The 110,630-nt window shown below is 67.5% G+C and carries 120 protein-coding genes, 1 tRNA gene and 1 pseudogene (1 of these 122 cut by a window edge); 73 read left to right on the plus strand and 49 right to left on the minus strand.

The window, feature by feature from the left end; translation table 11 throughout:
- The 22 genes from HXX10_RS07495 to HXX10_RS07600 all read right to left on the minus strand — a co-directional run.
- On the minus strand, positions 1–227 hold the 5' portion of the coding sequence (locus HXX10_RS07495; RefSeq protein ID WP_296521241.1) for a hypothetical protein. It extends 55 nt beyond the left edge of the window; 227 of the gene's 282 nt are visible here — the first part of the coding sequence; it begins with the start codon at positions 225–227; its stop codon lies beyond the left edge, outside the window.
- 49 nt (positions 228–276) lie between these two features.
- Entirely contained in the window at positions 277–591 is a 315-nt protein-coding gene (locus HXX10_RS07500; protein ID WP_296521243.1) for a hypothetical protein, read from the minus strand.
- Positions 588–803 (minus strand): hypothetical protein, encoded by a 216-nt coding sequence (locus HXX10_RS07505; protein ID WP_296521244.1) that lies wholly within the window; start codon positions 801–803, stop codon positions 588–590. Before HXX10_RS07505 ends, HXX10_RS07500 begins: the two co-directional genes overlap by 4 nt.
- An 11-nt stretch (positions 804–814) precedes the next feature.
- A complete protein-coding gene (locus HXX10_RS07510) occupies positions 815–1,129 on the minus strand; it encodes a hypothetical protein (RefSeq protein WP_296521246.1) in 315 nt (104 codons plus the stop codon).
- Positions 1,129–1,254 (minus strand): hypothetical protein, encoded by a 126-nt coding sequence (locus HXX10_RS07515; RefSeq protein WP_296521248.1) that lies wholly within the window; start codon positions 1,252–1,254, stop codon positions 1,129–1,131. Before HXX10_RS07515 ends, HXX10_RS07510 begins: the two co-directional genes overlap by 1 nt.
- Before the next feature lie 86 nt (positions 1,255–1,340).
- Positions 1,341–1,679 (minus strand): Gp49 family protein, encoded by a 339-nt coding sequence (locus HXX10_RS07520; RefSeq protein WP_296521250.1) that lies wholly within the window; start codon positions 1,677–1,679, stop codon positions 1,341–1,343.
- Between the two features lie 77 nt (positions 1,680–1,756).
- The gene (locus HXX10_RS07525) at positions 1,757–2,248 is read right to left on the minus strand and encodes a hypothetical protein (RefSeq protein WP_296521252.1); all 492 of its coding nucleotides are present in this window, start codon (positions 2,246–2,248) and stop codon (positions 1,757–1,759) included.
- 2 nt (positions 2,249–2,250) lie between these two features.
- The gene (locus tag HXX10_RS07530) at positions 2,251–2,511 is read right to left on the minus strand and encodes a hypothetical protein (protein WP_296521253.1); all 261 of its coding nucleotides are present in this window, start codon (positions 2,509–2,511) and stop codon (positions 2,251–2,253) included.
- Entirely contained in the window at positions 2,508–2,807 is a 300-nt protein-coding gene (locus HXX10_RS07535; protein WP_296521254.1) for a hypothetical protein, read from the minus strand. The genes HXX10_RS07530 and HXX10_RS07535 overlap by 4 nt, the downstream gene beginning before the upstream one ends.
- Positions 2,808–2,849: 42 nt before the next feature.
- On the minus strand, positions 2,850–3,068 hold the full coding sequence (locus tag HXX10_RS07540) for a hypothetical protein (RefSeq protein WP_296521256.1): 219 nt from the start codon (positions 3,066–3,068) through the stop codon (positions 2,850–2,852).
- A 90-nt stretch (positions 3,069–3,158) separates the two neighbouring features.
- A complete protein-coding gene (locus tag HXX10_RS07545; RefSeq protein WP_296521259.1) occupies positions 3,159–3,518 on the minus strand; it encodes a hypothetical protein in 360 nt (119 codons plus the stop codon).
- A gap of 46 nt (positions 3,519–3,564) precedes the next feature.
- A complete protein-coding gene (locus tag HXX10_RS07550; RefSeq protein ID WP_296521260.1) occupies positions 3,565–3,756 on the minus strand; it encodes a hypothetical protein in 192 nt (63 codons plus the stop codon).
- Positions 3,753–4,109, minus strand: a complete 357-nt coding sequence (locus HXX10_RS07555; protein WP_296521262.1) for a hypothetical protein — start codon at positions 4,107–4,109, stop codon at positions 3,753–3,755. Before HXX10_RS07555 ends, HXX10_RS07550 begins: the two co-directional genes overlap by 4 nt.
- Positions 4,106–4,291, minus strand: coding sequence for a hypothetical protein (locus HXX10_RS07560; RefSeq protein WP_296521264.1), 186 nt, complete (start codon positions 4,289–4,291; stop codon positions 4,106–4,108). The genes HXX10_RS07555 and HXX10_RS07560 overlap by 4 nt, the downstream gene beginning before the upstream one ends.
- Positions 4,288–4,524, minus strand: a complete 237-nt coding sequence (locus tag HXX10_RS07565) for a hypothetical protein (protein WP_296521267.1) — start codon at positions 4,522–4,524, stop codon at positions 4,288–4,290. Before HXX10_RS07565 ends, HXX10_RS07560 begins: the two co-directional genes overlap by 4 nt.
- A gap of 11 nt (positions 4,525–4,535) precedes the next feature.
- The gene (locus HXX10_RS07570; RefSeq protein WP_296521270.1) at positions 4,536–4,826 is read right to left on the minus strand and encodes a hypothetical protein; all 291 of its coding nucleotides are present in this window, start codon (positions 4,824–4,826) and stop codon (positions 4,536–4,538) included.
- Between the two features lie 71 nt (positions 4,827–4,897).
- Complete coding sequence (locus HXX10_RS07575; RefSeq protein ID WP_296521272.1) at positions 4,898–5,251, minus strand: hypothetical protein; 354 nt, start codon at positions 5,249–5,251, stop codon at positions 4,898–4,900.
- A gap of 2 nt (positions 5,252–5,253) precedes the next feature.
- Positions 5,254–5,568, minus strand: coding sequence for a hypothetical protein (locus tag HXX10_RS07580; RefSeq protein WP_296521275.1), 315 nt, complete (start codon positions 5,566–5,568; stop codon positions 5,254–5,256).
- Positions 5,569–5,617: 49 nt separating this feature from the next.
- Positions 5,618–6,070 (minus strand): hypothetical protein, encoded by a 453-nt coding sequence (locus HXX10_RS07585; protein WP_296521277.1) that lies wholly within the window; start codon positions 6,068–6,070, stop codon positions 5,618–5,620.
- 87 nt (positions 6,071–6,157) lie between these two features.
- The gene (locus HXX10_RS07590) at positions 6,158–6,526 is read right to left on the minus strand and encodes a hypothetical protein (RefSeq protein WP_296521279.1); all 369 of its coding nucleotides are present in this window, start codon (positions 6,524–6,526) and stop codon (positions 6,158–6,160) included.
- Positions 6,527–6,543: 17 nt separating this feature from the next.
- Positions 6,544–6,912 (minus strand): hypothetical protein, encoded by a 369-nt coding sequence (locus HXX10_RS07595; protein WP_296521281.1) that lies wholly within the window; start codon positions 6,910–6,912, stop codon positions 6,544–6,546.
- A 53-nt stretch (positions 6,913–6,965) separates the two neighbouring features.
- The gene (locus HXX10_RS07600; RefSeq protein ID WP_296521283.1) at positions 6,966–7,916 is read right to left on the minus strand and encodes a DUF6011 domain-containing protein; all 951 of its coding nucleotides are present in this window, start codon (positions 7,914–7,916) and stop codon (positions 6,966–6,968) included.
- 503 nt (positions 7,917–8,419) lie between these two features.
- On the opposite strand from HXX10_RS07600, the gene HXX10_RS07605 reads away from it, so the two are divergent.
- The 7 genes from HXX10_RS07605 (at position 8,420) to HXX10_RS07635 (ending at position 14,465) form a co-directional block, all read left to right on the plus strand.
- A complete protein-coding gene (locus tag HXX10_RS07605; protein ID WP_296521285.1) occupies positions 8,420–8,644 on the plus strand; it encodes a hypothetical protein in 225 nt (74 codons plus the stop codon).
- A 1-nt stretch (position 8,645) separates the two neighbouring features.
- Complete coding sequence (locus HXX10_RS07610; RefSeq protein ID WP_296521287.1) at positions 8,646–8,888, plus strand: hypothetical protein; 243 nt, start codon at positions 8,646–8,648, stop codon at positions 8,886–8,888.
- A complete protein-coding gene (locus HXX10_RS07615) occupies positions 8,885–9,427 on the plus strand; it encodes a hypothetical protein (RefSeq protein ID WP_296521289.1) in 543 nt (180 codons plus the stop codon). The genes HXX10_RS07610 and HXX10_RS07615 overlap by 4 nt, the downstream gene beginning before the upstream one ends.
- Positions 9,428–9,894: 467 nt before the next feature.
- Complete coding sequence (locus HXX10_RS07620) at positions 9,895–10,203, plus strand: HNH endonuclease signature motif containing protein (RefSeq protein WP_296521291.1); 309 nt, start codon at positions 9,895–9,897, stop codon at positions 10,201–10,203.
- Between the two features lie 109 nt (positions 10,204–10,312).
- Positions 10,313–10,771 carry a hypothetical protein gene (locus HXX10_RS07625; RefSeq protein WP_296521293.1) on the plus strand — a complete coding sequence of 153 codons (459 nt, stop codon included), beginning with the start codon at positions 10,313–10,315 and terminating at the stop codon, positions 10,769–10,771.
- Positions 10,768–12,480 (plus strand): terminase TerL endonuclease subunit, encoded by a 1,713-nt coding sequence (locus tag HXX10_RS07630; RefSeq protein ID WP_296521294.1) that lies wholly within the window; start codon positions 10,768–10,770, stop codon positions 12,478–12,480. The genes HXX10_RS07625 and HXX10_RS07630 overlap by 4 nt, the downstream gene beginning before the upstream one ends.
- Positions 12,481–12,497: 17 nt before the next feature.
- Positions 12,498–14,465, plus strand: coding sequence for a phage portal protein (locus tag HXX10_RS07635; protein ID WP_296521296.1), 1,968 nt, complete (start codon positions 12,498–12,500; stop codon positions 14,463–14,465).
- On the opposite strand, the gene HXX10_RS07640 is transcribed toward HXX10_RS07635, so the two are convergent.
- The gene (locus tag HXX10_RS07640; RefSeq protein WP_296521298.1) at positions 14,462–14,668 is read right to left on the minus strand and encodes a hypothetical protein; all 207 of its coding nucleotides are present in this window, start codon (positions 14,666–14,668) and stop codon (positions 14,462–14,464) included. The genes HXX10_RS07635 and HXX10_RS07640 overlap by 4 nt on opposite strands.
- Positions 14,669–14,741: 73 nt before the next feature.
- On the minus strand, positions 14,742–15,044 hold the full coding sequence (locus HXX10_RS07645) for a hypothetical protein (RefSeq protein ID WP_296521299.1): 303 nt from the start codon (positions 15,042–15,044) through the stop codon (positions 14,742–14,744).
- A gap of 103 nt (positions 15,045–15,147) precedes the next feature.
- Between HXX10_RS07645 and HXX10_RS07650 the strand changes: the two genes are divergently transcribed.
- The 33 genes and pseudogenes from HXX10_RS07650 (at position 15,148) to HXX10_RS07815 (ending at position 43,362) form a co-directional block, all read left to right on the plus strand.
- Positions 15,148–16,122, plus strand: coding sequence for an HK97 family phage prohead protease (locus HXX10_RS07650; protein WP_296521301.1), 975 nt, complete (start codon positions 15,148–15,150; stop codon positions 16,120–16,122).
- An 85-nt stretch (positions 16,123–16,207) separates the two neighbouring features.
- Complete coding sequence (locus HXX10_RS07655; RefSeq protein WP_296521302.1) at positions 16,208–17,602, plus strand: phage major capsid protein; 1,395 nt, start codon at positions 16,208–16,210, stop codon at positions 17,600–17,602.
- Positions 17,603–17,695: 93 nt separating this feature from the next.
- A complete protein-coding gene (locus tag HXX10_RS07660; protein WP_296521304.1) occupies positions 17,696–18,181 on the plus strand; it encodes a hypothetical protein in 486 nt (161 codons plus the stop codon).
- Between the two features lie 89 nt (positions 18,182–18,270).
- Positions 18,271–19,011 (plus strand): hypothetical protein, encoded by a 741-nt coding sequence (locus tag HXX10_RS07665; protein ID WP_296521307.1) that lies wholly within the window; start codon positions 18,271–18,273, stop codon positions 19,009–19,011.
- A 64-nt stretch (positions 19,012–19,075) separates the two neighbouring features.
- Entirely contained in the window at positions 19,076–19,429 is a 354-nt protein-coding gene (locus HXX10_RS07670; protein ID WP_296521309.1) for a hypothetical protein, read from the plus strand.
- A gap of 10 nt (positions 19,430–19,439) precedes the next feature.
- Positions 19,440–20,090, plus strand: a complete 651-nt coding sequence (locus HXX10_RS07675) for a hypothetical protein (protein ID WP_296521311.1) — start codon at positions 19,440–19,442, stop codon at positions 20,088–20,090.
- 12 nt (positions 20,091–20,102) lie between these two features.
- Positions 20,103–20,504, plus strand: a complete 402-nt coding sequence (locus HXX10_RS07680) for a hypothetical protein (protein WP_296521313.1) — start codon at positions 20,103–20,105, stop codon at positions 20,502–20,504.
- Positions 20,501–20,908, plus strand: a complete 408-nt coding sequence (locus tag HXX10_RS07685; RefSeq protein ID WP_296521314.1) for a hypothetical protein — start codon at positions 20,501–20,503, stop codon at positions 20,906–20,908. Before HXX10_RS07680 ends, HXX10_RS07685 begins: the two co-directional genes overlap by 4 nt.
- A gap of 1 nt (position 20,909) precedes the next feature.
- Positions 20,910–21,293 carry a hypothetical protein gene (locus HXX10_RS07690; RefSeq protein WP_296521316.1) on the plus strand — a complete coding sequence of 128 codons (384 nt, stop codon included), beginning with the start codon at positions 20,910–20,912 and terminating at the stop codon, positions 21,291–21,293.
- Positions 21,293–21,703, plus strand: a complete 411-nt coding sequence (locus HXX10_RS07695) for a phage tail terminator-like protein (RefSeq protein WP_296521318.1) — start codon at positions 21,293–21,295, stop codon at positions 21,701–21,703. Before HXX10_RS07690 ends, HXX10_RS07695 begins: the two co-directional genes overlap by 1 nt.
- Before the next feature lie 35 nt (positions 21,704–21,738).
- Positions 21,739–22,665 carry a phage tail tube protein gene (locus HXX10_RS07700; RefSeq protein WP_296521320.1) on the plus strand — a complete coding sequence of 309 codons (927 nt, stop codon included), beginning with the start codon at positions 21,739–21,741 and terminating at the stop codon, positions 22,663–22,665.
- The gene (locus tag HXX10_RS07705; RefSeq protein WP_296521322.1) at positions 22,665–22,850 is read left to right on the plus strand and encodes a hypothetical protein; all 186 of its coding nucleotides are present in this window, start codon (positions 22,665–22,667) and stop codon (positions 22,848–22,850) included. The genes HXX10_RS07700 and HXX10_RS07705 overlap by 1 nt, the downstream gene beginning before the upstream one ends.
- Positions 22,837–23,247 carry a hypothetical protein gene (locus HXX10_RS07710; RefSeq protein ID WP_296521324.1) on the plus strand — a complete coding sequence of 137 codons (411 nt, stop codon included), beginning with the start codon at positions 22,837–22,839 and terminating at the stop codon, positions 23,245–23,247. Before HXX10_RS07705 ends, HXX10_RS07710 begins: the two co-directional genes overlap by 14 nt.
- A 327-nt stretch (positions 23,248–23,574) precedes the next feature.
- Positions 23,575–24,324: a hypothetical protein gene (locus tag HXX10_RS07715; RefSeq protein ID WP_296521326.1), complete on the plus strand. Its 750-nt coding sequence runs from the start codon at positions 23,575–23,577 to the stop codon at positions 24,322–24,324.
- Positions 24,325–26,465: 2,141 nt separating this feature from the next.
- Positions 26,466–26,681, plus strand: a pseudogene (locus HXX10_RS07720) (phage tail tape measure protein); the annotation flags it as partial.
- Between the two features lie 149 nt (positions 26,682–26,830).
- The gene (locus HXX10_RS07725; protein WP_296521328.1) at positions 26,831–27,187 is read left to right on the plus strand and encodes a phage tail protein; all 357 of its coding nucleotides are present in this window, start codon (positions 26,831–26,833) and stop codon (positions 27,185–27,187) included.
- A complete protein-coding gene (locus HXX10_RS07730; RefSeq protein WP_296521329.1) occupies positions 27,184–29,319 on the plus strand; it encodes a hypothetical protein in 2,136 nt (711 codons plus the stop codon). The genes HXX10_RS07725 and HXX10_RS07730 overlap by 4 nt, the downstream gene beginning before the upstream one ends.
- A gap of 3 nt (positions 29,320–29,322) precedes the next feature.
- On the plus strand, positions 29,323–30,090 hold the full coding sequence (locus tag HXX10_RS07735) for a hypothetical protein (protein WP_296521331.1): 768 nt from the start codon (positions 29,323–29,325) through the stop codon (positions 30,088–30,090).
- A gap of 3 nt (positions 30,091–30,093) precedes the next feature.
- Positions 30,094–31,170 (plus strand): hypothetical protein, encoded by a 1,077-nt coding sequence (locus tag HXX10_RS07740; protein WP_296521333.1) that lies wholly within the window; start codon positions 30,094–30,096, stop codon positions 31,168–31,170.
- 2 nt (positions 31,171–31,172) lie between these two features.
- Positions 31,173–31,547: a hypothetical protein gene (locus HXX10_RS07745; RefSeq protein WP_296521335.1), complete on the plus strand. Its 375-nt coding sequence runs from the start codon at positions 31,173–31,175 to the stop codon at positions 31,545–31,547.
- Positions 31,548–31,557: 10 nt separating this feature from the next.
- Positions 31,558–32,343, plus strand: a complete 786-nt coding sequence (locus HXX10_RS07750; protein ID WP_296521336.1) for a phage minor tail protein L — start codon at positions 31,558–31,560, stop codon at positions 32,341–32,343.
- Complete coding sequence (locus HXX10_RS07755; protein ID WP_296521337.1) at positions 32,330–33,022, plus strand: NlpC/P60 family protein; 693 nt, start codon at positions 32,330–32,332, stop codon at positions 33,020–33,022. Before HXX10_RS07750 ends, HXX10_RS07755 begins: the two co-directional genes overlap by 14 nt.
- Positions 33,006–33,623: a hypothetical protein gene (locus tag HXX10_RS07760; protein ID WP_296521340.1), complete on the plus strand. Its 618-nt coding sequence runs from the start codon at positions 33,006–33,008 to the stop codon at positions 33,621–33,623. The genes HXX10_RS07755 and HXX10_RS07760 overlap by 17 nt, the downstream gene beginning before the upstream one ends.
- 56 nt (positions 33,624–33,679) lie before the next feature.
- Positions 33,680–36,859 carry a host specificity protein J gene (locus HXX10_RS07765; protein ID WP_296521342.1) on the plus strand — a complete coding sequence of 1,060 codons (3,180 nt, stop codon included), beginning with the start codon at positions 33,680–33,682 and terminating at the stop codon, positions 36,857–36,859.
- 44 nt (positions 36,860–36,903) lie between these two features.
- Positions 36,904–37,980, plus strand: a complete 1,077-nt coding sequence (locus HXX10_RS07770) for a hypothetical protein (RefSeq protein ID WP_296521344.1) — start codon at positions 36,904–36,906, stop codon at positions 37,978–37,980.
- A gap of 9 nt (positions 37,981–37,989) precedes the next feature.
- Positions 37,990–38,496 (plus strand): hypothetical protein, encoded by a 507-nt coding sequence (locus HXX10_RS07775; RefSeq protein ID WP_296521345.1) that lies wholly within the window; start codon positions 37,990–37,992, stop codon positions 38,494–38,496.
- A gap of 1 nt (position 38,497) precedes the next feature.
- Positions 38,498–39,088: a hypothetical protein gene (locus tag HXX10_RS07780; RefSeq protein ID WP_296521347.1), complete on the plus strand. Its 591-nt coding sequence runs from the start codon at positions 38,498–38,500 to the stop codon at positions 39,086–39,088.
- Positions 39,088–39,525, plus strand: a complete 438-nt coding sequence (locus HXX10_RS07785; protein WP_296521349.1) for a hypothetical protein — start codon at positions 39,088–39,090, stop codon at positions 39,523–39,525. The genes HXX10_RS07780 and HXX10_RS07785 overlap by 1 nt, the downstream gene beginning before the upstream one ends.
- A gap of 60 nt (positions 39,526–39,585) precedes the next feature.
- A complete protein-coding gene (locus tag HXX10_RS28935; protein WP_367141939.1) occupies positions 39,586–40,788 on the plus strand; it encodes a peptidoglycan-binding protein in 1,203 nt (400 codons plus the stop codon).
- On the plus strand, positions 40,785–41,147 hold the full coding sequence (locus HXX10_RS07800) for a hypothetical protein (protein ID WP_296521350.1): 363 nt from the start codon (positions 40,785–40,787) through the stop codon (positions 41,145–41,147). The genes HXX10_RS28935 and HXX10_RS07800 overlap by 4 nt, the downstream gene beginning before the upstream one ends.
- A 192-nt stretch (positions 41,148–41,339) precedes the next feature.
- A complete protein-coding gene (locus HXX10_RS07805; protein ID WP_296521352.1) occupies positions 41,340–41,693 on the plus strand; it encodes a hypothetical protein in 354 nt (117 codons plus the stop codon).
- Positions 41,693–42,928 carry a hypothetical protein gene (locus tag HXX10_RS07810; RefSeq protein ID WP_296521354.1) on the plus strand — a complete coding sequence of 412 codons (1,236 nt, stop codon included), beginning with the start codon at positions 41,693–41,695 and terminating at the stop codon, positions 42,926–42,928. The genes HXX10_RS07805 and HXX10_RS07810 overlap by 1 nt, the downstream gene beginning before the upstream one ends.
- The gene (locus HXX10_RS07815; RefSeq protein ID WP_296521356.1) at positions 42,925–43,362 is read left to right on the plus strand and encodes a dATP/dGTP diphosphohydrolase domain-containing protein; all 438 of its coding nucleotides are present in this window, start codon (positions 42,925–42,927) and stop codon (positions 43,360–43,362) included. Before HXX10_RS07810 ends, HXX10_RS07815 begins: the two co-directional genes overlap by 4 nt.
- A gap of 764 nt (positions 43,363–44,126) precedes the next feature.
- Here the strand turns inward: HXX10_RS07815 and HXX10_RS07825 are convergent.
- Positions 44,127–44,909, minus strand: coding sequence for a DUF599 domain-containing protein (locus HXX10_RS07825; protein WP_296521358.1), 783 nt, complete (start codon positions 44,907–44,909; stop codon positions 44,127–44,129).
- Positions 44,910–45,003: 94 nt separating this feature from the next.
- On the opposite strand from HXX10_RS07825, the gene HXX10_RS07830 reads away from it, so the two are divergent.
- From HXX10_RS07830 to HXX10_RS07840, 3 genes are all read left to right on the plus strand, one after another.
- Positions 45,004–45,402: a rhodanese-like domain-containing protein gene (locus HXX10_RS07830; protein ID WP_296521360.1), complete on the plus strand. Its 399-nt coding sequence runs from the start codon at positions 45,004–45,006 to the stop codon at positions 45,400–45,402.
- A gap of 236 nt (positions 45,403–45,638) precedes the next feature.
- Positions 45,639–46,556, plus strand: a complete 918-nt coding sequence (locus HXX10_RS07835; RefSeq protein WP_296521362.1) for an EamA family transporter — start codon at positions 45,639–45,641, stop codon at positions 46,554–46,556.
- Positions 46,557–46,624: 68 nt separating this feature from the next.
- Positions 46,625–47,320: a glutathione S-transferase family protein gene (locus HXX10_RS07840; protein ID WP_296521363.1), complete on the plus strand. Its 696-nt coding sequence runs from the start codon at positions 46,625–46,627 to the stop codon at positions 47,318–47,320.
- Between the two features lie 110 nt (positions 47,321–47,430).
- On the opposite strand, the gene HXX10_RS07845 is transcribed toward HXX10_RS07840, so the two are convergent.
- Positions 47,431–47,607, minus strand: coding sequence for a CsbD family protein (locus tag HXX10_RS07845; protein WP_296521364.1), 177 nt, complete (start codon positions 47,605–47,607; stop codon positions 47,431–47,433).
- Positions 47,608–48,026: 419 nt separating this feature from the next.
- Here HXX10_RS07845 and HXX10_RS07850 point away from each other — a divergent pair, with 419 nt between their 5' ends.
- Positions 48,027–48,290, plus strand: a complete 264-nt coding sequence (locus tag HXX10_RS07850; protein ID WP_296521365.1) for a hypothetical protein — start codon at positions 48,027–48,029, stop codon at positions 48,288–48,290.
- Positions 48,291–48,356: 66 nt separating this feature from the next.
- On the opposite strand, the gene HXX10_RS07855 is transcribed toward HXX10_RS07850, so the two are convergent.
- Both HXX10_RS07855 and HXX10_RS07860 read right to left on the minus strand, forming a co-directional pair.
- Complete coding sequence (locus tag HXX10_RS07855) at positions 48,357–49,337, minus strand: NADPH:quinone reductase (RefSeq protein WP_296521367.1); 981 nt, start codon at positions 49,335–49,337, stop codon at positions 48,357–48,359.
- A 268-nt stretch (positions 49,338–49,605) separates the two neighbouring features.
- Positions 49,606–49,785, minus strand: coding sequence for a hypothetical protein (locus HXX10_RS07860; RefSeq protein WP_296521368.1), 180 nt, complete (start codon positions 49,783–49,785; stop codon positions 49,606–49,608).
- Positions 49,786–50,011: 226 nt separating this feature from the next.
- Between HXX10_RS07860 and ndk the strand changes: the two genes are divergently transcribed.
- From ndk to HXX10_RS07875, 3 genes are all read left to right on the plus strand, one after another.
- Entirely contained in the window at positions 50,012–50,434 is a 423-nt protein-coding gene (gene ndk, locus HXX10_RS07865) for a nucleoside-diphosphate kinase (RefSeq protein WP_296521369.1), read from the plus strand.
- A gap of 176 nt (positions 50,435–50,610) precedes the next feature.
- On the plus strand, positions 50,611–51,315 hold the full coding sequence (locus HXX10_RS07870; protein ID WP_296521468.1) for a TerC family protein: 705 nt from the start codon (positions 50,611–50,613) through the stop codon (positions 51,313–51,315).
- A gap of 642 nt (positions 51,316–51,957) precedes the next feature.
- A complete protein-coding gene (locus HXX10_RS07875) occupies positions 51,958–52,161 on the plus strand; it encodes a cold-shock protein (protein WP_296521370.1) in 204 nt (67 codons plus the stop codon).
- 66 nt (positions 52,162–52,227) lie between these two features.
- On the opposite strand, the gene HXX10_RS07880 is transcribed toward HXX10_RS07875, so the two are convergent.
- From HXX10_RS07880 to purM, 3 genes are all read right to left on the minus strand, one after another.
- Positions 52,228–52,992 carry a glutathione S-transferase family protein gene (locus tag HXX10_RS07880; protein ID WP_296521372.1) on the minus strand — a complete coding sequence of 255 codons (765 nt, stop codon included), beginning with the start codon at positions 52,990–52,992 and terminating at the stop codon, positions 52,228–52,230.
- 143 nt (positions 52,993–53,135) lie between these two features.
- Positions 53,136–53,795, minus strand: coding sequence for a phosphoribosylglycinamide formyltransferase (gene purN, locus HXX10_RS07885; protein WP_296521470.1), 660 nt, complete (start codon positions 53,793–53,795; stop codon positions 53,136–53,138).
- A gap of 18 nt (positions 53,796–53,813) precedes the next feature.
- Positions 53,814–54,890 carry a phosphoribosylformylglycinamidine cyclo-ligase gene (gene purM, locus HXX10_RS07890; RefSeq protein ID WP_296521374.1) on the minus strand — a complete coding sequence of 359 codons (1,077 nt, stop codon included), beginning with the start codon at positions 54,888–54,890 and terminating at the stop codon, positions 53,814–53,816.
- A gap of 195 nt (positions 54,891–55,085) precedes the next feature.
- Between purM and HXX10_RS07895 the strand changes: the two genes are divergently transcribed.
- From HXX10_RS07895 to HXX10_RS07930, 8 genes are all read left to right on the plus strand, one after another.
- Positions 55,086–55,634, plus strand: coding sequence for a CDP-alcohol phosphatidyltransferase family protein (locus tag HXX10_RS07895; RefSeq protein ID WP_296521375.1), 549 nt, complete (start codon positions 55,086–55,088; stop codon positions 55,632–55,634).
- Complete coding sequence (locus HXX10_RS07900; RefSeq protein WP_296521376.1) at positions 55,634–56,341, plus strand: chromosomal replication initiator DnaA; 708 nt, start codon at positions 55,634–55,636, stop codon at positions 56,339–56,341. Before HXX10_RS07895 ends, HXX10_RS07900 begins: the two co-directional genes overlap by 1 nt.
- 155 nt (positions 56,342–56,496) lie before the next feature.
- Positions 56,497–58,710: an RNA degradosome polyphosphate kinase gene (locus HXX10_RS07905; protein WP_296521377.1), complete on the plus strand. Its 2,214-nt coding sequence runs from the start codon at positions 56,497–56,499 to the stop codon at positions 58,708–58,710.
- A complete protein-coding gene (ppx, locus tag HXX10_RS07910; protein ID WP_296521379.1) occupies positions 58,703–60,232 on the plus strand; it encodes an exopolyphosphatase in 1,530 nt (509 codons plus the stop codon). The genes HXX10_RS07905 and ppx overlap by 8 nt, the downstream gene beginning before the upstream one ends.
- Positions 60,233–60,419: 187 nt before the next feature.
- Positions 60,420–60,962 (plus strand): sigma-70 family RNA polymerase sigma factor, encoded by a 543-nt coding sequence (locus tag HXX10_RS07915; RefSeq protein WP_296521382.1) that lies wholly within the window; start codon positions 60,420–60,422, stop codon positions 60,960–60,962.
- A gap of 74 nt (positions 60,963–61,036) precedes the next feature.
- Positions 61,037–61,990, plus strand: coding sequence for a FecR family protein (locus HXX10_RS07920; protein ID WP_296521384.1), 954 nt, complete (start codon positions 61,037–61,039; stop codon positions 61,988–61,990).
- Positions 61,991–62,114: 124 nt separating this feature from the next.
- Complete coding sequence (locus HXX10_RS07925; protein ID WP_296521385.1) at positions 62,115–64,541, plus strand: TonB-dependent siderophore receptor; 2,427 nt, start codon at positions 62,115–62,117, stop codon at positions 64,539–64,541.
- A 4-nt stretch (positions 64,542–64,545) separates the two neighbouring features.
- Entirely contained in the window at positions 64,546–65,778 is a 1,233-nt protein-coding gene (locus HXX10_RS07930; protein WP_296521387.1) for a PepSY domain-containing protein, read from the plus strand.
- A gap of 6 nt (positions 65,779–65,784) precedes the next feature.
- On the opposite strand, the gene HXX10_RS07935 is transcribed toward HXX10_RS07930, so the two are convergent.
- The gene (locus tag HXX10_RS07935; protein ID WP_296521389.1) at positions 65,785–66,786 is read right to left on the minus strand and encodes a pyridoxamine 5'-phosphate oxidase family protein; all 1,002 of its coding nucleotides are present in this window, start codon (positions 66,784–66,786) and stop codon (positions 65,785–65,787) included.
- On the minus strand, positions 66,783–67,424 hold the full coding sequence (locus HXX10_RS07940; protein ID WP_296521391.1) for a glutathione S-transferase family protein: 642 nt from the start codon (positions 67,422–67,424) through the stop codon (positions 66,783–66,785). Before HXX10_RS07940 ends, HXX10_RS07935 begins: the two co-directional genes overlap by 4 nt.
- Positions 67,425–67,532: 108 nt before the next feature.
- Between HXX10_RS07940 and HXX10_RS07945 the strand changes: the two genes are divergently transcribed.
- Positions 67,533–68,441 (plus strand): LysR family transcriptional regulator, encoded by a 909-nt coding sequence (locus tag HXX10_RS07945; RefSeq protein WP_296521393.1) that lies wholly within the window; start codon positions 67,533–67,535, stop codon positions 68,439–68,441.
- Here the strand turns inward: HXX10_RS07945 and rnd are convergent.
- The 3 genes from rnd to HXX10_RS07960 form a co-directional block, all read right to left on the minus strand.
- Positions 68,438–69,640: a ribonuclease D gene (rnd, locus tag HXX10_RS07950; protein ID WP_296521395.1), complete on the minus strand. Its 1,203-nt coding sequence runs from the start codon at positions 69,638–69,640 to the stop codon at positions 68,438–68,440. The genes HXX10_RS07945 and rnd overlap by 4 nt on opposite strands.
- Before the next feature lie 249 nt (positions 69,641–69,889).
- Positions 69,890–72,184 carry a heavy metal translocating P-type ATPase gene (locus HXX10_RS07955; RefSeq protein ID WP_296521398.1) on the minus strand — a complete coding sequence of 765 codons (2,295 nt, stop codon included), beginning with the start codon at positions 72,182–72,184 and terminating at the stop codon, positions 69,890–69,892.
- Between the two features lie 176 nt (positions 72,185–72,360).
- On the minus strand, positions 72,361–72,771 hold the full coding sequence (locus tag HXX10_RS07960) for a response regulator (RefSeq protein WP_296521400.1): 411 nt from the start codon (positions 72,769–72,771) through the stop codon (positions 72,361–72,363).
- A 217-nt stretch (positions 72,772–72,988) separates the two neighbouring features.
- On the opposite strand from HXX10_RS07960, the gene HXX10_RS07965 reads away from it, so the two are divergent.
- The gene (locus tag HXX10_RS07965) at positions 72,989–75,778 is read left to right on the plus strand and encodes a PAS domain S-box protein (protein WP_296521403.1); all 2,790 of its coding nucleotides are present in this window, start codon (positions 72,989–72,991) and stop codon (positions 75,776–75,778) included.
- Between the two features lie 166 nt (positions 75,779–75,944).
- Here the strand turns inward: HXX10_RS07965 and HXX10_RS07970 are convergent, their stop codons facing one another.
- Entirely contained in the window at positions 75,945–77,579 is a 1,635-nt protein-coding gene (locus HXX10_RS07970; protein WP_296521406.1) for a thiamine pyrophosphate-dependent enzyme, read from the minus strand.
- Positions 77,580–77,655: 76 nt separating this feature from the next.
- Positions 77,656–78,153 (minus strand): hypothetical protein, encoded by a 498-nt coding sequence (locus HXX10_RS07975; RefSeq protein ID WP_296521408.1) that lies wholly within the window; start codon positions 78,151–78,153, stop codon positions 77,656–77,658.
- A gap of 244 nt (positions 78,154–78,397) precedes the next feature.
- On the opposite strand from HXX10_RS07975, the gene aspS reads away from it, so the two are divergent.
- The 4 genes from aspS to HXX10_RS07995 all read left to right on the plus strand — a co-directional run bounded on the left by aspS (position 78,398) and on the right by HXX10_RS07995 (position 82,258).
- Entirely contained in the window at positions 78,398–80,194 is a 1,797-nt protein-coding gene (aspS, locus tag HXX10_RS07980) for an aspartate--tRNA ligase (RefSeq protein ID WP_296521410.1), read from the plus strand.
- Positions 80,195–80,428: 234 nt separating this feature from the next.
- Positions 80,429–80,857, plus strand: a complete 429-nt coding sequence (gene speD, locus HXX10_RS07985; RefSeq protein ID WP_296521411.1) for an adenosylmethionine decarboxylase — start codon at positions 80,429–80,431, stop codon at positions 80,855–80,857.
- 134 nt (positions 80,858–80,991) lie between these two features.
- Entirely contained in the window at positions 80,992–81,921 is a 930-nt protein-coding gene (gene speE / locus HXX10_RS07990; protein WP_296521413.1) for a polyamine aminopropyltransferase, read from the plus strand.
- A gap of 34 nt (positions 81,922–81,955) precedes the next feature.
- Positions 81,956–82,258: a glycine zipper domain-containing protein gene (locus tag HXX10_RS07995; protein WP_296521416.1), complete on the plus strand. Its 303-nt coding sequence runs from the start codon at positions 81,956–81,958 to the stop codon at positions 82,256–82,258.
- 33 nt (positions 82,259–82,291) lie between these two features.
- On the opposite strand, the gene HXX10_RS08000 is transcribed toward HXX10_RS07995, so the two are convergent.
- On the minus strand, positions 82,292–82,681 hold the full coding sequence (locus HXX10_RS08000) for a hypothetical protein (RefSeq protein WP_296521418.1): 390 nt from the start codon (positions 82,679–82,681) through the stop codon (positions 82,292–82,294).
- 124 nt (positions 82,682–82,805) lie between these two features.
- On the minus strand, positions 82,806–82,967 hold the full coding sequence (locus HXX10_RS08005) for a Thivi_2564 family membrane protein (protein WP_296521420.1): 162 nt from the start codon (positions 82,965–82,967) through the stop codon (positions 82,806–82,808).
- 364 nt (positions 82,968–83,331) lie between these two features.
- Between HXX10_RS08005 and gatC the strand changes: the two genes are divergently transcribed.
- Both gatC and gatA read left to right on the plus strand, forming a co-directional pair.
- Entirely contained in the window at positions 83,332–83,619 is a 288-nt protein-coding gene (gatC, locus tag HXX10_RS08010; protein ID WP_296521422.1) for an Asp-tRNA(Asn)/Glu-tRNA(Gln) amidotransferase subunit GatC, read from the plus strand.
- 5 nt (positions 83,620–83,624) lie between these two features.
- A complete protein-coding gene (gatA, locus tag HXX10_RS08015) occupies positions 83,625–85,115 on the plus strand; it encodes an Asp-tRNA(Asn)/Glu-tRNA(Gln) amidotransferase subunit GatA (protein WP_296521424.1) in 1,491 nt (496 codons plus the stop codon).
- 7 nt (positions 85,116–85,122) lie between these two features.
- Here gatA and HXX10_RS08020 read toward each other — a convergent pair whose 3' ends face one another.
- A complete protein-coding gene (locus HXX10_RS08020; protein ID WP_296521425.1) occupies positions 85,123–85,704 on the minus strand; it encodes a Uma2 family endonuclease in 582 nt (193 codons plus the stop codon).
- Positions 85,705–85,965: 261 nt separating this feature from the next.
- On the minus strand, positions 85,966–87,699 hold the full coding sequence (locus tag HXX10_RS08025; RefSeq protein WP_296521427.1) for an amidohydrolase: 1,734 nt from the start codon (positions 87,697–87,699) through the stop codon (positions 85,966–85,968).
- 312 nt (positions 87,700–88,011) lie between these two features.
- Here HXX10_RS08025 and gatB point away from each other — a divergent pair, with 312 nt between their 5' ends.
- Positions 88,012–89,496: an Asp-tRNA(Asn)/Glu-tRNA(Gln) amidotransferase subunit GatB gene (gene gatB / locus HXX10_RS08030; protein ID WP_296521472.1), complete on the plus strand. Its 1,485-nt coding sequence runs from the start codon at positions 88,012–88,014 to the stop codon at positions 89,494–89,496.
- A 1,479-nt stretch (positions 89,497–90,975) separates the two neighbouring features.
- Here gatB and HXX10_RS08035 read toward each other — a convergent pair.
- The gene (locus tag HXX10_RS08035; RefSeq protein WP_296521430.1) at positions 90,976–91,197 is read right to left on the minus strand and encodes a PsiF family protein; all 222 of its coding nucleotides are present in this window, start codon (positions 91,195–91,197) and stop codon (positions 90,976–90,978) included.
- A gap of 482 nt (positions 91,198–91,679) precedes the next feature.
- Here HXX10_RS08035 and HXX10_RS08040 point away from each other — a divergent pair, with 482 nt between their 5' ends.
- Both HXX10_RS08040 and HXX10_RS08045 read left to right on the plus strand, forming a co-directional pair.
- The gene (locus tag HXX10_RS08040; protein WP_296521474.1) at positions 91,680–92,414 is read left to right on the plus strand and encodes a glutathione S-transferase family protein; all 735 of its coding nucleotides are present in this window, start codon (positions 91,680–91,682) and stop codon (positions 92,412–92,414) included.
- 329 nt (positions 92,415–92,743) lie between these two features.
- Positions 92,744–93,010 carry an SEL1-like repeat protein gene (locus tag HXX10_RS08045; RefSeq protein ID WP_296521433.1) on the plus strand — a complete coding sequence of 89 codons (267 nt, stop codon included), beginning with the start codon at positions 92,744–92,746 and terminating at the stop codon, positions 93,008–93,010.
- Positions 93,011–93,035: 25 nt separating this feature from the next.
- On the opposite strand, the gene HXX10_RS08050 is transcribed toward HXX10_RS08045, so the two are convergent.
- Positions 93,036–94,130 (minus strand): acyltransferase, encoded by a 1,095-nt coding sequence (locus HXX10_RS08050; protein ID WP_296521436.1) that lies wholly within the window; start codon positions 94,128–94,130, stop codon positions 93,036–93,038.
- Between the two features lie 264 nt (positions 94,131–94,394).
- Between HXX10_RS08050 and HXX10_RS08055 the strand changes: the two genes are divergently transcribed.
- Positions 94,395–94,487: transfer RNA gene (locus HXX10_RS08055), tRNA-Ser, on the plus strand.
- Between the two features lie 1,075 nt (positions 94,488–95,562).
- Positions 95,563–97,062 (plus strand): porin, encoded by a 1,500-nt coding sequence (locus HXX10_RS08060; RefSeq protein ID WP_296521438.1) that lies wholly within the window; start codon positions 95,563–95,565, stop codon positions 97,060–97,062.
- 568 nt (positions 97,063–97,630) lie between these two features.
- On the opposite strand, the gene HXX10_RS08065 is transcribed toward HXX10_RS08060, so the two are convergent.
- The 3 genes from HXX10_RS08065 to HXX10_RS08075 all read right to left on the minus strand — a co-directional run bounded on the left by HXX10_RS08065 (position 97,631) and on the right by HXX10_RS08075 (position 103,645).
- Complete coding sequence (locus HXX10_RS08065; protein ID WP_296521440.1) at positions 97,631–98,521, minus strand: alpha/beta hydrolase; 891 nt, start codon at positions 98,519–98,521, stop codon at positions 97,631–97,633.
- 184 nt (positions 98,522–98,705) lie between these two features.
- On the minus strand, positions 98,706–100,808 hold the full coding sequence (locus HXX10_RS08070) for a glycosyltransferase family 41 protein (protein WP_296521441.1): 2,103 nt from the start codon (positions 100,806–100,808) through the stop codon (positions 98,706–98,708).
- 305 nt (positions 100,809–101,113) lie between these two features.
- Complete coding sequence (locus HXX10_RS08075; RefSeq protein WP_296521444.1) at positions 101,114–103,645, minus strand: transglycosylase SLT domain-containing protein; 2,532 nt, start codon at positions 103,643–103,645, stop codon at positions 101,114–101,116.
- Positions 103,646–103,879: 234 nt separating this feature from the next.
- Here HXX10_RS08075 and dapA point away from each other — a divergent pair, with 234 nt between their 5' ends.
- From dapA to HXX10_RS08090, 3 genes are all read left to right on the plus strand, one after another.
- Positions 103,880–104,770 (plus strand): 4-hydroxy-tetrahydrodipicolinate synthase, encoded by an 891-nt coding sequence (dapA, locus tag HXX10_RS08080; RefSeq protein WP_296521446.1) that lies wholly within the window; start codon positions 103,880–103,882, stop codon positions 104,768–104,770.
- A 141-nt stretch (positions 104,771–104,911) separates the two neighbouring features.
- Positions 104,912–105,388, plus strand: coding sequence for an SsrA-binding protein SmpB (gene smpB / locus HXX10_RS08085; RefSeq protein WP_296521449.1), 477 nt, complete (start codon positions 104,912–104,914; stop codon positions 105,386–105,388).
- Between the two features lie 11 nt (positions 105,389–105,399).
- Complete coding sequence (locus HXX10_RS08090; protein WP_296521451.1) at positions 105,400–105,963, plus strand: peroxiredoxin; 564 nt, start codon at positions 105,400–105,402, stop codon at positions 105,961–105,963.
- Here the strand turns inward: HXX10_RS08090 and HXX10_RS08095 are convergent.
- Together HXX10_RS08095 and HXX10_RS08100 are read right to left on the minus strand one after the other, a co-directional pair.
- Positions 105,897–106,637, minus strand: coding sequence for a uracil-DNA glycosylase (locus HXX10_RS08095; RefSeq protein WP_296521454.1), 741 nt, complete (start codon positions 106,635–106,637; stop codon positions 105,897–105,899). The two genes, HXX10_RS08090 and HXX10_RS08095, sit on opposite strands and share 67 nt — an antisense overlap.
- Positions 106,637–107,275, minus strand: coding sequence for an NYN domain-containing protein (locus tag HXX10_RS08100; protein WP_296521456.1), 639 nt, complete (start codon positions 107,273–107,275; stop codon positions 106,637–106,639). Before HXX10_RS08100 ends, HXX10_RS08095 begins: the two co-directional genes overlap by 1 nt.
- 322 nt (positions 107,276–107,597) lie before the next feature.
- On the opposite strand from HXX10_RS08100, the gene rpoZ reads away from it, so the two are divergent.
- Both rpoZ and HXX10_RS08110 read left to right on the plus strand, forming a co-directional pair.
- Positions 107,598–108,005, plus strand: coding sequence for a DNA-directed RNA polymerase subunit omega (rpoZ, locus tag HXX10_RS08105; RefSeq protein ID WP_296521458.1), 408 nt, complete (start codon positions 107,598–107,600; stop codon positions 108,003–108,005).
- A gap of 343 nt (positions 108,006–108,348) precedes the next feature.
- Positions 108,349–110,565, plus strand: coding sequence for a bifunctional (p)ppGpp synthetase/guanosine-3',5'-bis(diphosphate) 3'-pyrophosphohydrolase (locus tag HXX10_RS08110; protein ID WP_296521476.1), 2,217 nt, complete (start codon positions 108,349–108,351; stop codon positions 110,563–110,565).
- Positions 110,566–110,630 lie beyond the last annotated feature (65 nt).

Raw genomic sequence — 110,630 nt, forward strand, 5'->3', positions numbered from 1 at the left:
ATCGCGTCGTGCCGGTGCTGCTCGACGTGCCGGGTGATGCCGGCGAGCTGACGGTGCAGCCGCTTTTTGAGGCTCGACGGCGCGCAGGTGTCGGCCTTGGCCGCGATGCGCCGCCCCCCGCTTACGCCGGGGTGCATTCCTGCCGATTCCATTTTGGTGGGCTCCAGTTGAGTGACGGCAATCTGGCAGAACGAATGCCGATTGTCAACACCGAATCCGACAGGCACAAAAAAGCCCGCCGATCAGGGCGGGCCGGGCGGTTCGGGGGTGGCGGGGCTACCGCCTGCGGGCCTTGAGTCGGCGCACGTGGCGGGCGTAGCCGCGGGACGGGCGCTTGCGCGGGGCCGCCCAATCGATCCCCTGGAAACAAAACTCGTCGAGCGCGATCACGGTGCCGCGGGTTCCGGCCAAGGGCTTGTCAGCGGTGGAGCCGTAGCCATGGAACAGCACGGCGGATTTTCCGACATCGCGAGGCACCAAGTAGGGCGAGGGAATCCGCCACCCGCGCGTGATCTGCTCGACCATGTGCGCATAGAGATCGGAGGTTAGCAGATTGAGGAACTGCAGATCATCTCCAGGGCGCAGCATCATGGCCGCACCCCGCGGGCCGCGAACCATGCGAGCGTCTCGGGCGAGGGGCGGAACCGGAGGGGCATGCTCAAATCCTCCATGGCCGTGGCGTCCGGGTCCGGGGCCATGCTCCCGGCGTGGAGCGCCACGCCGAGCATGTTGAAAACTTCGATCGGGGCGCCGAGGGCGTTCGCCTCGACGTCCAGGGCGGTGACGGTGAGCTTGTTCGTCATGGGCGGGGTCCTCAGAGGTGGGTGTCGAATCCGGTTTGCTCGGTGAATAGGGGCTGCAGATCCTCGGCGTAGACGCCCTCGTGCTTGGAGATGGTCACGACTCGGGTGCCGCGGATCCAAAGAAACTCGACCTCGTAATCGTCGGCCGGGGTAAGCTTCACGCGCATGTGCGAGACGTTCGCTCCCGCCGGGGTTTTGGCGCCCTTGCCGATTTTGAGCGACAGCGAATCGGCGCCGCCGCAGAGGTTCGTGGCGCCGGTCATGGCGATGAATTTCCGCCCGCCGAGCTGCTCCAAGATGATCTTGGCGACCATCATGTCGGTCATCAAAGCACCTCCTGAATCTGCCGCAGGATTGCGGCCTGTTGGGCGGGGGACATGCGGTTGAAATCCCACGTGCTGGCGATCATCTCGTATTCGATGGCGAGATCGATCAAGTCTTGGCGGCTCATTCCCGTGTCCCTTCGTTCCAACAAAAACACCCTGCGCCTTTCGGTGCAGGGTGTCAACACAAAAACGGACAATCAACAAAGAAAGATCAGGCCATGAGCTTGTCCCGGAGCGCGAACCCCATCAGCGGCCACAACTGCCGAATCGCGTCCTCATAAGCGAACTTGCATCCAAGCTCGGCGTTGAAGTTCTTGGCGCTGGCCGGCGCGCTCTTGCCGATCACCATGAACCCGTTGCGCATGATCAGGATGCAGATCGAGAGCAAACGCAGCGATTCGGAATCCGCGCAGGAGTCGGCCGTCACCGCGAAGATGCCGCGGGTGTTGTATCGGCTCTGAATCGCGGCCTCGATATCGGCGAGGGCCACGCGCTCCCGCGGTGCCTCGGCGACCGCGATGGATTCCGCGTCCGTGTGTTCGATACTCATGGTGTCATCCTTTCGTTGGTGGTGGTTCGAATCATTCGCCCGCGGCCTCCGGAGCGTTGTCCAGCTCGTCCCGGTGGTCAGCGTCGAGTCCACATGGTCAAGCCGATCTGTGCTGTCGAGTAGATCGCCGCGGGGATCACAAAGCCGAGCACGGCCGCAGCGTACATTTGCCAGCCGCCCCCGGCGTTCGCTGTCAGGGCGAAAGCGTTCATCACGGCGCTAACGATCAGGAGGCCGATGACGGTCCATTTTGCATATTTGGCAACGGTGACTTCCGCTTTCTTGGTGGTCGCGCAAAGCTGTGCGGCCTCGCATGCAACGAAGCCGAGATCGATGCTGGCGGCCCACGCCCATGCCTCCCACCCGCCGACAGGGGAGCCGGTGACGAGCGCGAAGCCGGCCGCGAGATGGGACAGCGATAGCACGATCAGCATCAGGGCGACGCCGAGCACGGCCGCTGCACTCGCGGACTGCCACCGGCGGGCGCGCTCGGCGGCACTCAGCCGCTTGCGCTTGGCATGGCGAGGCGGCTTTGCTGCCGGCAGCCGCACGATTTCAGCAACGGACATGATCAGGACTCCTCGATTGATCGCTGGTGGCGTTCGGCTCGGATCTCGTTCTTGAACCGGCGGACGAACTGGCGATTGAAAGCCTGCAGCGTGCGGAGCGCCGCATCATATGCGCCCTTGGCCGCGCGGTACTTCGTGGAGAGCCGGACAGACTCGACGGGCAATCCCCGCGCGCCGCGGGGGAAGGTGCCGAGGGCCACGCTCAGCCGCGCCACGGAGGCGTCCAGCACGGCGCGCATGTTCTTGGCTGCGGCGTAGCTCACGAGAGATCCTCCGTGTCGAAAGCGGTCGGCTCGACCGCGAGATAGCGCGACCGCCGGGGCAGGGTGCCGTCAGCGTTCACGGCCCACACCGAAGCGCCTCGCGCGCCCATCCGCTGCGGGTCCGTCCAGTTGTCCGCGAGCACCCGGGCGTGCGCCTCGTCGTCGCCGTCCAGCTCGCACCACGAACCATCCCGGGCCTCGACAGCCACGATGTAGCGCGCTTTCCGCGCGACCCGGCCGGCGTCACGCTCGGGCGTCATCAGGTCCCGGATCGTGGCGGCTTCGAAGATGGGCATTGTCAGATCCTCCGTGGTGGGGACCGAAGCCCCCGGGGTTGATCAGCTCTCGGCGGCCTGCCGCCGGCCGGCTCGGCTGCCGACTCGGGGGTGCCCGTTGCCGGCGTACTGTTGGGCCCGCTCGACTGCCCGAAGCTGCGCGCTCATGCGAGCAACCTTGCTGCTCGCGTAGGCGAACGGGTCCGCCTCGCCGGCACCCATCGCGTCCTCAAGGGCCTTGTTCCATAGAAACTCGATCTTCTTACTGATGGACATGGCCATGACACTCTCCGTGGTGGTGGGGGCGGCCGGTCCCGGCCGCACGTTCTTTATGCGCTCGCCCCTGCGAAGAGTCAACAATAAAACGGACAATCAACAAACTTTCTCAGCCATCGCGGCGGCGTACATCTCGCGCCACACTTTCGGGAGTCGCTCGCGCCGTTCCTGATCGACGGCGGCGTACAGCGCATTGCGTTGCTGCAGCCGGATTGCCGCGTGGATCTTCTCGCCCGTCGTGTGTCGCGTGCCGCTCGCGCATTTCGTGGCAACGTCCTTGCCTTTCCGGGACTGCAGTTCTTGCCGCTGCAGCGACAGGATTGCCTCGTGCACGGCCCGGCCGTACTCGCGCCGCTCCTCTTTCGTCAGGCCCGACCGTCGCCGCCATTTGGCAACGCCAGCCCCGAGCGCCGGGTAGAGGGGGCCAAACGGTTCGGGCACGAAAACGTCGGGCATGTCAGGACTCCCGGGGGTGGTGGGGGCCGAAGCCCCCGGCTGCTGATCAGTTCCACTCGGGATCCGCGTTCAGCCGCAGTTCCGATTTGATGCTATTGACGCCCGACTTGAACTCGGCGGCCAGCTCGGGGGCTGCGAACTCCGGGCAGTCCACGAGCCCGTACCAAACCTCGCCCTCGTCCCCGATCGAGTTCCGGCCCGCGTAATAAGCCTTGTTGGACAGCTCGACGGTGGTCATTTCGAAACTCCCTGGTGGGTGGCCCGGCCGGTCCCGGCCGCACGTTCTTTATGCGCCCGGCACCGCAGAGAGTCAACAGCAAAACGGACAATCAACAAAGAAAGATCAGGCCACATCCACACGCGACCGAACGCCTTGATTCCGATCGGGTAGACGATTTTGATTTTTCCGAACCGGGCCGCCCTGAACACGATGTACGGGCGGGGCGGGCACCAGCGCCAAGTGTGGCGCCATGCGCTCTCGTCTTCTGGCGCGTCCGGTCGCCACCCCCAGCACACGAGGACGCCGCGACGATCGAGAATCACGTCGTAGCCGACGCGGACGAATAGCCGGTGGCGAATGTGGATGTTCATACTCGCCCCCGGGCCGCTCGGATCGTGTCGTAAAGGTCGCCCGCGAGCGCCTCGTATGCGCCCGCCCCGAGCACGAAATCGAAAGCCTCGCGGATCTCGGCGGTGCGGCTGGTGCCGCGCATCGTCGCGAGCACGTCGGCCCGCAGGAGGATTTTCGCACTGATCGTCTGCTCTTTGGTCATGGCGCGACTCCGGCCGCGAGCTGTTTGACGGCCATGTAGCCCCGGACCGACACGAGCAGGCTGGCGGCGAGCGACAGCGCCCGAGACGCCTCGGCGTTGCCGGATAGCTCGGCCAGCGTGGCGGCGCCGCAGAAGAAATCGAGCGCGGCGGTGTCCCGCTTGACTCCCTTGAGCCCGAGCGCCTCGGCCCGCTCGACGAACGCGGCGGCGACGGCTTTGACGGTGGCAGGCATGATCAGGACTCCTAGAACAGTTTCAATTGGGTGGGGTAGGACGCTTCCCGGATCGCCCGCTTGGCGAGGTATTCCCGGGCGCACTTGACCCGGTAGGCCCGCTCCTCCGCCCGGTTGGCGAGCGCCTCGGCAACCTGCGCCTCGGCCTTGGCCATCGCGGCGGCTGCCTTGGCAGGGGCGACCCGTTCGAACACCTCGCCCGCGGGCATCTTGTAAACCGGGAGATCGACCCGGCAGACGACATAGGCGAACCGGCCGGACCGGACGACTTCGAAGTGGGTGGTTGCAAGCGCCTCGGCCATTTCTCAGTCCTCCGTTCCAACAAAGCTACCTTGCGCCCGGCCGTGCGGAGAGTCAACACGAAAACGGACAATCAACAAAGAATCTTGCCATTCAATTTTCCGGTCGGCCCGGTACCGCGGGGGAGGGACGAGGTGCCGAACGCATCGAAGTCGCACCACGGATCGATGCGGCACGCCTCGGTGCGGGCAGCCTCCACGCGGGCGAGCGCGGCCTCGTGAGTAGGGAGCGGGCCGACGAGCCACCCGGTTCGCTTGCCGCGGATCACGGTCACGTAGAAGTCGCGGGCGGGCTCGGCGTTCGGCGCGGTCAGCAAGCGCCAGTCGATCGCGTCACTGTGGAGCGACCGCTCCAAGAATCGGCGCGGATACTTGCGCTCGATTTCTTTGATTCGCGCTTCCGTCTCGGTGGTGCTGGCGGGGGTCATGATCAGGGCTCCTTGGGCAGATTGGCAATTGCAGCGGCCAGCTCGACGTGGAATCGTTTGGGCACTTTCTTTCCCGTGCCCTGCAGATCGTCGAATAGCTCGGGCAGCCTGTTGTCGTCGACATACGCCCACGACCGATCTTCCACGCTCCCCCCGGCGTCGCACACGTCGCGGACGAGCACCAGATGATAGCCGTCACGGGCGAGGGCTTTGCGCAGGTACGCGGAGTCGTAGTCCAACTGATTCGAGTGGTCGTGATCTTGAATATCGCCATGTGCATCCACGGCTTCGATGTCCCATTCGTAACAGGTGGGCATGATCAGGAGTCCTTGGTGGTGGTGGGGGCCGAAGCCCCCGGGCGGCATTTTACTCGGCGACCTTCCAATCGGCGAGCCGCTTTCGCAGATATTCTAGGTCGGCCACTACGCCCTGAATATCCCCCTGCAGTTTCCAAATCGCGTTTCTATAAACGCTTTCGTAGCTGCCGCGCCGGTGCCGCTCGATCGTCGGGCTTGCCGGGTTGAAACCGTCCGGCCGCGTGACCGTGGCGAGCTTGCCCCACGCGTCCACCGTGTACTTCAACTCTGCCGGCGGGCTGGACTGCATCGTGGCGAGCGCCAATTCCGCCCGAGCCTTGAACGCCTCGGCCAACTCGATCGCCCGCGGCAGGGCATCGCAGGCCACCTCATAGGGCCGAAACTTGGCGCCGAAGCAGGAGGCCGTCTGCCACCCGTCGCCGGGCCGCTTGTAGCCGTGGTGCGCGATGGTGCCGGTGTTTGCCTTGATCATCCGGCCGCATATCTGACAGTGGGGGGCCATGGCGCTCTCCGTGGTGGGGGCGGCCGGTCCCGGCCGCACGTTCTTTATGCGCTCGCCCCTGCAGAGAGTCAACACTAAAACGGACAATCAACACGAATTTGTGGAAGGAAAAAGCGCGACTGCCTCGCGCGCAATCCGGCGCGAATCGTTGGCGCCGTCCGCAATCAGTTGGCATGCTGCCTTGCAGGCGAGCATCGCGCGCTCGGTGGCAGCCTTGAATTCGGCCGCCTCCTCGCGGGCGCGGGCGGCCTCCTGCCACTGGCGTTGCCGATCGTCGGCGCGCTTGCGCTCCACCTCGGGATCGTGCTGGTGGCAGTAGCCAATATCGTCACGCGTGACGGTCGCGGTGCGCCTGCATTGCGAGAGGCTCGGCCAACGGCCCTCGCCACGAACCGCAGCGCGGCATCTTCCGGACGCGGGGGCGTCGCCGTATCGGGATTTCCAAAGGTTCGTCATGTCGTGAGTCCTTTCTGTCAGATCACCAATCCGTGGTCGCGGCAGATGGTGGGGATTAGCAGGTAGCTCGGATCGTCCGCTCCCCAAAACCTGAACTTTCCGCTGGCGTCCAGGGTGCCGTGAAAGCCGATGTTGCCACCGTAGCCGCCGTAACTATTTTTCGAATTGACCCACCCGCAGACGCGCGTCTCGGTGGCGTTCGCGCCAGCAACGATCGTGCCGAACCGAGCCGAGTCGGGATCCTTTAGGTGGGTGCGAACCTCGGCCTCGATCGCCTTGCGCTGTGCCTCCGTGAGCGTCACGAGCCGGTCCATGGGAATGTCCGGCTTGGCCGTGGCGCAGCCGGCGAGCACGGTGGCGGCGAGCAGCATGGCGGTGGCTTTCATCTCGGTATCCCCCGGGTTGGTTCCAGGGGATAGTAGCTCCAGGTGGTGCGGGATCACCACCCGTAATTGCTGGCGCAGGTGGGGCCGATGCCGGCCGCGATGCTGTCGGGGTCGGTCAGCTCCCGGCCGCAGCATGAGCACGAGCGGGTTTTGAGCCCGTACGCCTTGGCGCTGGCGAGCGGGTCGACCGATGCGGCCTGGACGGCGGCAGCCTGCTCGGGGGTGCATGACCGGAGCGCGATGAACCGGCCCTCGACGATCTTGCCGAGGTATTCGCCCCGCATCCCGGTCTTCACGTAGATGGCGCCCGGGTTGGCGCTGTCCGCCTTGGCAGCCGAGAACACCGCGCCTTCGGTCCGCAGCATCACCCGGCCGGCGCCGTCCCGGCTCGCCCGAGCGGCCGCAAATGCCGCCTCGATCTTGCTGGTGTCGATCGCCGGGGCTGCCTTGGCCTGCTCGGCCCGCGCCGCCTTGCCCGCGGCGAGCTTGGCGACAGCCGACTCGCAGGCGGCGAGCTGGCGCTCGGTGAGGCTGCCCCACTTCCGGACCGCCTCCAGCATGGACGCGGCGAACGTGGAATAGGGGGCGCTCGACTCGATCCAGGCGGCGACCTCGGGGTTGCCGCACCGGAACACATACCAAGCGCCATCGGCGTCCCGCTCTTTCCGCGCGACCGCGTCGGCCCGATTGGCTGCCCGTGCCTGGGGGGCGGTTTTGAACGACCGGGTGCCCTTGCCATGGCACGCGAAGCAGGAGCCCCAGTTGCCGTACCGGCCCGTGCCGCCGCACTTCCGGCAGGACTCGGTGTAGTTCGGCGGGCTGTAGCTGGCCGGCGGCGCCTTGGCGACGCGCGAGGGGAGGTTGGTGCCGGCGCTGTCGCCGAACAGCTCGTCCAGGGGGTCGTCCTCGAATTCCAGGGTGGACATGATGGGCTCCTCTTTCCTGCCGACACCCTGGCAGCACGCGTGCCGACAGTCAACAAGAAAACGGACAAAATAAATCATTTTAATTTATCCGTCTTTGTTCTGCCATTCTTGGCCGAACCGCCCGGTTCGATCGAGCCAAAAATAGAACATGGAGCGTTCGTGTTCTATTTTTCAGGTACTAAATGTTCTGTTTTTTGGGCTAGCCCGACGTTGAAATATATGAGCTATTAGACACTTTAGAACATAGAACATAGAACATGGGGTATACATACACAGGCGAGAACCATAGGTTGTATATACGCATATTACGTTACGCATCACACATGAAATATGTCAAAGGGCAATGTTCTATGTTCTGTGTTCTAAAGTGTCTAATTCCCCTATTGAATCAACGAAATTGACCTCGAAAAATAGAACATGGAGGCCCAAAAACAGGGGGGCTTCGTGTTCTATGTTCTATTCGCTCAACCCGTGGACGCGGCCCGGGGCTGTCTGCGTTGCTGTGGTTGCGGACAAATAGGCGTTGACAATCGGCATAGCGAGCGGACAATCTGCGGCACCAAATTAGCGAGGTGCCCCCCATGCCAATCCAGCCCGTCGTCACTGTCACAATTTCCGGCCCGGAGGGGTCGGGCAAGCAAATCGTCGCCGCAATGGTGCAGGAGGCGCTCCACGACTATGGCGTGGATGCGCGGCACGATCCCCAGCTCTACCGCCCGCCGGTCAACTGGCGGCAGATCCGCGAGCGGGCGCGAGCGTGGCCGCGGCCCCTCGTCGTGCAGATCCTCGAATTGCAGGGGGCTTGACGTGAATCACCTCACCCCGTCGACCGTCCGCGCCCCTGCGCCGAACCACCTCACCCTGGAGGGCGCCCTCGCGCTCGCCGAGCGGATCGAGCAATATTGGATCCGGCGCGGCTACGACAATGTGGTGGCGGGCGCCTACCCGGTGCCGGCATTCGACGGCACCCCCGCGTACGGCATCCGGTCCAATGTGCTCGAATGTATCCGGGCGGGGCGGGTCAACGCTGCGCCGTGGGTGCATTTTTGACGTCGCGCAAAATCCGGCGGGCCGCCGCTAGGGCGCCCACCTACGGCGAGATTGTTGCCGAGGTGGAACGCATCGCCCATCGGGGAAAAGAGCCGGTGGCGACAGGCCAGACGATCGTGCGGGCATATCTGGCGCAGGCGCCGATAGAGCGGCTCAAGCGCAGCGGGGCGCTCGACGTGTGGGAGCTGTCCGCCCTGGACGGGCTGATGCACGCCTATCATACCTCGATCGGCCAGACGGCAGGGCACGATGCTGCGCTCGGGATCGTGCCGACGCCTCGGCCCGATCAGGCGGACGACTCGGCGGCCCGGCGCGTGGACGTGCTGCGCGTATATTTCCGCTGGCGCGACGATCTCAAGGGGCGACCCGAGCACGTGGCTGCAAGGGGCGTGCTGTTTGACGAGCGCCCGCTGCGGGCGATCGAGCGCGAGAATCATTGGCGCAACGGCAGTGCCACCGAGCACCTGCGGGCAGCCATCCGTCATTTTGCGGCCTTGTGCGGGGGCGCCCCACGAGGCAGAAAGTGGCGCATTTGTTGATTATCGGCACGTTAGTTGACAATTGGGACCGAGATCGAGTATGGAGGCGCATGGGTGGTTTTCCGCTTCTCACCACCACCCGACGCCGCCTTGCCCGTCCGACCATCTATCGGACGGGCTTTTTTGTAGCGCCTTTCCGCTGTGCATATGGCCAGCACGCACCACCCCGTGGCTCATGAGTCCCTGTGTGTGGGTGACGATGCGGTTCGCTGTATGCGCAGCGGAGGGGCGAGCCCCTATCCAATGGTGCCCGCGCACGTGTTGCCTTCCTGCCCCTCTGCGACTGGTGGCGCGAGGTGTGGCAGCCATAGGCGCGCTGTGCGCGGGCACCTGTTGAGGGCTGCACCATGTGGGACGAGGCAGCATGGCGCGCAGGTGTGCGCAGGCGCGCATGGCAGGCGTTGGTGGCGGCAGCATGCGGCTACGCCTTTGGGCTGATCGCTTCGTATTTATTCGGGTGAGACGCAATGGCGCGTTTGGCCACGCTGGGCAGGCGACTCGCCACGCTCGACACGCGCAGCGCCCCGCCTATCCCCAAGGACACGGATCCCCACTACAGCACGCAGGCCCATAGGGCGTGGCGTGCAGGGGTCTACAGGCGGGCAGGCTACGCGTGCGAGGCATGTGGCGCTCGTGGCGTCAAGCTGTACGCCGACCATATCCACGAGCTGCGCGACGGTGGCGCTGCGCTCGATCCTGCTAATGGGCAGTGCCTTTGTGCAGGTTGTCATATGGTCAAGACTACAACCGCCCGCGCCGAAAGGCAGGGGGGATAGGGGTAAAAATCCTCGCGAGTTAAGACACTTGCGCACCGTATTCAAATCACACCTACGGAATCAAACCTAATCGTACGAAAATGCTGCACTGCAGCAAAAGGGGTTAGCTATGGCACGCGGCGGCTACCGTCCGGGCGCAGGGCGGCCGGCTGGTCCGCGCCCTGCCAAGATCGTCACTGAGCTGGAGAAGGCGGCCAAGGCTGCCGCCCTGGTCGCACGGGCCGAGCGCGCCGAGCGCGCCGCGGCGCCGCCGTCGCTGCCACAGTCGCCCCCGGCGCCGGGCGTCTCCATGCTCACCGGCGGCGACCCTTCCGCGGTCGCGGTGCCGCCCCCGGGCGGCTTCAAGACGGCGCTGGAGTTCGCCATGGCCGTGATCAACGACCCGGCGGCGGCGATGAACGCCCGGACGGCGCTCGCGATTGCGGCGATGCCCTACCAGCACCCGAAGCTCGCCGAGAAGACGACAAAGAAGGATGAGGCGGCAGCCGCAGCGCGCAAGGCGGCCAGCGCCGGGCGCTATGCGCCGCCGGCCCCGCCGCGGCTGGCCGTCGACAACACGACTGCATGAGCGCCGCGCCGACGTGGACGACGGCTCTCCCGGATTGGGAGCGCCGCATCCTCAAGCGGCAGTCGCTCATGCCCTGCGGCCCGCTGTTCCCGGAGGAGGCGGCTGCCGCCCGTGCGGTGTTCGACTCGCTGCGCATCGTGGATGCGCCGGGCTCGCCCACGATCGGCGAAGCATGCCGCCCGTGGGTGGGGGAGTTCGCATCGGCGATCTTCGGCGCCTACAACGCCGAGACGGGCCGCCGGCTGATCCGCGAATTCTTTTTGCTGGTCTCGAAAAAGAACAGCAAGAGCACGATCGCCGCCGGGATCATGATGACGGCCTTGATTCGGAATTGGCGCAAGAGCGCCGAGTTCCTGATCCTCGCGCCGACGATCGAGGTGGCAGACAACAGCTTCAAGCCGGCGCGCGACATGGTCGCCGCCGACGATGAGCTGCGCGAGATCCTTTTCGTCCAAGAGCACCTGCGCACGATCACGCACAGAACGACGGGCGCAAGCCTCAAGGTGGTGGCCGCGGACAATGACGCGGTGTCCGGCAAGAAAGCCGTGGGCGTGCTGATCGACGAAAAATGGTTGTTCGGCAAGCGCGTGAACGCCGAGAACATGCTGCGCGAGGCGACGGGCGGGCTCGCGTCCCGGCCCGAGGGCTTCGTCATCAGTCTGTCGACCATGTCCGACGACGCGCCGGCCGGTGTGTTTCTGCAGGATCTCAAGGACTATCGCGATATCCGTGACGGGAAGCACGTCGACAATCGGCGGCTCGGCCTGATCTTCGAATTCCCCGACAAGCTGATTAAGTCGGGCGCATATCTGGATCCGGAAAATTTCTACGTCACGAACCCCAATCTCGGGGCGAGCGTGGATGTGGAGTTCCTGCTCGACGAGCTGGGCAAGGCGAAGCGGGCCGGCGCAAAATCGCTGTGTGGTTTCGCCGCCAAGCACCTGAACGTCGAAATCGGCCTGAACCTGCGATCGGACAGTTGGGCCGGCGCCGAGTTTTGGATGGCCGCGGCCGAGCCGCAATTGACGCTCGAGTCCCTGCTCGATCGGTCCGAGGTGGTTGTCGTCGGGATCGACGGCGGCGGCCTGGACGATCTGCTCGGCCTCACGGTGTTAGGGCGGTGCAAGACAACCCGGCATTGGCTGTCGTGGTCGCGGGCATGGGCGCACAAAATCGTGCTCGATCGCCGGCAGGACATCGCCAGCAAGCTCCTCGATTTCCAAAAAGACGGGCACCTGCAGATCGTCGACTCGCCGGGCGAGGACGTGGCCGCGGTCGCGGACATCGTCACGCAGATCGAGGAGCGTGGGCTGCTCGCCAAGGACCAAGCCATCGCGGTCGACTCGGTCGGCATCGGCGACATTGTCGACGAGCTGACGAGCGCGGCCCGCGGCTTCGCCCTGGAGCGCATCGTCGGGATCTCGCAGGGCTGGAAACTGTCCGGCGCGATCAAGACGTGTGAACGCCGCGTGGCGGGGTTGGAGTTGGAGCACGACGGATCGCCGATGATGGCGTGGTGCGTGGGAAACGCGAAAGCGGAACTGCGCGGCAACGCGACGGCGATCACGAAGCAGCTATCAGGCTCGGCCAAGATCGACCCGCTCATGTCGCTGTTCAACGCCGTCAGTTTGATGGCGACCAATCCCGAGTCGGTGGCTGGTGCGTCCGTCTACACGGGCGAGCGCGGGCTGCTCGTCTTTTCCCTCTGACATAGCGAGGCGCGGCCATGGGCTGGATTGCTCGCCTGCTCGGCCGCGACCCCGAGCCAATCAAGCGCGACGCGACGGACTCGGACCCGTCCATGTGGATGGATTCGCTCTACAGCGTGCGTTCGGTTTCCGGCATCAATGTGAATCAGGGGACCGCCCTGAACGCCGCGGCCGTGATGGCGGCCGTGACGATGCTGGCCGAGGACGTCGCCAAACTGCCGTGGTCGCTGCGTAAGAAAAACGACGACGGCTCATCCGACGAGGAGACGTCGCACCCGCTCGCCGATCTGCTGCATGAGCCGAACGACTGGCAGAACGGACTCGAATTCCGCGAGCAGATGCAGATCGGGCTCGTGCTTCGCGGCAACGCGTACGCCGTCATTCTCTACGACGGCCGTGGGCGCCCGACCATGCTCGTGCCGGTGAATCCGGATTGGGTGTCGCTGTGGCAGGCGCCCGGCGGCGATCTGTTCTACCGCGTCACCCCGCAGGGCCTTCATATGATGGCAGTGCTGCAGGGGCAGCCGTTTTTGATCCCTGCATCTGACATGCTGCACCTCCGCGGCTTCTCCAGCAACGGGCTGGTGGGCGCGTCCCGCATCGCGCTCGCACGCGAGTCGATCGGCCTCGCGCTGGCGCAGGAACAGCAGGCGGCCCGGTTCATCGCCAACGCCGCGCGGCCGTCCGGCATGCTCACGACGGATCAGAAGCTTACGCCGGAAGCGGCGCAGCGGCTTGCCGCCGATTTCAAGGCGGCATCGGTCGGCCTCCAGAACACCGGAAAGGTGATCGTGGGCGAGCAGGGGCTCAAGTACGCCCCGCTGTCGCCGGCCGCTTCGGATCTGGAGTTCCTCGCTTCGCGCAAATTCCAGATTGAAGAGATCGCGCGAATTTTCAGAATCCCGCTGCACATGCTCGCCAACCTTGAACGGTCGACGAACAACAACATCATGCAGCAGAGTCAGGAATATGTGAACTACACCCTCACCGGGTATACAAACAGGTGGTGCGCCAAGCTGTCGAGTCACTTCGGGCTGCGCAAGGCCGGGTTGTTCGTAGAATTCGATTTCAACGAACTGACCAAGGCCGATCTGACGACGCGAATCAACAACTGGCGCACGCAGATCATGAGCATGATGGCGACGCCGGACGAAGCGCGCATCGATCTCGGATTCAAGCCGAAGGGTAAGCAAGCCGACACGCTGCAGTTCCCGCAGAACATGGCGGCGGCCGGTAGCCAATCGACCGGCACCAAGCCGGACAACCTGCGCCCCACGCCCGGCGGCCCTGAGAAGCCCGAGCCCGCCGAGAAGGCTTACAACCCCGATCAGCCTCGTGACGAGATCGGGCGATGGGGCAGCGGAAGCGTCCACGATACGGGCGTCCAGGCGCACGGCCCCAAAACCGCGAAAAAGGTACAGCGGCAGTGGCAGAAGGACTCGCCCTATACCGACGCGGAAAAGATCCACGCGAGGGCGGTCCATGATCAGGTGACGCTCGCCGAGGCAGCGGCTGAAATCGGCAAGGAGAACGGCGTCGAATTCAAAAACCCCGGCCCGAAAAAGTTGGAGGATCTGGAAAACAAGATCACGGTCCGCGGCAAGAAAGCCACGGGGATCACGGACGGGGTACGCGGCGGGTACAATGTCACGACGCCGGAACAGGCCGACTCGATAGTCGCGGGCCTCGGGAAGCGGTTCCCCACGATCGATGAGGGCTGGGCCACTACCGACGCCGGCTATTTCGACCGCAAGGCGCTCGTGAAATTCCCGGATGGCATCGTGGGAGAGGTTCAGTTCTGGCACCCCGCCATGGAAGACGCGAAAAAGCACGGCGGGGGCCATCGTCTCTATAAGATCGCACGCGACCTCAAGGATGGCGATCCGGAGAAGGCCCGACTCGAATCCGAGATGCGGGACATCTACGGCAAGGTGACGTCCAACCTTCCGTCATCGTGGGATGCGGCGCTCAAGCATCACCGCTAGTCGGCGAACGCTTCGGCCGGCAGCGGCGGCAGGTCCGGATACATCTCCTCGAAATCGGACTTGCTCAGGAGCCGAGCGTTGGCGAATGCCTCGGTGTGGTCCATTCGGGTCCACTTCTCGAAAGCGATCGTCCAGGCTTCGGTCTCCCCCAGCAAGACGGGGGAGTCGTCGTTGTCGTCGGCATATTTGTACGGCTTGGCCATCTCGAAAGTCTCCTGTTTCCCTCGTGCGACCTTATGCACGAGGGGCGGTACTAGTCAACGAAAATGTTGATTATCAGCGGACATGCGCCGGCCCATATGGACCCATCCACCCGAGGCCGTTCTTGTCGTCGAGCACGTTCCCCCGGGCGTGCTTGGCCGGGCCTTTCCAGCCGGCAGCCTTGAGCACGGCGCCGTTGGTGGTGTCCACGAAACAGTAGACCGAACCGCCGTGCACGACGCGCACGTACCGCTTGCCGCGGTCGAGCCGCCAAGGCTCGCGGTCATTGGTCGGATAGTTTTTGTCCATGTAGTCCGCGTGGATCTTCTGGACACCGGCGAAGAACGAGGCGAGGGCGGTTTCGAAATCGGCGGACATGGCGGGGTCTCCTCTGTCTCTGAACCACAAGCGGACCCTACCACCGCAGTGCGGATAGTCAACATCAAAACGGACAATCTAAAAAGAATCTTGGAGCCCTAAAATGCCGATGCTTTCGCAGGCCGAATTTCACGCTGGCGTGGCCGCTGGCCATTCCGCTCGGATCAAGGGCGCCACCGTGACCCGGTTTGCGCCGCAGGCGGCGGACCTCACCGAGCAGGTGGGCCGGACGATCCGATTCGTGTTCAGCGACGACTCGGTCGATCGCATGGGCGACACGCTGTCCGCCAAGGGCTGGCAGCTCGACGACTACCGGCAGAACAACATCGCCCTGTGGGCGCACGACGCTTCGCAGCCGCCTGTCGGCAAGGGCCTGAACGTGGGCGTGGCGGGCAATCGTCTGATGGGCGATATCGAATTCGCCGAGGCGGATCTGTCGCCTTTCGCGGACATGATTTTCCGCATGTACAAGGGCGGCTTCCTGAACGCCGTCAGCGTCGGTTTCCAGCCGATCGAATGGCGGCTCGCCAAGGACAAGAGCCGGCCGCATGGCGTCGATTTCCAGAAGCAGGCGCTCATGGAAATCTCGTGCGTGCCCGTGCCGGCGCTGCCGTCCGCGCTCGTCCAGGCTCGCGCCGCCGGGATCGATACGGCACCACTCATCGGGTGGACCGAGTCGGTGCTCGACTCGGGCGACTGTCTGCTCGTGCCGCGCGCCGAGATCGAGGCGCTGCGCAAGATGGCCGGCGCCCCTGTGACTCGGGCGGGTAGGAAAATCTCGGCGGCCACTGCCAAGACGCTCGGCGCCGCGCACGAATGCATGACGGCGGCGTGCGGGCATATCAAGAGCCTCACGGACGCGCCGGACGACGAGCCCGACGCGGATCCCGACGACAAGGCGGCCGAGCCCGACGCGGACGACACGGAGGCCGCGACGGTGGCCAAGGCTGCCGCCGACGCGCTCGCCGCGCAGGCCGAAGCCGACGCGCTCGCCGCGCAGGTGGCGCAGGCCGAGGCCGATGCTGCGGCCCTGCGAGCCCGCAAGGCGCGGGCGATGCGGCGCCGTCTCTCACTCTGATCCAACCCAATCCCCTCCGCCAATGGCGAGAGGCCGTCCGGTCGCGCAAGCGGCCTCTCTACGCATGCCGAGAAAGGGCAGACAAATGACTCTCAAGGAAATCCGCGACGCGATCGGCAAGGCGGTCGACCGCCTCAACACTACCGAGATCGTGAACGACGCCGCGGCGTACGAGGCCCTGGAGGCCGAGATCGCCGGCATGGAGGCGCAGCTCGTGCGGGCCGTGAAGGCGCAGGAGCGTTCGGCGAAGCTGGCCCGCCCGGTCGACCCGCGCGAGCCCGGCGCCGGCATCGAGGGTGACGTGACGGATGCGGACGCCCGCACCCTGTCGAGCCTCGTCTCCGAAGCCCGCGCGATGAGCATTCGCGAGGCCCGGCCCGTCCGTTTCGACGACTGCATTTCGATCGCTCGGCGCGGCCTCAACTCGACGATCGACCGTTCGAAGGCGTTCCGGAACGTCGGCGAGCAGCTCCAGGCGGTTTTCCAGCACTACGCTTCCAAGGGCACGTCGACCGACTCGCGGCTCGTGCGAGCCCCCACGGGCGCGGGCGAGGTGGACGCCACCGGCGGCGGCTTCCTCGTGCAGACCGATTTCCAGGCGGCCATCTTCATGCTCGCCCATGACCTCGGCTCGGTGCTGCCGCTCGTCAACAAGATCCCGATCTCGGCCAACGCGAACGGCCTCAAGATCCCGGGCGTGGACGAGTCCTCGCGTGCGACCGGATCCCGCTGGGGTGGCATCTCCACGAAGTGGGCGGCCGAGGGCATCGCTGGCGACGAGAGCAAGCCGAAGTATCGCCTCGTCGAGTTCGATCTGCGCAAGCTGATCTCCAAGATGACGATCACGGACGAGCTTCTGCAGGACTCGACGGCGCTCACCGCCATCGCCGGGCAGGCGTTCTCGGAAGAAATCATGTTCGTCACCGAGGACGCGATCGTGGAGGGCACGGGCAGCGGCCAGCCGCTCGGCTTCATGAATTCGCAGGCGCTCATCACGGTCGCCAAGGAGGCCGGGCAGGCCCCCGGCACGATCGTCAAGGAGAACATCGATAAGATGTGGGCGCGGTGCTGGGCGCGCAGCCGCAAAAATGCGGTGTGGCTGTACAATCAGGACATCGAGCCGCAGCTCAACTCCCTCAACGGCGCGGTCGGCACCGGCGGCCAGCTCGTCTATCTGCCTCCGGGCGGCGTCGCCAACGCTCCGAATTCCACCCTGTACGGCCGTCCGATGATCGCGACGGAATATTCGGCGGCGCTCGGCACCCCGGGCGATCTCGTGCTCGTCGATCTGAGTCAGTACACCATCGTCGACAAGGGCGGCACGCAGTTCGCGACCTCCATGCACGTCGCTTTCGATACCGACGAGATGCGGTTCCGGATCACGTACCGGGTCGACGGACGGCCGATGTGGCATCAGCCCATCACCCCGTTCAAGGGCAACCTCACGAAGTCGCCCTTCGTCGCCATCGGGCAGCGGTAAACGCAGACAATCGGCGCCGATGTAGACAGAGTGGGCGCTGCTTCGGCAGCGTCCGCCTGACTCTTTTCCTCTGTTTCAAAGAAAGGGCCGCACATGGCTCGCCAGTATTCCGTCCCCGAGCAGATCCCGTTCGTGGAGGTGCTCCCGATCGCGACCGACGCCGCGGGCCGCACCGGGTCGTATATCTCGCTCAAGAACGCGCTCAAGGCGTGGCTCGTCTGCGAGGTGAATCAGGGCAACGCCGCGCAGGTGACGTTCACGCCGCTGCAGGCGCAGGACGTGGCCGGCACGGGGTCCAAGGCGATCGCCGCCACCCGCATCCACGTCAATCAGGACCGCGCCGCGAGCGATATCGGCGCGTGGCAGGCGGCGGCTGCCGCGCTCCAGCTCTCGGCCACGCTCAAGAGCAAGATCGCGATTTTCGAAATCGTGCCCGAGCAGGTGCTCGACGTGACGAACGGATTCCGGACCCTCACGGTGCAGACCAGCGCATCGAACGCCGCGAACATCACCAAGGCGATGCTCGTCTACCTGCCGGCATACATGCAGGCGGCGCCGCCGTCGACCCTGATCAACTGATCACGATTGCCGGGCGGCTTCGGTCGCTCGGCCCCCTCCATTTCGTCTGATGACGGCCGCGGCAGTGCGGTCGGAACGGAGTCGGTTTCATGTCGACAAGGTCCAAGTACAACGCTGGCACTCTCGTGTTCTTCGATCCGGCGCAGAATTACGAGAACGTGCTCCCCGTCTCCCCGTTCTATTACGAGGACGATTTCGTGGGGGCGGGCAAACAGGCGTTCGCCACCACCGGAACGCAGGGCCTCGACTGGATCAAGAAGATCGTCGGCGCCGCGCCGCCCACTCTCGCGGGCGTGGCGAATGCCGCGGGCGGGCAGGTGCAAGCCGCGCTCACGTCGACTTCGGAGAAGCAGGAGGCCACGCTCTATTGGGCGGACAACCTGCAGATCGACATGACCAAGGGCGCGTGTTTCGAGGCGCGCGTCAAACTGCCCGTGCTGCCGAGCATCGCAGGCGTTCAAGCGGTGTGGGGCCTGTCGAGCGCGTGGGCGGACGGACCGGACAACGCGTCGTATTACGCCGAGTTCGGCGTCAACGGTTCGGGCGCGCTTCTGCTTCGGTCCAGGGACGGCGTGACCACCAACAGCAAGGCGACCGCGACGACGCTGCTCGCGACCGACTGGCATATCTTCCGTATGGATGCCACCGATGTGACGGACGTCAAGTTCTTCGTGGATGGCGTTCAGCAGAACGTCAACAACGGCCTCGCGTTCGCCGCGACCGGCGCAAACGCGATCCTGCAGCCGTATTTCGGCGTCTACAAAGCGAGCGGCGTCGGCGTCGGAACCCTGCTCGTCGACTACATACGGCTGTGGTCCAACCGCACCTAATTCGAGAGCCCGGCGGGTCGCGCATTCGGCGCGGCCCGCGTCGCCGCATTGAAGGAAGAACACCATGGCTCTCGGGATGAATTTCACGCAAACGGCCGCGCTCATCAGCAGCGGCAGTGCGTTGTCGGCCGCCGTCGCGCTCGGTGCGGGTACGCTGGTGGGCATTGCGATGCCGGCCGCGTGGGACGCCGCGGCCCTCACGTTTCAGGTGTCGAGCGATGGCGGGGGCTCGTGGCAGGAGGCGCAGGGCGCCGCGGCCGTGCTCACCTACTCGGCCGCTGCCGGTCAGTATATCGCCATCGATCCGGCGCTGTGGCGCGGCGTCAACATGGTCAAGATCCGCTCTGGCACGCTGGGCACGCCGGTGAATCAGACGGCCGACCGCACGTTGACGCTGATCACTCGATCGCTCGCGTAAGGGGCGCCCCATGGCCGTGCAAACTCTGACGACCGTCAACACCGCGGCCACCGCCACCGCGTTGCGCTTCGCGACGCTCGCGCAGGCGCGCATCTTGATCCACGGCACCACCCCGGCCGATGACGATTTTCTGAACCTACAGATCGGATGGGCGTCGCAAGCAATTCGGAATTTCTGCAATCGCGTGCTCGCGGTCGAAACGGTCACCGATGAGTATTGGCCGGATCGAGACGGATACCAGTGGGTGGTGGTGGGCGGCCTGTCGCCGATTCAGCTCACTCGGTTCCCCGTGACGTCGGCGCCGGTAGTGATCGAGGACGGCGTACCGCTCACAGAGGGGGCGGACTATCGCGTCGCCTACGATCGGGGGCACCTGATTAGACTCGACTCGGCGGGATATCCGACCCGGTGGTCGGCGGTGCCTGTGTCTGCGAAGTACCTGGCCGGCTACGATCCGATGGCGGATGACATTGTCGACGCGACGATCCGCATGGTCAAGGCGGCGTGGTTCGCGCGCAAGCGTGACCCGTATCTTCGGCAGAAAACGGTGGACGGCATCGGATCAAAATCCTGGTGGGTTTCGTCTGGACCGGGCGGCGGAAACATGCCGCCCGACGTCGTCGATCTGTTGGACAATTACCGGGTTCCGGTGTTCGCATAAGGATCTGCTCACATGGAAATGCCCGGAACCTACACGCTATTCGCTGGCGCGATCGGATCGCCGCTCGCGGCCATTGCGCAGACCCCGGTTGTCTCTCTCGACGGCATGACAGCCATCACCCTGGACGCCGTGTTTCAATACGGAAGCGGCGGCACTTCCTGCATCCTGCTCGTGCAAACTTCGTTTGATAGCGGGTACACGTGGCGGGACATAGCGCGGTTCGATTTTGCCACCGCGGCGGCCATCAAGATCGCCAACTTGGAGGGCCTGCTTTCGAAGGGCATCACGATATATGCCCCCCTCGCGGCAGAGGGCGTGCTTGACGGCGTGCTCGGCGACTGCCTCCGGGCCGTGATCACTTCCACGGGCACCTACGTCAACACCACCGCCTCCCTTCGTGTGGGTGTCCGGTGATCGATGCGCGGCAATACGCCCGGATGCTCGCCGGGCTTGTCGCGGTCGCTGAAATTCACGCATCCACCAAAAGGAATGAGCAGATGAGCGCCAACGTCCGCGGGCTCGCCCGCCTCGTCAACACGATGAAGAGTGTCAACGATCAGGCGGACGCAATCGCCGATCAACTGGAGGCGCACCAGACGCGACTCGCCAGCGGCCTCGCCGCGGCGTCGCAGATGGTTTCGGATATCGGCGCCGCCGCCGACGATCTGACGTCGAGCCTCTCGGTTTTCACGAATGGTGGGCCGCCCTTGGAAGACGCTTCGGTGTCGGCGACCGCCACCGTGACGGCCGCGGAAGCCGCGGCGGTGGCTGCGCCCACCAGTCAGCCGAGCGCCTCGTGGGCCGGCGGGCAGGCGTGACATGGGCGCCGAGGCGGCCGACCTAGACGAAGCACTGGCCGACGACGGCGAGGATGTGATCCTGCGGCGCATGGTCGGCATCGCGCCGAACAGGGCTAACGTGGATGTCACGGTGCGGGCCTTCGTTCGGTTCGGCGCGACGCAAGAACTTCTCGGCGGCGTGGCGATGAGCACGCTATCGGTGATCATCTCGGCGACGCAGATCATCGCCGCGCAGTGGCCCGGGGGGCAGGCCCCCACGCTGCCGCCATTCGACCCGGACTCGCGCGTTCCGCTGAACACGGACACGCTGATTGTCCAAGGGCGGCGGCGCACCATCACGGCGGTGCAGCCGATCTATCTCGATGGCGAGTTGGTCCGCATCAACATGACGGCGGTGGGATAATGGCGAGCGCGCCGGTTACGATCGCAGTGGAGGCGCTCCTCGCCGCCAACTGGACGACGACTCCCATCCTCGGCACCAACACTGCGGGGCAGCCCCCGGCGGATGGCGGGCCATTCGTGGCGGTTCAGTACCCGGTGGCCCGAGAAAATCAGCACTCATTCGGTGCCCCCGGATCGAACGCCTATAAGGAAACCGGCGCGTTCCGGATCGTGCTGAACATTCCGCGCGGAGAGGGGCTACCGCAGGCGCTCGCTTGGGCGGACACGTTGCGGGCGGTCTTCCGCGGGGTCGACACGGCTGGAGTATCAATGTTTGCTCCGTCGCCACCTGTGACCAACGACGCGAACGATCTCGGTTCCTATTATCAGATCAGCTTTGCGGTCCCGTACTGGTATTGGCTGTTCGGCTAACGCCGCGCTTAACCCTACAATGATGGAGTGAGTCCATGACGATCGCCTCTGGCGCGCGTTCCCGAGTCGCGTACGTCGCAGAAACCGTCCCCGGCACGACGCCGGCCACGCCCGCGTTCAATCAGATCCGGGTGACGAGTGGCGGCATCCGCACCCACAAAACCACGAAGACGATCACCGAGATCGCCGCGGACCGCAACATCCGCGACGAGGTGAATCCCTATCAGTCGGGAAGCGTCAGCTACAATTTCGCGCTGCACTACGGCGCTTTCGACGACATTCTGCAGCAGGCGCTTTTCGGCACGTGGACCACGAACGTGCTCAAGAACGGCCTCGTTCGAAACTTCGCGACCTTCGAGGAGACGTATCAGTTCGGCGCTTCGCAGAGCTTCTCCCGGCTCACCATGGGCATGGTCGACACGTTCAATCTGGAGATCGCGGCACAGTCCGAGATCACCGGGTCGTTCGGCGTCATCGGGCAGAAGGAGACGATCGACACGGTGATCGTCACCGGCGCCACCTATGTGGCCCCCAGCACGGAGGCGGTCATGTCGGCGGGCCTCGGCGTGGGCGCGCTGACGGTCGCGGGCCTCACGGCGCCGAAGATCAAAAAGATCAGCCTCGCGATCAAGAACAACGCGGTGCAGCGGCCCCTCGTCGACTCGCTGTACAGCGACGAATTCGGCGAGGGCATGTTCGATGTGACGGGCAGCATGGAGATGTATTTCTCGCAGAATGCGGCCTATCAGAAGGTGCTCGATCACGGCGGCGGCGCGCTGTCCATGACGCTGGGCGTCACGACGCTCAAGAAATACACGGTCGCGCTTCCGCAGATCGTGTTTCTCGACGGCGCCCGTTCGATGAGCGGCCCGAACGCGGACGTGATGGTGACGATTCCGTTCCGCGCCAAGTACGATTCCAGCTCGGCCTCGACGATGAGCATCACGCGGGGGGTTGCCTGATGGGCGCCCTGATCAAGATCGAGATCCTCGTCGACTTCTACGGCTACCCGGACGGCGCGGGCGAGGTGTTCTATCAGGTCGGTACGGTCACCACCGTGCCGGAAGAGTTCTCCACCAATGTCTGCGGCAAGGGGCTCGCCCGGGTCGTAGACGAAACCGAAAAGGTGACCGATGCGACTCAGTGACATCAAGGTCGATTCCGCCGCGATCGAGCGTGGCGATTGGGTCGACAACATCCCCGAGCTTTCTGATCTCCGCTTGAAGGTGCGCGGCGACAACAATTCCGACTATCGCGCGCTTTCGGGCAGGCTGCAGCGCGCCCTCCCGGCGGGGCAGCGATCGGACGGGCTCGCGCCCGATGTGGCGGACAAGATCACGGTCGAGTTGCTGCACAAGACGGTGCTGCTCGATTGGTCGGGCCTCGTGGACGCGGCCGGCGTGGCGGTCCCCTACACCCCCGAGCTTGCGCTGTCGCTTTTGTCGGATCCGGACTTTCGGAACTTCCGGTATGGCGTGGCGTGGGCGGCGGCGGTGGTGGCGTCCCGCCGCAAGGCCGAGCAGGATGCCGCGGTAAAAAACTGACCGACGCCCTGCGCTGGTCGCTGGAGTGGGGCGAACAAGAGGCGTGGCTGCTGGCATGGGCGGAAGAGGACGGCGAGATACCGCCGGCCCTCGCCGCCAAGGTCTCGGCGGATCCGCATCTCGTAACCGAGTGGGAAGCGTACCGACAGCTTCGGTGCGACCGCACGGTAGGGATGACGATGGGTCCGATTCCTTGGACGTCGTTACACGCCTACGCGACACGATACGGAATCGCTGACATCGATGAGTTTGATCGGTTCGTGGCGCTTATGCGCGCCATGGAAGACGTCGAATCGTCCGTGTCGAGCAAACCGAGCGGTGGCTGATATGGCATTCCGAGCCGCCGTCGACATTCTCACCGAGCGACAGATTGACGATCTGGTGACCCCGCGAATCTACGCGCAGATGTTGGCCGACTACGCCAACGACAACGCGCGGCAGGCGCAGCGGACGAATGAACAGGCGCTCGGCCGCGCCGTCACGTACTTGACGCTGATCAACGGCACCCCCCGGCCGATCACGGCCGAGGCGATCCTCGCGGAGAAGGCCGGGCACATAGAAATTGAATACGATTTCAATCTCGGCCTGATGGGTGTTGCGCAAGGCGCGCTCAACGCGGTCGCTGCGCTGCGCGCCACCCTGGCGGGGAGGTTCTTAGTTCGCGGCATGATCCACGGCACTATGGACCTATTCAAGAGTGATGGGTCGGTTGACGAGGAAGTCGAGCGCGCGATCGTGCTGACGTGGATCATGGAGCAGCTCGTTGCGGCGGCTCCGGTTCTTACCGGCGCCTATCGAGACGCGTTAGTGCTGTACGCGGACGGAGTCGAGAGTGAGCCTTCGGACGCGTCCGTCGATACCAAAGAATTCATTTTCATGAACACGACGCCCTACTCAAACAAGATCGAGCATGGCGAGTCTGATCAGGCACCAGACGGCGTTTTTGAAGGTGTTGCCGCGCTCGCAGACGAGCAGTTCGGCGAGCTAGCGGACATCGGGTTCATGTATCTGGATCGTCCGGGCGGCTCCGGTGCCGCGGGCGAGCGTGGTCCTTGCATCTCCGTGGAGTTCAAATAATGGCCACCCTTGCCGATATCGTCCAGAAGGTCCGCATTGTCCACGAGATGCCCGGCGCCGAGGAGGCCGCCAAGAAACTGCGGGACGTCGCGTCTGCGCAGAAGGAAGTCGCATCCTCCTCGGTGTCCTATGAGAAGGCCGGGGCGGCGCTCACTTCCGGGTTTGAGAAGATGACAACTCGCATCACTTCGGAGATGAACGCGCTTCGCCAGAACGAGACGGCGCAGCGGGCCGTTTCGGTAGCCCGTCAGGGCGCCCTTGATGCGGTTACGCTCGGATCGAAAGCGACCGCGCAGACGATCACAGATACGAGCAAGCTCGCGTCGCTGCTCGTGCAGGGGCTATCGCCGGCCATCGGCATCGTCGCGAAGGACTCGGTAATGGCCGCGGGCATCGTGGGGCGCGAACTGGCGCCCGCCCTCGGCGCGGTGGGAAAGCAACTGCTTCCGCTCCTCGCAACGGCCGGGGGCTTCATGGCCGCGGGCGCGGCGGTGCTGTATCTCGCGCACTCTGCCAGCGACGCCGTGGAGGCGTTCTCGAAATTCGAGGACCAATCGGTGACCATGCAAAACATGATCACCGCCACCGGCTCGGCAGCGGGCCGAACGACCACGCAGGTGTTCAAGCTGGTCGACGAGATCGGAAACATCAACGAAACGCGTACCGCGGCGCAGGCGCTTCTTTCGTTCGGCAGCGTGTCGACCGACGTATTTGATCGGGCATTGCGATCGGCGAATGATCTATCCGCGACGGGGTTCGGCAGCATCACCTCGGCGGCCCGCGCGATGGGTCTCGTGCTGTCGGATCCGGCGAAAGGGTTCTCCGCCCTGGAGGCGGCTGGCCTGCGGTTCGGTGCTCGCCAGAAGGACTTGATTATCGACATGGTCGAGACGGGCCGCTCCGTGGAGGCGCAACGGCTCATCCTCGAACTGCTCGCCGGCCAAATTGGTGGCGCGGGCGAAAAGCGCAGCGGGACGCTCACCGGCGCGTGGACCGCGATGTCCGATGCGATGCAGCACAGCGGCGAGCAGTTCGGGCAACAGATTGCCTCTCTCACGAGCCTCGCAGACAAGCTCAATACCGTCGCGCATGCTCTCGAAACGATCAACAACTTCGGCATTGCCGAAGCCATCGCGAAGGGCATCCGCTCGCTTGCCGAGTCGACCATATCGTCCGGTCGGATGACGGGCGTCGGCGCCTTGGCCATCGGCGTCAGCCGGTTGCTGGGGCCGAGCAGCAGCACGTCCGAGGGGGTCGCTTCTACGGCGAGCCAAGCCGCGGCCACGGCCGCCGCCTCTGAGACTGATCGTCGGCGCAAGGAGTCGGTCGAGGCGGTCACGCTGGCGATCGAGAAGGAAACGGCCGCCGTCTACAAATCCGGGTGGCAGCTTGAGGTAGACAAGCGCATCCGTGACGCGAAGGTCTCGGCGGACTCGCAGGAGGGCAAACAGATCGCACTCGAAACGATCAGCATGCTTGAGCAGCGGAAGGCTCAAGAGGATCTCACCGAGGCGAGAAAGACGGCCGAGGCCAACGCCCTCCGTGCGGCCGAGGCGGCGGCGAAGCGCGATCTTCAAGTGCGAGCGCATCTGCAGACTGCACAGCTCGAAATCGATCTGATCGGCAAGAGCGTGTTGGTTCAGTCCGAGCTTCGGGCGAACCTTGAGGCGCGGCAGCGGATCGAGCAAGACGCGCTTCGGACTCACACGTCGTTCAACAACAACGAGTATGAGAAAGAAAAGCTGATCAACGCAGAGCTTGCGAGGCAGGTTCAGCTCAGGGCTGAAATACAGCTAAAGAGCGACGTGAAATATGAATCGGACACGATGTTCATGTCGTCTAGCGATCAGTCGATCGCTAGTAGGATGCGCAGCATTTATGGCGACGACTATAAGGCCCATATGAACGACAACATCGCCGTTCAGATGCGGTTCAACGATGCGCTCCGGACTACCTCGTCGCTCGCGTCTGATTTCGCTACCTCGTTCGCCAAGGATCTCCGCAACGGCCTCACGTCGGCGGACGCGCTGCGCAACTCGATCAACAAGCTCGCCGATAAGCTGATCGAGATGGCGGTGCAGAAACTCGTGCTGAGCGCCTTTGGTGCGCTGTCCGGTAGTGGTGGCCTGTCCGCCATTGCGTCGCTGTTCAAATCCGCGGACGGCAATGTGTTCTCGGGGGGCAACATCATGCCGTTCGCGAGCGGGGGCGTGATCACGTCGCCGATCATATTTCCGATGGCGAATGGTGCGGGCCTTGCTGGGGAGGCCGGACCGGAGGCGATCGTGCCACTCAAGCGCGGTGCTGACGGCAAGCTCGGCGTGTCGTCGTCGGGCGGCAGCGGCGGCGCGTCCGTGACGGTGGCGCCGGTGGTCAACGTGACGATGCCGAGCAACGCCAAGTCGGGCGACGGTAAGGCGTTCGGCAACGAAGCGGCGGCGGCGATCGTCTCAATCGTCAAAGACACGCTCCTGCGCGAGCAGCGGGCAGGGGGGATGTTGAGAGGATGAGCACGCTACCGAGCTTCGCACCACCCCGCAGCCCCAGCATCAACGGCACGCAACTGATCACGACGCCGCGCATGCGGCGGGTGAAATACGGCGATGGCTACAGCCAACGGCAGGCGGATGGGATCAACATATTCCCGCACACGGCAACGCTGAAATGGGAAACGCTTGCCTACGCAGATGCGCAGGCGATCGACGCGTTTTTCATCGCGCTCGGCGCCTCCGGGGCGTTTCTCTATGCGCACCCGGGGGACCAGACGACGCGCAAATGGACCGTGACCACATGGACGCGGCCACAGGTCGGGTACGCGTACCAATCGCTGCAGGCCGAGCTTACCGAGGAGTTTGATCCATGAGTCTCGATCTCAATGTGACTCCGGTCACCTCGGGCGCGGCCATCTCTTCCACGGACTATCTGTTCGGGGCAGCGGGTCCGGCGGACCCGTCGCCGCAGCCGTACACGTTCGCGGCCATCTCGCAATACATCGTCCGGGTCACGGCGATGACGGGCGACGCGGGCGCGGGGGGCCTCACCGGGCTCGTTCCGGCCCCCGCCGCGGGCGACGCCGCCGCCGGCAAGTTCCTCGGCGCCGGTGGCGCTTGGGCGGTGCCGGTGACCGCGCCCCTGGACGCGGACTATCTGGTCCGGACGGCGCAGACGGGCCTCTCGGCCGAGCGTGTCGTGACGGACAATGCGCCGGTCACGTGGGATTGGTCGACGCCGGGCGTCGTCAAGGTCAACGTCGCCACCATGGGCGGCGACACGGGTACGGGCGGCACCAAGGGGCTCGTGCCGGCGCCGGCAGCCGGCGATGCGGCCGGTTCGAAGTTTCTCAAGGCGGATGGCACGTGGACGGCGGTTGTCACGAGCATCGCGGACGCGTCGATCACGAATGCCAAACTCGCCACGATGGCGGCCCACACGTTCAAGGGCAACAACACCGCCGCCGTGGCGGCGGCGCGCGATCTCACCGCCGCGCAGATCACCGCCGAGTTGAACGCGATGACCGGCGACACGGGCGCGGGCGGCACCAAGGGGCTCGTGCCGGCGCCGGCCGCGGGCGACGCCGCCGCCACCAAGTTCCTACGCGCCGATGGCACGTGGGCTGTGACGGCCGGCGGCGCCATGTTCTCGTTTTTCAAATTCACGGCCTCGGCAGGCCAGACGGTTTTCACCGGGACGGATGGCAACGGCGCGACGCTGCTTTACACCGCGAACAATGTCACCGTTATCCGGTTTGGCCGCACGCTCACGCCGGGCGACGACTACACCGCGACCAACGGCACCAGCATCACGCTCGCGAGCGCGTGCAACACGGGCGATCCGATTCTCATCTACGCGTCGTCGGTCAACAATCAGACGGCGGCGCCGAGCGCGGCATTCGCCCAATTCACCTACGATTGCGCGGCCGGGCAGACAGCGTTTTCTGGACCTGACAAGAATGCGGCGACGCTCGCCTACACGCCCAACGCGATCGAGGTGTTTCTCGATGGCCGGCTGCAGATGCCGTTCAACGGCACGGACGGCGACTATATCGCGACCAACGGCACCAGCATCGCACTGATCAGCGGGGCGCTCGCCGGCGACAGTCTGCGCGTCATCGCTTGGTCGATCGTCGGCGTATCGAGCGCGGTGGTCGTCGACAGCGCGCAGTCGTTTTCGGAACCGCAGCGCGCACAAGCTCAGGTGAACATCGGGCTCGGCCTGTCGTTCAGGAACCGCCTGTTCAACGGCACCTGCGCCGTCAACCAGCGCGGCGTCTCTGGCACCGTGACGCTCGCGGCGGGCGTTTACGGACATGACCGTTTCAAGGCCGGCGCGGGTGGCTGTACCTACACGTTCACGACCGTGGGCGCCGACACTCAGATCACCATCACGGCCGGCACGCTGCTGCAGGTGATCGAGGACATCAACGTGGAGGGCGGCACCTACACGGCGTCGTGGGTCGGCACCGCAACGGCTCGCATCTATCAGGGTGCCGCGTCCGGATCGTATCTCGCCGGCCCGCAGACCGTGCTCGGCCTCACGGCCAAGACAGCCACGACGATCGAATGGTCGACCGGCACGCTCACCGATGCGCAGTTCGAGCCGGGCAGCAAGGCGACGAGTTTCGAGCGGCGGCCGTTCGGGTTCGAGCTGTCGCTGTGCCAGAAATACTTTTGCAAAAGCTACGCGGTTGGCACTGCTCCAGGTTCTACTATTTCGGCTGGAAGTAACGGAATTGTAGCTCCTAATTTTTCGTCAGGGGGATCCGGCTTTGGAGTCACGACATTCCCGTCTGCTCCAATGAGGGTGACGCCTACTGTTGTTGTTTATGATGGTGCGGGTACATCAAACAAAGTGTCCTATTACGACGGCTCATGGAAAAACAATGGTGCTGCCGGCAGTTTGATTTCCAACGGACCCACTGTGTTCACGCTTAATTTTTCCTCCATAGCATCCTGCCTCTATCAGGGGTTCGATTACACTGCCAGCGCGGAGCTTTAAGCCATGACCGCCACTCTCACATCAGCCGCGGCCAGCCTCGATCGCGGCCCCTGGTCGTTCCGCAACAGGCTGCTCAACGGTGCCGGTTGGCACAATCAGCGTGTCGTCAGCGGCACCGTTACGCTTGCGGCCGGCGTATACGGGCATGATCGATGGAAGGCCGGCGCGGGTGGCTGCACCTACACGTTCGCGACGAGCGGCGCCGACACGGTGTTCACGATCACGGCCGGCACGCTGTTGCAGGTCATCGAAAACATCAACATCGAGGGTGGAACCTACACCGCCTCGTGGGTCGGCACCGCAACGGCCCGCATCTATCAGGGCGCCGCGTCCGGATCGTATGCCGCGAGCGGTTTCACCGTCACCGGCCTTGCGGCCAAGACGGCTACGGCGATCGAGTTCAGCACCGGCACGATGTCGCTGGCGCAGGTAGAACCGGGCTCGTTCGTCACGCCGTTCGAGCGGCGGTTCGTGCCGTTCGAGCTGTCGCTGTGCCAGCGATATTTCGAGATCGATGGCGGCTACAATCCCGACAAGGCAATGTACGAAGCCTATGGGATCTCTGGCAACAACTACAACGCATTCGTCCGCTATTTGGCCCCGAAGCGAGCCGTCCCGACCCTGACCATCACCAACGTCGCGGCTGGCGGCTTCAACACCGCTATAGACTATCAGGAGTCGGGGATCGAAGGATTTCGCGTTCGCCATACGGCGACGTCGACCGGCACCATTTACTACATCGATAGTTGGAAAGCGGAAGCGGAGCTTTAACCCATGACCGAGTCCCGAGCACGCTTCGCCGCATCACGCGACCCCGCGCGAGCCCGCCGCAACCGCATCGTTAACGGCGGCATGATGGTGAGCCAAGAGAACGGGAGCGCGGTGGGAACAGCTAGCGGCTTCTACCCTGCCGACCAGTGGCCGTATGTTGGTATTCACGACGGTGCGGTTCAGGTCGCACAGGTCGCTAGCGTCACACCGGAAGGTTCACCAAATCGCATCCGAGTAACTGTGACTACCGCGGACACCAGCATCGCCGCGGGTCAGTATGCAATCCTGCTGCAGAAGCTTGAAGGCTTCAACGTCGCCGACTTCATATGGGGTACGGCGTCTGCGAAGGCCACAATTCTGCGCGTGGGGGTCAAAGCTCCGGCCGGCACATACGGAGTCTCGATCCGTAACAACGCTACCGATCGGTCCGTGGTCGCCAACATGGTCATCTCGGGAGGCGAGGCGAACACGGACGTTGTCAAGACACTCGTCTTCACGGGCGACACCGCCGGGACGTGGACGAAGGACAACACGGCCGGGATGATCATGACCATTGCACTGGCGGCTGGATCGACATTCCAGGGCTCTCTCGGCGTGCAGGCTGGATCGATCATCGCGACAAGCAGCCAGTTCAACTTCCTCGGCACGGTCGGCAACGTCTTCGAGTTGTTCGACGTCGGTTTCTACCTCGACCCCGACGCGACCGGCGCGGCACCCCCGTGGGAGCTGCCGGACTACGCGGACGAGCTGCGGCGGTGTCTATGGTTTTGGGAGAAGACATACCCCAGGGCATCGCCCCCCGGTACAGCCACGTCAGCGGGAATGATGGGGGCGGTTGCAGCGTCGGCGGGGGCCATTCTAGGAACATTTGTGTTCAAATCCCCAAAGCGCGCCGCGCCGACAGTTACGCTATACGGCGAGAGCGGCACCAGTGGGGTCATATCTGCTGTCGGCGGCGGGAATACCGCGGCTGCCACTGCGTCGGGCGTTACAGAAAGCGGCTTCTTCCAGATCACGACGAGCGGTCTAACCGCGGGCGCGGTTTACTACACCCACTTCAAAGCGGACTCGAGGCTCTGATCATGACATACAAACTCACTTCCGGCACCAGCATCCTCCGCAGCGACGGCGCGTGCATCCCGGCGGACCCGGCCAATTCCGACTATGCCGCCTATCTGGCGTGGGTGGAGGCTGGCAACACGCCCGTGCCCTACGTGGCGCCGGTCCCGCCGCCGCTGACTCGCCTCTACAAATCCACGGTGTGGCGGCGCGCGACGGACGCGGAGGCCAGCACGATCGACGCCCAACTCCAGGCCGCGCCCGCACGCCTTCGCCGGCTGTGGGACGACAGCACAGTGCTGGATACCGACGCGGCCGAGTTCGCGGCGCTGTCCGCTGGGTTCGTCGCGGCGTTCGGGCAGTCGCGCGCGGGCGAGCTGCTCGCCCCCGAAATGTAGGTGGCCTGCCATGACCGAAACCGTCGCGGCCCATGTGCAGCGTGCTTCGCAGGGGGCGAAGCTGGAGCTTTTCACGATCGACGCGACGGCGATTGGCGGCGAGGTTTATCACTTCGTCAATGAGGCGCTGCCCGCGTCGGACGCTAACCCCATGACATGGAACGGCGCACAGCTTCAATGGAGCGGCGCCGCTCTGACGTGGAAGCAGAATCAATCGATCGTCTTTGCGGGCATCGAATACTCGCCGATGCCTATCAACTCTACGGGCTGGCAGCGATCGGGGAAAGGGACGCTGCCGCGTCCAACGATCACCGTGTCGAATATCACGGGCGTGTTCTCGTATCTGAATCTGCTGTTTTCGGATCTGATCGGGGTCAGTGTCACGCGAACAAGAACCTACGCATGGGCGCTCGACACGGAGCCCACGGCGGACCCCTCTGCGATCATCTATCCGCTCGACAAGTTCCTGATCGCTCGCAAGACGGCGCAGAACAATGAGGCTGTCTGCTACGAACTGGCCGCGAAAATGGATCTTGAAGGGCGGCAGTTTCCGGGCCGCCCGATGCTGCAGAACGCATGCATGAACGTCTATAGACGGTGGAATGGACTCGCGTTCGATTACAGCAAGGCGACGTGCCCCTACGCGGGCACGACCTATCGGAACAAGCTGGGCACGCCGACGATCGCCGCAAATGATTCCTGCGGCAAGCGGCTCGCCGAGTGCGTTGCGCGCTATGGGGTTGCGGCGGATCTTCCATTCGCTGCTTTCCCGGGCATCGATCGTGTTCAATCCTGATGTGGAGATCGCGGCTCGGCGGCACGCAATCGCCGAGTACCCGCGGGAGTGCGTGGGCTTCGTGTTGGACGGAGTCTATGCGCCACAATTGAACCTGTCCGAAACCCCCGAGCGCAACTACACGCTCGCCGCCGACGCATGGTCCGACGATATCGAGGCCGTGATCCACTCGCACCCGGGGGGCACGTGCTCGCCGTCCAGGGCCGACATGCAGTCCCAAGCGTCGGCCGATATCCCCTACGGCATCACAGTGACGGACGGGGCCGACGCGACCCCCATTGTATGGTTCGGCGACTCCGTGCTCGACGAGCCCCTTGTCGGCCGCCCGTTCCTCGAAAACGTCACGGACTGCTTCGAACTTGGCCGTGCCTACTTCTGGCAGGCACAGCGCATATGGATTCCGCCGTTCCCGCGTGATCCGACGTGGTGGGAAGACGGTGGCGACCTCATCACCGAGAACCTGCGCCGCGCGGGGTTCGCTCCGGTGGAGGCCCCCACGCCCGGCGACGTGCTGCTGATAGGCCCCGCGGGGCGGCTCAACCACATCGCCATCCTGCTCGACGGAAACCTGATGCTGCACCACCGCGCGGGGCAACTGTCCCGGCGCGAGCCCTGGTCGGGCGCATGGCGCCGGCTGACTCGATCGATTGTGAGGCACGACAATGGAACAGCCCCGTGACGTCTATCTGCATGGATCGCTCGGGCGGCGCTTCGGGCGGCACTTCCGGCTGGCGGTTTCGACGCCGGCCGAAGCCGTATGGGCGCTGTGCTCGCAGATCAAGGGGCTGCGCGATGCCATCCGAGAGGGCGCGTTCCGGGTGGTCGCCGGCCCTCGCGGGGGGCGCCGGGACCGCGCCGAGGACGAGCTTGTGGCCGGGTTCAGCCGCGCGCTCCATATCGTCCCGGTGGTCGCGGGGGCGGGCGGCAAGGGATTCATCATCGCGGGGCTAACGCTGATGGCCGCGGCCGTGGCGTTCGCGGTAGCCGGCCCCATGGGGTCCATGGGCGTGTTCGCCGCGATGGGCGCCACGACGGTGTTCGGGGTCAGCACAGCCACAATCGCCCTTGTTGGCGTTGCTTTGACACTTCAAGGCGTATCGATGTTGCTGGCGAGCAAAGCGGACACCGCGGCTGCGGCGTCGGATGCGTCGACCAGCTCCTTTCTGTTCGGGGGCGATCCCGGGCGCCCGGTTGCGGGGCGGCCCGTTCCCGTGTCGTTCGGCACCACTCTGGTGACGGCGATTCCGATCTCCGTACAATTCCGAGTGGCGGCGCTCTGATGTCTTGGCTCTCCTCATGGTTTTCCGGCGGATCCAAAGCTACCACGACCTCGGCCGTGGAGGCGCCCAACACCCTGCGATCGGTCACCTATGCCGATGCGCTGTTCGTGCTGGGGGAGGGGCCTCTCAAGGCTCCGGATGATCTGTATCGTGCGGTGCATCTGAACGACGTCCCGGTCAAATCATCGGACGGGACCATGAATTTTTCGAACGTCACGCTGACGATGACGCTCGGCACACCGTCGCAAGGCTACCTGCCCGGCACGCCCGCGGCGGAAACGACTCTCACGATCGGGACGAAGGTGACGCAGGGGGCGCCGCTGGTGCATGCGATCACGGATCTGTCGGCCACAGCGGGCCGGGTAATCATGACGATTGCGGCCCTGGTGTCGGTAAACTCGACAAACGGAAATTCGAATCCGACCAACGTCGAATTTGCGATCGACGTGCAGCCGTTCGGCGGATCATATTCGCAAGTCGTGTATGACAACATCTATGGCAAATGCATCAGTCCGGCACAGCGCGAGTATCCATTCCCGTTGCCGGGCACGGGGCCGTGGAACGTTCGCGTCCGGCGCATCACGGCGGATTCTGACTCGTCGAATTTGCTGAACGAGATCGATTGGTCGTCGCTCGCGACTCTTCGCGACTATCGCCTGTCGTATCCCAACACGGCGATCCTTCACGTGCGCGTGTCGGCCGAACAGTTTTCCGGCAGCTTCCCCGCGGTGAAATATCTCGGCCCCGGCCTGATCCTCGAAATCCCTTCCAACTACAATCCGGCGACGCGGGCGTACTCCGGTATCTGGGATGGGACGTTTACGACGGGGTGGACCACCAACCCCGCATGGGTGATATGGGGGCTGCTCACGCACAAGCGATGGGGTCTCGGGAGCTACATCGGCCCGGAAGCCACCGACAAATGGAGTCTGTATCAGCTCGCGCAATGGTGCGACGAGTTGGTGCCGGACGGGCAGGGCGGCACCGAGCCGCGCTATGCCTTCAACGGAACGTTCGAGTCCGCGGTTGACGCTTACAAGGCCATCACTCTGCTCTCGGGCGCGGTGCAGTCGATGAGCTATTGGTCGTCGGGCGCAGCGTCGATCGTAATTGATCGTCCGGTGGATCCGGTCAAGCAAGTCGCGCCCGCCAATGTCGTGGACGGCAAGTTCATTTACGAAGGTAGCGATATCGCCGTGCGGCCCACGGCTGTACACGTGACGTGGAATGATCCGGACAACGGCTATCAGAAGGCCGTGGAGGCGGTCGAGTATCCCGATCTGATCCAGCAATATGGTCTCCGGATCAAACAAGTCGTCGCGGTGCTGTGCACTTCGCGCGGGCAGGCGATCCGTACAGGCACCTATGAGATCGAGACGGAATGGAGTGAGGGACAAGTCGTCAATTGGGTTGCCGGCGAGGATCACCACGATCTCATGCCCGGCGATCTGGTGGACGTCGCCGACCCGTCGATTCAGGCCCGCCGCATCGGCGGGCGGCTCATGTCTGCGGCTGCCACTACGGTGGTGCTGGATAGCCCCGTGACGATCGAGCCGGGGCAGTCGTATGTCTTGCGCGTGCCGGGGGCAGACGGAGTCCTGCAGAGTCGGGCGGTGCTGAACACGGCCAGCACGACGGACACGCTCACGATCCTATCCGCATTCTCTCCGGAGCCCGTGCCGGGTGCGGTGTGGCAGTTGGTGGCGTCCGATCTAGCGCCGCAGAGGTTCCGGGTGCTCGGCGTGGAGGAGAAAGATAACGGCACGTACAGCATCTCGGCGCTGTCTCATGATCCAAACAAACAGGCACGTATAGAGGGCGGGACGATCATCGATCTGCCGTCGATCACGGCATATCACACGGGGCCGATCGAGCGGCCGACAGGGCTATCCTACACTGAGACGATCGAGCAGTTGGCCGCGGGTGCCTACCGGCACACTGTGACGCTCGGGTGGGATTCGCATCCCGACGCGCGGGTCAATCGATTCGATGTTCAATATCAGATGACCGGCGACGTTGATTGGACGCTCGCGGGGGCGGCGTACGGGCTCACTGCAAACCTGTATGAGATCGGCAGCGGATCGTATTCGTTCCGGATCCGGGCCGTCGCATTCGACGGCAAGGTGTCGCCCTGGACGGATCCCTTTATCGCGTCGCTGTCGGGGCTGCTCGATCCGCCTCCCGATATCACGGGCATGGCGATCTCGGTGTTGGACACCACGGCGGCGTTGTCGTGGGATCCGGTTCGGGTGGCGAATTTCTCCCATTACGAAGTTCGGTTCGCGTCTGATCCGGCGACCGTACTGTGGCAATCAATGGTCCCGATGGCGCAGAACGTCATCAGTTCTTTTGTGCAGGTTGCCGCGCGTACGGGCGTCTACGCCGTCAAGGCGTACACGGCGCAGGATAAGGAGAGCATCAACCCGGCGCTCGTCGTCTCGAATATCGACGGAACGAATATCAACGTGGTCGAGACGCTCGTGGGAAATCCCGGATGGTCGGGCGAGCTGTCAAACGTGATTATCGACGACACGCGGCAGGCGATCAGACTCGGCGCGGCGGCCGACTTGTTCGATTGGACGGATCTATTCTCCAGAACAGATTTGTTCGGCGATCCGCGGGTGCGATCGGCAGGGGCGTTTACGTGGGCACGCACTATCGATCTCGGTGCGGTGTTCACCTGTCGAATTTCTGCGGACCTATCGGTGTTCGGAGAAAACACCGCGGCGGATATCTGGTCGGAGCCGGATTTGTATGAGCTTCCCACGGTGTGGGGTGCAGACCCCCGAGGGTGGGACGCATGGGTGGAGATCCGCACCACGACGGACGATCCCTCGTCGCTCTCTGCAGTGTGGACCGATTGGGCGCGGCTTGTCGTGGCTGATCGGAAGATGCGCGGGCTGCAGGCCCGATATCAGCTCTCGACTACCGACCAGACAGTCACGCCGATCGCGAAGGGCAGCGTGACTGTCGACATGCCGGACCGGGTCGATTCGAAGGCCAGCATTATGGTCCCGATCGGGGGCGTGCGGGTCAGCTTTAACGCTGCGTTTAACGGTCCGGCCCGTCCGTCTGTGGTAATCACGGGGATCGAAGGTGCGGGGGCCGGTGATTGGCCCAACGTGACGAGCGTCGACACGACAGGATTCAACGTCACGGTCATGAACGGAACGAGCGCCGTCTCGGGGCGCTCGATCGACTATCACGCGAAAGGGTACGGGGCGCTCGCACCATGAGTCAGGCACCAACTTTTAACATCGCGACAGCCGGACCCGGCACCATGTCGGCCTTCGCCGGCCGGCTGTCGCCGAACCTTGACGCGTTCCTCACGCAGCATAGCGGGGCCTCGCGGCCCCCCTACGCCGTGGCGGGGACCACGTGGATGCAGATTGTCAGTAGCTCGCAGTGGCTCTTGAATCTTTACACTGGCACGCTCGACATTCTGATCGGCACCTATAACCCGCTCGCGGCCACATTCACGATCAACGCCAGCGGGCTCGGATTCCCCACATCCGCCGTCGCCCGAAATGATCAGTCCCCGCTTTCTCTGGTGAATGGCCGTGTCGTGCTCTCGCAGGGGGTCAACGGCGAGGGCCTGATCAAGATGCTCGGCAAGCCCACGGGCGTCTACGATCAGGCGGGGCTCGTGTGGGCGAACGGGTCGACGTCCGCGGCGGCGTTTTCTCTGCTCGCATCGCAGGCAACATCTTTGCAGCTCCTCGACTCGGCCGGCGCCGAGGCGATGCGGTTCGCCGCCACCGGCGATATCGTTTCGAAAATGTGGGGCGCACTAGCGGATCAGGTGGTGCAGCCGGGGACGATATTTTTCGGACCCTGGACGGCGGCCCCGGGCGGCTCGATCAAGGCCAACGGCGCGACGCCGTCGCGGGCGACCTATGCGCGCCTATGGGCTGCCGCGCAGGCGACAGGGAAGATTGTCACCGAGGCGGTTTGGTCCGCTGGGGTGTGGGGCGCGTTCTCCAGTGGTGATCTGTCGACGTGGTTCCGCATCCCGTCGCTCAATGGGAGCTTTATCCGTGGTGTGACAGACGAGGCCGCCTACGCGATCGGCCAATACACCGGCGACAGATTCGCCTCGCACACCCACAGCGGAACCACGGACGGGGGCGGCGTCGATCACAGTCACCAGACCGTCGTATCCAAGGACGGGTCATATGCAATCGGGTCCGGCGGCCCGCCGGCTGCGTGGTCAAGCAATTATGGCAACGATCGACCCGTCACGAGCGGCGGGGCGTCGGCGTACTGGCACGCGCATACGTTCGGCACCAGCGCATCCGGAACCGGGTCCGAGACGATGCCGCGTAACAACGCACTTCTGGCCTGCATCAAAATCTGAGGAAACAGCATGAGCACCGTCATCACACTTCCTACTGAAACGTGGCCGACCGATCATTCGTTCGATCCGGTCACGGGCGAGTACCGCGGCTCGACGCCGGCCGATCTCGACTCGGTCTCGTGTCAGCAGCTACGCGCCCTCGTCTTTCACGAGCCGGCGCATTCGACCCGCACCGCGCCGCCCGCTGCGGTCAACGGGTCGGCCCGCGTGTGGGGGGGCAGCGCGTGGACTCAGGTCGCGGACCACCGCGGGGAGACGTGGTACCAAGGCACGCAGGCTGTCACGATCAGCAGCCTCGGCGACCCGGCGGACGCGAATCTGACGGCGGCGCCGGTAGTGCCCGAGCCGGCGGCGGTCGACGCGGTGGCGGCGGCCAAGGCGGCGCTGCAGACGAAGCTCGACGCGATCACGCGACTCGGTGCCAGCTATTCGTCCATGGGGCAGCCGGTCCCGGCCGACTTGATCGCCGAGCACGCGGCCCTGGTGGCGGAAATCCGCGCGGCCGAGGCGGCGTGACATGGCACAGGCCGCCAGCCTCACAACGGGGGTGCCGCAGACCTACCCCTTTGCCACGGCCGACGTGGCGGCGCTCCTGCGCGCCCTGGTCACCGAGCACCAAGGGGCCGCGCGCCCCGCAGTGATCGCCGCGGAAGGGAAAGGAATCTGGACTCAGGTTGTCTCGTCGACTGTGTGGAGCGTCTACTATTATGACGGCTCGATCGACGTCCTGATCGGCACCCTGAACCCGACGACACACACGTGGGTGCCGGCGGCGCCGATGCTCACGCTGCCCCCCGGCACCATGACGCTCGCCAACGGCGCGAACGCCAACGTCGCCCTCGTGGCGGCCCGCACCCACCACGATATCGCCGGGCCGACTGCGGCGTTCTCGATCAGCGGATTCGCCGCGGGCGCGGACGGGCAGGTGCTCACGGTCTACAACCCAACCGCCTACGCGATGACGCTCACCAACGACGCGACGTCCACGGCGGCGAATCGCATTCTCACGCTCACCGGCGCCGACGTGGTCCTGCGGACGGGCAAGTCTTTTGCCGCGTTCCGCTACAACGCCACGGCCGCCCGGTGGCTGCTCACGGGGTCCAACTGATGAACATCTACTCCCTGATTCCGGCCAGCCGCGCCGATGCGCGCTGGTATTCGTGGCTCGCATGGGCGCTGTTCGGCAACGACGAGGATGGCGCCTGCGGCGAGCGGTCGGGCGTGCCAACCTACGGCACCACGATCCCCGAGGCCGACCGCGTCACGTGGCGGCAGTTCGCCCGGTGGCAGGCGCGGAACCCGGCCGCGAACCTGTTCGTTCATGCGCTCGCATGGGTCCGCCCCGAGCAGCTCGTGCTCTACGAAGCGCCGCCGGCCCGCTGGTGGGTATCGCACCCGCCGATCAATTGGGCCGCGTTCACCCCCAACCCGCAGATCGTGGTGGCCGTGCTGCCGCCGTTCATCTCGTGGCGGGTCGCCGGGTGGGAGGGATACCTCGGCTGGCGGTGCGGCGGCGAGCTGGGGGCGTGCTTCCGCCGGGCCTAATGTTGACAATTAACAAAGCAAAGAATAGTCAACAACTATCAGTAGAAAGGCAGCCGAACCATGCTCACCGAGGCCACCCTTCGAAAGCTCTGGCCGAACGGGGATCGGCACATCCCGGGCCTGATCGATGCAATCGTGGCCTCGGCGCCCGCGGTGCTGCCCCGCTATGGCCTGGATTCGCCGCTCGTGCTCGCGCAAGCTATGGCGCAGTTCAGCCACGAATTCGGCGCGGGCGCCGAGCCCGAGGAAAATCTCAGCTACACCTCGCCGGCCCGGATCGCCGCGGTGTGGCCGTCTCGGTTCTCGGTGGGCTCGGCCATCCCCTACGTCCGGAACCCCCGGGCGCTCGCGAACAAGGTCTACAACGGGCGCATGGGCAACCGGCCCGGTTCGGATGACGGCTACAATTTCCGGGGCCGCGGCGGCTCGCAGGTGACGGGCCGCGAGGGCTACGCCAAGCTCGCGGCGCGCACGGGCCTCGATCTGCTCGGCCACCCCGAGCTGGTCAACGACCCGGCGCATTTCCTCGAATGCTCGGCTGCCGATTTCATCCTCTGCGGCTGCCTGCCGTATGCCCAGCGCGACGACGTGCGAGGCGTCACCCACCACCTGAACGGCGGTTACATCGGCCTCGACGAGCGGGTCCGGTGGCTGTCGCGATGGAAGGCGGCCCTCGGGGTCACGGCGGCGCCGCGCACGGCCGGCGGCTCGCCGCAGTACGGCGACGGCGGTTGGAACGTGCGCACCGTGCAGGACCGGCTCGTCGCGCTGGGGTATTCGGTCGGCAGGGTGGACGGGCAGTTCGGCAGCGCGACGCGTGCGGCCGTGCTCGCATTCCAGGCCGATCGCAATCTGATCCCCACCGGCGTGGTGGACGCCGCCACGCGTGCGGCCCTTGCGGACCCGGCCAAGCGCCCGGTGACGGAGTCGCGCGCCACAGCCACGGCGGGCGATCTCCGCGAGGCCGGGTCCGTGACGATCGCGAACGGCGACAACATCAAACGCGTGGGGATGGGCGCCACCGCGCTCGCCCTGGTGCAAGGCGCCGGCGACTCCGGGGTGCTCGACACCGTCAAGGGCGCCACCGATCAGGTGGGCACGCTGCGGTCCGTCGTCGACTCCGCGCAGGACGTCCTCGGGTGGGCGGCCTCGCACTGGTGGATCGGCGCGCTCGTGATCGGGTTCCTGTGCTGGCACTTCGGTCGCGGCGTCATCGCCGCCCGACTCGCCGCGCACCAGACGGGCAAGGACATGAGCCGATGATCTCGATCGCAACCCTGCAAGCCGCATGGGCACTGATCACGTCGCCGATCGGGCGCGTGGTCGGCGTCGTGGGCCTGATCGGACTCGCGCTGCTATGGGCGGACCACCGAGGCGCCGATCGCGTGCGCACCGAATGGGCCGCCGCCAACGCCATCGCCGCCACTAAGGCGGCCGAGGCCGACGCCGTCGCCGCCACGCACGCGGACGCCGTCGACAAGCGCAGCACCGCCGCCGCGGACGCTGCCGACCAAGCAAACCGAGAGGCTCGCGATGCGTATGTCAAGGATTTGGAGAAGCGCATTGCCGCCGGCTGTGCTGCTGACGGCGACGATGCTCGCCGGCTGCGTGACATCCGGTAGCCCGCCGATCGCCCGCACGCTGCCGCCCCCGCCGGACATCATGCAGCCGGTGGCCGTGCCCGACGTTCGCGCCGGCATGGACATGCGGGCCTCGGCCTACGACCACCGCGCCGCGCTCTTTTCGGCCAACCGCCGGCTCCGTGCGAGTCGGGATTGGTACCGTGGGGTGCGTGCCGACTACGCGAGGCCACGATGATGGGCGTCGTCGAATGGACTGCGCTCGCCACGGTGGTGACTCTGCTGCTCGGGATCATCGGCCTCGTGATTCGGGTCACTGATCGGATCAACACTGCGAGCGGGCACGCGGACGCGGCCAGCACTCGCGCCGACGCCGCAAGGGCTCTCGTCGAGTCGGTCGATAGCCGCGTGGCTGCGCTCCGGGTGGACCTCACGCGACTCGAAGCTGACGTCGTCAACCACCGGGTCGACGTCGCCCGCGAATATGTCAGCAAGGACACGCTCGCCAATCTGGAGACGCGCATCGTGGATGCGATCAACCGGCTCGGCGACCGCCTGGATAAGCTGCTCGCACCGCGGGGTGAGTGATGGCGAACCCCCATCTTTCCGACGAGTTGGCACGCGCGGCGGCCGATCTGTTTCGGGCGCACGGGTCCGCCAACGCCGCCGCGCGTGCCGCGGGGGTGGCGCGCTCCACGATGCAGAGCCGGCTCAGGACCGCGGCGCGTCGTGGCCTGATGGGCTACGCGCCGGTGCTGCCCGGGTTCGAAGTCACTTCGGTGACGACGGGGCCGCGCGGCACGTCGATCACGCAGCGCCCGGAGGCCGGCGGCCAGTTTGATGTGCCGGACGGCCATACGGTCAAGGGCGTGTCGGCCCTGGTGGATCCGGAGGGCCGCGAGCGGCTGAAATGGATCAAGACGCGCGAGGGCGACGTTTCGGTACAGTCCGTGATCGAGTGGGCGAAGGAATCCATGATCGGTTACGAGCCGCACGCGGCCCCCGCCCCGGCGCCCGAGCACTTCGCCGGCCACCTGCTCACGCTCGTTCCGCTCGCGGATCTGCACGTCGGCCTGTACGCGTGGAAGCGCGATGCCGGCGCGAATTGGGATCTGAAAAAGGCCGAGGCTGATATCGGCGGCGCCCTGGAGGATGTGGTTCGGCGGACGCCACCCGGCGGCGAGGCGATCGTGCTCGGCGGCGGCGATCTGATCCACAGCGACAACAACGACAACACCACGGCCAAGAGCGGCAACGCGCTGCAGGTGGACGGCCGGTATCAGAAGATCGTCATGGTCGCGAACCGGATCGTGGTCCGGACGGCGGACGCGTGCCTGCGCCGGCATCAGCACGTCACCATCCGGATCCTGCCCGGCAATCACGACGAGCACGCGGCCATCGGCGTCGCCTATTTCCTGCTCGCTTGGTACCGCCACGAGCCGCGCGTGACGGTGGACGTCGACCCGGGGCTTTTCTGGTGGTTCCGGTTCGGTGCGGTGCTGCTCGGCGCCACGCACGGCCACACCGTCAAGATCGACAAAATGCCGTCGATCATGGCGCACAGGCGGCCCGCCGATTGGGGCGCAACCACGCACCGCTACGTGCACGGATTCCACCTCCACCACAGCGCCAAGTTCGCCACCGAGGGCGAGGGCGTCATCTCCGAAATTCACCAAGCCCCGGTCCCGCAAGACGCGTGGCACTACGGCGCCGGCTTCCTGTCGGGCCGGTCCGTCCAGGCCATCACCTACCACCACCAGCACGGCGAGATCGGGCGCGTCCGCGTCGCGATGCTCGATGCCGCCGAGGAGCCCGCCACATGAACACCACCTGCCCGGCGCCGATCGCCGCCAACGACGACACCAACCCCAAGGATCTCGTGGGCGACTTCAAGGTGGATATGTCGCTTCTGCCGCCGGCCGCCTCGATCCACGCCGCGCACGCGTTCATGGACGGGGCGCGCAAATACGGCCCCTACAACTGGCGGACGAAAAAGGTTCGGGCGCGGGTCTACCTATCCGCCGCTAAGCGGCACCTCGACGCCTACCTCGACGGGGAAGAGTGCGCCGCCGACAGCGGCGTCCACCACCTCGGCCACGCCATGGCGTGCTGCGCGATCCTTCTGGACGCGGCCGAGACGGGCAGCCTCGTGGACGATCGCCCGGCGCCGGGGGCTGCTTCCGCCATCCTGCGGCGCCTGGAGGCGACCATACGCGCCCGCCGGCTCGCGGCCGAGGCTGCCGAGTCGGCAGCGTGAGCGCCACGCGCTACCCGGTCACCCGGGGCGAGTGGTTCCACCCGCGTATGCGGGGCTTCCGGCTCATGTGCTGCGATTGCGCCCTGGTCCACGTGGTGGACATCCGGACCGATTCGGAGGGGGTGGCGATGCGAATGCGGCGGGACGATCGAGCCACCGCCGCGGCCCGCCGGCCGCTCAAATTCACGAATGAAGAGGACTAAGGGCCGCCCATTTGCGAGCGGCCCGGGGGCCTAATCTCAATCCTCCGGGCAGGGTATGCCATGCCGTATGGATAACGATTGCACCTGCCGGTTCAGTCCCTCGAAAATTGTGGCAATCTCCTGAGTAGTGGCTAAGAGGACCATCAACGCCCGAGTTGTATCGTCTGGAATAAAACCTCCGGTACCTGTTTCTGAGCTACGCACTCCCATAACACTCAACCTCTTTCATCCTGTTGTGCTTATATTTTTCTTACTAGTCAAAATTGCTCCATTGTTCTGCCACGCAAAACCCGCACTAATGCGTACTTTGTCGGTAAATATTGGTAATATCTAGGTTTATTCTCCACATGCGGCATTAATGCATATTTCTCCGCATGTGCGAATTATTGCAGAATAATTGCTAGCGGGGCGGCGTGGCGGGTGCGGGAGCCGATCAAAATAACCGTTGCGACTCAAAAGGCCCTAATTCCCGCACCTTGGCCATAAGTCGTTGAAATCATTACGATAAGACGGGCTGCGGCGCACCGACACGGCGATGCGCGAATGGGTCGGCCTTGTCGTCTACTGGTTGACCGACCGATCCTCGGCGTTGTTTCCCGGCCCGGGCGGCTGAGCGGGCGGCGGTTGCGTCGCCGTCGCCGCGTCGGGGTCGTCGTCGACCTCGTCCCAGTCGAGCGCGCGCAGCGAGTCCGAGGCGAACTGGCGATGCCAGACCACCGCCACCACCGCCAGGGTCGAGGCGATCAGGATCCAGGGGCCGATGAACCAGCCCAGATAGGCCAGCGCGAAGAACAACGCCCGCTGACCGCGGTTGAAATGCATTCCTGCCGACTTGAACAGGCGTGTCGTGCGGGCGATGTGCAGCCTCGCCTCGCGGCTCGCCTGTTGCGACGCCGGCGGCGTCGCGCCCAGCATGATGGCGACGTAGTTGAACAGCCGGTACGACCACGCGAACTTGTAGAACGTGTAGACGAAGATCACGACCAGCCCGACCGCCTTCGCCTCCCACATCTCGCGCCCGGTCGGCAGCGACAGGGGCAGGGACGAAAGGACCGACACCACCTGGTCGGTCGAGCGCACCACCGTCAGGGCGCCGCCGATCGCCAACAGCGACGTCGAGGCGAAGAAGGCCGCGCCGTTCTGCAGCGCCGCCATGATCTGGGCGTCGACGATGCGCGACTCGCGGCGCAGCATTCGGCGCATCCAGATGGTGCGGATGTCGTCCATCTGCGAGTTGAGGGCGCGGCGACCGAATGTCGTCGCCTCCATGGTGATCGCATAGGAGCCCCACGCCGCCCCGAAGACCGCGATGGCCACCAGGTCGAGAGGATCGAAGATCAGCATTGCCAAACCCTCCTGGCCGGCCAGAATGCCGCGCCATTGTACCGCCGAGTCTCAACCTTGCCGACCCGCGGTCGCCGCCAGGAGAATGCCCCCGATGCCGCAGACCATCACGGTGCGTGTCGCCGATCTCGTAGCCGAGGCCGAGCGCCAGATCGAGACCCTGACGCCGGACCAAGCCATCGCTCTCGTCGGGCGCGACGACGTGGTGCTGGTCGACATCCGCGACATCCGCGAGCTCGACCGCGAGGGCAGGGTGCCGGGCGCCTTCCATTGCCCGCGCGGCATGCTGGAGTTCTGGATCGACCCGGCCAGTCCCTACCACAAGCCGGTGTTCGCGCAGGACAAGCGCTTCGTGTTCTTCTGCGCGGCGGGCGCCCGCTCGGCGCTCGCGACGGCGGCGGCGAAACGCATGGGGCTCGATCCGGTCGCCCATGTGGCCGGCGGCTTCGGCGCCTGGAAGAAGGCCGGCGGGCCGGTCGAGGCCAAGGGCTGAGGCGCCGGCGCAACGCCTGCGAGCCGGAGCCGGCGCAAGGCTGCTCTCCGGTTTTGGGCATCCTCCGGAGACTCGCCGGGGCGTAAAACGGCCCGTTCCTCGGTCATTCCGGGGCGCCGCGAAGCGGCGAGCCCGGAATCCATACACACAGACCGGGATTATGGATTCCGGGCTCGCGGGCTTTCAGCCCGCACCCCGGAATGACGGCTGTGGACAGGTGCGGGGGAGCTCACGGCATGAAGGTTCGCGACATGGCGCTGGCGGCGCTCGCGAACGTGATCTGGGGCTTCACCTACGTCGCGTATCCGCTCGCCCTGGAGAGCTTCACGGCCTCGCAGATGGCGGTGCTCCGCTTCCTCCTGGCCTGCCTGCCGGTGCTGTTCGTGGCGCGGCCGAATCTGCCATGGCGCTCGATTCTCGCCATCGGGGCGACGCTGTTCACCGGACAGTTCCTTCTCCTGTTCTTTGCGCTCGCCGCCGGCCTGCCACCGGGCCTCGCCTCGGTGACGACGCAGATGCACGCCTTCTTCGCCGTGCTGATCGCCGCCGTGGTGCTGCGTGAATATCCGACCCGGCGCCAGGGGCTCGGCCTCGTCGTCGCCTTCACGGGTCTGCTGCTGATCGGCCTCACCGTCGGGGCGGATCTGCCGCTCGTCGCGCTTCTCCTCGCCATGTTCGCGGCGATGAGCTGGGCCACCGGCTCGATCCTGCTCCGGCGCACGCCGCACGGCGTGCCGATGGGGCCCCTGATGGTCTGGTGCAGCCTGGTGCCGCCGGTCCCGGCCTATCTCGCCTCGCTGGTGCTCGACAAGGATCCCTCGATCGTCACGGCGGTCATGCATGCGTCCGTGACCAGCATCCTGGCCGTGGTGTTTCTCGGCACGCTCGCCACGACGCTCGCCTTCGGCATCTGGGGCTATCTGATGCAGCGCTATCCGAGCGCCGCGGTCGCACCCTTCGCGCTGCTGTCGCCGTGCACGGGTGTGCTCGCCGTGGCGCTGATCTTCGGTGAAAAATTCGGCCCGCTGCGGGCTGCCGGCATGGGCTGCATCCTGCTCGGCCTGATGATCGTCGTGCTGCCCTGGCCGCGCATCGCCGAGTGGTTCGGCGCGGCGTCGAGGCGCGAACCGGCTTGCCGGCCGCCGTCGTCCTGATCATGCTGGCGCGGGTGCCCGAGCGTCGCCCGTGCAGACGCGGCACGTAGGCCGCGCAGGAGAGTCCGATGAGCCTGCAACTCGTGATCGGCAACAAGAACTACTCGTCGTGGTCGTTGCGGCCATGGATCGCCATGACGGTCGCCGGGCTTCCGTTCGAGGAGATCGTGGTGCCGCTCGGCGGTCCCGAGTTCAAGGCGACGGTCGGCCGCCATTCCGGTACCGGCAAGGTGCCGGTGCTGATCGACGGCGACGTGCCGGTCTGGGAGTCGCTCGCTATTCTGGAATACCTGGCCGACAAGTTTCCGGAGGCGCATCTGTGGCCGGCCGACCGCGTCGCGCGGGCGCATGCGCGGACGATCGCCACCGAGATGCATGCCGGCTTCGCCGCATTGCGCAAGGCGCTGCCGATGAACTTTTCGCGGCCGCCGATGCGACGCCCGCTCGGCGACGACGTCAGGCGCGACATCGCCCGCATCGAGGCGATCTGGCGCGACTGCCGCAAGCGGTTCGGCGAGAGAAGCGCGGCCGGCGGGCCGTTTCTGTTCGGACGGTTCGGTGCGGCCGACGCCATGTATGCACCGGTGGTGTCGCGCTTCCACACCTATGCGGTCGAGGTCGGACCCGAGGCCAAGGCCTACATGGCGGCCATGATGGCGCTGCCGGCCTGGGTGAGCTGGACCACGGCGGCGCTGCGCGAGCCGTGGGTTCATCCGAACGCCGAGCCGGACTGGCCCGACGTGCCGCGCATCGAGGTGGAGTGACCACGCCAAGGACTCGCGCGGGCGCAAAAAGCAGGCGAGCCCGGCTCGCGCCAGGCTCGCCCATTCGGTCGCCGCTCGTGCAACGGCGACGATGCGTCCGCGGATCGTGACTACTTGTCGCCGCGCAGCGTGTCCTTCAGGCCGCCGACCGCGTTCTGCAGCTTGCCGGACGCCTTGTCGGCCTTGCCTTCGGCCTCGAGCTTGGCGTCGCCGGTGAGCTTGCCGGCGCCTTCCTTGACCTTGCCCTTGGCCTGATCGATCGCGCCTTCGATACGGTCCTTGTCCATAGACTGCCTCCTGTTGTTTCAGGGGCAACGCTGCGGTCACCGGGGGGTTCCGCGATGGCGGTCCGGCGGTCGGTCGCAGCCGCGATGCGGGGTCCTGCAACCAGCGCCGAGATCGCGATTGCGATCGGCCGTCGAGTCGTCTCGGCGAGGCCTTCCTGCAGTCGGAGTCGGTCGAGATCCCGTGTCGTCGGTTGGTCCGACGACCGTTCAACGCCTCGAGCCAAGCCGGGGGTTCTGGAGACCGCCGGCGGCTCCCGCGCATTCCGTCCACAGGAATGCCGCATTGGACGGCTCCCTGACGGGTCGGGGGACGGTGCCGGGATCGAGTCCGGCGCGCGAATCCGATCTTATACGCCCAATGGTATAAGGGCCGCGGCGCTGATTCGCGGTGGCCGATGCCACGGCTCACAGGAGGTCCAATGCTTCGCTTGATTGTCGTTCTGGTGACTGCTCCCGTCCTTCTGGCCTCGGCCTCGGCCGCGCTCGCCCAATCGGCGCCGTTTCCGCTGCCGCTGCCGAGCACGCGCGGCACCGACGAGGACCAGAAGGCGTGCCGCCAAGACGCCACCACGCTCTGCAAGCCCTATCTGGGCGACGACATGGCGGTGCTGAGCTGCTTCCAGAGCCAGCGGCCGAAGCTGAGCGTCTCCTGCCGCAAGGTGCTCGAGAAGTACGGCCAGTAAGACGAGCTTCGGTTGCGTCGCGCCGGGGTCCCTGGCGCGACGACAGCCTCGACGACGGAGTCCCCGTCAGTCGATCCTCAGCACGACATTGCCGACGACCTGTCCGCTCTCGACGGCCTCATGGGCCGCCGCGACCTCGGCGAGCGGCATCACGCGCGCGATGTTGTGAACGAGGCGGTCCTGCGCGATCGCCTCGGCGATCATCGACAGGGCGGCGGCGCGTTCCTCGGCCGTCAGCTCGTAGACGAACACGAACTTCAGCGTGATGATGTTGGTGAGAAAGAAATAGAGCGGCATCGGCGCCTCGGCGGCACCCGTGCCGTAAATCACCACGGTGCCTCTCGGCCGCAGCACCTTGGGCAGCAGTGCCGCGTTGACGGCAATGTCGAGCTCGATCACGGCATCGACGCCGCCGCCGTCGGTCAGCTCGGCCACCCGGGCGCCGACATCGTCCTTCCGATAATCGATGACGTGATCGGCGCCTGCCGCGCGCGCGAGCTCCGCCTTGGCCGGAGAGCTCACCGTGGTAATCACAACGGCGCCGCGCGCCTTGGCGAGCTGGATCGCGTAATGCGACACCGCGCCGGCGCCGCCGCTGATCAGCAGCGTCGACCCGGCCCAGGCCTGTGCGGTCGCCACCACATGGGCGGCCGTCATGGCCGGGATGCCGAGACAGGCACCGGCCTCGACGCTCACCGAGGCCGGCAGGGGCACGGCGAGGTCGGCGGGCAGCACGACGTATTCGGCGCAGGTGCCGAAGGCGCGCTTCCACTGCGCATTCCAGGTCCACACCCGCTCGCCGATCCGCCCGGCCGGGACGCCGTCTCCGACCGCGTCGATGACGCCGGCGCCGTCGCTGTGCGGGATCACGCGCGGATAGGCGATCTTGCGGGTGCGACCCGAGCGGGCCTTCACGTCTGACGGATTGACGCCGGAGGTGGCGAGCCGCACCCGCACCTCGCCGGGACCTGGCTGCGGCGTCGGCAGCTCGCCGACCAGCAGGACCTCGCTCGCGGGTCCGTTCTTATCATACCAGGCGGCGCGCATGCCGATCTCCCCATGCCATCCGACGATCTTCGCGCGGCCGCACCCGCGGTCGCCGCGTTCGATTGGTCCGGCGCATCATCATGGAGGCCGAGAAGCCGCACAAGCAGGTCGACGACGAGGTGCCCCCGTGCCTCGATGCCGATGCCGACGTCATGGAGCGGTGAGATACGGCGGAGCCCTCGGCGGCCCCCGCCTGAAACGTTCGCCCACCATCGGCGCCGCCACCCTGCCTGCGATGACCGCGTCGGATCGCCGCGTCTCGGGTGTATCAGCGCTGCGTCAGCCGGTTCCATTGCTCCCGCACCTGGGTGGCGGTGGCGTCGGCCGATTCCTTGACGACCTCCCAGTTGACGAACGGCCGCGCCGGCGGCGCGGCGGTGCTGTCCCGCAGGAAGGCGCCGCCGACGGCGACCGCGAAACCCAGCACGAAAGCCAACAACACACGCATGCGACGTTCTCCCATGGGCCTGCGCCAGCCCACGCTCCCATGGGCCGACAGCAGCCCACGGTAGAGCGCCAATGTAACCGATCGAGGGCGGCGGAATTTTCCTTGGGACAGGTGTTCCTCTGCGGCAGCGAGCACATTATAGCTGCTCTGCGCGGCCCACGGGTTGCCGGCGGCCGGGCCCCCCGGTACAAGCCGCCGCCCGCTGGGCCCATGGAGGGGAGTTCTCATGGCCGTCGAGCGAACGTTTTCCATCATCAAGCCGGATGCCACCGCCCGTAACCTCACGGGCGCGATCAATGCCATGATCGAGAAAGCCGGCCTTCGTATCGTTGCGCAGAAGCGGGTCCGCATCACCCGCGAGCAGGCGCAGACTTTCTACGCTGTCCACAGTGCACGGCCGTTTTTCGGCGAGCTGGTGGACTTCATGATCTCCGGTCCCGTGGTCGTGCAGGTCCTCGAGGGCGAGGGCGCGATCGCGCGCTATCGCGACCTGATGGGCGCGACTGATCCGGCGAAGGCGGCGGACGGGACCATCCGCAAAGCGCATGCGCAGTCGATTGGTGAGAATTCCGTCCATGGCTCGGACGCGGCCGAGACGGCGGCGATCGAGATCGGGCAGTTCTTCTCCGGAAACGAGATCGTCGGCTGACGTGAAAGCGGGGCTGAGGCCCCGCGGTCGCGCTGGTTGAGTTCAGTTCTATAGGGTAACGTAATGGGGACGCGGCAAGGTCGAAGGCCGGCCGCGTGCGGGGGCGCAGCATGATCGCGGCGGATTATCTCAACCCGGCCTACTGGAGCGCGGTCTTTCAGAGCGGGCTCGCCGACATGGCCCAGCCCGTGTTCTGGGTCGCAGTCGGAAAGATCATCTGGATCAACATCCTGCTGTCGGGCGACAACGCCGTGGTGATCGCCATGGCGTGCCGCGGCCTGCCGCCGCGGCAGCGCTTCTGGGGCATGGTGCTGGGCGCCGGCGTCGCGGTGGTGCTGCGGATCCTGTTCACCATCATCATCGCCTCCCTGATGACGATGCCGTTTCTCAAGATCGCCGGCGGCCTGGCGCTGTTCTACATCGCCTGCAAGCTCCTGGTGCCGGACGAGTCCCACGGCGAGATGGAGGCGGCCGACCATCTGTGGCGGGCCGTCCGCATGGTCGCTGTCGCCGACATCGTGATGAGCCTCGACAACGTCATCGCCATCGCGGCTGCGGCAGGCGGTAGCTTCCTGCTCCTGGTGCTCGGCCTCGCCATCAGCATTCCGCTGATCATCGCCGGCGCCGCCCTGATCATGACGCTGCTCGACCGCTTCCCGATCCTGGTCTGGGCCGGCGCGGCGCTGCTCGGCTGGATCACGGGCGAGGTGCTGGCGACCGACCCGGCGGTCGAGCCGCTGCTGGTCGCCCGCTTCGGCCCCGAAGGGGCTCACCAGTTCGAGCTCGCGCTCGCCGCCCTGTTCGCCGTGCTGGTCGTGGTGGTCGGGGGCCTGTGGCGCCGCTCCCGGCTGCAGCGCGCCTCGGTCGAGCACAAAGCCTGACGCGATGCCCGGCGTGGGGAGGGCCCCGCGTCACCGTCGGGTCGGCGCGCTGTCCAGCGGCGCGCTGAGCGCACCGCCGCGGCGACATCCGGGGCCGTCCGATCCGGGCCGAATGCGGGCCGCCGTTTCGGGCACGGCGACGACGATCGGTCCAATTTCACGACACGGCTGAGTACTTGGATGCGCTCGGCGTTCGTTGCGTGAGCACTGTCGCGAACCGGTGCAATATTCGGCCAACCTGAAACTCTTCTGTCCGGACAATCGCCTTACAGGTATTTTGTGGCCGTCGCCGCGCGGGGGCGGGCAGGCGTAAAGCTCGCTTTACGCTCAACTTTCAGCGCCGGCGCGCCGGCGTTGCAGGACATTGTGGCACTGCAGCAATCGGGACGATACTGTAGAGGCCACCCTACTTATGCGTTCTCGTAGGACTTCCGCGGCGAGCTATGTCGCTTTAAACTTGCGCCGGTCGCAGTTCTGTCGTTTATTGATTGCAGCAATCGGTTTTTGGCCGTTCCGGCCCGCAGTGCGTTTCAAAGAACGCTCACGTTTCGGATCTCCCCCAAAAAGCCGGGTTGTCACGCGGGATGCGAGCGATTGCATCCTGTGTTCATCGCGACGTCAGATTTGATCAGGAGACCGACGATGCAAAAAGGCACCGTCAAGTGGTTCAATCCCACGAAGGGCTATGGGTTCATCCGGCCGTCGACCGGCGAGAAGGACGTGTTCGTCCACATCTCGGCTGTCGAGCGGGCCGGTCTCAGCACCCTGAATGAAGGTCAGGTGGTCGAGTACGAGCTCGTCACCAACCGCGGCAAAACCTCCGCGGAGAACCTCAAGGTCGCGTAAGCGGCCGGCCGGCTTCGTCCGGCTTGCGGGTGCGTCCCGTAGCCCCCGGTTCGTCCGGGGGTTTTTTTATGCGCGCAGCGTCTCCGGCAACGGCCGGCCGGCCTCCGCCGGCTTCGCTCCCGCCAGGTCCGGATAGCCCGGGTAGTAGCGCGCCGCCATGCGGCCGACATAGCGCCTCAGATTGTCGTGGTGCTCGGCCGCGGTCCGCAGCGGCGTCACGAATTGCGGGCACAGCGCGCTGCAGACGAAAGCGAACACGGTGGCGTCGACGGCGGTCGGCAGCGGGCCCATGAAGAACGGCTTGCCGCCGAGATGATCGGCGAGCGCGTCGATCGAGCGCCTCCCGAGCCTCAGCAGCTCGTCGGGGGTGTGGCGGGACAGGCCCTGCGCATGCAGGGCGCGGCGGACGCCGCGGCGGACCATGGCGATCACCAGGGGCCGCGCGGGCGCCGGCACCGAAGCGAAGAACTGGCGCGGGCCGCGGTCGAAATTGGCGTCGTCGACCCAGCGGGCATGGACCAGCGCCCAGTAGAGATGCTCCTCGGCCATCTTCTCGAACGCCCAGGCGACCGCCCGCTGCTCGTCGGACAGCCCGCGGTCGAGCTCGACGCCGTATTTCTTCTCGATATGCCAGCGGATGAAGGTCGAGTCGGCGATCACGGCGCCGTCGTCGTCCATGTAGGGCAGCTTGCCTTTCGGCGCCTTGCGCAGATTGCCGAGCGCGGTGCGGTAGGGCACGCCGGCCATCTTCAGGAGCGTCTCCGCCTTGGTCACGAACGGGCTCGGATCGGGCAGGCCGAAAGCGGGGCCGAAGCCGTACAGCGTGATCATGGGGGGCACCTCCGGACCTTCGATCGCGGGGGACGTCGACCGCGACGGTTCGATTGCATGGATGATTTGGCGGTGCGCCATGGCAGCACCATGACGGAGCCGCCCCCTGATCCGAAGTGTCGCGCGAAAGGGTGCCGCTGCCGTCAGACCGCCGGGGCGATCAGCAGTCCCGCCGGGGCGCTGGCGCCGGCGATCCGGCAGCGACCGGCCTCGACGTTGATCCGTCCCTCGGCGAGCCAGCGCAAGGCGAGCGGGTAGAGGCGGTGCTCGACCGCGAGCACCCGCGCCGCCAGGGTGTCGGGCGTGTCGTCGTCGCCGACCGGCACGGCGCCCTGGACGACGATCGGGCCGGAGTCCATCTCGGGGACGACCAGATGAACGGTCGCCCCGTGCAGCCGCACCCCGGCGGCGAGCGCCCTTGCATGGGTGTCGAGCCCCTTGAAGGCCGGCAGCAGGGCCGGGTGGACGTTGATCATCCGCCCCTCCCAGCGCCCGACGAACCACGGGGTGAGCAGCCGCATGAAGCCGGCGAGACACACAAAGGCGATGCCATGTGCCTGAAGCGCCGCATCAAGCGCGCGCTCGAAGCCCTCGCGATTCTTGCCGAAATCCTTGTGGTCGACGACCTCGGTGGTGATCCCGGCCGCGGCCGCCCGGGCAAGGCCGGCGGCATCCGGCCGGTTCGACAGGACGAGGGCGATCTCGGCCGGGAAGGCCGGGTCGGCCGCCGCCTCGATCAGGGCCGCCATGTTGGAGCCGCGCCCGGAGATCAGGATCGCGACCTTGGCGCGTCCCGCCGTCATGGCTCCCGCGGCCATCGCTCAGGCCTCCAGGGCGAGCCGGCCCGCATAGGTCACCCGCTCGCCATCCTCCGCCGCGGCGACCACCCGGCCGATCCGGGCGACCCGCTCGCCGGCCCGGGTCAGGGCGGCCTCGACGGCGTCGGTCTCGTCGGGAGCGACAACCGCCACCATGCCGATGCCGCAGTTGAAGGTGCGCAGCATCTCGGGCGCGGCGACGCGGCCCGCCGCGGCCAGCCAACGGAACACCGGCAGCACCGGCACGGCGTCGAGATCGATCCGCACCCCGAGCCCCTTGCCGAGCACCCGCGGAATGTTGTCCGGGAAGCCGCCGCCGGTGATGTGGGCGAAGGCCTTGATGGCGCGGGTCTCACGCATCGCCGTGAGGCAGCCGGCGACGTAGATCCGGGTCGGCGTCAGCAGCACCTCGCCGAGCGAGCGGGCCTTGTCGAACGGGGCAGGAGCTTCCCAGCCGAAGCCGGACTGCTCGACGATCCGGCGCACCAGCGAGTAGCCGTTGGAGTGGACGCCGGAGGAGGCCAGGCCGAGCACGACGTCGCCCTCCGCCACCGGCCGCGGCAGCAGGCCGCCGCGCTCGGCGGCGCCGACCGCGAAGCCGGCGAGGTCGTAGTCGTCGCCCTGGTAGACACCCGGCATCTCCGCCGTCTCGCCGCCGATCAGGGCGCAGCCGGCCTCCTTGCAGCCCGCCGCGATGCCGGCGACGATCTTGGCCGCGCGCTCCGGGACAAGGCGACCGCAGGCGAAATAGTCGAGGAAGAAGAGCGGCTCGGCGCCCTGCACCACGAGGTCGTTGACCGACATGGCGACGAGATCGATGCCGATCGTGTCGTGCCGGCCCGTCTCGATGGCGATCTTGACCTTGGTGCCGACCCCATCGGTCGCCGCCACCAGGACCGGATCCTTGAAGCCGGCCGGCTTGAGGTCGAACACCGCCCCGAAGCCGCCGATCTCGGCGTCGGCGCCCGGCCGCCGGGTCGCCCGGACCAGCGGCTTGATCAGGTCGACCAAGCGGTTTCCAGCGTCGATGTCGACGCCGGCGGCGGCATAGGTCAAGCCCGGTCGGTTGGTCTCACGCATGGGGGACGACCTCGAAGGCCCGTGACGTCGAAGATGGGGGGTCGTACGTGGGAATCGGGCCTAGCGCAACGATCCTGAGCACAATATGAAGCCAGTGCTTACCGTTCGAGTTGCCATTCGACTTGCCAGTGGACTTTCCAACGTGCTGCCTGCGTGCCGCATCGGTGGCCGGGTCCGCGTGAGCCGGGGTCAATCGTGAATCTTCCGAATGTCGTGACTATTGCGCGTATCCTCCTCGTCCCGGTGCTGGTCTGGGCCATCGCGGCAGGCGAGATGCGGCTCGCGTTCATCCTTTTCGTGGCGGCCGGGGTCAGCGACGCGGTCGACGGCTTCGTCGCCAAGCGCTTCGGCATGACCACCGAGATCGGTGCCCACCTCGACCCGCTGGCCGACAAGATGCTGATCATCGCGATCTTCGTCGGGCTCGGCTGGTTCGGGAAGATCCCGCTGTGGCTGGTGATCCTGGTGGTGTCCCGCGACATCCTGATCATCGGGGGCGTGATGTTCGCGATGCTGCTCGGGCGACCCATCACGGTGCGGCCGCTGTGGATCTCGAAGGTCAACACGGTGGCCCAGATCGTCTTCGCCTCGGTGGTGCTGGCGGCGCTCGGCTTCGACTTCGATGCGGAGCCCGCCCAGTCCATCATCATGTATCTGGTGGCGATCCTGACGCTGCTGTCGATCGGCTTCTACACCCGCGAATGGGTGCGGCACATGAACGCCACGGAAGGCGAGTCCGGCTGATGCCGAGCCGCCCGGCCGGCCCCGAGCAGCTCTCGCTCGGCTTCGCGCACCACGAGAGCCTGGCCCGCGAGGACTTCCTGCGCATGCCGTCGAACGCCGCGGCGCTCGACACCCTCGACCGCTGGCCCGACTGGCCGGCCCGCGCCCTGGTGCTGGCGGGCCCGGCAGGCTCGGGCAAGAGCCACCTCGCCGCCATCTGGGCCGCGCGGGCCGGTGCCCGCATTCTTCCGGCATCGGCGCTGAACGAGGCTGCCGTGCCGGAGGTGCTGGCGGCCGGTGCGCTGGTGCTCGAGGACGTGCGGCCCGGTGTCGACGAGGTTGCGCTGTTTCATCTCCTCAATCTGGCCCGCGATGCCGGCACCTTCCTGCTGTCGACGGCGCTTGCCCCGCCGGCCGGCTGGACGCTGCGGCTCGCCGATCTTCACTCCCGCTTGCGGGCCATGCCGGTGCTGCAGCTCGCGCCGCCCGACGATGCGCTGCTGCGCGCCGTGCTGGTCAAGCTGTTCGCCGATCGCCAGCTCGCCGTCGACGAGGGGCTGCTCGTCTATCTGGAGCGCCGCATCGAGCGCTCGCTCGCGGCGGCCCGTGCCGTGGTGGCTGCGCTCGACCGCGAAGGCCTGCGCCAGCAGCGCCCGGTCAACCGCGCGCTCGCCGTCGAGCTGCTCGGCGCCGCCGCGGAGGACGCGGGCGAGGAGACCGACGTTTAGGACCTCGGCGGCGTTCAGGAGCGGCAATATCACGCGGCTGTCATCGTTCTGTCGGGGACTCGCCATACGCAGCTCCGGCCCGCATAGTCGGCGGGACGGACGCGCGTCGCGCGGCAGCGCCGCCGCGTGTCGTCCGGTGGCCCAGGCAGGACAGCATGGTCGACCAGCAAGGCATTGAGCAAGCTCTCGAAACGGGTCTATCCGCAGGGCTTGCCCCGGTCGCTCCCAAGGCCAAGAAGAAGCGCGACCCGGATCGCTACATCAACCGTGAATTGTCCTGGCTGCAGTTCAATCGCCGTGTTCTCGAAGAGTCGGCGAATCCGAATCACCCGCTCCTGGAGAAGGTCCGGTTCCTGTCGATCTCGGCCAACAACCTGGACGAGTTCTTCATGGTTCGGGTCGCCGGCCTGAAGGGGCAGGTGCGCGAGGGCATCTCGACCAAGAGCCCGGACGGGCTGACGCCGAGCGAGCAGCTCGTGCGCATCAACGAGGGCGTCAAGGAGCTCGCCGACGAGCAGCAATTGCGCTGGCGCGAGCTGAAAAAGGAGCTCGGCGCCCAGAAGATCATGTTCGTCGACGCGACCGAGCTGAAGAAGGGCGAACGGCAATGGCTGGAGGACTATTTCCTCCATCACATCTTTCCGGTGCTGACGCCGCTCGCCATCGACCCGGCCCATCCGTTCCCCTTCATCCCGAATTTCGGCTTCTCGCTCGCCCTGCAGCTCGCCCGCAGCCACGACGGCCGCGCCTTGAACGCGCTGATCCGCGTGCCGCCCAAGATCGAGCGATTCATCCGGCTGGCCGGCGAGGAGGGCGGGCCCGGCGTGGTGCGGCTGATCACGCTGGAGCACGTCATCGCACTGTTCATCCCGCGCCTGTTCCCCGGCTATGGCCTGAAGGGGCAGGCCGGCTTCCGCGTGCTGCGCGACTCCGAGGTGGAAATCGAGGAGGAGGCCGAGGACCTGGTCCTCCTCTACGAAAGCGCGCTGAAGCGGCGGCGGCGTGGCACGGTGATCCGGCTCGAGCTCGATGCGGCGATGCCGGCCGAGCTGCAGCGCTTCGTGCAGCGTGCGCTGGCGGCCGCCGACGACGAGGTCTTCCTGATCGACGGCGTGCTGGCGCTGAGCGAGCTCGCGCAGCTCACCTCGCTCGACCGGCCGGACCTCGAGTTCATTCCCTATAATCCGCGCTTTCCCGAGCGCATCCGCGACCATGCGGGCGACTGCTTCGCGGCGATCCGGCAGAAGGACCTGATCGTCCACCACCCCTACGAGTCGTTCGACGTCGTCGTGCAGTTCCTGCAGCAGGCGGCGCGCGACCCCGACGTCGTCGCCATCAAGCAGACGCTCTACCGCACCTCCAAGAACAGCCCGATCGTGGAGGCGCTCGCCGAGGCGGCGGAGGCCGGCAAGTCGGTCACGGCCGTGGTGGAGCTGAAGGCGCGCTTCGACGAGGAGGCGAACATTCGCTGGGCGCGCGACCTCGAGCGCGCCGGCGCCCAGGTGGTCTACGGCTTCATCGAGCTGAAGACGCACGCCAAGCTGTCGCTGGTGGTCCGCCGCGAGAACGGCTCGCCGCTCTCCTATGTCCACACCGGCACCGGCAACTATCACCCGCAGACGGCGCGCATCTACACCGATCTGTCGTTCTTCACGGCCGACCCGGTGATCGCCCGCGACGTCGCGAGGGTGTTCAACTTCATCACCGGCTACGCCGAGCCGGCCGGACTGGAGCGGCTCTCGGTGTCGCCCCTCAACCTGCGCACCCGGATGATCGAGCACATCGGCGGCGAGACCGCCAATGCGCGCGCCGGCAAGCCGGCCGCCATCTGGATGAAGATGAACTCGCTGGTCGATCCCGGCATCATCGACGCGCTCTACGAGGCCTCGCAGGCCGGCGTGCCGATCGACCTCGTGGTGCGCGGCATCTGCTGCCTGCGGCCGGGCGTGCCGGGCCTCTCCGACAACATCCGGGTGAAGTCGATCATCGGCCGGTTCCTCGAGCACGGCCGCATCTATTGCTTCGGCAACGGCTATGCGCTGCCGAACCCGAAGGCGCATGTCTACATCTCGTCGGCCGACATGATGCCGCGCAATCTCGATCGCCGCGTCGAGGTGCTGTGCCCGATCCTCAATCCGACCGTGCACGAGCAGGTGCTCGACCAGATCATGATCGCCAACTTCAAGGACAACGAGCAGAGCTGGACGCTCTTGCCGGACGGCAGCTCGACGCGTATCAAGGCGGCGTCCGGCGAGGAGCCGTTCAACGTGCATAAATATTTCATGACGAACCCCAGTCTGTCCGGCCGCGGAAAGTCGCTGAAGGACTCGTCGCCGCGCAGCTTCACCCGGCGGGGAGACCGTGCCTAAACGCAAAGCGACGGCGGCTGCCGCCGCCCAGGGCCGGCTCGACAACGGGCCTCCTGTCGGCGTCATCGACATCGGCTCGAACTCGATCCGGTTGGTCGTCTACGAGGGGCTCACCCGCAGCCCGACGCCGATCTTCAACGAGAAGGTGCTGGCCGGGCTCGGCCGTGAGGTGCTGTCGACCGGGCTCTTGGCCGCCGACGCGGTCGAGCGGGCCTATCAGGCGCTGCGGCGCTTCCGGGTGCTGTGCGACACCATGGGGGTGGCGCGCCTGTGGGTGATCGCCACCGCGGCCTGCCGCGACGCCAGCAACGGTCCCGAGTTCATCCGCGCGGCGCAGACGATCTGCCGCGCCAAGGTCGATGTGCTGTCGGGCAAGCGCGAGGCGACGCTGGCGGCGCTCGGCGTCGTCTCCGGCATCTATCAGCCGGACGGGATCGTCGGCGATCTCGGCGGCGGCTCGCTCGAGCTGGTCGACGTGCGCGGCACGCGCCTGAAGGGCGGCACGACGCTGCCGCTCGGCGGCCTAGCGCTGCAGGATCTCTCGGCGCGCTCGCTCAAGAAAGCCGAGAAGATCGTCGACCAGGCACTGCGCAATGTCGGCTTTCTGAAAGCCGGCGGCGGCCGTGCCTTCTATGCGGTCGGCGGCACCTGGCGCGCGCTGACGCGCCTGCACATGCGCCAGACCGGCTATCCGCTGCATGTGATGCAGAACTATGTCATTCCGGCCCGCGAGGCGCTGGAGTTCGCGCGGCTGGTGCGGCGCGTCAACGCCGACACGCTGTCGCAGATCGAGTCGGTCAACGAGTTCCGGCGGCCGCTGCTCGCCTATGCGGCGATCGTGCTGGAGCACATCATCCGCTACGCCAAGCCGCGCGAGATCGTCGTCTCGGCCGCCGGCGTGCGCGAGGGGCTGCTCTACGAGGTGCTGAGCGAGCGCGAGCGCAAGCGCGACCCGCTGCTCGTCGCCGCGATGGAGCTCAACGTGCTGCGCTCCCGCTCGCCCGCCCACGGGATCGAGCTGGTCGACTGGACGGACCGCTTCATGGCCTCGACCGGCATCGACGAGACCGCGTCGGAGATACGGTTGCGGCACGCCGCCTGCCTGCTCGGCGACATCGGCTGGCGCGCCCATCCCGACTACCGCGGCGAGCAGTCGCTCAACGTGATCTCGCATGCGAGCTTTCTCGGCGTCGATCATCCGGGCCGGACCTATATCGCCCTCGCCGTCTATTTCCGCCATGTCGGCCTGTACGACGGCGAGCTGTTGCCCGGCATGCGCGAGCTCGCCACCGCCCGTATCATCGATCGCGCGCGCGTTCTCGGCGGCGCCATGCGGGTCGCCTATCTGATCTCGGCCGCGAGGCCGGGCGTGCTCCCGTCGGTGCCCATGATGGTGCGGCGCGGCCAGCTCGAGCTGTCGCTCGGTGGCGACCTCGCGGCGCTCGGTGGCGAGCGCGTCGCCAACCGCCTGCGCCAGCTCGCCCGCCTGATCGGCCGCGAGGCCGTGGTGGTGACGAGCTGAGGTCGCCGGCCGGCGCGACCGCACGGCACGCCGAAACCTTGCGACGCACCTTGGAAACAGTCGAAATCATCGCGTTTGAAAGCTCATGACCCATGGGCTAAGCACATGGGCCGGGTCGACAGAATGGACGGTGCTCGGGCCGCACCAGCGGCCCGTCGTCGTCGGTGCAGACCATGTGAGACAGGCGATGCCGCCCCCGACCGCCGATCTCGCCCTCGTTTTCGCGTCCGAGCGCGGTCGCCTCGAGCGGCTGATCGGACGCATCATCGGCGATCGCCATGTCGCCGAGGATCTGGTCCAGGAAGCGTTCCTGAAGGTGTCGCGCGCCGCCGTCATCATGACGGTCGACGATCACCGCGGCTACCTGGTGCAGACCGCCCGCAACCTCGCCCTCGACCATCGCCGCCGCATGCGGGTGATGCGCCCGGCCGAGGACAGCGACGCAGAGTTCCGCCTTCTCGCCGACGCCGCACCGACGCCCGAGACCATGGTGGCCGATCGCCAGGCGCTCGCCGTTGCCATGGCGGCGCTGCGCCGCCTGCCGGTCCGCACCCGCCGCGCCTTCGAGATGCATCGGCTCGACGGCCGCACCATGGCCGACATCTCGGCCGAGCTCGGCGTCTCGGTGTCGCTCGTCTGCAAGCTCGTGCACGAGGCCTACACGGCCGTTCGCGACGAGCTCCACCGCGGTGATCTGCTGCCGCGCCGGACTGAAAATTCCCCGGACTGAAACGTCCTTGCTGGTGTAAGTCCAGCGTCGGGGGGAACGGCGCAGCGGGCGGCGCCCACACGGATGCCGGGGGAATGACCAGCAGAGACGACGAGCGGCTGTGGGGCGAGGCCCTGGCGCTGTTGCTGCGCCTGCGCGAGCGGCCCGGCGACCCCGCGCTCCGGGACGAGGCGGCGCGCTGGTGCGCGCAGAGTTCCGCGCATCGCGCCGCCTTCGACGAGGCCGAGGCGGTGTGGCGAGTGACGGGCGCGCTGCCGCGCACGCAGGCTCCGACGATCGCTCCGCCGCGTGCTCCGTTGCTCACCCGCCGGCACGTCGCCGCCGGGCTCGGATTCGCGGTCGCGGCCGGCATCGCCGGGCTCGCGGTGCCCGAGCTGACATTGCGGGCGCGCGCCGACGTGCTCACCGGCACGGCCGAGATCCGCCGCGTCGCGCTGCCCGACGGCAGCGCCGCGACGTTGGGCCCCGACAGTGCGGTCCGGCTCGCCTACGGGCCCGACGCCCGCGAGGTCGATCTCCTGGCCGGCATGGCTTACTTCGAGGTGGCGGCCGGTTCCGCCGCGCCGTTCCGGGCCGTGTGCGGGCCGCTGGCCGTGACGGCCGCCGGCACGGCCTTCGAGGTGTCGCGCGACGCCGGCTGGCTGATCGCCGCCGCCGACAAAGGCTCCATCGCGGTGCGGTTGCCGGCGACCTCCGGGCCGGCCGAGTCCATGCTGGAGGCCGGCGACTGGCTCTCCTTCGACGAGAGCGAGCAGGCGATGGCGCGCGGCGTGCGCGCCGCCGGCCTGCGGGCCGCCTGGCGGGACCGCGTCGCCGTCGCCGACCGCGAGCCGGTCGGCGCCGTGGTCGCCCGCATTGCCCGCTGGCATCGGGGCCGGGTCTTGGTCGCGCCCGGCTTCGGCGGCCGTCGCGTCAGCGGCATCTTCGACCTGCGCGATCCCCGCCGCGCCCTGGAAGCCGTGGTGGCCCCGTTCCACGGCCATGTCCGCGACCTCTCGCCCTGGCTCACGGTGCTGACGACGATCTGACCCGCCCGACTTTTGAAAACCTCCAATCGAAGCCGCTGGCGTGAAAACCGCGGCGGCTCGTTCGTCCATCGAGCATGGGGCTGCGGCGCGGGGGCGCCGCCGGGCGAGCGATCGGGGCAGGGGAATGCGTCAGCGTCGAACCAGGATTTTGGAGGCGGCCGTCGCGGTCGGCCTGGCGGCGATGCCGCTGGCCGGGGCGGGCGGCGCGCTCGCCCAGGCGGTCGCCGAGGCCGCCACATTCTCGGTGCCGGCCGGATCGCTGTCGTCGGCGCTGGTCGCCTTCGGGCGCCAGAGCGGCCTCCAGGTGAGCTTTGCGCCGGAGATCGCGACCGGCAAGTCGAGCCCCGGCGTCGCCGGCGCGCTCAAGCCCGACGCGGCGCTGGAGCGGCTGCTCGGCGGCACCGGCCTGATCTGGCGCTGGGCCAACGACGCCACCGTGACGATCTACGATCCGCGTTCCGCCGCCATGACGGCGAACGCGCAGGGCACCATTCCGCTCGAGGAGATCCAGGTCACGGGCGTCGGCACCAAATCGAGCGAGACCGCCTGGGGCCCGGTCGACGGCTATGTCGCGACCCGCAGCGGCGCCGGCTCCAAGTCCAACACGCCGATCGTCGAGATCCCGCAGTCGGTCTCGGTCGTCACCCGCGACCAGATGCGCGACCGCGGTGTCCAGACCGTCACCGAGGCGCTGCAATACACCCCAGGCGTCGTCACCTCGGCGGGCGGCAAGGACCCGCGCTTCGACATCGTCTATCTACGCGGATTCAACACGCAGGGCTCCGGCGGCTATCGCGACGGCATGCGGGAGTTCGCCGACGCCAACGCCCTCAGCGCCTACCGGACCGAGCCCTACGGGCTCGAGCGTATCGACGTGATGCGCGGCCCCGGCTCGGTGCTCTACGGCCAGACCGGGCCGGGCGGCGTCATCGACAAGATCAGCAAGCGGCCGACGCCAGTGCCGTTCGCCGAGTTCGTCGGTACGTTCGGCAATTTCGACCGGATCCAGGGCGCCTTCGACCTCGGCGGCGCGGCGGATGAGGCGGGCAGGTACCAGTTCCGCCTGACCGGGCTCTTGCGCGAGAGCGACGCCCAGATCGCCCATTTCTCGCGGTTCGTCCCGGACGACCGCAAATACGTCGCGCCGGCCTTCACCTGGCAGCCGACCGCCGACACCCGGTGGACGATCCTGACCGAGTACCAGCACGACCTGAGCGGCAACGCCTTTCCCGTCTCGCGGCTGCGGACCTCGGGATCGACCGTGACGGCCGTCAGCGCCCTGCCGCTGTATCTCGGCGATCCGAACTGGAACAAGTACGACCACGAGCAGTACCGGATCGCATCGCTGTTCGAGCACCGGTTCAACGACGTGCTCGCCGTGAAGCAGAACATGGCCTTCACGTCGCTGACGCTCGACTACCGCTATCTCACCGGCTCGCTCGCCAACAACGCGACGACGGCCCAGCGGGTCGCCCGCACCTCCGACGACAAGGCCGATACCTACACGCTCGATAATCAGGCCCATGCGAACTTCTTTACCGGACCACTGTCGCACGCTGTCCTGGTCGGCTTCGATTTTCAGCGTCTCGGCTTCGACACCGTGTTCAAGGGCAGCCCCGGCACCTACGCGCTCGACACCATCAATCCGATCTACGGCATCGCGGTGCAGCCGGCCACGAGCACGTTGACCAGCACGGCCCAGACGCTGCAGCAGGCCGGCCTCTACGCCCAGGATCAGGTCAAGCTCGACAAATGGCTGCTCACCCTCGGCATCCGTCACGATCATGCGGAGCTGGAGAGCGACAACCGGGTCAGCAGAGCGGTCACCAACACAGACGACACGGCGACCACCAAGCGGGTCGGGCTCACTTACCTGTTCGACGACGGCGTCGCGCCCTATGCGAGCTGGGCGACCTCGTTTCTGCCGACCACCGGCACGGACTTCTCCGGCAATCCGTTCAAGCCGACGACGGGTCGGCAATACGAGGTCGGCGTCAAATGGCAGCCGCCCGGCAGCCGGACGCTGGTCACGGTCGCGGCCTTCGACATCGTCCAGCAGAACGTCCTGACGACCGATCCGGTGAACACGGGGTTCAGCGTCCAGACCGGTGAGATCTCTTCGCGCGGTATCGAGTTCCAGGCGACGACGTCGCCGCTCGCCGGCCTCGACCTGATCGTCTCCGCCTCGGTACAGGACGTCGAGGTGACCCGGAGCACCAAGGCCGATCTCGGCAAGGTGCCGCTGCTGATCCCCGAGCAGCAGGCGGCGGCCTGGGCCAAGTACACGATCCAGAGCGGCTTTTTCACCGGCCTCGGCTTCGGCGCCGGCGTGCGCTACATCGGGGAGACCTGGGCGGACCTCGCCAACACCATCCCGAACGCGCCGCAGACCGTGGTCGACGCCGCGCTCTCCTACGATTGGAAAGGCGCCCGCTTCGCCCTCAACGTGACCAATCTGTTCGACCGCGAGCAGGCCCTGTGCACCACCTCGGGCGGCTGCCAGTTCATCAGCCCGCGCACCGTGGTCGGTTCGGTCCGCTACCGGTGGTGACGTGGTGACGGAGGCGTCGTCGCGCGGACCGCGGCTGCGGCCCTGGCTGGTGCGGCTGCATCGCTGGGTCGGGCTCGCCATCGCGCCGTTCCTGATCGTGTCGGCGCTCACCGGCAGCGCCATCGCGTTCCGCGAGGAGCTCGATGCCTGGCTCAACCCGGACCTGTTCGCGGCGCCCGGCGTCGGCACGCCGCTGGCGCCCTCCGGGATCGTCGCCGCCGTGGAGGCGGCCGATCCGCGCGTGCGCGTCGTCCGGGTGCCGCTGCCGCACGAACCCGGCGAGGCTTTGGTCGTCGGCGTGCAGCCGAGGCTCGATTCGGTGACGTGGCGGCCCTTCGCCATCGACCACAACCAGGTGTTCGTCGATCCGGTCACGGGGGTGGTGCTGGGCCGGCGGCTGTTCGGCGCGGCGCGGCTCGACCGCGCGCACCTGATGCCGTTCCTGTACCAGCTCCACTTCACCCTGATGACGCCGGCCCGCTGGGGCGTCTGGCTGCTCGGCGGCGTCGCGATCCTGTGGTTCCTCGACGGCTTCGTGGCGCTCGCCTTGACGCTGCCGCGGGCGCGGCCGCTGCTCGCGTACTGGGGGACGGCGTGGCGGATCAAGCGCGGCGCCAGCGCCTACCGGCGAAACTTCGACCTGCACCGGGCCGGGGGCTTGTGGCTGTGGAGCGTGCTGCTGGTCCTGGCCTTTTCGGGCGCGGCGCTCAACCTGACGGCCGAGGTATTTCGCCCGGTCGTCTCGCTGGTCTCGACGCTGACGCCGAGCGCGCGCGAAGCGGGTGCGCCGCGGCTGCGGCGTCCGCCGGCCGAGCCGAAGCTCTCCTTCGAGGATGCCTTCGCGGCGGCCCGTTGCGTGATCGCCGAGCGCGGCTGGGCCATGGCGCCGCTCCAGGCCGCCTATATCCGGCACTACGGCGCGTATTTCGTCAGCGTCGCGGCACCGGGTCCCGACCACGACGACGGGATCGGCCACCCGCATCTCTTCTTCGACGACCAGGACGGCACGCTGCTGCACGCCGAGGTGCCGGGCGAGGGCTCGGCCGGCGACATCTTTCTGGATCTCCAGCACCCGCTGCACACCGGCCGGATCATCGGCCTGCCGGGCCGCATCCTGATCTGCATCGCCGGGCTGGTGACGGCCGCGCTGACCATTACGGGCGTGGTTCTGTGGGCCACCAAGCGCCGCCGCGCGCGCCGCCCGCGTGCCGCGATGGAGACCGCGACGGCCGAGTAGGGACGGTCAGCCGTGCTGATCCGTCCAGGCGCCCGTTCCGGCGACCTGCGGGGCGGGCTCGCCGGGCGTCCAGCGGAGCGCCGATCCGCCCTCGATCGCGATGCCCTCGTCGACGACGACCCGAAGCAGGCGCTTCGCGCCGGGAAAGCGCGCAACCTCGTCCGAGTCCCAGATCACCTCGGCGCGGCCGGTGAGCATCAGCACGTCGCCGGTCGCGTCGTCGACGAACAACACCCCGGTGGCCGGGTTCGTCAGGATGTTGCCGAAGGTGTTGAAAAAGAAGTTTCCGAGGAAATCGGGGACGACCAGCACGCTGTGTCCGCCCTCGCGGCGCAGGTCGACGAAGCCCGGCCGGCCGCCGCGGTGGCTGATATCGACGCCCTCGACCGGATCGCCGTCGCCGGCCCCCGGCGAGGCGGTGGCGATATAGAACGTGTCGGCTGCGCGCACCAGCGCCGCGGCCTGTTGGGACAGCACGGCGCCCTCGGGCCGCAGCCGTGGCCGGCCGCACGTCGGGGCTTCGACATAGGTCACGCTGCGGGCGCGGATGTACTTGGCGCAATTCCCAAAGCTCTGGTCGACCGCGATCGACATCGTGGTGCCGTCGATGGCGGCGATGCGGCCGTTCATGCGGTTGCGCCGGCGGGTCGCCGGCTGGATGCCGAGCACGCCGACGGGCGCACCCGGCACCAGCGTGCCGCCGAGCGGATGGCCGGCCGGCAGCACGGCGTCGACCGTCAGGGTGTGCGGATCGCCCGAGTGGGCAAATCCCGGCGGTCCGGCGAGGAGGGCGGCCCAGGGCCGGCCCTGCCGGTCGAGCGCGCCGACGACCAGGAACGGCAGCGTCGCGAAGAAGGCGCGGTGCTGGTCCGGCATGGCGGTGCGGATGCCGAAGCGGCCGCCGCGCTCGGCGATCTCGCGGGCGCCGACGCGCTCCTGCGCGGCAATCTCGCCGGCGTGCCAGGGAGAGGAGTCGAGGCTCCAGCCGGGCGGCCTCGCCGAGGTCATGATACCGCCTCCAGGGCCGGCTCGGTCTTTTGCATCGGCACGAAGCCGGGCAGGGCCTCGATACCGGCGAGCCAGGCGACGATACGCGGGTAGGGCGCCAGTGCGACGCCGCCCTCCGGCGCATGCGCAGTGTAACTGTAAAGGGCGACGTCCGCGATGGTCGGCCCGTCGCCGGCGACGAACCGCCGCGTGGCGAGATGCCGGTCGAGCACGCCGAACAACGCATGCGCCGTCGCCTTGGCGGCCGCGTGGTCGCGCGGTGCCCCGAACACCGTGACGAGCCGTGCCGTCGCCGGCCCGGCCGCGAGCGGTCCGGCCGCGATCGACAGCCAGCGCTGGATCTCGGCCGCGGTGTCCGGATCGGTCGGGTACCAGCGTCCGGTTCGGTCATAGCGCAGCGCCAGATAGACCAGGATCGCGTTGCTGTCGGCGATCACCCGGTCACCGTCCTCCAGCACGGGTACTTGCCCGAACGGGTTCTTGGCCAGGAACGCCGGAGCCTTGTGGGCGCCGACGGCGAGGTCGACCTCGATCGTTTCGGCCGCGAGCCCGAGCAGAGAGAGAAACAGCTCGGCCCGGTGGGCGTGGCCGGAGAGCGGGTAGCGATGCAGGCGGAGCGTGGTCTTCGGCGCGGTCATGTTGGTCTCCCGGGGCGCGAGGAACGGCGACCCGAGACCTAGCTGTTGCGCATTGCCGGTAGAATATGCTGATCTCGTAAAAGATCATTACAAAATGCGGAATAATCCATGGACCGGCTCGGCGCCATGCGGGCCTTCGTGGCGGTGGCCGAGGAGGAGGGCTTCTCGGCCGCGGCCAAGCGACTCGGCCTGTCGCCGCCGGCCGTGACGCGAGCGGTCGCGGCGCTCGAGGAGGCGCTCGGCACGCGGCTGCTGCGGCGGACCACCCGGGTGGTGCGGCTCACCGAGGCGGGGCGGACCTTCCTGATCGACTGCCGACGCATCCTGGCCGCGCTCGACGAGGCGATGGCGGCGGCCGCCGGCACCCAGACCGAGCCGCGCGGCCGGGTCGCCGTGACGGCACCGGCGATGTTCGGGCGCCGCCACGTGGCGCCCGTGATGGTGGCGCTGCTGGCCCGCCATCCCGGGCTCGCCGTGCAGACCCTGTTCGTCGACCGCGTCGTCGATCTCCTGGAAGAGGGCATCGACATCGCCGTGCGCATCGCGCACCTCGCCGACTCGTCGTTGACCGCCGTAAAAGTCGGCAGCATGCGGCGCGTCGTCTGCGCCGCACCGGCCTATCTCGACGCCCATGGAACGCCGGCCGATCCGCGCGATCTCGCCGACCACGAGGCGATCGCCTTCTCGCAGGCCGCGACCGAGGCGCTGTGGTCGTTCCCGGCGGGCCGGCGCAGCCTGACCGTGAGGCCGCGCACCCGGCTGGTCGTCAACTCGGCCGAGATGGCCATCGCCGCGGCTGTGGCCGGCCACGGCATCGCGCGGGTGCTGTCCTATCAGGCGGTTCGCGAGGTGCAGGCCGGAGCGCTGCGGATCGTCCTGGCCGCGCACGAGCCGGCGCCCGTCCCGGTCCATGTCGTCCATGGCGAGGGCCGGCAGGTGTCGGCCCGCAGCCGGGCCGTCATCGATTTCGCGGTGGAGCGCCTGCGCGCCGACGCGCCCGGCTGGATTGCGGTCTAAACGGTCCGCTCGACCGCGATCACCCGGCCGCGCTCGACCGCGAGCGAAAGCTGGCCGTGCTTGAGCGCGAGCGCCTTGTCGCCGAACAGCTCGCGACGCCAGCCCTTGAGGGCACGCACGTCGGCCTCGTCGTCGGCGGCGATGTGCTCGAGGTCGTCGACCGTGGCGATCACCTTGGCGGCGACGCCGTGGCGCTCCGCCGTCATCCGCAGCAGAACCTTCAGAAGCTCGACCGTGGCGCTGCCATTGGCCATCGGCCGGCTGCGCTCGATCGGCGGCAGCGTCTTGGGGTCGCGGGCGAGCCCGGCCTTGATCGCCTCGACGATGTCCTGGCCCCAGCGCGAGCGCTCGAAGCCCTTGGGCAGCGAGCGCAGGCCGGCGAGCCGCTCCGGCGTCGTCGGCGCCTGCAGGGCGATCTCGCCGATCACGTCGTCCTTGAGCACCCGGCCGCGCGGAACATCGCGCGACTGCGCCTCGCGCTCGCGCCAGGCGGCGACCTCGATCAGGACGGCGAGCTCCTTGGGTTTTCGCACCCGGCTCTTGAGCCGTTCCCAGGCGGTCTCCGGATCGGCCCGGTAGGTCGACGGCGAGGTGAGGATCTCCATCTCCTCGTCGACCCAGTTGGTGCGGCCGCGCCGCGCCAAATCCTCCGACAGGGCCACATAGGCGTCGCGCAGATGAGTGACGTCGGAGGTCGCATAGGCGATCTGGGCCGGCGTCAGCGGCCGACGCGACCAGTCGGTGAAGCGGTGCGACTTGTCGAGATTGTCGCCGGTGATTCGCTGGACGAGCTGGTCGTACGAGATGGCGTCGCCGTACCCCAGCACCATGGCGGCGACCTGGGTGTCGAAGATCGGGCGCGGGATCAGCGAGGCCTGGTGCCAGACGATCTCGATGTCCTGACGGGCGGCGTGGAAGACCTTCACCACCCGTTCGTTCGCCATCAGGGCGTAGAACGGGGCGAGGTCGATGCCGTCGGCCAGCGTGTCGACCACCACGGCCTCTTCCGGCGTCGCGATCTGGGCGACGCAGAGCAGCGGATAGTAGGTTGATTCGCGCAGGAACTCGGTGTCGACCGTGACGAAGGGATGCGCCGCCATCCGCTCGCAGACGGCTGCGAGCGCGTCGGTGGTGGTGATCGGCTCGACCGCCTGGATGTCGGTGGGCTCGCCGGCTGCGCGGGCGGTTCGCGTACGCAACGGATCCTCGGTCAGCATCGAACGGGGGGGAGGGGCTGGGCTGACGGGCCTGGCCCGCCGAATGCACGATGAAACATTTTGGTCATGAGGGCATCGATCATCAGGCCGAATGTTAGCGCGGTGAACCCGCGAGGTCGAGCAGTGCAGCCGGCATAAGCCGGAAATTCAAGGAATTTTCGCAAGATCGCAGGTGTCGTCGGGGTCGTCTACGCGGCGCGGTAGGGCGGTGCCGACGGAACGGCAGGGCGTTCACGCGGCGACGGCGTGCTCGTAGATGTCCTCCTCCTGGGCGTTGTGGATGCGGACCAGCGCCTCGATCGACTCGATCACCCGTTGGGCGTCGCGGACCAGGTAGCGGTCGACGTCCTGGGGCCGCAGGCCCTCGGCGAGTCGGGCCAGCAGGCGGGCGAGGTGCTGGATCTCGCGGTGCGCCCGGCTCATGGCGGACAAGCCATGGCCATCGGACAGGAAGCGGGTCAGCCGTGGATAGACGGTCGCCTCGTCGTCCAGCTCGTGGCGGACGACCTCCTCGGTGACCAGCCGGTTCGCCGCCAGCACCAGCTCCACCGCCTCGGCCGGGGCGGCGTCGTCGAGGGCGTCGGCGATCGTCCGCAGCCCGTCGAGGCTGCGCTCCAGGCGCTCGTGCTCCTCGCGCAGGTCGCGGGCCGCGGTCGACGACATGGTGCTCAGCCGGCGGCCCAGGGGGCTGCGCCCGGGCCCGAGTGCGCGCAGCGCATTGAGAATGACGGCGACGTCGATCGCCTCCTGGGTGAGCGCGCCGGCGACCGGGCTGAGGAAGCCGAAGGCGGCCGCCAGCATGGCGACGCCGGACAGCACCATGCCGACCACGATGCTCTGCACGGCGATGCTGCGGGTGCGGCGCGCCACCGCGACGGCCAGCGAGACGCGGTCGAGCCGGTCGACCAGGATCACCACGTCGGCGGCCTGCGACGAGGCCGAGGCGCCACGCGCCCCCATGGCGATGCCGACGCCGGCGGCGGCGAGCGCCGGGGCGTCGTTGATGCCGTCGCCGACCATCAGGGTCGGGGCGAGGCGCTGCTCGGTGGCGACCGCGTCGACCTTGTCGGAGGGCGAGCGGTCCGACAGCACGGCGTCGAGGTCGAGTGCCGCCCCGATCGTCTCGGCGGCGTCGGCGCGGTCGCCCGTCACCATCATGATGCGGCGGATGCCGGCCGAGCGAAGCATCTGGATGGCGCGCGGCGTCTCCTGGCGCAGCTCGTCGGCGAGCAGCAGGGCGCCGGCCGGCCTTCCGTCGATGACGACGAAGACGCCGAGCGCCGAGCGCCACGAGGCCCGCCGCAGGGCCCGGATCGCCCAGTCGGGAAGCCGCGCGGTGCCGAACGCCATCGACTGCGAGCCGACGCAGACGGCCTGCGGACCAATCCGTCCCTCCAGCCCGGAGCCGAGGTTTTCCCGCACGTCGGTCGGCATCGTCAGCGTGAGGCCGCGCCCGGTCGCGGCGCCGACGATGGCGCTGGCGATCACATGGTGCGAGGCCTGCTCCATGGAGGCGGCGAGCCGCAGCACCTCGTCGGCGTCCTCGCCGGGCGCCGTCTCGATGGCGACCAGCCGGGCGCCGCCGACCGTCAGCGTGCCGGTCTTGTCGAACAGCACCGTATGGGTCTGGGCGAGCGCTTCCAGCGCGCCGCCGCCCTTCACCAGGATGCCGTGGCGGGCCGCTTGCGACACGCCGGCGATGAAGGCGACCGGGGCGGCCAGGATCAGCGGACAGGGCGTGGACGCGACCAGCACGGCGAGCGCCCGGATCGGGTCGCCCGACAGGGCCCAGGCGGCGCCGGCGATCACCAGGGTCGCGGGCAGCAGCAGCAGGGCGAAGCGGTCGGCGATGCGGATGAACGGCGCCTTGGCGGTCTGCGCCGCCGTGACGAGACGGACGATGCCCGCATAGGTGCTCTCGCCGGCGGTCGCGCGCGCCAGCATCTCGAAGGTTTCTCCGACATTGACCGTGCCGCTGCGGACCTCCTCGCCGGCGCGCCGGGTCACCGGCAGGGCTTCGCCCGTCAGGGCGGACTCGTCGATCACGGCCCCGGCGCCCGTCACGGTACCGTCGACCGGCACCACCTCGCCGGCCCGCACCAGCACGGCGTCGCCGATCGCCACCGCCTCGATGGCGACGTCCTCGACGGTGTCACCGCTGCGGCGATGGGCAAGCCGCGGGGCGCGGTCGACCAGGGCGCGCAGGTCGCGCTCGGCGCGCGCCACCGCAAAGTCCTCGAGCACGTTGCCGCCCGTGTACATGATGGCGACCACGACGCCGGCGAGCGGCTCGCCGAAGACGAGTGCGGCGCTCATCGACACGAAGGCGACGGCATCGACCCCCATCCGGCCGGCCAGCAGGGCACGCACGATCGAGACGGCGAGGGCGACGACGACCGGCACGGTGCCGGCCGCGAACATCCAGTACGCCGCGACCGGTTCGCCGAGGCCCCAGGCCGCCAGCCCGAGCAACAGCCCGGCGAGCGCGGTCGAGACCAGGCCGTACCGCATCAATCGTTCGCGCATAGTGTCCTCGCCAAGGCGGATCAGGGGTTGCCGCGGGACTGCTAGCATTTGCCAGAAGTAATTGGAAATACGGTATTTTCCGGGGTTACAGCGCGACTGCGAGGCATTCGCGACGAGACCGTATGCAGCACGTTTGAACAGCGCCCTCCGGGTGCTCTCGGCGTCCTCGGACAGTCTCAGGACGGTGCGGGCCGGACGACCCGGCGGGCGCCGGCGAGGCAGCTTTCCACGACGGCGACCACCTCGTCCGGATCGAGCGGCTTCACCAGGCTCGCCACCGCGCCGAGATCGACAGCCATCTTCAGGAAGTCCGGGCCTGGGGCGCCGGTGCGCTCGGTCCGGGCCCCGGAGATCACCACCACGGGCAGGCTCGGATCGGCGCGGCGGATTTCCCGCAGCGTCTCGAAGCCGTCCATCTCGGGCATGAACACGTCGCAGATCACCAGGTCGAGCCCGCCGCCCTTGACCGAGGCAACGCCGGTGCGGCCGTTTTCGACCAACATGATCTCGTGGCCGGCCGCCTCGAGCAGGATCTGGAGGGAGGCACGGACCAGTTCATCGTCGTCGATCACCAGAAGACGCGCCATCGCGGGGTGACTTGCGGGTCGGGGGGGGGGACCGGTCTTGCTGCGGGTGCTGCTTCTGTCGTACACGGGTCAGTGTATACAGTACGCAAAAAAGATTCACGGATTTACTGCGCGACAGTCGCGTAAATACAGCCTTCCGCGATAAACATGCGTGATGACGACGCCAGTCCCCAGCACTCCTGACCTGCTCGATGGCCGACCGGCCGGCGAGCCCCTGATGGGTGCGGTCCCGGTGACCGGGGCGCCCCATGAGCGGGACGAGCTGCTGCGGCTCTGCATCGAGGCGGCACCGGTCGGCATCGCCATGTTCGACCGGCAGATGCGCTATCTGGCGGCGAGCCGCCGCTACCAGCAGGACCATGGCGTCGCCGACCAGCGCCTCGTCGGCCGCAGCCATTACGAGGTCTTTCCTGACATCCCGCAGCGCTGGCGCGACATGCATGGGCGCTGCCTCGCCGGTGCGAGCGAGCGGTGCGATGCCGACTACTTCGAGGCGCCGGACGGAACCCGGAGCTGGTTCCGCTGGGAGGTACGGCCGTGGCTCGATCCCGCCGGCGGGGTCGGTGGCATCGTGCTGTTCACGGAAAACATAACCGCGCACGTCGCCCGGGAGACCGAGCTGCGGCGCTGGGCGGATGCTTTCGAGAACGCCGCCTTCGGCATCGCGGTGAGCGACGCCTCGACCAACACGATCGACTTCGTCAATCCGGCCCGGGCAGCGATGTGCGGCCTGACGATCGAGGAGGTCTGCGGCTCCGACGTGCTCGCGTCCTATCCGCAGGACGAGCGGCCCCGGATCAAGGCCTTGATCGATGAGGCGGACCGCGCCGGGCGGGTGATCTACGAGTCGATGTTCGTCCGCAAGGATGGCTCGAACGTTCCGGTCGAGCTCGACATCACCAGCGTCCGCAACGCCGACGGCAGCGTCCGCTATCGCATCGCCACCGCGCTCGACATCACCGACCGGCAGCGCTCCGAGCGGGCCCGCAAGGACAGCGAGGCGGAGGCGCGGCGCTACTCGGATCTGCTGCGGACCATCATCGACACCATGGCCGAGGCCGTGCTGATGGTCGATGCCGACGGCCGCACGCTGTTCGCCAACGCCGCCTGCAAGGCGATGTTCGACAACCGCGACGACATCGGCTCGGAGGCGTGGCAGAAAATCTTCCACCGGTTCCGGCCCGACGGGGTGACGCCCTATCCGGTCGAGGAGACGCCGATCGGCCGTGCCCTGCAGGGCCAGAACTTCGACAACCTCTACGTCATCTGCAAGCGGGACGACGGCCCTCCCGACCTCCATATCGTGGCGAGCGGCCGCTCGATCCGCAACGAGGCCGGCCAGCACGAGGCCGCCGTCGTGGTCTATCGCGACGTCTCCGAGCTCACCGAGAAGACGTTGGCGGCCCAGCGCAGCGCCGAGCTGCTCGACAAGACCATCGCCAGCATCCCCGACGCCTTCCTGGTCGTAGACGAGAGGCGCAACTTCCTGCACGTCAATCCGGCCTGCAAGACGCTGCTCGGGATCGACGGGAGCGTGCCGCTCGACGAGTGGGAGAAGTCGTACGCGGTGCTCGGCGCCGACGGCACCACCGAGGTGCCGAGCGAGGAGCGGCCGCTGAACCGGGTGCTGAGCGGCGAGCCGATCGACGGCACCGAGCTGGTGCTGCGCGACCTAGAAAGCCGACGCGACCTCGTGCTGTCGCTGACGGCCCGCCCGATCTACGACGGCGACGGGATCATCCGCGGCGCCGTGCTGCTCTATCACGACCTGACCAAGTCGAAGCACATCGAGCGGCAGCTTCGCCAGGGCCAGAAGATGGACGCGATCGGTCAGCTCACCGGCGGCGTCGCGCACGATTTCAACAACATTCTCACGGCCATCACCTGCACGATCGAGATCCTCGCCAAGGGCGTCGCCGACCAGCCGCATCTCGCCACCATCGCCCGCATCATCGACCAGGCGGCGCGGCGCGGCGCCGATCTGACACGCCAGCTCCTCGCCTTCGCCCGGCGCCAGCCGCTCGAGCCGCGGCCGACCGACATCAACGGCCTGATGACCGACACGGCCCGCCTGCTGCGGCCGACGCTCGGCGAGCACATCGAGCTCGCCGCCGTGCTGGCGGACGGCCTGTGGCCCGCCATGGTCGACGCCTCGCAGCTCTCGACCGCGGTCATCAACCTCGCCGTCAACGCCCGCGACGCCATGCCGGACGGCGGCAAGCTCGTCATCGAGACCGCCAACGTGACGGTCGACGGCGCCTATGTGGAGAGCAATCCCGACGCGAGGCCCGGCGACTACGTGATGATCGCCGTCAGCGACAACGGCACCGGCATCCCGGCCGAGGTGCGCGACAAGGTGTTCGAGCCGTTCTTCACCACCAAGGAGGTCGGCCGCGGCACCGGACTGGGCCTGAGCATGGTCTACGGCTTCATCCGCCAGTCGGGCGGCCATGTGAAGCTGTACAGCGAGGAGGGGCAGGGCACATCGATCAAGCTCTACCTCCCGCGCATCGCCGAGGCCGAGGACGGTGTCGATGAGATGCCGGCGGTCGATGTCATGGCCGGCGGCGACGAGACCATCCTGGTCGTCGAGGACGACGACCTGGTGCGGCGGAACGTCATCGCGCTGCTGCAGGATCTCGGCTATCGCACATGGTCGGCGAGCAGCGGCCCCGAGGCCCTGGGGCTGCTCGACCAGGGCGCGGAGTTCGATCTCCTGTTCACCGACATCATCATGCCGGGTGGGATGAACGGCCGCGAGCTGGCCGCCGAGGTCTTGCGCCGGCGGCCCGGCGCGAAGGTTCTCTACACCTCCGGCTATGCCGAGGACGCGATCGTCCATCACGGCCGCCTCGACCCCGGCGTCACGCTCCTGAACAAGCCGTACCGCAAGGCCGATGTCGTCGCCAAGGTGCGCGAGGCGCTGGCCGGGCCGGTGGCGACGGGGACCGGTCCACGCAGCCGGCGGCGGCGGCGTACGGCCGAGTCCTCGCGCGACCGGAGCTGAGAGCGCCTCTTCTCCGTCATGCCCCGCGCAGGCGGGGCATCCAGTACGCCGCAGCGACTCGATCGAAACAACGGAGTTCGCGAAACAACGGAGCTCGGTGGATACTGGGTCGCCCGCCTTCGCGGGCGGCGACGACTGCGGCGCCGTGCCTATGGCGCCATCCGCCTCACCGCCCGCGCACCTTCGGCAGGAAGACGAACGGCCAGGGCGACGGCATCGGGCCGACCGGCACCTCGATCAGGGTGGGGGCGTCGCGCCGGGCGAAGCCGCGCTTCAGCGCAGCGCCGAGCTCATCCGGTGTGCGGGCCCGTTCGGCCGCGACCCCGAAGCTTTCGGCGAAGCGCACGAAGTCCGGATTGGCGAGATCGCAGCCGATCAGCCGGTTGCCGTACTGCTCCTCCTGGATGCGGCGGACATTGCCGAAGGCGCCGTCGCTGAACACCACGGCGACCAGTGGAATGCGGTGACGCACCGCCGTGGCGAGCTCGGTCGCCGTATAGAGGAAGCCGCCGTCGCCGTTGATCGACAGCACCGGCACGTCGCGCCGCGCGTCCTGGGCGCCGAGCGCCGTCGCAAAACCCCAGCCGAGATTGTCCTGGTAGCCGGGCGACAGAAAGGTGCGCGGCGCGTAGACCGGCATGGCGAGGCGCGCCGCGAAGCCGATCTGGGTGACCTCGTCGACGAAGATGCCGTCGTCCGGCAGCGCGGAGCGGATGGCGTCGACGAAGGAAAGCTGCGGCTGCAGCACCGCGAGGCGCGTGCGCAGCTTCGCTTGCCGCTCCTCCATCTCGGCGCGGCGCGGTGGCCGGGCACGATTGTGGGCCGGCACGAGGTCGATGATCCGGCGCAGGATCGGCGCGGCGTCGCCGACCAGCGCGCAGGTCGGCGGCGTGTGGCGGGCCGGCTCGTCCGGATCGGCATTGACGTGGATGATCTTCAGGTCGTCGTCGACGCCCCATTCGCGGCAGGCGAAATAGAGCCGCGTGCCGACCGCCAGCACGACGTCGGCTTCGCCCCAAAGCTCGTGGCCGAGCGGGTGCGTGACGCTGAGCGGATCGCGACTCGTGAGGATACCGCGGCCGCGGCGAAAACCGGCGGCCACCGGCGCCTGCAGCACGGCGGACAGCGCCGCCACCTCGGGCGCGGCGTCATGGGCGCCGCCGCCGACCATGATCAGTGGGTTTCTGGCGTTACCGAGCAGCTTTGCCGCGGCCCGCACGGCGTCCTCGTCGATCTCCGGTTCCGGTGAGGGGTCGGGCGCGAAAAACGGCGGCAGCACGGCGGCGCGGCCGTAGACGTCCATGGCGCATTCGAGCGCCGCCGGGCCGGGGCGCCCGGTCCGCATCGCCCGCATGGCGGCATGGACGAGCGGCGCCGCATCTTCCGGACTTCGGATGCGGGCCGTGAAACCGACCAGCCGCTCGATGATGCCGGCCTGGTCGTGGATCTCATGCAGGTGCCCGCGTGAAAGGCCGATCTCGGCGTCGGGGATCTGGCCGATCAGGCCGAGCACCGGGGCGTTCATCGAATAGGCGGTGAGCAGCGCCGCACCGGCGTTGAGGAGGCCGGGACCCGGCACCACGGCGAAGGGCTGCGGCCGGCCGGTGGCGAGCGCGGCGCCGAGCGCCATGTAGGCGGCGGCCTGCTCATGGCGGGCATGCACGGTGCGGATGCGGTCGGCCTGGCGCCAGAGCGCGTCGAACAGCGGGTCGTTGTGCACCCCCGGGACCGCGTAGAGCGTATCGACGCCGTGCGCCAACAAGGCGCCGACGACAGCGTCGGCTGTGGTCGTGAGAGTCATCGGGTCTGCCTCGAACCGGTCGTGGCGGGGGATGGCGGCCGTATAGCCGACCGCGGCGCCGCTGTCGCGCGGCGGGTCAGGCTCTCGGGCGCCGCCGGAGCTTGCTCCAGCCGGCCAGCGCCACCAGCAGGGTGCAGGCCCAGGTGAGGATCGCGCCGAACCCGAAGGCGCAGCGGCCGACGAGCTCGTTGGCGACGCCGGATGCGAGGAACGGAATGTTCGTCTCGAAGTTGCGCGGGCCGGGCCCGAAGGCGATCCAGGATCCGATCACGGCGAAGCTGGCGAACATCACGACGCCGACCAGGACCTGAAGCAGCCGCGGCCAGAACGGGGCGAAGGGCGGCACCTCGGCGCCGGGGTCGCGGCCGGTCAGCGCGTTGACCAGGACGACGAGGCCGGCGAGCAGGAACAGGCCGCCGGCCAGCACGGCGACCCAGATCGGGGTCTTGGGCGGATGCTTCGGCGGCTCGCCGATGACGCCGAGCACCATCAGGACGATGACCAGGCCGACCCCCGCGGCGAGCAGGCCGGCCCAGACCATCCCGTTGCGAGACAGTGGTTTTTGCTCAGCCATCGACCTGGTCCCGCCCGTCCATGTCCGGCCGCGGTTCGCGGTGCGACCGCATCCGTCCGGGGAACGCGGCGATTGTCGCCGGCGATGGTTTCCAATTGGTAGCGGGGCGGGGCAAAAGGCGCGGCTGACGGGAGGCGGACCGGCTCCCCCGCGGCTTGACAAGCGCGACGCCCGCATGCGCTTGTGCGGCCGAATTCACCGGGCCGGGCGCCTTTCGCCCGCCATTCTGCGTCGATGGACCGCCATGCATCGCTATCGTACCCACACCTGCGGCGCGCTCCGGGAGAGCGACGTCGGCAACCCGGCCCGCCTGTCGGGCTGGTGCCACCGCATTCGCGATCACGGCGGCGTGCTGTTCATCGATCTGCGCGACCATTACGGCCTTACTCAGGTCGTCGTCGATCCCGACTCGCCGGCCTTCGCGATCGCCGAGAAGGTGCGGGCCGAATGGGTCATTCGAATCGACGGCAAGGTGCGCAACCGCCCGGCCGGCACCGAGAACCCGGACCTGCCGACCGGTGCCGTCGAGGTTTATGCCCGCGAGATCGAGGTGCTGGGCCCCGCCGGCGAGCTGCCCATGCCGGTGTTCGGCGATCAGGAGTATCCGGAGGACATACGCCTCCGTTATCGCTTCCTCGATCTGCGCCGCGAGCGCCTGCACAACAACATCATGCTGCGCGGCCGGGTGATCGACTCGCTGCGCGCCCGCATGAAGGAGCAGGGCTTCTTCGAGTTCCAGACGCCGATCCTGACCGCCTCGAGCCCCGAGGGCGCGCGCGACTTCCTGGTCCCGTCGCGCATCCATCCCGGGAAATTCTACGCGCTGCCGCAGGCGCCGCAGCAGTTCAAGCAGCTCATCATGGTGTCGGGCTTCGATCGCTACTTCCAGATCGCGCCCTGCTTCCGCGACGAGGACGCGCGCGCCGACCGCTCGCCGGGCGAGTTCTACCAGCTCGACCTGGAGATGAGCTTCGTCACCCAGCAGGACGTGTTCGAGGCCGTCGAGCCGGTGCTGCGCGGCGTGTTCGAGGAGTTCGGCAAGGGCCGGCGGGTGACGCCGAAGTTTCCTTTGATTCCGTTCTCCGAGGCGATGCGCAAATACGGCTCCGACAAGCCGGATCTGCGCAACCCGATCGAGATGGCCGACGTCTCCGAGCACTTTCGCGGGTCCGGCTTCAAGGTGTTCGCCAACATTCTGGCGAACGACCCGACCGCGCAGGTGTGGGCTATCCCTGCGCCCGGCGGCGGCAACCGTGCCTTCTGCGATCGCATGAACGACTGGGCCAAGGGCGAGGGCCAGCCGGGGCTCGGCTACATCTTCTGGCGCGAGAACGAGGAGGGCGGCGCCGGACCGCTCGCCAAGAACATCGGGCCGGACCGCGCCATCGCGATGCGGGATCAACTCGGCCTGAAGGTCGGCGACGCCGTGTTCTTCGTCGCCGGCAAGCCGAAGGACTTCGTCAAGTTCGCCGGCCTCGCTCGCACCAAGGTCGGCGAGGACCTGAACCTGGTCGACAAGGACCAGTTCGCGCTGTGCTGGATCGTCGACTTCCCGATGTTCGAGTGGAACGAGGAGGAGAAGAAGATCGACTTCTCCCACAACCCGTTCTCCATGCCGAACATGCCCGTCGACGAGTTTCTGGCGCTCCAGGAAGGCGACAGCGACAAGATCCTCGGCATGAAGGCGATCCAGTACGACATCGTCTGCAACGGCATCGAGCTGTCGTCCGGCGCCATCCGGAACCACCGGCCCGACGTGATGAAGAAGGCCTTCGCCATCGCGGGCTACGGCGAGGAGGTTTTGGAGCAGAAGTTCGGCGGCATGCTGCGCGCGCTCTCGCTCGGCGCCCCGCCGCACGGCGGCATCGCACCGGGCGTCGACCGCATCGTCATGCTGCTCGCCGGCGAGGAGAATCTCCGCGAGGTCGTGCTGTTCCCGATGAACCAGCGCGCCGAGGATCTTCTCATGGGCGCCCCCTCCGAGGTGACGCCCAAGCAGCTCCGCGAGCTGAACATCCGGTTGAACCTGCCGCAGAAGTGATGTGACGCCACGCCTTCACCTCTCCCCGAAAGCGGGGAGAGGGAGCGTAGGCACCGTGCCCTACCGTGCCGCACCAGGCCGCTCACAACCGAAAAACCCTTGATTCTCAGGGGTCGGATACTTATCTGAGCTGATGCCGCTGTCATCGGTCCGGCCGGACCGATCGGCGGCTTTCGCGTGTTCGACGCCGGTTTTTCGGCACTCTGCCATCACGCTCGGGACGGGGAGGACGACATGCATCACGGCGCCCTCTTGCGAACGCGTACGGGTCCGGGGCTTCCGGACGCGGCGCGGCTCGACCATTTCGTCGTGCGCAACGGCATGCGCTGCGCCGGCGTCCATCTGATCGTCGATGTCTACGGCGGCGAGCGGCTCGACGACATCGACCACATCGAGGAGACGCTGCGGGCCTGCGTCGACGCCGCCGGCGCGACGCTCCTGCACATCCATCTGCATCATTTCCAGCCGACCGGCGTCTCCGGCGTCGCCGTGCTGGCCGAGAGCCACATCTCGATCCACACTTGGCCGGAGGCCGGCTACGCCGCTCTCGACGTGTTCATGTGCGGCAATGCCGACCCGGACGCCTGCATTCCTATCCTTCGCGAGGCGTTTTCGGCCGGGCGCGTCGCCGTGAGCGAGCTGCTGCGCGGGCAGGGGGCTTAGCCGCCCTCCGTCATTCCGGGGCGCGCCGGAGGCGCGAACCCGGAATCCAGCCCGGAAATGGGCTGTCCCGTCGTGATTGGATTCCGGGTTCGCCGCTGTGCGGCGCCCCGGAATGACCGGGAAGCGAAAACACCATGTCGCAAAAGCCCTGGATCCCCGAGACCCTGTTCGACACGCTCGGCTTCCGCATGAGCTACGCGGCCGAGCGGGTGCTGGTCGAGGATCGCACCGCGCACCAGCATCTGGTGCTGTTCGAGAACGCCACCTTCGGCAAGATGCTGATGCTCGACGGTGCCACCCAGGTGACCAGCCGGGACGAGTTCATCTACCACGAGATGATGAGCCACGTGCCGATCCTGGCGCACGGCGCGGCGAAGACCGTCCTGATCGTCGGCGGCGGCGATTGCGGCATCGCCGAGGAGGTCTTGAAGCATCGCGGCGTCGCTCGGCTCGTCCAGGTCGAGATCGACGCCGCCGTGGTCGAGTTCGCCAAGGAGCACTTTCCGGAGTTCACCGGCCCGGTGCTGGCCGATCCGCGCTTCGCACTCGTCATCGCCGACGGCATGGACTTCGTTGCGACGACGCAGGAGCGTTTCGACGTCGTCATCGTCGACTCGACCGACCCGCAGGGGCCCGGGGCCGTGCTGTTCACCAAAAACTTCTACGCGGCGTGCCGACGCTGCCTCACACCCGGCGGCGTGATGGTGACCCAGAACGGCGTGCCGTTCCTGCAGCCGGACGAGCTGGTCGCCTCGGTGACGCATTTCCGCGCGCTGTTCGCCGAGGGCACCTGCTACGTCGCCGCCATCCCGACCTATGTGGGCGGCCACATGGCGATGGGGTTCGCGACCGACGACCTCGCGCTGCGGCAGACCGACATCGCCACGCTCGAGGCGCGCTGGCGAGCGGCCGGCGCCTTCCCGACCCGCTACTGGACTGCCGAGGTGCAGCGCGCCGCCTTCGCGCTGCCGCGCTTCATCGCCGAGGCGATTTCGCCCGAGGCGATCGCGTCCGTTGGCCCGGCTTCCGCCGCATCGATTCAAAAAAGCCATAAAGATGGCTAGGGAAGAGGCGGGGAACTCGTCTGGAGGAATGGCGATGATCAAGACTCTCGGGGCTGCCGCTCTCGTCGCGCTCACGCTGGCGCCGTCCGGTCCGGCGGCCGCGCAGGATGCGCTGACGGGCGGGCTCTTGGGCGGTGCCGCCGGCGCCATCATCGGCGGGGCCGTGACGGGACGGGCCGGCGGCGCGATTGCCGGCGGCCTCATCGGCGGTGCGACCGGAGCCATCATCGGCGCCGAGTCGCAGCGCCGCAACGGCGGTTTCTACTGGTACGAGGGTCGCTGCTACCAGGCCGTGCCGGGCGGCTACCAGCGGGTTCAGCGCAACTACTGCTACTGATCCGACACGTTCGACGACGACTGACGCGGGCCGTCAGAACGGCCGCCGCCGGGCCGCACGGCCCGTCGGCACCGGCGGCGCGAGAACCGCGCCGGCGCGCGCCTGCACCTCCGCCGGCACGGCATAATCCCGCATCAGGGCGCGGGCGTCGCGCAGGCCGGCCGCCTCGCGCTGGACCATCAGCATCCACAGGGCATACGCGGCCGCATCGACCAGCACGGCACGTTCCGTCTTGCGGGCGGTCGCCGCGGGTGTGCCGGTCGCCGGCGCGTCGGCTGTCCCGGCTTGCGCATCGTGGGTTGCCAACGCGGCCAGCGCCTGCTCCAGGCCGCGCCCGAGCCGGCCGAGTGCTGCGGCCTTCTCGGCCAGCAACTCGTCGGCGAGCAGCGCAGCGGGCGACTGGTCCTTCAGGCTCTTCGGCATTCTGGTCGGCTCGGAAGCGGTCCGTGCTTTGCGATCCGCCCGAAAATGCGGTCTCGCCGCCGCCACCGCAAGCCCGTCCGGGCGCCGTGCCGCATCGCCCTCCGGGCAGAGCGCGACCAGGCGATCAGAACACGGCGATATAGCGCAGCAGCGACAGCACGCCGATGATGACGACGATGATGCGGACGATCTGCTTGGCCCGGCCGTCGATCGGCAGAAGGTTGATCAGGTAGAGGATCAGGATGACGACCAGGAACGTGACGAGGACGCTGATCAGGAGTCCCATGGGTGACCGCCTCGGGTCGGCTGAAGGACGGGCAGGCCGGCGCGATGCCGACCGGGCGCGCCGCTGTCGAGCCGGATAGGCCGCGGATGGTCCGCGGTCCGCCGGCACAATTGCCGGCATGAGGTCTCAACGGGGGGGTGGCCGGTAAGTTCCCACCACAGTCGCGTGCGATCGGGGGCCGGACAGGCGAAGGGGCGGTCGGGTGCGGCGAACGGGCCGCGGGTTGCCGCGGCGAAATACCGTCTGCTATAGGCTCGGCGCGCGACCGGGCGCGACTCGCAGGGCTCGGCCGCGGGCCCGTCCGGGTCGCCGGCCCGACCGGGTCGGTCCGCCAGGGCCGCCTGTCCGCTTCCGAGGAGCTCCCATGTCGGTCGACGCCGCGACGGTCCGTCGCATCGCTCATCTGGCCCGCATTGCCGTCGAGGACGACGAGGTCGAACGCCTGAAGGGCGAGCTCAATGCCATCCTGGACTTCGTCGAGCAGCTTTCCGAGGTCGACGTCGCCGGCATCGAGCCGATGACCTCGGTCACCCCCATGGTGATGAAGATGCGTCAGGACGTCGTCACCGACGGCGGCATCCCCGAGCTGGTGGTCAGGAATGCGCCGGCCAGCCAGGACAACTTCTTCCTCGTTCCCAAAGTGGTCGAGTGAGCGCCATGAACAGCCCGACCTCTGGCAGCCTGACCTCTCTCTCCCTCGCCGAGGCGCGCGACGCCTTGCGCAAGCGCGACGTCACCTCGGTCGAACTCACCGAGGCGCATCTCGACGCCATCGCCGAGGCCCGCGTCCTCAACGCCTATGTGCTGGAGACGCCCGACAAGGCGCTCGCCATGGCGAAGGCCTCGGACGCGAAGCTCGCCAAGGGCGAGGGCGGCCCGCTCGAGGGCCTGCCGCTCGGCATCAAGGACATGTTCGCCACCGAGGGCGTGCGCACCACGGCCTGCGCGAAAATCCTGGAAAACTTCGTGCCGGTCTACGAGTCGACCGTGACGTCGCATCTGTGGCGCGACGGCGCCGTGATGCTCGGCAAGCTCAACAACGACGAGTTCGCCATGGGCTCGTCGAACGAGACGTCGCGCTTCGGCCCCGTGATCTCGCCGTGGCGGCGCTCCGGCTCGACCGCCGCGATCGTGCCGGGCGGCTCGTCCGGCGGCTCGGCCGCGGCCGTGTCGGCCGGGCTCTGCCTCGGCGCCACCGGCACCGACACGGGCGGCTCGATCCGCCAGCCGGCGGCCTTCGCCGGCATCGTCGGGATCAAGCCGACCTATGGGCGCTGCTCGCGCTGGGGTGTCGTCGCCTTCGCCTCGTCGCTCGACCAGGCCGGGCCGTTCGCCCGCACGGTGCGGGACAGCGCCATCCTGCTGCGCTCGATGGCGGGCCACGATCCGAAAGACACCACCTGCGTCGATCGCCCGGTGCCCGATTACGAGGTGGCGGTCGGCCGCTCCGTGAAGGGCATGAAGATAGGCATCCCGAAGGAGTATCGGGTCGCCGGCATGCCGGACGAGATCGAGGCGCTGTGGCGGCGCGGCGCCGAGTGGCTGAAGGCGGCCGGCGCCGAGATCGTCGAAGTGTCGCTGCCGCACACCAAATACGCCCTGCCGGCCTACTACATCGTGGCACCGGCCGAGGCCTCGTCGAACCTCGCCCGCTACGACGGCGTGCGCTTCGGCGTCCGCGTGCCCGGCAACGACATCACCGAGATGTACGAGAAGACCCGCGCGGCCGGGTTTGGCCCGGAGGTCCGCCGCCGCATCATGATCGGCACCTATGTGCTCTCGGCCGGCTACTACGACGCCTATTACCTTCGCGCCCAGCAGGTCCGCACGCTGATCAAGAAGGACTTCGAAGACTGCTTCGACGCCGGCGTGCACGCGATCCTCACCCCGGCGACGCCGTCTTCCGCCTTCGGCATCGGCGAGAAATCCTCGGGCGACCCGGTGGAGATGTACCTGAACGACATCTTCACCGTGACGGTGAACATGGCCGGTCTCCCCGGCATCGCCGTGCCGGGCGGGCTCGACGCGCAAGGCCTGCCGCTCGGCCTGCAGCTCATCGGCCGGCCGTTCGACGAGGAGACGCTGTTCTCGCTCGCGTCGGTGATCGAGCAGGACGCTGGCCGGCTGACTCCGGCGCGGTGGTGGTAGGGGAAGCTCAGGCCGCCGGCGGCGCCTCGTTGCCGGCGTCGTCGCAATAGATGTCGGCGAGCGGCACCGCGAGGTCGAGGCCGGGCAACGAGATCGTCGCCGCGCGACCGACCAGCATCTGCGGCTCCTCCGGAAATGTGCCGTCATCGCCGCGCCGCCACAGCCAGACCCGCGGCTCGTCCTGCGACAGCACCAGATAGGTGAGAAGGCTCGGCAAGCTGGTGTATTCGCGAACCTTCGGGCCGAAATCCGTCGCCATCGTCGAAGGTGAGGCGATCTCGGCGATCACGAGGGGCGAGATCGCGGTGAGGCCCTTCCGATCGGAGCTCTGCACGTCGACGGCCACGTCGGGATAGCGGACCGATCGGCCGATCCGAATTGCAAGGTCGCTCACCGCGACGAAATAGCGGCGGCGGTCCAGCACCCGGCGCAGGAAGACGAAAAGGTCTCCTGCGATATCGATATGCGCCCTCGAAGCGCCCGTCATCATCACGACACGGCCCTCGCTCAGCTCGCAGCGCTCCCCCTGCAGGGCGGGGTGGCGCAGGAACTCGTCCGGTGTCAGCGGGGGTAGCGTCCGGATGTTCATCGATGCCTCTCGGACCCCATTCTAGCAGAAGACGCGCGACGCGGGCAGCGGCGGGGCAGAGCGTCCTGTTTCGGCGCCGTCATTCCGGGGCGCGGGCGGCACGCCCGCGAGCCCGGAATCCATACTCCCGGTGAGAATGGCTCACGTACGACAGGGCGTATGGGTCCCTGGCTCGCGGCTTCGCCGCGCCCCGGGACGACGGACGCTAACACTCGACGCCTTTCGACCAGCGGCGCAGGTCCGGTCGACGAACGAGAGCGTCTACTTCCCCGCCTCCTGGACGACCTTGCCGCCCACCATGGTGACGAGCGGGCGGATGTCCTTGATCTGCTCCTGCGGCACGGTGAGGTAGTCGCGGTCCAGCACCAGGAGGTCGGCGTACTTGCCGGGCGCGAGCGAGCCGAGATTGGCCTCCTGGAACAGGAAGGCGGCGTTCGATCGCGTGTGGGCGATCAGCGCCTCCTCGCGCGTCACCGTGCTCTTGAGCACCTTGCGGCCGCCGACCATCTCGCCCGTCACGGCGAAGTGGAGCGTGAAAAACGGATTGGTCGGCGTCACCGCGGTGGCGTCCGAGCCGAGACCCCACGGGATGCCGCTGTCCTGCACCATCCGCAGCGGCGGCATGTCGAAGGTGCGGTCGCCGTGCACGCCGAGCATCAGCGCGCCCTGGACGGAGGGGCGGCTGTGGAGCTGGACATACATGCCGAGCCGCTTCATCCGGGCGATGTCCTGCGGCTCGAGCTGGTCGCCATGCGACATCGTCCAGCGCAGGCCCTTGATCGGCTTCACCGCGTTGATGGCCTCGATCTCGGTCAGGAACGCCTCGATGGTGCCGCGGAGCTGGGCGTGGACGTTGAGGTGCATGCCGCGATCGGCGACCGCCTGGGCGACGCGGCGCCACTGCGCCATCGCCTCGGGCGTCGGCGCCGCCGAGCGGGCCAGGAGGTTGTCGTGCAGCGGGAAGTAGACGGTCTCGCCGTAGCCGGTGTTGTCGAGCCAGTCGTCGCCCTGGAACGGCGTCATCTTGGCGATCACGCCGACGACGCGGTCGACATCGGCCGGGGAGGTTGGCTCCTGCCACAGATTGTAGAAGGTGCGCACGGTCGGCTGGCCGCGCTCCCGCACGGTGCGGAACGCCTCGATATGGCCGGCATGGAAGCCGCGCCCGCCCATCTCCTGGTAGGCCGTGATGCCCATCCGGTTGAGGTCGCGCATCAGCGCGCGAGCGTTCTCGACGCTCCTCTCCTTGGCGACCTCGCCGAGCCGTGCCAGCGTCCAGGCGACGGCACCGCCGCCGTTGAGGACGCCGGTCGGCTGGCCGGCCGCGTCCTTTTCGATCTTGCCGTTGCGCGGATCCGCCGTGGTCGCGTCGACCCCGAGCGCCTTCAGGCCGGCCGTGTTGGCGTAGATGCGGAAATAGATGACCTGCAGGATCACCGGATTGTTCGGCGCGATCGCATCGAGCTCCGCCTTGGTGAAGCCGCGCGGCTCGTCGGTGAACTGCTCCTCCGACCAGCCGCCGAGCACCAGCACCAGCTCGCCCGGCTTTGACGCCTTCGCCTTCTCGGCGATCAGCGCCAGTGCCTCCTTGTGCGACGTCACCCCGTCGATCCGCACCTCGCGGTCCCAATACTCGGCCGCCCGCATGAAGTGGGCATGGTTGTCGATCAGGCCCGGGATCACGGTCTTGCCGGCGAGGTCGACGACCCGGGTCTGCGGTCCTTTCAGCGCCTCGATCCCGGCGACGCTGCCGACCGCGAGGATGCGCTCGCCGGCAATCGCCAGCGCCGGTGCGACCGTGAAGCGGTCGTCGACCGTGACGATCTTGCCGTTCACCAGGATGGTGTCGGCGGTCCGCATGGCTTGCGGGGGTGCGGCGCTGCTCGGTGCCGCTGTGGTCTGGGCCGCGGCGCCGGAGACCAGTGCGGCGAGCAGCGCCGCGGTGCCGGCGAGCCAGCCGGCGGCGAGCACACGGGTGACGTGACGGGGGTGCATGCTTGGTATCCTCCCTGAGCTTCGATTTTTTTTGCTGACTTGCTGCCGACGATAGCGAGCGCCGTACGGCACGGCAATCGTTTGCACGGGCTCGTGACCGGGCGTTCGCGCCGGCCCGCGCGGCCGGCGCCGGGCAGTCGCGCTGCGGAAACCTTGAAGGGTGCGACGACACCATATAACGGAAAGTCGACGAACGGGCCCGCGTGCCGCCGCCTTTGTTGCGCGCGGCTGCGACCGGCCGGCACGCCGCGGAGCGGCACGCCGGCGACCAGCGGGCCGGCCCCGAGGCGAGACGAACGACGGCGGATGACCATGAACGCACCGGTGAAGACGGCGAAGCTGATCAAGGGCGCGACCGGGGACTTCGAGGTCATCGTCGGCATGGAGGTCCATGCCCAGGTGACGTCGAAGGCGAAGCTGTTCTCCGGCGCCTCGGCGGCGTTCGGCGGCGCCCCCAACGCCCACGTCTCGCTGGTCGATGCCGCCATGCCGGGCATGCTGCCGGTGATCAACGAGGAGTGCGTCCGCCAGGCGATCCGCACCGGCCTCGGCCTCGAGGCGAAGATCAATCTCCGCTCGGTGTTCGACCGGAAGAACTACTTCTATCCGGACCTGCCGCAGGGCTACCAGATCAGCCAGTACAAGTCGCCCGTGGTGGGCGAGGGCGTGGTCGTGGTCGACATGCCGGACGGCGAGATCGTCCGGGTCGGGATCGAGCGGCTGCATCTCGAGCAGGACGCCGGCAAGTCGCTGCACGACCAGCACCCGTCCATGTCGTTCGTCGACCTCAACCGCTCCGGCGTCGCCCTGATGGAGATCGTCTCGCGGCCGGACATCCGCTCGTCCGAGGAGGCCAAGGCCTTCGTCGCCAAGCTGCGCACCATCATGCGCTATCTCGGCACCTGCGACGGCAACATGGAGGAGGGGAGCCTGCGCGCCGACGTCAACGTCTCGGTGCGCCGGCCGGGCGAGCCGCTCGGCACCCGCTGCGAGATCAAGAACGTCAACTCGCTGCGCTTCATCGGCCAGGCCATCGAGGTCGAGGCGCGCCGCCAGATCGGCGTCATCGAGGACGGCGGCGCCATCGAGCAGGAGACCCGCCTGTTCGACCCGGCGCGCGGCGAGACGCGGTCGATGCGCAACAAGGAGGAGGCGCACGACTATCGGTATTTTCCCGATCCGGATCTGCTGCCGCTGGAGCTCGACCAGGCCTATGTGGATGCGCTCGCGGCGGCGCTGCCCGAGCTGCCCGACGCCAAGAAGGCGCGGTTCACGGCCGACTACGGTCTCTCCGCCTACGACGCCGACGTGCTGGTGGGCGAGCGCGAGAGCGCCGACTTCTTCGAGAGCGTGGTCGCTGCGGATGGTCGGCGGCGTGACCCCAAGGCGGCGGCCAACTGGGTGATCAACGAGCTGTTCGGCCGTCTCAACAAGGACGGCCATAGCATTGCGGAGTCACCGGTCTCGGCCGCGCAGCTCGGTGCGGTGCTCGACCTCATCGCCGACGGAACCATCTCGGGAAAGATCGCCAAGGACCTGTTCGAGATCGTCTGGAGCGAGGGCGGCGACCCGCGCGCGATCGTCGAGGCGCGCGGCATGAAGCAGGTGACCGACACCGGCGCCATCGAGGCGGTGGTCGACGAGATCGTCGCCAAGAACCCGGACAAGGCCGCGCAGGCGAAGGATAAGCCGGCCATGGTCGGCTGGTTCGTCGGCCAGGTGATGAAGGCCTCGGGCGGCAAGGCCAACCCGCAGGCCGTCAACGCGCTGCTCAAGGCGAAGCTCGGCATCGAGTAGAGCAGTTTCGGGCAATCTCGACCCATGCTCCGCTCATTCCCGCGCATGCGGGAATCCAGTGCCACTCGGCCCTGGATCCCCGCTTTCGCGGGGACGATCGGAGTTCGTGGGTCGATTCATCTCCACTGAAAATCGATCGAGCCGCGTGGCGGCCACCGTCGTCGTCGCGCCGCGACGGGCACCGTGGTCGGCGGTCGCGATCGGTCGGCACGCACCCTCGTCGAGATCCACCGGCGTCTTCGCAGCGTCCTCGCCGCGACCTCCGTGGTGTCGTCGCGATGCTCCGAAAGCGGTGCGGTGCGGGCCTTCGCGGCCCCTCTCGAATCGGTCGTCGCATCGATTCGAGCAGCGCACGACGTCGCGATGCGCACCGCGAGACGTCTTTGGAGAGCAATCCGCAGAATTTTTTTTGGGCGTGAACGAAGCGTTAGCGCGCGCCGTCGCGCCGTCTCGATGCGCGCGGCGACGGCCGCGGACGATCGCACGACGCATCCGAGGCACATGAAAGAAATGCCGATTCCATCGGCACTTCTCGCAACACGTGCAAGCGGCGCGCGATCGTCGCGGCGCGATGGCGAAACGGCACGCGCGCCGCCGCGTGCGTTGCCGCACGACGGCGCAGCCGCATGTCGACGCGTGCGAACGACGCTCAACGCGAAGCGGAGTCGCTGATTTCTTTGTTGTGCTGTAGTAATCGAAACGTAGTGCCCTCGATTCGCGTGGGCACGTTTCTGATAGCCATCCCACCACGGCTAGGAGGGCAGCATGCCGAAGAAAGCGACGACCAAGAAGGCTCCTGCGAAGAAGGCGGCGGCGAAGCCGGCGGCGAAGAAGACGACCGCGAAGAAGACGACCGCCAAGAAGACGACCGCGAAGAAGAAGTGAGGAGACGGCCTTCGGAGCGAACTGCTCCGAGGATGCCGTGGACTTCGTCGGAGGACCGGCAGCAGCGGCGCGATCGACAATCGATCCGGAACGCGGCCGGTCCCGAGCGACGACAGAGGGCGTCGGCGAGACCAAGGAGAGTTCCCACCGAACCGGCCGCACTGGCCGATCAGTCGAGTGGAGAGCACCCAGGTCCCGCCCTGCTTCTCGAGCGGCTCACGCCGCCGGGTAGCGCGACCGATCGGACCTCTCGCCGACGCCCCCCTCTTGTCGCGACGGCCCGCATACCCGGCCGTCGCCTGGACGGCTCGCGGCTCAGATGATCGCGAGCCGGATGACCGCGGGACCTGTCGCCCCGATAGAGCGGACATCGTTCCGACCTGCATCGTTCCGACCCGCATCGTTCCGACCCGCATCGTTCCGACCCGCATCGTTCCGACCCGCATCGTTCCGAGCGTGGTCGTTCAGGGCATCCTTGTTCCGACGCCGTCCTGTCCGGAACGTCGTCCCGACGATGTCGTCACCGGAACATCTGTCCCCGAGACGTCCTGTCCGAGCCCACGTCCGGCGGCCGTCGAAGCGCCGAAGCGGATCTCAGCCCTTGAGGCAGCCGCTCATGAAGGTCCGGTAGGCCTCTCGGCCCTTCACGTTCTTCGCCTTCTTCTCGTCCTTCCATTTTGCGGCGCAGTCCTTCATGCGCTGCTGCTGCGCCGTGACCTTCTTCTCCTCGGCCGGCTTCTTGTCCTCCGCCGTCGCCGGCATCATGGTCGTCGCCAGCCAGGCGGCCGCCAGCGCCGCCGTCAGGGTCTTGGTCATGGTGTCCCTCCGGTTGGAATGAGAGGGTGAGAATAACCTTCGGCCGCGCGGCGCGTCCATCGGCCTCGCGGCCGGCGCGGGCGGGGACGTCGACTTTCCGCATCGGCGCGGCGGTCGTCAGGATCCCGCTCCGGCGGATCCTGTCGTCGCGGATCGCAGCCCTGCGGATCCCGGTCTTGCGGATTGTCGCGCGCGTCGACATTTCGACGCGGTGAGCCGACCACCAAACAGCCGACCAGGAGTGAACCATGGCCCGCAGCCCCAAGCGTCCGTCCCGCCCGTCGTCCCGTCGGAGCGGGAGCGCGGCGAAACGGACGCCGTCCCGCACCGCCGCCCCGAAGGCAGGCGCGTCTGCATCGCCGAAGCCGACCGCGAAAAGGACGACGGCGAAGACGTCGCCGAAGGTGAAGACTATCGCCAAGGGCAGGGCGCCCGCCAAGGCGACGCCGCGCGTCGCCGTCCCGGCGCGGAGCACGAAGACCGTGGCGCGGGGCGGCGCGCAACGCACGCCGGCGAAGCGTCAGGCGCCGATCGAGCTGTTCTACTGGTCGACCCCGAACGGCTGGAAGATCTCCATCATGCTGGAGGAGTGCCGGCTGCCCTATGTCGTGCGGCCCGTGAACATCACCAAGGGCGAGCAGTTCGCGCCGAGCTTCCTGGCCATCGCGCCGAACAACCGCATGCCGGCGATCGTCGATCCGGACGGTCCAGGGCGCCGGCCGATCTCGGTGTTCGAGTCCGGCGCGATCCTCCAGTATCTCGGCCGCAAGACCGGCAAGCTCTATCCCGCCGACGAGCGCGGCCGCGTCGAGGTCGAGCAGTGGCTGATGTGGCAGATGGGCGGGCTCGGGCCGATGGCGGGCCAGGCGCATCACTTCCGCGGCTATGCGCCCGAGCAGATCCCGTACGCGATCAAGCGGTACACCGACGAGTGCCACCGGCTCTACGGCGTGATGAACCGGCGGCTCGCCGACCGGCCGTTCCTGGCCGGCAAGTACTCCATCGCCGACATCGCCTGCATCGGCTGGGCGAGCCGCCACGAGCGGCAGGGCGTCGATCTCGCCGCGTTCCCGCATCTCGCGCGCTGGCTCGACACCATGCTGGCGCGGCCGGCGGTCGCTCGCGGCATGGCCGTCCAGGCCGGCGAGGCGGCGCAAGTCGACATGAAGGATCCGGCCGTGCAGGCCGTGCTGTTCGGCCAGCGCGCGCCGGGCTGAGAGGCGCGGCCGGCCGCACGCTCGGCGTTCCGCAAAAAGTCCGCACGCCGCGACACGGCGTGCGGCGCGTTGTGCGGGTGGTGAACGCCGCCTTGACGACAGTGGTTACCGGCTTGTCGACGAATTGACGGAAATGTCGAAACGACGGGGGTTTCCTCGCTCTGCATGCAGGGTTTCCCGGTTTGCCGTGCGGCGGCGTTTACGGCCGATTCATCGCGCCTTTTAAGGTCGCCTTCAGCGGCCTCCCCGAAGATCAGGACGTTCGGACGGCAATGGTCCGAAGCTCTTTTGAAACGACGGCCGGATAGGCCAGGCCAGGGGAGGCCAACATGGGACGGTACGAGACAGCGGCGATCGAGACGGCGGCCCTCGGCGAGGCCAACACCAGCGCCGACATGTTCTTCCAGCTCGGGATGATGTACTCGACGGGATCGAGCGTCGACGCCGACTACGTCTCGGCGCACAAGTGGTTCAATCTCGCCGCGCTCGAGGGCAACCACGATGCCATCCGGCTGCGCCGCGAGATCGCCGCGCTGATGTCGGAGACCGAGATCGCGACCGCGCAGCGCGCCGCCCGCGCTTGGCTCGGCCGCTGACGATCCGGCCCGGGCAGGGCTGCGATCAGCTCGGTGATCGGAGCTCGGCGGGTGCGCGCGACAGCCACCGTGCTCGGCGTGTCGGTCGCGCCGTCGCCAGCCACTTCGCCATGGCGTGGCCGGCCTTGATGCCGGGTCGCTCGATCCATCGCTCGGACAGGGCCGCCACCGGAACCGTGAGCGCCACGATGGCGAGACCGGCCGGCAGCCCGACCAGCAGCGGATCGCCGACAGTGATGATCGGCGAGAGCGCCATCAGGATCGGGATGTTGAAGAGATAGAGGCTGTAGCTGATCCGTCCGAGGAAGCGCGGGCCAGGACGGGAGAGGGCGTCGCCCAGCCAGCCGCCGCGGCCGTGCCACAGCGCGCAGACGAGCAGCGCCGCGCCGCCCTGAAGCATGTAGGTCCCGAGGTTCACGCTCGGGCTCGCGTGCCGCAGCACCAGGATGACGGCGAGCGCCACGACGCACCAACCGCCCGACAAGCGACGTCCGATCGCGGCCCCGGCCGGCGTGGTGATCGCGAAGCCGAGCGTGAAGCAGATCACATACGGCCTCAGCCAGACCGCCACGTCCTGGATGCCGGGCGCCCTCACGGCGAAATAGGCGGCCGCAAAGGCGATCGCCAGTCCGGCCGGGCCGACCATCCTGGCCACCCAGAAGCTGGCCAGAATGAACGGGACGGCGACGAGCTCGGCCTGCAGGGTCCAGGCCGGTCCGATGATCGAGAATTCGGCAAGCCCGAGATTGGCGGCGAGACTGTCGAACGACGGCGGGGCGTGCTGCAGGGCCATCACGGCCGCACCGGTGAGGATCGCCGCGACCAGGGCCGGATAGATGCGCAGGACGCGGCGCACCACGAACTCGGCGGCGCCCGGCATCCGCTGCAGGCTGTCGAAAAGCACGGCGCCGGACAGCACGAAGAAGATGGCGACGGCGGTCTCGCCGTTGGCGAGCGAGAGCGCCAGCTTCACCGGAAGCTCGGCGACCGGGACGTGCTGAAACGGTGGTCCGAGCACCCGGTGCACCAAGCCATGGTCGGTCAGGAGAATCGCGTGAAAGACGACCACGGCGGCTGCCGCGAATCCCCGCAGGCCATCGAGGCTATGGTTCCGTTGCATCGTCGTCCCCCCCCGGCGGGAGACGATAAGGGCGCAGACGCGATCCAGCAACAAACAGAAATGGAGGGAAACGGGCCGTCGGGAGTCGGATTGGGCCGGCGCGCGGCCCGGCACAAGGCAAGGGCGCTCGCGCCATGGCGCGCCGGGGCGTCGCCGGGGGCGACGATCTCGGGGGCTTGTCTCGTCCGGGCTCGCCCCGGTCCGGCGGCAGGACCGGCCGGGCGGCTTGACCTGATCTGTTGGACCGCCTACGAAATCTGCACCGGAGACGTGGCCGAGTGGCTGAAGGCGGCGGTTTGCTAAACCGTTATACGGTCTAAAGCCGTATCAAGGGTTCGAATCCCTTCGTCTCCGCCAGCCCCCGTTTCGTCGACATCCTCACCGTCAGAGCTGTGCTAGCCTGTGCCGTGGGGGCCTGCGCTGTCGGCACCGGCTGTGGCCGGCGGACGTGTCATCGGCGAACGACTCCGAATCGAGGAATGGCTGGATCGGCGGTCGCGGACCTGCCGTCGGCAAGGATTCGGCCGCGGCGAACCAGCCCTGGGACCTGATCCGGAGTGGCCGCTCGGGAGTCGTGGCTGACCTGGTGAACCACGGCTAAGGCAGGACGGCCGGTATAAGCGGTCTTGCCGTGCGGCTCGGCGCGCCACAGGCAATCCTACGGGCACGACTCGGATGTCGGCCCGAGCAGGCCGGCAAGGGCCTGAGCGCGAGGTCCGGATTTTCACATCGCGACACTTATATAGAGGCCGCATAGCGCCGCCGAATGCCCCCGGACCGACCTCCTGGCCGGCTCCGGGGGCGCACCGGGCGACGGACCGGGCAAAAGCCGCTTGCACCGAATTCCGGCCGCGACGGAACCGTGCCGCTGCCGCGCCGCCGCTCGTCGGCCCCTTTGGGCTTCCGTAACAGCCTGGAAATATTGTGTTTATGATCGCGCACGGGAGTTCTGGGGCGGCTCTCCGCGCCAGACTCGGTGCCGTGCGCAAGGTGTGATTCCGAGCCCCGACCCCTCGATTCGACGGTATTTCGGCTCCGGGGGCGCCGTCTGGCTCACCGTGGCACCTTCGCCGCGGTGCCGCCGCCCGGCTCTAAACCTGGGAAGCCAACTCCTTGCGTTCAAATACGTATTTACCGCTCGACAGGCACCCGAAGGGGGGGTGTTTTCGTGTCGTTTCGGCAACACCCCTCCGGATTCAGAGGCTTACGCCCAGTTGACAGGCGGTTCTTGATTGCCTGCGAGGTTCCGTCAGCTAATCTCACCTTGCGACGCAGGGGGGCATTCCCGGGGTCGCCCCAACTGGGGTTCCAACGCTGCTTCGGTGACACGGACAGACGGAACTTTGGGTGGATCGGGGATTAAGGGGACCTTCCAGGGTGCACGCACCCGCCGGAGACGGAACCCTCCCAAGGCAAACGAATGGAGGTTTCAATGAAGATGGTGAAAAGCCTTCTCCTCGGCTCCGCGGCAGGTCTCGTGGCGGTTGTTGGAGCGCAGGCGGCCGATCTTCCCGTCAAGGCCAAGCCGGTCGAGTACGTGAAGGTCTGCTCGCTGTACGGCGCTGGGTTCTACTACATCCCCGGCACCGACATCTGCATGAAGATGGGTGGCTACGTCCGCGCTCAGTACTACTACAACACCGGCGCCACTCCGAGCAGCGGCCTGATGTTCGGCCCGAACAACGCCCAGCAGTCGAACCTGGTCGGTTTCTCGAACGACACCGTGATGCGCACCCGCGCCGTGTGGACGGTCGACACCCGGTCGCAGACCGAGTGGGGCACCCTGCGCACCTACGTGCTGATGGGCTTCAACCACGACACCCCCGGCGGCAGCAGCTTCGGCGGCAACGCCGCTGCCCTGTACGCGACCCGCGGCTTCATCCAGTTCGCCGGGTTCACGTTCGGTAAGGCGCAGTCGTTCTACGACCTCTACTCGACCCCGGCCGTGTCGTACTTCGGCATTGCCGCGTCGGATACGGGTGACGCGGGCGTCATGCTCGCCGCTTACACCGCCCAGCTCGGCAACGGCGTGTCGGCGACCCTCGCGGTCGAAGAGCCGCGCCGCATGGCGATCGTCAACACGGCGATCAACAACTCGTTCACGCTCGGCGGCCCGGTGAACAACGACTACGGCACCGTGAAGTGGCCGGATGTCGTGGCGAATATCCGCGTCGACCAGGCCTGGGGCTCCTTCCAGGTGATGGGCGCCGTGCATGACGCCAGCGCCGCTTACACGGCGATCAACGGCGCCAACTGTCTGGCCGCCACCGGTGCGACGATCACCGGCTCGATGGTCTGCGGCACGGCCTCCAGCGCAGTCGGCTTCGCGGTCGGCGCCGGTGCGACGATCAACACCGACTTCATCAGCCGCGGTGACAAGTTCGCTTTCCAGGTGAACTACACCGAAGGCGCGATGCGCTATGCGATCTACACCCCGTCGGGTGGCGGTTCGATGGCGATGTTCGGTGGTGGCAACTCGCTCGGCCTCGGCTTCTTCACCGATGGCGTGCTGGCCAACAACGGCAGCATGGAGCTGACCAAGGTCTTCGGCGTGAACGCGTCGTATGACCACCTCTGGACTCCGAGCCTGAAGACGTCGCTCTACGGCGGCTACTTCAACATCGACTACAGCGCCAATGCCACGGCGGCGATGTGCGCCAACGTGTCCGGCGGTGCCAACACGATCTCCGGCGCGACCAACTGCAACCCGGATTTCAACTTCTACTACATCGGCTCCCGGACGCAGTGGAATGTTCGCCCCGACTTCTACATGGGCGTGGACGTTCTCTATCACCACCTCGAGACGGGCTTCAACGGCACCGCGACCTACACGGCGCTCGCTGGCGCGCCGCGTCCGACCGGTGTCTACAAGATCGAGAACCAGGACGCAGTGTCCGTCACGTTCCGTGTCCATCGCGACATCGTTCCGTGATCGCCTGAACGTCTGACTTCGTCAGAAGTCGAAGCCCCCGGCGGAAACGCCGGGGGTTTTCTTTTGCGACAGGCGGGACCCGTCGGTGTTCCCCGGCGTCGTCACAAAGTTGATTTATTGCTTTATATAATTGAACCAATGCTATGAATTACATAGTGATTCATGAGTCCGTAAAGCGCCCGCCTCATCCTCCGACGTCGTCGCTGGGCTTGACCCGGCGATCCATCATCCTGCGAATAGTGCCGGCGGTCACATGCTCCGACTCGTCATACGCGGGCTCGACCCGCGTATCCATCTTTAGAAAAGACTTTCTTTTCAGTAGTTTGATGGATGGCCGGGTCAAGCCCGGCCATGACGCGGGATCGCGAAGCCAGTGAGGCCTAGTATAAGGCGCCTTTACGAAGCGGGATGGATGCGCGGGTCATCGAGCCCGCGCATGACGGCTTGTCTGAGTGGAGAGTGAAATGTGCATACCCTGGCGCGATCGCAGGGATGCGCGGGCGAAGGGCAAGTCCTCGACATCGCTGCGCTCCTGATCGGAGCCAGGCCGAGGCAAAGGATGCGCGGTTCACCCGGTCGGTCGGGCACAGCGACCGACGAAGGCGGCGATGCGGGCGATCACGTCGTCCCCGGCGAGATCGGGCGCGTGGCCCTGGCGGGGCACCTCGATCGCCTCCAGGTCCGGCCGGTGCTCTCGCATCTTTTCGACGGTCGCGGCCGAAAGAATGTCCGAGAGGCCGCCGCGGATCACCATCACGGGCACGTTCGCCAGGGCCTCGAACTGAGGCCACAGCTCGGGCAGCGGTTTCGTGAGGTCGAAGCTCTTGAGGGCTTGGGCGATCGCCTGGTCGTAGGTCGGCACCAGATGACCGTTCTCATGCCGCCAGGTCCGGTGCGCCATTCCGCTCCAATCGTCGTCGGTCCAGTCGGGGAACTGGTCGGCGAACAGCCGCCGGAGCGCGGCGGCGCCGTCGGCGAAGCTCGGCGGGGTCCCGGCGCCGCCCACATAGGTCTTGATGCGGGCGATTCCCGCGGGCTCGATCACCGGGCCGATGTCGTTGAGAACGACGCCGGCGATGGCGGCCGGGCGCGCCGCCGCCATGGCGAGGCTGATCAGCCCGCCGCGCGAGGTGCCGACCAGCACGGCGGGCATCGCGTCGGCGGCGGTCAGAACCGTGAGCACGTCGTCGAGCTCGATCCCGACCGCGTAGCGGCTCGGGTCGGGATCGTATCCGGACAGGCCGCGGCCGCGATAGTCGAGCGCCAGAACCCGGCGGGGTCGGGCCGGATCTCCGGCGAGCGCGCAGGCCAGCGGATGGAAGTCGGCCGCCGTGCGGGTCAGACCCGGCAGGCAGACGACCGGCGGCCCCGGTCGGGTGCGGTCGCCGTATTCGCGGAAGTGGAGCCGCAGACCGTCGGTCGCGCTGACGAAATGGCTCCGAAACCCGTCGTCCGTCATGGCCATGCCCCCTTGCCGCGCGACGCTTCTGGTCGTCTCGTCGGCCGCGCCCGAAGTCAGTCCGTCCGGAATCGGCTCGTCCAACGAAGCGCGTCACGCGCGGGCCGGGTCCGCACCGCAATTCCGATAGGACGGATCGATCTTTGGCGCCGCCATGGGCCGGGTCAAGCCCGGCCGGCGATCGCTACATCGGCGCGACCGTGAAACTTTGCGGGTGCTCACCGCTGTGCCGGATCTCCCACATCCGAAGATAGGCGGCCTCGATCCGGCGGCGCAGCCCGTCGACGTCGAAGATGGAGAGCGCCGTCCGGTCGGCGAGGCGGTCGCGGCACGCCTGCAGCCGCGCCGGGTCGGTCGCCAGCCGGAGCGCCAGCGCCTCGTAGTCGGCGTGGGTCGGGGCGATCAGGTCCGGCAGGCCCACCGCGGTCAGCAGGCTCGCGGCGACTCGACCCGCGAAGGCATGGCCCGGACAGGTGACGAGCGGCACGCCCATCCACATCGCATCGCAGGCCGTGGTGTGGGCGTTGTAGGGCAGCGTGTCGAGAAACAGGTCGGCGAGGCGATGGCGGGCGAGATGCTGCCCGGGCGAGACGCGCTCGGCGAAGACCAGGCGCGCCGGATCGACGCCGCGCACGGCCGCCTCCCTGCGCAAATTCGTCTCCGCGGCTGGCGTGTCGCCGAGCAGCCACAGCACGCTGCCGGGCACGGCGGCGAGCAGGCGCATCCACACGTCGAGCACCGGCGCCGTGATCTTGTAGGTGTTGTTGAAGCTGCAGAACACGAAGCCCTGCTCCGGCAGGCCGACCTCGCCGCGCGTCGGCGTCTCGGCCGGGATGTCCTGGCCCGGCCCGTAGGCGAGATAGCAGCCCGGAAGCCGCACGACCTTCTCGGAGAAGAACCGCTCGTTGCCGTCCGGGACGACGATCCCGTCGGCGATCAGATAGTCGATGAACTCGGCCCCCCCGGTTCCGGGATAGCCGATATAGGAGACCTGCACGGGCGCCGGCCGATGCGCCGCGATCGCCGGGCGGCCGCCCTGGGTATGGCCGTTGAGGTCGATCAGGATGTCGACGCCGTGCGCCGCCAGCAGCTCCGCGATCTCGCGGTCGGTCTTGTCGCGGGCGTCGTGGAAGGCGTCGGCGGCTTCGACGATGCGCCGGCGGTCCGGGCTGCCGTCGTCGATGCCGATCGACACGGCGAGCACCTCGAAGCGCGAGCGATCATGCGCCTCGAGCACGCCGCCGATCAGCGGCACCATCGGGTGGCGGCGGAAATCGGTCGACAGATAGGCGAGGCGGATTTTTCCGTCGGCCGCGGGTGGGGCGGCCGGTCTCGTGAGCGGCGGCGGCGGCGCGGGCAGCAGGCCGGCGACGAACTTTTCGGCGCAGGCGCGCTGCAGGGCCGGGTCGTCGCAGGACGACATGAAGGTGAACGGCTGGATGACGGAGCGGCCGGTGCCGACCTGGCGCCTCATCTCGGCGCCGGTCGTCTCGGCGAGCGGGAAGTCGCAGATCGCCATCGCGGCCCAGGCCATTGGGCTCAGCACATGCGGATGCGCCGGGTCGATCGCCAGCGCGGCCCGATAGGATGTGATCGCCTCCGGGTAGCGCTTGAGGTCGCTGAGCATGTGGCCGCGATTGACCAGCGCCAGGACATTGCGCGGATCCGCCGCCACCACCCGGCTCAGCGTCTCGACCGCCTCGGCCGGACGGCCGAGCGCCCGCAGCGCATTGGCGCGGTTGATGGCCGGCAGCGGACGCCCCGGCGCCGACGCCAGCGAACGATCGAAGCTGGCGATCGCCTCCTCGAAGCGTCCGAGCTCGGCGAGCAGATTGCCGCGATTGTAGTGGGCGTCGGCGAAGTCCGGCGCGAGCGCGACGGCGCGGTCGTAGCTCGCCAGCGCCTCGTCGCGGCGGCCGAGTGTCGCCAGGCCGTGGCCACGGTGGTTCCACGCGACGACGTAGCTCGGGTCGGCCGCGAGTGCGGCGTCGTAGGCGGCGAGCGCCTCGGCGTGCCGGCCGGCCAGCACCAGCGCGTAGCCGAGATTGGTGTGCGGTTCCGCCGAGCCGGGATGGGCGCGCACGCAACGCGTCAGCAGGCGGATCGCCTCGTCGACACGGCCGCGCTGCGCCTCGATGATGGCGAGATACTGGAGCGCACCGGCGTGGCTGCGGTCGGCGTCGAGGATGCGGCGATAGAGGCGCTCGGCCTCGGCCGTCGCGCCGCGCTGCTGCAGGCCGACGGCTTGCGCGAACTGCTCGGCCGCCCGGCCCGCCTTCTTGCTCACGACGCCTCCCGCCTATCGGCTTGTTGCGGCTGCAAATGTCCGGCCCCTGCGCGCCTGCCGCGCACGGGGGCGAACTGTGCGCAAAAACACACGACCGTCAATCCTGGTCGGTTCGGCGCGTCGCGGCGGGGAGGGGGTCTGATGCGGCCGGGTCATGCCAGCCTTCGTTGTCCTCGACCGTCGTCGTTGCCGGGCTTGACCCGGCAATCCATCGAGCCTCGAAAGAAGCTCTTCTTTCCAGCGATGGATGCGCGGGTCGAGTGTTCAGCCCGCGCATGACGAGTCGGAGCTTGCGAAGAATGGTCTCAGTTCACCTGGCCGCCGCGCTTGATGTCGGCCTCGATCAGCAGCTTGGTGCCGCCGCCGAACCGCACCCGGTAGGCCTGCAGGTTCTCCATGATGCGCTGGACGTAGTTGCGCGTCTCGGAGAACGGGATGCGCTCGACCCAGTCGACCGCGTCGACGTTCGGGTCGCGCGGATCGCCGAAGCGCTCGATCCACTCCTTCACCCGGCCGCGACCGGCATTGTAAGCCGCGAAGGCGAGAATGTAGGAGCCGTTGTAGGCCTCGATATTGCCGCCGAGCTCGGCGGCGCCGAACTGCACGTTGTAGACCTTGTCGTTCAGGAGCCGCTTCTGGTCGAACGAGACGCCGTGCTTCCTGGCGATGTAGCGCCCGGCTTCCGGCGTCACCTGCATCAGCCCCAGCGCGTTGGCCGTCGACACGGTCTTCGGATTGAAGGCGCTCTCCTGGCGCGCGATGGCGTAGACCACGGCGGGCTCGACCTCGGGTCCGATCGCCGAGTAGCGCGGCAGCCCGATGGTCGGGAAGGCGGCGTGGTCGAGCGGCAGGCCGTTGCCGAGCGCCGTCTTGCCGAGCAGCAGCACGGCGCGGGCGTCGTCGTATTTGGCGGCGAGCTCGGCGATCAGCGTCAGGGCGCCGACATCGGTCGTGCGGTCGGCGAGATCGGCGACGAACGGGATCACCAGGTCGCGCTCGTCGATCGCATAGAGAATCTCGACGGCCCGCACCACCTCGAGCCGTCCGAGCGCGGCGCGCTTGTCGGCCGACATGGCCGGCGGATTCTTCAGCGCGATCTCGCCGAGGCCGAGACGGCCGCGGGCGAGCTGGCCGTAATAGGCGGTGCTCCAGCGGGCCGCCTGCTCGTAATGGGCGCGCGCCGTGTCGCGGCGTCCGGCCACCTCGGCAGCGCGGCCGAGCCAGTAACCGGCGCGCGACAGCGAGATCGGGTTCTTCACGCCGGTGGCGATGATGCGCTGGAAGTGCTGGCTCGCGGTCGCCGGATCGTTCAGGAAGCGCAGCGCGATCCAGCCGGCCATGAACTCGTGCTCGACCTGATAGTTCTCCTTCTCGGGCGTCGCCGCGTTGCGACAGACCAGATAGGCGGACTTGTGCTCGCCGAGCTCGATCAGCTTGCGGGCGATCAGGCGCCGCTCGATCCACCATTCGTCGGTGTCGTGTCCCTCGCCGATGTCGCGTGGGATCGCCAGCATCAGGCGGGCGGCCTCCTCGTAGTGCTCGTTGCGGCGCAGCCACTGGATGCGGCTGAAGGCCAGCCCGATGTCGTTGCGCGCGCCGAGCCCGTCGAGCAGCGACTTGGCATTCGAGGCCTTGTCGGTGACGGCATCGCGCGCCTTGGCGATCGCCGGCTCGGAGCCGCCGAGCCGCTGCGCCGCCCGCATGGCGACATCGAGCTCGTTGGTATAGAGCCGCCGGTCCATGCGCGCCTTGTCGTCGGCGCGGGTGATCGCGCCCGGGAAGGTTTCTTGGATCTCCTCCTCGAGATCGCGGCCGAACGAGTCGTTGCGCCACACGTGGCGCACATAGGCCTGCGCGTTCGCCTGGTCGCCGGACGCCATCAGGGCGCGGGCCATCACCAGCTTGCCGCGGGTGCCGAGCGGCTTGTTGCCGGAGAAGAACGCCCGCACGGTCGCGGCGTCGGTCTTCTCGCTCCACATCATGTTCTCGGCCCGCCGGCGCAGCATGCCGATGCTCGGCCATGTCGGGTTGGCGTCGATGAAGCGGGCGTAGCGCGCGAAATTCACGCCGTTGTCGTTGGCACGCAGCAGCGCCCATTCGACGAGCTTCTGCGCCAGCGGATCCGACATGCCGGCCTGCAGGTCGGTCGCCTCGCTCGACCGGCCGCGGCGCGCCGCGGCGATCGCCTGCTTCACGGCGGAGAGGTCGGCGCTGGAGGTGGTGCGCGACGGCGCGTAGGCGAGGGGCTCGCTGGCGTGCGGCGGCGTGTAGGAGGCGCTCGTTGCGGCCAGCGGGGCGGCCGATGCGGTCGTGTCGGCGGCGGCGCCTTCGGGGGCACGCAGCGACATCGGCACGGTCGGCACGGCGGAGGCCGAGCGGGTCGCGCCGGCAGCCGGCTTGCTGTTCGGCTTGGACGCCGATTTGCTGTCCGTCTTGGTCGACGTCTTGGTCGCCGTCTTGGAATGGGCCTTGGTGTCGCTCTTGGCCGCGAGCTTCGCCGTCGCGGCCTTGCCGGACGATGCGGTCTTGGCAGACGATGGCTTGCCCGAATCCTTGGAGCCCTTGTCCGGCGTCCTCGCCGCGGCCTTGCCGGGGGTCGGCTTGGCGGCCGTGGACTTTTCGCTCTTGGACTTGTCGGTCTTGGACTTGTCGGTCGCTGACTTGGTCGACGGCTTGGCTTGCGTCGTCTGATCGGTGGACGCGGGTGCGGACCATGCGGGCAGCGGAGCCAGCGACACGGTGCCCAGCAGGGTGGCGAGCGCCAGCGCCGACACGGTCAGGCCCAATTGATGCAGCCCGAACCACTGCAACCGGAAACGATCATTGCCTGCGACCACGGACCGCCCCCCTGGTCAGAACCAGACCCGCCCCCGGCGACCTTCCGGCCGCTCTCGTTAACAATTCCCTAATCGGGTCCGAACATGGCCATGTTTCGGCGCAATCGCGGCGCCAACAAGGTGCGGCGAACCCTGCGCCGGGGCGTTGGTTTCGCTGCGAACAGGGCTTTCATCGCCGGGGCCGACCCGGTAACAATGTGTCCCGTTGCCGAGCCGGGACGAAGGAGCGTTTTCATGGCCGCCAAGAGCAATTTCAGAGGATCTTTCACGGCCCTGGTGACTCCGTTCAAGAACGGCGGCATCGACGAAGCGGCGTTTCGCGCGCTGGTCGACTGGCAGATCGCCGAGGGCACCAACGGCCTGGTGCCGGTCGGCACCACGGGCGAGAGCCCGACCCTGTCGCATGAAGAGCATCATCGCGTCGTCGAGTGGTGCATCGACCAGGCTGCCGGGCGCGTGCCGGTGATCGCCGGCGCCGGGTCGAACTCCACGTCCGAGGCGGTCGCCCTGTCGAAGCACGCCGAGAAGGCCGGCGCCTCCGGCGTTCTGGTGGTCACGCCTTATTACAACAAGCCGACCCAGGAAGGCCTCTACCAGCACTTCAAGGCGGTCAACGACGCGATCGGCATCCCGATCATCATCTACAATATCCCGGCCCGCTCGGTGATCGACATGTCGGTCGAGACCATGGCGCGGCTGTTCGAGCTGCCGAACATCGCCGGCGTGAAGGACGCCACCGCCAATGTGCTGCGGGTGTCGCTGCAGCGCGCCGGGGTGGGCGAGGACTTCAACCAGCTCTCCGGCGAGGACGGCACCGCGCTCGGCTTCATGGCCCATGGCGGCCACGGCTGCATCTCGGTGACGTCGAATGTCGCGCCGCGCCTGTGCGCCCACTTCCAGGTCGCCTGCCTGAAGGGCGACTATGCGGCCGCGTTGACCCTGCAGGACAAGCTGTTGCCGCTCCACCAGGCGCTGTTCATCGAGACCAACCCGTCGCCGGCCAAGTACGCGCTGTCGCTGCTCGGCCGCTGCACCGAGACGGTCCGCCTGCCGCTGGTCGGCGTCTCGGACAAGACCAAGGCGGCGGTGCGCGACGCCATGGTCCATGCCGGCCTGATCAACTGAGCGGTCCTCCTGCGATTCGTCATGCCGGCGCTTGTCGCGGGCATCTACGACCTTTAATGGCCGCATCGAAGAACCGTGGATGGCCGGGACAAGCCCGGCCATGACCACAGAGGCTGTCTAAACCCGCAAAGGTCGGTGGCCGTGGCCGAAAAAAAGGATCCGGAGCGCAAGATCGTCGCGGACAACCGCAAGGCGCGCTTCAACTACGAGATCGGCGAGACCTTCGAGGCGGGCATCGCGTTGCTCGGATCCGAGGTCAAGTCGCTGCGCCAAGGGCGTGCGACGATTGCGGAATCCTATGCCGACGCCAAGGGCGGGGAGATCTGGCTGGTGAACGCCAACATCCCCGAATACGGGCAGTCCGGGCCGTTCAACAACCACGCCCCCAAGCGCCCGCGCAAGCTGCTGCTGCACAGCCGCGAGATCGCCAAGCTGGCGCAGGGGATCGAGCGCGAGGGCATGACCATCGTGCCGCTGCGCATGTACTTCAACGATCGCGGCCGGGCCAAGATCGAGCTGGCGCTCGCCAAAGGCAAGAAGCTGCACGACAAGCGCGACACCGAGAAGAAGCGCGACTGGGACCGCGAGAAGGGCCGCCTGCTGCGGGCCAAGGGCTGAGCGGAGGCAACATGCTGCATGACCCCAACACGCTGCCCGACGATCTGCCCGTGCCGCAGGACGACGGCGCGGCCGACCATTTGACCGGCCTCGCCATTCCGGCCATCGCCCTGCCGGCGACCGACGGCACGATGGTCGATCTCTCGGCGCTGCGGGGCCGCACCGTGGTCTATGCCTATCCGCGCACCGGCCGGCCGGGGCAGCCGCTGCCGACGGGTTGGGACGCGATCCCGGGCGCGCGCGGCTGCACGCCGCAATCCTGCGGCTTCCGCGACCACTTTTCCGACCTGAGGGCGCGCGGGGTCGCCCACCTGTTCGGCCTCTCGACCCAGGACACCGGCTACCAGCGCGAGGCGGCGGAGCGGCTGCATCTGCCGTTCCGGCTGTTGTCGGACGCGGCGTTCCGTCTCACCGACGCGCTCCGCCTGCCGACCTTCACGGTCGACGGCATGCGGTTGATCCGGCGGCTGACTTTGGTGATCGACGACGGCGTGATCGCGACGGTGCTCTATCCGGTCTTCCCGCCCGACCGCAGCGCCGCCGCCGTGCTGGAGTGGCTCGCTGCGTCGAGGTGAGCCCGCACGGCCGTGAACACGTCGCGGAACATTTTTTCCGTCAGCACGCCCGTGTTCGTGTTGTAGCGGGAGCAGTGATAGCTGTCGAAGACCGTGAGATCGCCGCAGGGATGGACGGCGCCGTGGCCGAACGGGCAGGCGGACTTCTTGCGTCCGAGCGTGGTGATCATGGTGTCGTGGGCGACCCGGCCGAGCGCGACGACGGCGGCGAGGCGCGGCATCTCGGCCATGGTGGCGATCAGGAACGGCCGGCAGGTGGCGATCTCCGGGCCGGTCGGCTTGTTCTCCGGCGGCACGCAGCGCACCGCATTGGTGATGCGCGCATCGAGAAGCGTCAGCCCGTCGTCCGGCCGCGCCGCATAGGTGCCGCGGGCAAATCCGAAGTCCAGCAGCGTCGCGTAGAGCAGGTCGCCGGCGTAGTCGCCGGTGAACGGCCGGCCCGTGCGGTTGGCGCCCTGCAGGCCGGGGGCGAGCCCGACGATCAGCAGGCGCGCGTCAGAAGGTCCGAAGGAGGGCACCGGTGCGTTGCACCACTCCGGCTTGCGGCTCCGCCAGGTTTCGCGGAATTCGACGAGGCGCGGGCAGCGCGGGCAATCGCCGCGCGGCTCGGGACCGAGCGCTGGCTCGGCCCCGCGAGTCGCGGCGCCGGACGGGCCCGGAACGGCCGGACCCATCAATCCTCGTCGAAAGTGTCGGTGCTGGCCGGGGCGGGCTCCGACGACCGCACCGAGGTGCTGCGCTGGAGGAACTGCGGCGTGTGGCGGGGCTCGCGGGCGGCCCGCTCGCCGGGATCGCGTCCGATCTTCGGCTGCAGCTCGACGATGTCGAGGAAGATGTCGGCCTGCCGGCGGAGCTCGTCGGCCACCATCGGGGGCTGGGTCGAGATGGTCGACACCACGGTGACGCGCACGCCGCGCCGCTGCACCGCCTCGACCAGCGAGCGGAAGTCGCCGTCGCCCGAGAACAGCACCATGTGGTCGATATTGCCGGCGATCTCCATGGCATCGACCGCGAGCTCGATGTCCATGTTGCCCTTGACCTTGCGCCGGCCGGTCTGGTCGACGAACTCCTTGGTGGCCTTGGTGACGACCGTGTAACCGTTGTAATCGAGCCAGTCGATCAGGGGGCGAATCGACGAATATTCTTGGTCTTCGACAACAGCGGTGTAGTAGAACGCGCGCAGAAGATAGCCTCGGCTCTGGAACTCGCGCAGTAACCGCTTGTAATCGATGTCAAATCCGAGCGACTTTGCCGTCGCGTAGAGATTTGCTCCATCAATGAACAGAGCGATTTTTTCGCTTGGTACTGCCATGGTTCTCTCGTTACTTGTATAGGACCGCGTGTCACAAACGGCACGCGCCGGGGTCTGGTCGTACCAGCATCATGTTCGGATGATTCGGATGATCACGACCTGAAAAAGGTCATCACTTGCCTGCGGCGCAGACGCAAGCGCTGCATCCAAAATCCGATTCCGACAATGACATATCCGTTTCAGAAGTTCTCTTCTAGTCAATTCACGAGATGAATACCTCATAAAAATTTGCAATCCTCCCCGTTAGCCGTTGCGCTTCCGCAACGAGACCATTACGAGAGAGCCAAACCCCACAGGCATTCGAGCAGGAGTCCGCCCCCGCATGGCCCGCGTCACCGTTGAAGACTGCATCGACAAGGTCAGCAACCGCTTCGAGCTCGTCCTTCTGGCGGGCTATCGTGCCCGCATGATTTCGTCCGGCGCCCAGATCACGATCGACCGCGACAACGACAAGAATCCTGTCGTCGCGCTGCGCGAGATCGCCGACGAGACCATCTCGCCCGAGGATCTCAAGGAAGAGCTGGTCCACTCGCTGCAGAAATACGTCGAGGTCGACGAGCCCGAGCCCGAGGCGATCCCGTTGATCGGCGGTGGCGGTGAAGGCGTCGACGCCGACGATACCGAGGTCTTGATGGAGCGGATGACCGAGGAAGAGCTCCTGAAGGGGCTCGAGGGTCTCGCCCCGCCGGAGGAGCGGCCGGAGCCGGTCGAGCCGGACGACGAGGAGTAAAGCGCGTCGAGAGTCGTCGCTCACCGCGCGGCTGCCACGTCACCAGAACCCGAACCGGCGGCGCTCACGGCCCGCCGGTTTTTGCATGTCGGGCCGAGAGGTTGTTGTTGCCGCGCCGGCGCATCGGCATGCTAACGTGACACGTTGTTTTGTTCGCGCCGCAGCCCTCCGAGGGCCGACGGGCTGCGCAAGGCGCTCGCGGTAGGAACCGTCACGGTGAGACCGCTCGCGGAGAGGAGAAGAGGTGGGGCCGCCGGTCACCAAATTGCCGCGGATGCAGGTGCAGGCGCCCGGCCAGGCGCCGCGCGATGTCGCGCCGCCCGGAATCGCCCCCGCCGTCGAGATGCCGCCGCCGGCCAAGCGGATGATGCGTCAATACGAGCTCGTCGAGCGCGTCCGCAAGTATAATCCGAAGACGAACGAAGACTTGCTCAACCGCGCCTATGTCTACGCCATGCGGGCGCATGGCGAGCAGAAGCGGGCCTCCGGCGATCCCTATTTCTCGCATCCGCTCGAGGTCGCCGCGATCCTCACCGACCTCAAGCTCGACGACGCCACCATCGCGGCCGCGCTGCTCCACGACACCATCGAGGACACCGACGCGACCCGCAAGGACATCGACACGATCTTCGGGCCCGACATCGGCCACCTGGTCGAGGGCCTGACCAAGCTCAAGAAGCTCGAGCTGGTGTCGCGCGAGGCCAAGCAGGCCGAGAACCTGCGCAAGCTGCTGCTGGCGATCGCCGAGGACGTCCGGGTGCTGCTGGTCAAGCTCGCCGACCGGCTGCACAACATGCGCACCCTCGTCTACATGCCGGTCGAGAAGCGTGGCCGCATCGCCGAGGAGACGATCGACATCTATGCGCCGCTCGCCGGCCGCATGGGCATGCACGAGATGCGCAGCGAGCTCGAGGATCTGGCGTTCCGCGAGCTGCACCCCGACGCCTTCAAGGTGATCGATGCGCGGCTCGAGCGGCTCGCGACCCGCAACAGCGACCTGATCGCCGAGATCGAGCAGCAGCTCACCGGCAAGCTCGCGGCGCGCGGCATCAAGGCGACAGTCTCGGGCCGGCGCAAGCACGCCTATTCGGTGTGGCGCAAGATGGAGCGCAAGGCGCTCGGCTTCGAGCAGCTCTCCGACATCTACGGGTTTCGCGCCATCGTCGCGACGCTGGCCGACTGCTACCAGGCGCTCGGCGTCGTCCACACCACCTGGCCGGTCGTGCCGGGCCGCTTCAAGGACTACATCTCGACGCCCAAGCAGAACGACTATCGCTCGATCCACACCACCGTGATCGGCCCGCGCAACCAGCGCGTCGAGCTGCAGATCCGCACCGAGGAGATGGACGAGATCGCCGAGTACGGCATCGCGGCGCACTCGCTCTATAAGGACGATCTCGGCTCGCCCTCGGAGACGCTGACGCGCGAATCGAACGCCTATGCGTGGCTGCGGCGGACCATCGAGCTGCTCGCCGTCGGCTCCAATCCGGAGGAGTTCCTCGAGCACACCAAGCTCGAGCTGTTCCACGATCAGGTGTTCTGCTTCTCGCCCAAGGGCAAGCTGATCGCATTGCCGCGCAGCGCCACCCCGATCGACTTCGCCTATGCGGTCCACACCGATGTCGGCAACCGCGCGGTCGGCTGCAAGATCAACGGCAAGATCGCGCCGCTGATCTCCGAGCTGCACAACGGCGACGAGGTCGAGATCCTCATGGCGCGCGGGCCGAACGCGCTGCCGGCGGCGTGGGAATCCGTCGTCGTCACCGGCAAGGCGCGCGCCGCGATCCGGCGCGCCACCCGGGTCGCGGTGCGCAGCCAGTATGCCGAGCTCGGGCGCCGCATCGTCGAGCGCCTGTGCCAGCGCGCCAAGCGGGAATACTCGGCGGAAAAGCTCAACGGCGCGCTGCCGCGCCTCGCCCGGGCCTCGATCGACGACGTGTTCGCAGCGGTCGGCCGCAACGAAATGAAGGCGTCCGACGTCGTCCGCGCCATGTATCCGGACTACAAGGAGGAGCGCGCGACGGCTGTGCCGAGGCCCGAGAAGGGCTGGTTCGGGCTGAAGACCGGGCAGGCGGTGAAGTTCAAGGTGCCGGGCTCGACCGGCGACGACGCCATTCCGATCCGCGGCATCAACTCGGACCTGCCGGTGCAATTCGCGCCCGAGGGCGGCGCCGTGCCGGGCGACCGCATCGTCGGCATCATGACGCCGGGGGAGGGGATCACCATCTATCCGATCCAGTCGCCCGCCCTGATCGCCTTCGAGGATGCGCCGGAGCGCTGGCTCGACGTGCGCTGGGACGTCGACGAGAAGAACCCGCAGCGATTCCCGGCCCGCATCGCCGTGCAGTCGGTCAACGAGCCGGGCTCGCTCGCCCAGATCGCTCAGGTGATCGCCGACCACGACGGCAATATCGACAATCTCAAGATGAGCCGCTCGTCGCCGGACTTCAGCCAGCTCACCATCGATCTCGCGGTCTACGATCTGAAGCACCTCACCGCGATCATCTCGCAGCTCCGCGCCAAGACCGTGGTGGCCAAGGCCGAGCGGGTGGTGGGATGATCTTTCTTTCACCTCCCCCTGGAGGGCAGGGGAATCGCGTTTGAAGTAGCGCAGGATTGGGGTTG

Origin of the sequence: Rhodoplanes sp. (genome assembly GCF_013377085.1) — a bacterium.
Lineage (GTDB): Bacteria > Pseudomonadota > Alphaproteobacteria > Rhizobiales > Xanthobacteraceae > Rhodoplanes.

Coding starts and splice junctions, on each gene's coding strand:
- HXX10_RS07500 (WP_296521243.1), bottom strand. CDS start 591: ATGATGCTGCGCCCTGGAGATGATCTGCAGTTCCTCAATCTGCTAACC.
- HXX10_RS07505 (WP_296521244.1), bottom strand. CDS start 803: ATGACGAACAAGCTCACCGTCACCGCCCTGGACGTCGAGGCGAACGCC.
- HXX10_RS07510 (WP_296521246.1), bottom strand. CDS start 1,129: ATGACCGACATGATGGTCGCCAAGATCATCTTGGAGCAGCTCGGCGGG.
- HXX10_RS07515 (WP_296521248.1), bottom strand. CDS start 1,254: ATGAGCCGCCAAGACTTGATCGATCTCGCCATCGAATACGAGATGATC.
- HXX10_RS07520 (WP_296521250.1), bottom strand. CDS start 1,679: ATGAGTATCGAACACACGGACGCGGAATCCATCGCGGTCGCCGAGGCA.
- HXX10_RS07525 (WP_296521252.1), bottom strand. CDS start 2,248: ATGTCCGTTGCTGAAATCGTGCGGCTGCCGGCAGCAAAGCCGCCTCGC.
- HXX10_RS07535 (WP_296521254.1), bottom strand. CDS start 2,807: ATGCCCATCTTCGAAGCCGCCACGATCCGGGACCTGATGACGCCCGAG.
- HXX10_RS07540 (WP_296521256.1), bottom strand. CDS start 3,068: ATGGCCATGTCCATCAGTAAGAAGATCGAGTTTCTATGGAACAAGGCC.
- HXX10_RS07545 (WP_296521259.1), bottom strand. CDS start 3,518: ATGCCCGACGTTTTCGTGCCCGAACCGTTTGGCCCCCTCTACCCGGCG.
- HXX10_RS07550 (WP_296521260.1), bottom strand. CDS start 3,756: ATGACCACCGTCGAGCTGTCCAACAAGGCTTATTACGCGGGCCGGAAC.
- HXX10_RS07555 (WP_296521262.1), bottom strand. CDS start 4,109: ATGAACATCCACATTCGCCACCGGCTATTCGTCCGCGTCGGCTACGAC.
- HXX10_RS07560 (WP_296521264.1), bottom strand. CDS start 4,291: ATGACCAAAGAGCAGACGATCAGTGCGAAAATCCTCCTGCGGGCCGAC.
- HXX10_RS07565 (WP_296521267.1), bottom strand. CDS start 4,524: ATGCCTGCCACCGTCAAAGCCGTCGCCGCCGCGTTCGTCGAGCGGGCC.
- HXX10_RS07570 (WP_296521270.1), bottom strand. CDS start 4,826: ATGGCCGAGGCGCTTGCAACCACCCACTTCGAAGTCGTCCGGTCCGGC.
- HXX10_RS07575 (WP_296521272.1), bottom strand. CDS start 5,251: ATGACCCCCGCCAGCACCACCGAGACGGAAGCGCGAATCAAAGAAATC.
- HXX10_RS07580 (WP_296521275.1), bottom strand. CDS start 5,568: ATGCCCACCTGTTACGAATGGGACATCGAAGCCGTGGATGCACATGGC.
- HXX10_RS07585 (WP_296521277.1), bottom strand. CDS start 6,070: ATGGCCCCCCACTGTCAGATATGCGGCCGGATGATCAAGGCAAACACC.
- HXX10_RS07590 (WP_296521279.1), bottom strand. CDS start 6,526: ATGACGAACCTTTGGAAATCCCGATACGGCGACGCCCCCGCGTCCGGA.
- HXX10_RS07595 (WP_296521281.1), bottom strand. CDS start 6,912: ATGAAAGCCACCGCCATGCTGCTCGCCGCCACCGTGCTCGCCGGCTGC.
- HXX10_RS07600 (WP_296521283.1), bottom strand. CDS start 7,916: ATGATTTATTTTGTCCGTTTTCTTGTTGACTGTCGGCACGCGTGCTGC.
- HXX10_RS07605 (WP_296521285.1), top strand. CDS start 8,420: ATGCCAATCCAGCCCGTCGTCACTGTCACAATTTCCGGCCCGGAGGGG.
- HXX10_RS07620 (WP_296521291.1), top strand. CDS start 9,895: ATGGCGCGTTTGGCCACGCTGGGCAGGCGACTCGCCACGCTCGACACG.
- HXX10_RS07625 (WP_296521293.1), top strand. CDS start 10,313: ATGGCACGCGGCGGCTACCGTCCGGGCGCAGGGCGGCCGGCTGGTCCG.
- HXX10_RS07630 (WP_296521294.1), top strand. CDS start 10,768: ATGAGCGCCGCGCCGACGTGGACGACGGCTCTCCCGGATTGGGAGCGC.
- HXX10_RS07635 (WP_296521296.1), top strand. CDS start 12,498: ATGGGCTGGATTGCTCGCCTGCTCGGCCGCGACCCCGAGCCAATCAAG.
- HXX10_RS07640 (WP_296521298.1), bottom strand. CDS start 14,668: ATGGCCAAGCCGTACAAATATGCCGACGACAACGACGACTCCCCCGTC.
- HXX10_RS07645 (WP_296521299.1), bottom strand. CDS start 15,044: ATGTCCGCCGATTTCGAAACCGCCCTCGCCTCGTTCTTCGCCGGTGTC.
- HXX10_RS07650 (WP_296521301.1), top strand. CDS start 15,148: ATGCCGATGCTTTCGCAGGCCGAATTTCACGCTGGCGTGGCCGCTGGC.
- HXX10_RS07655 (WP_296521302.1), top strand. CDS start 16,208: ATGACTCTCAAGGAAATCCGCGACGCGATCGGCAAGGCGGTCGACCGC.
- HXX10_RS07660 (WP_296521304.1), top strand. CDS start 17,696: ATGGCTCGCCAGTATTCCGTCCCCGAGCAGATCCCGTTCGTGGAGGTG.
- HXX10_RS07665 (WP_296521307.1), top strand. CDS start 18,271: ATGTCGACAAGGTCCAAGTACAACGCTGGCACTCTCGTGTTCTTCGAT.
- HXX10_RS07670 (WP_296521309.1), top strand. CDS start 19,076: ATGGCTCTCGGGATGAATTTCACGCAAACGGCCGCGCTCATCAGCAGC.
- HXX10_RS07675 (WP_296521311.1), top strand. CDS start 19,440: ATGGCCGTGCAAACTCTGACGACCGTCAACACCGCGGCCACCGCCACC.
- HXX10_RS07680 (WP_296521313.1), top strand. CDS start 20,103: ATGGAAATGCCCGGAACCTACACGCTATTCGCTGGCGCGATCGGATCG.
- HXX10_RS07690 (WP_296521316.1), top strand. CDS start 20,910: ATGGGCGCCGAGGCGGCCGACCTAGACGAAGCACTGGCCGACGACGGC.
- HXX10_RS07695 (WP_296521318.1), top strand. CDS start 21,293: ATGGCGAGCGCGCCGGTTACGATCGCAGTGGAGGCGCTCCTCGCCGCC.
- HXX10_RS07700 (WP_296521320.1), top strand. CDS start 21,739: ATGACGATCGCCTCTGGCGCGCGTTCCCGAGTCGCGTACGTCGCAGAA.
- HXX10_RS07705 (WP_296521322.1), top strand. CDS start 22,665: ATGGGCGCCCTGATCAAGATCGAGATCCTCGTCGACTTCTACGGCTAC.
- HXX10_RS07710 (WP_296521324.1), top strand. CDS start 22,837: ATGCGACTCAGTGACATCAAGGTCGATTCCGCCGCGATCGAGCGTGGC.
- HXX10_RS07715 (WP_296521326.1), top strand. CDS start 23,575: ATGGCATTCCGAGCCGCCGTCGACATTCTCACCGAGCGACAGATTGAC.
- HXX10_RS07725 (WP_296521328.1), top strand. CDS start 26,831: ATGAGCACGCTACCGAGCTTCGCACCACCCCGCAGCCCCAGCATCAAC.
- HXX10_RS07730 (WP_296521329.1), top strand. CDS start 27,184: ATGAGTCTCGATCTCAATGTGACTCCGGTCACCTCGGGCGCGGCCATC.
- HXX10_RS07735 (WP_296521331.1), top strand. CDS start 29,323: ATGACCGCCACTCTCACATCAGCCGCGGCCAGCCTCGATCGCGGCCCC.
- HXX10_RS07740 (WP_296521333.1), top strand. CDS start 30,094: ATGACCGAGTCCCGAGCACGCTTCGCCGCATCACGCGACCCCGCGCGA.
- HXX10_RS07745 (WP_296521335.1), top strand. CDS start 31,173: ATGACATACAAACTCACTTCCGGCACCAGCATCCTCCGCAGCGACGGC.
- HXX10_RS07750 (WP_296521336.1), top strand. CDS start 31,558: ATGACCGAAACCGTCGCGGCCCATGTGCAGCGTGCTTCGCAGGGGGCG.
- HXX10_RS07760 (WP_296521340.1), top strand. CDS start 33,006: ATGGAACAGCCCCGTGACGTCTATCTGCATGGATCGCTCGGGCGGCGC.
- HXX10_RS07770 (WP_296521344.1), top strand. CDS start 36,904: ATGTCGGCCTTCGCCGGCCGGCTGTCGCCGAACCTTGACGCGTTCCTC.
- HXX10_RS07775 (WP_296521345.1), top strand. CDS start 37,990: ATGAGCACCGTCATCACACTTCCTACTGAAACGTGGCCGACCGATCAT.
- HXX10_RS07780 (WP_296521347.1), top strand. CDS start 38,498: ATGGCACAGGCCGCCAGCCTCACAACGGGGGTGCCGCAGACCTACCCC.
- HXX10_RS07785 (WP_296521349.1), top strand. CDS start 39,088: ATGAACATCTACTCCCTGATTCCGGCCAGCCGCGCCGATGCGCGCTGG.
- HXX10_RS28935 (WP_367141939.1), top strand. CDS start 39,586: ATGCTCACCGAGGCCACCCTTCGAAAGCTCTGGCCGAACGGGGATCGG.
- HXX10_RS07800 (WP_296521350.1), top strand. CDS start 40,785: ATGATCTCGATCGCAACCCTGCAAGCCGCATGGGCACTGATCACGTCG.
- HXX10_RS07805 (WP_296521352.1), top strand. CDS start 41,340: ATGATGGGCGTCGTCGAATGGACTGCGCTCGCCACGGTGGTGACTCTG.
- HXX10_RS07810 (WP_296521354.1), top strand. CDS start 41,693: ATGGCGAACCCCCATCTTTCCGACGAGTTGGCACGCGCGGCGGCCGAT.
- HXX10_RS07815 (WP_296521356.1), top strand. CDS start 42,925: ATGAACACCACCTGCCCGGCGCCGATCGCCGCCAACGACGACACCAAC.
- HXX10_RS07825 (WP_296521358.1), bottom strand. CDS start 44,909: ATGCTGATCTTCGATCCTCTCGACCTGGTGGCCATCGCGGTCTTCGGG.
- HXX10_RS07830 (WP_296521360.1), top strand. CDS start 45,004: ATGCCGCAGACCATCACGGTGCGTGTCGCCGATCTCGTAGCCGAGGCC.
- HXX10_RS07835 (WP_296521362.1), top strand. CDS start 45,639: ATGAAGGTTCGCGACATGGCGCTGGCGGCGCTCGCGAACGTGATCTGG.
- HXX10_RS07840 (WP_296521363.1), top strand. CDS start 46,625: ATGAGCCTGCAACTCGTGATCGGCAACAAGAACTACTCGTCGTGGTCG.
- HXX10_RS07845 (WP_296521364.1), bottom strand. CDS start 47,607: ATGGACAAGGACCGTATCGAAGGCGCGATCGATCAGGCCAAGGGCAAG.
- HXX10_RS07850 (WP_296521365.1), top strand. CDS start 48,027: ATGCTTCGCTTGATTGTCGTTCTGGTGACTGCTCCCGTCCTTCTGGCC.
- HXX10_RS07855 (WP_296521367.1), bottom strand. CDS start 49,337: ATGCGCGCCGCCTGGTATGATAAGAACGGACCCGCGAGCGAGGTCCTG.
- HXX10_RS07860 (WP_296521368.1), bottom strand. CDS start 49,785: ATGCGTGTGTTGTTGGCTTTCGTGCTGGGTTTCGCGGTCGCCGTCGGC.
- ndk (WP_296521369.1), top strand. CDS start 50,012: ATGGCCGTCGAGCGAACGTTTTCCATCATCAAGCCGGATGCCACCGCC.
- HXX10_RS07870 (WP_296521468.1), top strand. CDS start 50,611: ATGGCCCAGCCCGTGTTCTGGGTCGCAGTCGGAAAGATCATCTGGATC.
- HXX10_RS07875 (WP_296521370.1), top strand. CDS start 51,958: ATGCAAAAAGGCACCGTCAAGTGGTTCAATCCCACGAAGGGCTATGGG.
- HXX10_RS07880 (WP_296521372.1), bottom strand. CDS start 52,992: ATGATCACGCTGTACGGCTTCGGCCCCGCTTTCGGCCTGCCCGATCCG.
- purN (WP_296521470.1), bottom strand. CDS start 53,795: ATGACGGCGGGACGCGCCAAGGTCGCGATCCTGATCTCCGGGCGCGGC.
- purM (WP_296521374.1), bottom strand. CDS start 54,890: ATGCGTGAGACCAACCGACCGGGCTTGACCTATGCCGCCGCCGGCGTC.
- HXX10_RS07900 (WP_296521376.1), top strand. CDS start 55,634: ATGCCGAGCCGCCCGGCCGGCCCCGAGCAGCTCTCGCTCGGCTTCGCG.
- HXX10_RS07905 (WP_296521377.1), top strand. CDS start 56,497: ATGGTCGACCAGCAAGGCATTGAGCAAGCTCTCGAAACGGGTCTATCC.
- HXX10_RS07915 (WP_296521382.1), top strand. CDS start 60,420: ATGCCGCCCCCGACCGCCGATCTCGCCCTCGTTTTCGCGTCCGAGCGC.
- HXX10_RS07920 (WP_296521384.1), top strand. CDS start 61,037: ATGACCAGCAGAGACGACGAGCGGCTGTGGGGCGAGGCCCTGGCGCTG.
- HXX10_RS07925 (WP_296521385.1), top strand. CDS start 62,115: ATGCGTCAGCGTCGAACCAGGATTTTGGAGGCGGCCGTCGCGGTCGGC.
- HXX10_RS07935 (WP_296521389.1), bottom strand. CDS start 66,786: ATGACCTCGGCGAGGCCGCCCGGCTGGAGCCTCGACTCCTCTCCCTGG.
- HXX10_RS07940 (WP_296521391.1), bottom strand. CDS start 67,424: ATGACCGCGCCGAAGACCACGCTCCGCCTGCATCGCTACCCGCTCTCC.
- HXX10_RS07945 (WP_296521393.1), top strand. CDS start 67,533: ATGGACCGGCTCGGCGCCATGCGGGCCTTCGTGGCGGTGGCCGAGGAG.
- HXX10_RS07955 (WP_296521398.1), bottom strand. CDS start 72,184: ATGCGCGAACGATTGATGCGGTACGGCCTGGTCTCGACCGCGCTCGCC.
- HXX10_RS07960 (WP_296521400.1), bottom strand. CDS start 72,771: ATGGCGCGTCTTCTGGTGATCGACGACGATGAACTGGTCCGTGCCTCC.
- HXX10_RS07965 (WP_296521403.1), top strand. CDS start 72,989: ATGGGTGCGGTCCCGGTGACCGGGGCGCCCCATGAGCGGGACGAGCTG.
- HXX10_RS07970 (WP_296521406.1), bottom strand. CDS start 77,579: ATGACTCTCACGACCACAGCCGACGCTGTCGTCGGCGCCTTGTTGGCG.
- HXX10_RS07975 (WP_296521408.1), bottom strand. CDS start 78,153: ATGGCTGAGCAAAAACCACTGTCTCGCAACGGGATGGTCTGGGCCGGC.
- aspS (WP_296521410.1), top strand. CDS start 78,398: ATGCATCGCTATCGTACCCACACCTGCGGCGCGCTCCGGGAGAGCGAC.
- speD (WP_296521411.1), top strand. CDS start 80,429: ATGCATCACGGCGCCCTCTTGCGAACGCGTACGGGTCCGGGGCTTCCG.
- speE (WP_296521413.1), top strand. CDS start 80,992: ATGTCGCAAAAGCCCTGGATCCCCGAGACCCTGTTCGACACGCTCGGC.
- HXX10_RS07995 (WP_296521416.1), top strand. CDS start 81,956: ATGATCAAGACTCTCGGGGCTGCCGCTCTCGTCGCGCTCACGCTGGCG.
- HXX10_RS08000 (WP_296521418.1), bottom strand. CDS start 82,681: ATGCCGAAGAGCCTGAAGGACCAGTCGCCCGCTGCGCTGCTCGCCGAC.
- HXX10_RS08005 (WP_296521420.1), bottom strand. CDS start 82,967: ATGGGACTCCTGATCAGCGTCCTCGTCACGTTCCTGGTCGTCATCCTG.
- gatC (WP_296521422.1), top strand. CDS start 83,332: ATGTCGGTCGACGCCGCGACGGTCCGTCGCATCGCTCATCTGGCCCGC.
- gatA (WP_296521424.1), top strand. CDS start 83,625: ATGAACAGCCCGACCTCTGGCAGCCTGACCTCTCTCTCCCTCGCCGAG.
- HXX10_RS08020 (WP_296521425.1), bottom strand. CDS start 85,704: ATGAACATCCGGACGCTACCCCCGCTGACACCGGACGAGTTCCTGCGC.
- HXX10_RS08025 (WP_296521427.1), bottom strand. CDS start 87,699: ATGCACCCCCGTCACGTCACCCGTGTGCTCGCCGCCGGCTGGCTCGCC.
- gatB (WP_296521472.1), top strand. CDS start 88,012: ATGAACGCACCGGTGAAGACGGCGAAGCTGATCAAGGGCGCGACCGGG.
- HXX10_RS08035 (WP_296521430.1), bottom strand. CDS start 91,197: ATGACCAAGACCCTGACGGCGGCGCTGGCGGCCGCCTGGCTGGCGACG.
- HXX10_RS08045 (WP_296521433.1), top strand. CDS start 92,744: ATGGGACGGTACGAGACAGCGGCGATCGAGACGGCGGCCCTCGGCGAG.
- HXX10_RS08050 (WP_296521436.1), bottom strand. CDS start 94,130: ATGCAACGGAACCATAGCCTCGATGGCCTGCGGGGATTCGCGGCAGCC.
- HXX10_RS08060 (WP_296521438.1), top strand. CDS start 95,563: ATGAAGATGGTGAAAAGCCTTCTCCTCGGCTCCGCGGCAGGTCTCGTG.
- HXX10_RS08065 (WP_296521440.1), bottom strand. CDS start 98,521: ATGACGGACGACGGGTTTCGGAGCCATTTCGTCAGCGCGACCGACGGT.
- dapA (WP_296521446.1), top strand. CDS start 103,880: ATGGCCGCCAAGAGCAATTTCAGAGGATCTTTCACGGCCCTGGTGACT.
- HXX10_RS08090 (WP_296521451.1), top strand. CDS start 105,400: ATGCTGCATGACCCCAACACGCTGCCCGACGATCTGCCCGTGCCGCAG.
- HXX10_RS08095 (WP_296521454.1), bottom strand. CDS start 106,637: ATGGGTCCGGCCGTTCCGGGCCCGTCCGGCGCCGCGACTCGCGGGGCC.
- HXX10_RS08100 (WP_296521456.1), bottom strand. CDS start 107,275: ATGGCAGTACCAAGCGAAAAAATCGCTCTGTTCATTGATGGAGCAAAT.
- rpoZ (WP_296521458.1), top strand. CDS start 107,598: ATGGCCCGCGTCACCGTTGAAGACTGCATCGACAAGGTCAGCAACCGC.
- HXX10_RS08110 (WP_296521476.1), top strand. CDS start 108,349: ATGCCGCCGCCGGCCAAGCGGATGATGCGTCAATACGAGCTCGTCGAG.